Genomic DNA, 84,894 nt, shown 5'->3' on the forward strand with positions numbered 1-84,894 from the left:
GCGCGTCTCACGCGCCCCGCCGGCCGCTGTCCCGACATTGGCCGGTCACTCGGGTTTCTCTTCCGTCCCGGCTGCACCCAATGAAGGGGGTGGTCTTTGCCGGGCCGAAGGAAAAACCCTAGCGGCTTCTCCGCGGTTTCCGCGGTGTCGTCTGGAACCCGACACCCGTTTTTCCGAGATGCAGTCTCTGACCCTGCATCCCGGCACCGCCGGCCTGTCGCGGGCCCTCAGCATGCCTCCAGGTACCGATCCCTGGAGGGGGAGGTTGCCGCCGCTCTCCCGAACACCCGGTGCGCATCCGGTTCCCGCAAGAGCGATGGGAGGGATTGTAAGAGGGCTGCAGGGGGTGGGGATAAAAAAACCGCAGAAATTTTTTCGGCTGCGTGCTGGCGTGAACGAAAACAACAGCTTAGCCGGCCAAAAATTCTCTTGGGCTGTCAGATATATCACTCTGCTGCATCACCGAGGCGATCCCGAAGCGCCAGGGGCGGCCGGCGGCTCGCTTTCCTCCACGTCCGGCGGCGCGGAGAGGTTCAGGCATGGATCCCAGGGTCTGCGCCTCGCTCCGCTCGGCTCCGCCTTGGGATGACGAAGAGGAGAGGTGCTGGCGCGGCACGCACTGGAGGCCTCGACCCTTCAGATGCGGATACATACCCGAGCGGGAGGCAGGTGAATAGCGCGGTTTTGGGCGGGCTGAATTCCAATACTGGTCGGCCTCTAGTGTCGCATCTGGGCCGACAGCAGACAGTCCATTTTAGGGTCTCTGAAGTGGGATAGCTGCCGTGAAAAGGCAGGCCGATCTCAGCGACGGCTTTCGACGTCGTCACGGTCGAAATCGCGGCGTTGTCGTTTCACCGAAAGCGGACATTTGAGCGGCATAGGTGATGGTGGTGTCGCGCCTATAGCGGTCATTCACGCAGCAGACGAAACGGCCAACGGCGTCAAATTGGTTGCAAGTTTTACAATAACGATTGCATATTCAGATCTTATAGTGGGAGATATCATGATTTCCTTGCTCCACACACTGTTGGAACTTGGCCACTCCACCTCAAAAAACTTGGAATTCGCCCATTCGCCCGATGTTAATGTCAGTTATGGAGAAGAGACGATTACTGAGACCAATTTGCTGGAAATCAGGCGGCGCCATCCGCACAAGGTGACATTGCTGACGTTTTCAAAATCGCAGGAAAGCAAGAACACAGGGGCCGACTGGGAGTGGCACATTATAGGAAGAGTCTACACCCTGAAGATGCGCGTGCAGGCCAAGAGAATTCATAAAGCCGGTGGAATTGGAAACCTGAAGCAGATAGGCAAAGGAGCCGCCAAGCCGCAGATAGATTTGCTCATTGAAGATGCAAAAGCGAACAGTCTCTTCCCAGCATACTGCTTTTATTCCGCCGAACCCCAACGGTCTTACTGGGTGAAAGGACCCGTAGATGAAACAGCCGAAGCGTTTGAAGCCGGTTGCCTGATTGCGGACGCTGAAACTGTGAAATCAACGTCGCCAAAAAAGCTAAAGGATATCGAAAACGATACCGTTCCCTGGCATTTTTTATGTGCCAGACACAAATTTTCGGCGAGGCGAAGCCCTTACCTTCAGCGATTTCGGGAAGATCGTCCCATTCAGCGCTATATTGAGCAATTTGTAGAAGAAGTCATCCCGGCCTATGAAGACCGCACGACCGCTAGTGGACTGCCTACGATCTTCCAACTGAATGATGCGCGCTCCAGGCTTGACGAGGGTAAGGGGATATCGCGCACGCCTGAGGCCGTTGGCAAGGAAACCCTCCCAGAGGATTTCGAAAGGCGCGGAATAACCAGATTTTTAAAGATTGATATGCGGACACCGGACTTGTTTGCAATAAGAGCTGATCTCTGACCTATCACACTAGGCGCAATGCAGGCCGCCACAGGAGTACTACTGCATTGTCCAGAGCGAACTCTGGATAGCGGATGACACATACGCTTGTAGGCAGCGCACGCTGCCATCATCCCTCGGCACTGCGGGTCGATTATGACGCCGTAAAAAATTCAAAATTCCCTATTTCGTCATCGCCTTCGTAAGCAGCTCGTTCAACGGACCGAGGGCGCCCCACTGCGCCCTCGCATTGCCGCGTTCGGTTCTAGGCCAGTACCGGGACGAAAAATAGATCGCCGATTGCACGTAAGGAGAAACCAGCCCGTAAAGCGCGACCAGTGCCCGCCGTCTCGCGGCGTCGCCGTATCGGCCAACGTAGATCGCTGCCGCCGCCCTCGTCGCGTCGTGCACCGTGCCGTCCTTTAGGATTCGCAGTGCCGTCTTCACCGGTGCGTCCTCCGGCGGGTCCTTGGTGATGAGCGCGGCCAGAATCCACATAACTTGCCAGTCTACTAATGACTGGTCTTCGAGACTTCGGCAGAGAAATCGATAAACCGGACGCTGAGGAAGGAACTTCGCCAGATAAGAAACATATATTTGAGACATGGAAGGATGTTTCTTGAACGCCTCTAAAACATGGTCAACCGCGTAGTCAGAAGAGGCTTTCGCAAACAAGGGGAGGCAGAAGCGCTCAATCGTTTCCTCATGCCCAGGATGGTCAGTGATGGCATCGAACAGCACTTTCGTCGCCCTTAACTCGAGGTCTCCATCCTCGTGTTCACCATCGTACTCGGCTTCCATCTCTTCTTGCTCGTCCTCCTCCCACTCTGATTGGAATCCATAGTCGGCGTGGAAATCTTCTTCCTCGATCTGATTTGAAATCTCTGTCACCGCCTCCTTGAACAACAATTCGAGATCCGGTTCCTCTGTGTTCAAAGCGGCCGTCGGCATAATCGCCGACTTCGCCTCATTCAGCACCAGATCATAGCTGCGGAGTTCCGGAATCAGTTGCCTCATCAACTGTTCGGACGCGTCGACACTGCCGAGGAATATGTACATGTCGTCGACATACCGCGCCGATGGAATGTTTTGATCGGCAAGAAAGCGGTCAATAGGTTCCATATAGAAGTTTCCGAGCAAATCGGACGGATAGATACCTTGAATAATGCCTCTCGAACTCCTTTCGCCTGTGTATGCCGTGAGGAGCGCTTCTAATCGCGTAAGAAATTTTGTGGGATAACCGGCGTCCCCGAGGACGTTGATTAGCGTGTGCTGGTTCAGCGATCCGAAAAAATTCGCGACGTCTAACCTCATGACGTATTTGTTATTCCTGTTGGAGGAGTGCCGAGTCAACGCCTTCTGGAGTTCTGCCCAACAAGTCCGGGTCGGTTTGAACATGTTAGGTGAATCACCGCCTTGAAGCCGATGGCTAAACGAGCGAGATTGATCCGTTTTGGCTTCGACAATGGGAGCCGCTTTGTCGGCTAGGAGCTGGTAGAATACCCTGTCTCTTGGCAACAGAATACTTCCGGGTCGGGAATAGGCTGGACCCGGCCTTGGCGGACGGACTCGCACCCGCATCCGATGCGATTTCGGGACCTCAATCGTGAGCGGGAGACCGGGCTTGTACTGTCCGCCCCTTAGTTCTTGCTTGACGATCTCAACAAGATCCTGGCCGGCTTTCCGATAGATGAAGCCGATATGTGGAGCGTAGATGAAGTCCGAACGCAGGTCATGGATGATGCGCTGAAGCGACAAGTTCCAATCCGCATCGGAAAGGCCGGTGAGGTCCATTCCGAACGGTTCTCCAAGCCTAATATCTCCCAAGTTCCCCTCCGCACATCTCTGTGCAACTCAGCATAGGCACGATTGAAAAGGCAATAAATAAGCTTCGCGGAAAGTGGCCGTGAAATGCTGTCCCGAAGCTTAGCGGTCTGCCTCCTACATTCGCCGGAAGAATGAACGCCCTGAGAGCGCAAGTGGCCCAGTGTGGTCACCAGCGACGTCTGATTCAGGAATCGCCAAAGCTGACGTCAACGACCGAATTTGAGGCGCAAAGAGGGCAGGTCACAAGCTTGCACCTGACATTGGCGACGAGTGAAAGCCCTTTCGCCCCGTTTAGCGCGCCTTGCGTTCACCCTTCCGCGTTGCGCCTCTCCTCCCGCAGCGCCTTCTCCAACTCCTTCAGCTTCCGCTTGTCGAGCTTGGGCGGTTCGGGCGGGGCGTCGTCGGCCGGGTTCTTCTTCCTGAATTTGCGCTTCACCTCCCCCGCGCCGGCGTGGGCGGCCTGGGCGAGGGCGGCGCCGAACATGTCGAGCGCGGCGCGGGGATGTTTTCTAAGGAGCACGCCGAGGGCGCGCACGGCGGCCGAGGCGCCGACCCGGCCCGCCGCCGTTTCCGCATGCGGGCGGATCAGCCGGCGCTCGATCGGCTTCGGCAGGCCGGAATGGGCGTCGGGAAGGTCGGGCACGGTCGCCGTTCCTCTGGTTCAGCCGCTTTGCGGCAGGCGGGCGGTGCCGCCTGCCGGCAACGGCTAGTGCGTGACCGGCGCTTCTTCCCCGCCGTCGCGCTTGGCGCGGCGCGAGCGGTGGCCGGGCAGGATCTGGTCGGCGGCTTCCGCAACAACGCCCATCGCGGCGCTCGCCGCGCTCTGCACGGCCTCCGTGCCGACGGCGATCGCATGGGCGCCCTTCCGCGCGCCCTTCTTGCCGGCCTCCGCCACCTCCTCGCGCTCCTTCACCAGGACGGCGGCGGCAGCGGCGGCGCCGGCGGTGAGCGCATTGGCGAGGATCTCGCGGCCCGTGGCGCTCGCCAGCATGGTGCGCAGGAGCCGCGACTTGCGCAGCATCTTCGGGACCTTCAGGCCCGCGATCTTCTTCGGAATGGGGTTCTTCTTCTTGGCCATGATCTGCTCCTTTTGCGATTCCCAACGCCGCAGAAGGGGCGGGGTTCCGCGCGGGGCGGGTGGCGCGGCGGTACGGAAAGGCGCTGCTGCCCCCTCTCCGGCCGGCGCAGGCAGCTATGCAGCCTGGTTCAACACGTCGGCGGGCAATTGCGCGCGCGCATCGAGCAGTTCAATGCCGACGATATACCCGTCGGCATCGAAGTCGAAGACGACGTCCGGCGACACCTCGGCGCTTTCCACCACCCTGGCGGACGAGAAGCGGATATAGGCGGCGTTGTCGTCGGGCCGGTGTTTGACGGTCATGGGCATCACTTTACGAGGGCGCCATCTACATAAACATTACGCCGAACGAGCGATGGCCGCGTCCCGGTTTCGATCCGGATGGAAAAGCCCTTCCCGATCAGTTCAATCGCTTCTTCTTCCGAGCGCACCAGCACCTCGTTCGATCGGTGATGCTTTTTGTCTTTACAAGCAGGATCACCCAGAACGAAGCAGCCATTCTTCCGGGCCGGGGCCCATTTCTCGCCAGCGAACAGCCGATATATGCGCATCATGCGTGTTCCAAATCCGTCGCCTGTTTGCGTCCTGCCGCATGACCTCCGCCCCGGCGAGCAGGCTGGCCGACCTCCCCGCAAAAGGGAGAGGGTAGGCGCCTAGTCGTTCATCTTCAGCGCCTGAATAAAAGCTTCCTGCGGGATGTCGACCTTGCCGAACTGGCGCATCTTCTTCTTGCCCTCCTTCTGCTTGTCGAGGAGCTTGCGCTTGCGCGTGACGTCGCCGCCATAGCATTTGGCCGTGACGTCCTTGCGGAGCGCCGAGATGGTCTCGCGGGCGATGACCTTGCCGCCGATGGCCGCCTGGATCGGGATCTTGAAGAGGTGCTGCGGGATCAGCTCCTTCAGCTTCTCGCACATGGCGCGGCCGCGCCGCTCGGCCTGGCTGCGGTGGACGAGCATGGAGAGGGCGTCGACCGGCTCCTCGTTGACCAGGATGGACATCTTGACGAGGTCGCCCTCGCGGTAGTCGGTGAGCTGGTAGTCGAAGGAGGCATAGCCGCGGCTGATGGATTTCAGCCGGTCGTAGAAGTCGAACACCACCTCGTTGAGCGGCAGGTCGTAGACCAGCATGGCGCGGCTGCCGGCATAGGAGAGGTCCGCCTGGACGCCGCGCCGCTCCTGGCAGAGCTTCAGGATGGCGCCGAGATGCTCGTCGGGCGTGAGGATGGTGGCGCGGATCCACGGCTCCTCGATGGCGCGGATCTTCATCACGTCCGGCATGTCGGCGGGATTGTGCAGCTCGATGGTCCTGCCGTCGGTCAGGTTTATGCGGTAGACGACGCTGGGCGCGGTGGCGATGAGGTCGAGGTCGAACTCGCGGGTCAGCCGCTCCTGGATGATCTCGAGATGGAGGAGGCCGAGGAAGCCGCAGCGGAAGCCGAAGCCGAGCGCGGCTGATGTTTCCATTTCGTAGGAGAAGCTGGCGTCGTTGAGGCGCAGCCTGCCGACGGCGGCGCGCAGGTCCTCGAACTCGGCGGCGTCGACCGGGAAGAGGCCGCAGAAGACGACCGGCTGCGCCGGCTTGAAGCCGGGGAGCGCGGAGGCGGTGGGGCGCTTGTCGTCGGTGATCGTGTCGCCGACGCGGGTGTCGGCCACCTCCTTGATGGAGGCGGTGATGAAGCCGATCTCGCCGGGGCCGAGGGACTCGACCATCACCATCTTCGGCGTCATGACGCCGACGCGGTCGATCTGGTAGCGCGCGCCGGTGCCCATCATGCGCACGGTCTGACCCTTGGAGAGGACGCCGTCGATGATGCGCACGAGCACGATGACGCCGAGATAGGCGTCGTACCACGAGTCGACCAGGAGGGCTTTGAGGGGAGCGGAGGCGTCGCCTTCCCTGGGCGGGGGAAGGCGGGTGACGATGGCCTCCAGCACCTCGTCGACGCCGAGGCCCGTCTTGGCCGAGATGGGGATGGCGCCGGAGGCGTCGAGGCCGATCACGTCCTCGATCTGCGCCTTGACGCGCTCGGGCTCGGCGGCGGGCAGGTCCACCTTGTTGAGGACGGGCACGATCTCGTGGTTGTTGTCGATCGCCTGGTACACATTGGCGAGGGTCTGCGCCTCGACGCCCTGGGAGGCGTCGACGACGAGGAGGGAGCCCTCGCAGGCGGCGAGCGAGCGCGAGACCTCGTAGGCGAAGTCCACATGTCCGGGCGTGTCGATGAGGTTCAGCACGTAGTGCTGGCCGTCGCGGGCGTCATATTCGAGGCGGACCGTGTTGGCCTTGATGGTGATGCCGCGCTCGCGCTCGATGTCCATGGAATCGAGCACCTGCTCCTTCATCTCGCGCAGCTCCAGCGAGCCGGTCATCTGGATGAGCCGGTCGGCGAGCGTCGACTTGCCATGGTCGATATGGGCGACGATGGAGAAGTTACGGATGCGGGAAAGGGGGATGTTCGTCATGGGCGGCATGTAGCAGCGCCGCCGGGGATGGGCAAGCAAGGAGGCGGCCGGGCCGGGCGCGGCGAGAGCCCTGCGGCTTAACCGAACTTTCATGGCGAGGCGCCATCTTCCTTTCGGGCTGACCTCGGGAGTGGGAGTTCGCCGCGCCGGTAGGCCGGCCGCGCGGTTGGGGGGAGGAAGAAATGCTGGACCTTTTCGGGCTCGAGCCGGCGTGGGGCGGGCTATTGCCGCTTACCGCCGATGCGCGGGCGCTGGCTGGGCTGGCTCTGCTTGCTGTCCTGATGCTTGCCTGCTTCCGCGCGCTTCGGCAGAGGGGAAGGGCCCGGCGCGCCCGAGCGGAGGAGCCGGCGGACCCCTCGCACACCATCGCCGCGGCGATCCGCGGCCTGCGGCTGCGCTACATCATCGTCATGCTCGCGCTGATCGTGCCGGGCACCCTCTTCGTGCTCGGCTCGCATTACGCCAATACGCGCTTTGCCCGTGCCACGGCGATGGCCGTGCTCGTCGCCGACGCGGCGGAGACGGCGGAGCGGGCGGCGCGCACGACGATCCTCCTGGCCGCGCCTTCGGGCAGCCGCATGCCGCGCGCCGACGTCGCCCTGGCGGCGAGCGCGGAGCGGCTCGACGGCATCATCGCCAGGATGGAGGCGCAGTGGACTCTGCTCGATCCGGGGCTGCGCGAATGGCTGATGTCGCAGGGCGCGGTGCGCCGCGGCGAACCGCTTGCGCTGCTGCATGAATTGCAGCATGCGCTGCGCGCGGCGGCGACGGCAGCGCCGGGCGAGCGCGAGGCGGCGGCCAGGCGCCTCGACGACATGATCACCTTCCGCATCCAGCCGGATCTGGCGCAATTCGCCGCCTCCCTGCGCGGCTTCAACCGGCTGCTCGCCGACCGGGTGAAGATCGCCATCAATATCATGGGCGGCGTGCTCGCCCTGTTTGCGGCGTCGATTCTTCTCTTCATCTTCCTGCCGATGGACCGCTCGATCCGGCACGCCCTGGCGCGGCTGAGGACCGCGCTCGAGGCCGCCAAGGCGGCCGACCGGGCGAAGTCTGAATTCCTGGCCAATATGAGCCATGAAATCCGCACGCCGATGAACGGCGTCCTCGGCATGGCCGAGCTGATGGCCAATACCGAGCTCGACCAGCGCCAGCGCGTCTACAATGACGTCATCGTCAAGTCCGGCAGTGCGCTGCTCGCCATCATCAACGACATCCTCGACTATTCGAAGATCGAGGCGGGGCACGCGCAGATCGACCCGGCGCCGTTCAACCTGGCCGAGGTGGTCGAGGATGTTGCCGCCCTCGTCTCCTCCAGGGCATCCGAAAAGGACCTGGAGCTAATCGTCAGCCTCGACCTGAACCTGCCGGAGTGGGTGGTGGGCGATGCCGGGCGGGTGCGGCAGGTCCTCACGAACCTCGCCGCCAATGCGGTGAAATTCACCGAGCGCGGCCATGTGCTGATCGAGGCGCGGCAGGAGGGCGAGGCGGTGCTGTTCAGCGTTTCCGACACGGGGATAGGCATTCCCGAGGACAAGCTGCCGAGCATCTTCGACAAGTTCAGCCAGGTGGACACCTCCTCGACGCGGCGGCACGAGGGGACCGGGCTGGGGCTGGCGATCGCTTCCCGGCTGGTGGCGCTGATGGACGGCTCGATCAGCGCGGAAAGCAGGTTGGGCGAGGGCTCCACCTTCCGCTGCCGCATTCCCCTGCCGGCGCATGAGGGCCGCCCCCGTGAGCCGCTGCCGACTGCGTCCGTGGAGGGCGCGCGCATCCTCGTCGTCGACGACAACGAGATCAACCGGCGCATCCTCACGGAGCAGATGCGCAACTGGGCCTTCGATTGCGTCGCCGTCGAGAACGGGCGGATCGCGCTCGCCTTTCTGCACGAGGCGGCGCGCCTCGAAGCCCCGGTGGATCTCGTGATCCTCGACTATCAGATGCCCGGCATGAACGGGGCCGAACTCCTGCGCCGCCTGCGGATGAGCCCGCACGGAGCGGATACCCCGGCTGTCCTGCTCACCTCCGTGGACGACGCGACGGCGCTGCGCGATCTGAAATCGGCCGGCGCCCGGGCGGTGCTGACGAAACCCGCCCGTTCCGCCGTTCTGCGCAAGACGATCACCGAAATCCTGGCACAGACGCCGCGTGCCGCCCGGCGCGCGGAAGCGGCGGGCGAACTGCGGCATAACGCCGGCGGCGGACCGAAGAGCGCGGAAATCCTCTCCCTGCCGAGCGCGCCCGAGCGGAAGCTGGACATCCTCGTGGCCGAGGACAATGACGTGAACCAACTTGTCTTCCGCCATGTCCTGGAGAATTCCGGTCGGCGCTTCGCGATCGCCGAGAACGGCCGGGAGGCGGTTGCACTCTGGCGCCGCGGGCGGCCCGCCCTTGTTCTCATGGATATTTCCATGCCGGAGATGAACGGCCTGGAAGCGACGGCGGCGATCAGGCTGGCGGAGGCCGAGGAGAAGCTTGCGCGGACGCCGATCATCGGCTTGACGGCGCATGCGCTGGAGGGCGACCGCGAGCGCTGCCTGCGGGCGGGCATGGACGACTACATGACCAAGCCCGTTTCCCCTGCCAAGCTAGAAGCCAAGATTTCCGAATGGCTGCCGCGGGCCGACGCCGCGCGAGCGTGACGAGCGGCCATGAGGCGGGAAAACAGCACGAGCCCATGCTCTGAACCACCAGCCTTCACCGGTGCAGATTGCACTGATCCGGAGATCATCCGGGCGGCATTCGCTCGAATGTCTGGAGCGAGGGATCGATCGTGTCCCACGCATGGCCACGGATCGCGAAGGTGACCACCTGCGGATTGAACTGAGCGGGGTCGTCCAGGCTCGTCGCGTGGACTGCGATCGCTTCCGGATTTGCGGCGAATGCCACATATACCGGGGTTCCGCAGGTCGGGCAGAATGAGTGGGTCTTTTCGTGCCCGCTTTCGCCCGCGACCCGCCAGGCTGTCGCCTCGCCCGTAATCCTCACATCGGCTCGCCGCGGGAAGGTCAGATAGGATCCGTGGCCCGTGCCGCTTCGTTTCTGGCAATCCACGCATTGGCAGTGGTTCTCGAAGATCGGTTCACTGCTTGTTTCGTAGCGGATCGCGCCGCACGCGCATCCGCCCGTATAGAGCTTGGTCATGTCTACGCTTTCTCTGAAGTGATGTTTGACGCGGCGCCTGGGATTAGGCCGCCTTGCGTCTTGCCAGGAGGTCGATGCCGCGACCGGTCTCCAGGAAGGATTTCAGGCTGGAAAGGACGATCGGCCATCCCCCTTTGATGGCTTTTTCCATTCCGCTGCCGGCCTGGAGCTCGTCATGGGTGACGGTCAGCCGGACCAGGTCGTCGCTCTTGTCGATGTCGAAGGTGACCCTGCTGTGGCTTGCCGGGTCGGCGGTTTGGGAAGCTTTCGCCCAGGTGATGACGAGACGAGAGGGGGGCGAGACCTCCACGACCTTGCCGACCAGCTCGACGGACCGTTCATCATCGGCGCGGATGTGCTCCCATTCCGAGCCGGATTTCCAGTCGGAAACATTCTCGTGGCCCCAGTAGCGCCTTGCGAGTTCCGGTTTCGTTATGGCCTCGAACACCTTCTCCGGCGTCGAGAAAATATAGGTCACGTACACGAAGCTGGTCGTGGTCATCGTCATTCTCCTTCGAGTTGTTTCTTCAGATCGTGCAGCAGGCTGAGCCGCTGACGTTCGAATTTCCGCACCCACCGCTCATAGACCTCGTGCAGCGGCACCGGGTTTATAAAGTGCAGCTTTTCCCGGCCGCGCCTGGCCGTGCTCACCAGGTTGGCGTCTTCCAATATCCCGAGGTGCTGCGTTGCGGACTGCCGCGTCATGTCCAGGTTCTCGCAGAGCTGCCCGAGCGTTTGCCCGTTCCTCTCGTAAAGGAGGTCCAGCAGCTTTCTGCGTGTCGGATCGCCCAGCGCCTTAAATACCTTGTCAGCATCCATCGTGCTCACCTCGCGAGCATCAATATGCAGGTAAATACCTGCATGTCAAGTGACGGCAGACAGCGGCCGGGAACTGCCGGGCAAGCTTTCGAGGGAACCAAAGGGGTGAGGACAGCGGCGTCGCTAACGCCGCATGGCGCAGGTCGGGGGTGCGCGTCGTCGGTCTTTTATCGGTTGTGTCTTTTATCGGTTGTGAAAGGCTGGACTATTCGCCGCCGAACTCTTCGGGATCGAAGAGATATTCCTTGGAGCAGAATTCGCAGTTCACGCGGATCACACCGTCCTCGGTGCTCTCCTTGATCTCCTCGGCGGTGAAGCCGTCGAGGATCGACTTGATCTTCTCGCGCGAGCAGGAGCAGTTGTCGATGACGTCGACGCCTTCGTAGACGCGCACGCCCTGTTCATGGAACAGGCGATAGAGCAGCCGTTCCGCCCCGACGGTCGGGTCGAGCAATTCGTCGATCTCCACCGTGCCGAGCAAGGCCAGCGCCTCCTGCCAGGCATTGTCCTCCGGGTGGCCGTCGCCGATGTTCTCGGTGTCGCCGTCGCCGCCCGGCAGATCCGCCATGCGGCTGCGTTCGGCGGATGCTGGCAGGAACTGGATGAGCAGGCCGCCGGCGCGCCAGTGTTCCTCCCCGCTCTCGCCCGGCTTTACCATTCGGGCGACGCCGAGCCGCACCTCGGTGGGAATCTGCTCCGATTGGCGGAAATAGGTGCGTGCCACCTCTTCCAGGGAGGAACCGTCGAGCTGCACGATGCCCTGATAGCGGTGCATATAGGCGCCCTGGTCGATGGTGAGCGCCAGGATGCCCTTGCCAAGCAGTTGCTCGGGCGAATCCTCGCCGCGCTCGACGGCCTGCCCGAGCCGCTCCTCGTCGAAGCGCGCATAGGCGCGCATGGAGCCGGGGGTCGAGAAGTCCGCCACCAGCATGTCCACGGGGCCGTCCGACTGCGTCTGGACGATGAACTTGCCGTCGAATTTCAGTGAGCTTCCGAGAAGAACCGTAAGCACCACGACCTCGGCGAGGAGGCGCGAGACGGGTTCCGGATAGCTATGGCGCGCGAGGATCTGGTCCAGCATCGGCCCGACCTGCACCGCGCGACCGCGCACCTCCAGCGCCTCCACCTCGAAGGGGACGACGTGATCGTCGCCGGCGAAACCGAAATCGCCGAGTTTTGCTGAACCCTCGCTCACTGGGCGAGACACCAGGCAAGCACCGCCTTTTGGGCGTGGAGACGGTTTTCCGCCTCGTCGAACACCACCGAATGCGGCCCGTCGATGACCTCATCCGTCACTTCCTCGCCCCGATGGGCGGGCAGGCAGTGCATGAATAGGGAATCCTTGTTGGCGAAACTCATCAGCCTCTCATTCACCTGATAGGGCTGGAACACGTTGTGGCCGCGGGCGCGATGCTCCTGGCCCATGGAGACCCATGTATCAGTGACGACACAATCCGCGTCGCGCACCGCCGCCTCCGGATCCTGCATCAGGGCGACGCGGCCGCCATTGGCTTTCGCCCACTCCACATAGTGCGCCGCCGGCTCGCTTCCAGCGGGGGTGGCGACATTCAGCCGGAAGCCGAACCGCGCGGAGGCCTCGATCAGCGAATGCAGCACATTGTTGCCGTCGCCGGACCAGGCGAAGAGCCTGTCCTTCACGCTGCCGCGGTGCTCCTCATAGGTCATGACATCGGCCATGATCTGGCAGGGATGCGTATCGTCGGTCAGCCCGTTGATCACCGGGACGGTCGCGTTCTCAGCCAGCTCCAAAAGCCGCGCATGCGCGGTGGTGCGGATCATGATGGCATCGACATAGCGCGACAGTACCTTGGCCGTATCGGCGATGGTCTCACTTCGGCCGAGCTGCATTTCCGCGCCCGTCAGCATGATGGTCTCGCCGCCCAGCTGGCGCATGGCCACATCGAAGGAGACGCGGGTGCGCGTGGAAGGCTTGTCGAAGATCATTGCAAGCACCTTCCCCTCGAAGGGCTTGTCGCCGTGGCCGGCCTTGAGCCGCGCCTTGCGCTCGCGGGCGTCGTCCAGCATGAAGCGCAGATCGGCGGCCGAAACGGCCGAAAGATCGATGAAGTGGCGTGGCACGGCGCTCATCCCCTGCCGGCTTCCGCCATTGCGGGGGCGGGTGCCAGCGCCTGCATCGCCCGGCGTATCCGCTCCAGCGCGTCGCCGATCTCGCCGTCGGTGACGTTGAGCGGCGGCAAAAGGCGCAGCACGTTCTCGCCGGCCGGCGCGCCAAGGATCTTCTCCTCGGACATGGCGTCCCGCAGGGCGGTGTTGGGGACCTTGCAGCGGATGCCGAGCAGGAGCCCGGCGCCGCGGATCTCCTCCACGACCTCAGGGAACTCGTCGGCGATGGCGGCGAGACCTTGCTTGAGGAGGAGGCCCTTGCGCGCCACCTCGTCGAGGAAACCGTCCTCGAGGATTATGTCGAGCACGGCGTTGCCGACCGCCATGGCGAGCGGATTGCCGCCGAAAGTGGTGCCGTGCACGCCGGGAGTCATGCCGCTGGCCGCCTCCTGCGTGGCGAGGCACGCGCCGAGCGGGAAGCCACCGCCGATGCCCTTTGCGATGGCGGCGATATCCGGCGTCACGCCAGACCACTCATAGGCGAAGAGCTTTCCGGTGCGGCCGACGCCGGTCTGGATCTCATCGAGGATGAGCAGCAGACCGTGCCTGTCGCAGAGCTCGCGCAGCGCCTTCATCATCTGCGCCGGGACCGGGCGGATGCCGCCCTCGCCCTGGACAGGCTCGATGAGGATGGCCGCGGTGTCCGGCCCGATCGCCTGCTCCACCGCCTTGAGGTCGCCGAAGGGCACCTGGTCGAACCCTTCCACCTTGGGCCCGAAGCCTTCCAGATATTTCTTCTGGCCGCCTGCAGCGATGGTGGCCAGCGTGCGACCGTGGAAGGCTCCTTCGAAAGTAATGATGCGGAACCGGTTCTCCTCGCCCCTGGCGTAGTGGTAGCGGCGCGCCGTCTTGATGGCGCATTCGAGCGCCTCAGCGCCGGAATTGGCGAAGAACACCTTGTCGGCGAAGCTGTTCTCCACGAGGCGCTCGCCGAGGCGCCGCTGGCCAGGGATCTCATAGAGATTGGAGACGTGCCAGAGCTTCTGCGCCTGCTCGGTGAGCGCCGCCACCAGATGCGGATGGGCGTGGCCGAGGGAATTGACGGCGATGCCGGCGGCGAAGTCGAGATAGCGCGTGCCGTCGGCGGTGATCAGCCAGGAGCCTTCGCCGCGCTCGAAGGCGAGGGGGAGCCTGGCGAAAGTATCGTAAAGCGCCGAACCGCTCATGCAGGTGTTCTCCGGGACGGTGTTGACGGCTTTGCCGCCGCAAGGCGAATAAAACCAAAATGCCGCCCCAGGGGCGGCACGCGCGCTTTTATCGGCATTTTCCCCCGCAAAGTCAACGCTCGCCCGGCTTTGCGCCGCGCGCGCCAAGTGGATGAGCTGGGGCGGCTGCGCGCCCAAGTTGGGGAAAACCGAAAAAACTGATTCGCGAGTGAAGAGGGACTCTTGTCACGGAGTCAACCGATAGGGTAGTTTGGATGAGTAACGACTAGATTTCGTGCGGCGGACCATCAAAACCATATAGATGTGGTGTCCACAGGGCAATTTGCCAGGTGGAGCCGCACCGGGATTCCGCGCGATTGCCACAGGAGCGGTTCCTGATGAACTGGACAGACGAACGCGTCGAAATGCTGAAGAAGCTCTGGGCCGAGGGCCTGAGCGCGAGCCAGATTGCGGCGCAGCTGGGCGGCGTCAGCCGCAATGCGGTTATCGGCAAGGTGCACCGGCTGAAGCTTTCCGCCCGGGGGCGGGCCGCAGGCGCGCCGACGCGCCAGAAGAAGGCGGCAGCGGCCGCGGCGAGCGGCGCGGCGGCGGGAGCGCGGCGGCAGCGTAGCGCCCGGCCGGTGACGGCTTCCATCGGCGCCACGGCGCTGAAGGTGCAGTTCGAGGAAGAGGCGGTCGCCTATCACTATATGCGCCCGGCGCGGGACGTGGTCGTGCCGATGTCGCGCAACCTGAAGCTGGTCGAGCTGACCGAGCGCACCTGCAAATGGCCGAACGGCGACCCGCTGGCCGAGGATTTCAGCTTCTGCGGCAGCGACGCGGGAGAGAATGGACCCTACTGCGGCTATCACTCCCGGCTGGCTTACCAGCCGGTTTCGGAACGCCGGCGCAGCAGATAGGGGACGGGGCAACAACGAGCGGACCGATTACCTCGGGCGGCCCTTTGCCGCCCGTTTTTTTTGGATCCGCCGCAAAGCTGCGGCGCTATCTCAGCTCACGGCGGAGGATCTTGCCCACATTCGACTTCGGCAATTCGCTGCGGAATTCCACGTGCCGCGGGCGCTTGTAGCCGGTGAGCTTCTCGCGGCAGAAGTCGAGGATGTCCTTCTCGGTGAGGGCCGGGTCCTTCTTGACGACGAACAGTTTCGGCGCCTCGCCGGAATGCTCGTCCGGCACGCCGACCGCCGCGACCTCCAGCACGCCGGGGTGGTGCGCGACCACCTCCTCGATCTCGTTGGGATAGACGTTGAAGCCGGAGACGAGGATCATGTCCTTCTTGCGGTCGACGATCTTGATATAGCCCGCCTCGTCCATGACGCCGATATCGCCGGACCTGAAGAAGCCGTCCGGGGTCATGGCCTTGGCGGTCTCCTCCGGCTGGTTCCAGTAGCCGGCCATCACCTGCGGCCCGCGGATGCAGATCTCGCCCGCCTCGCCGATTTTCACGGCCTTGCCGCTGTCGTCGCGGATCGCCACGTCCGTGGAGGGGAGGGGCAGGCCTATGCTGCCGGTGAATTCGGGCGTGTCGAAGCGGTTCGCCGTCGCCACAGGCGAGGTCTCTGACAGGCCGTAGCCCTCGGTGATCTTGCAGCCGGTGAGCGCCTTCCAACGGTCGGCGACGGAGCGCTGCACGGCCATGCCGCCGCCGAAGGTGAGTTCTAGACCCTTGAAGTCGAGCTTCTGGAAGTCGGCATTGTTGAGGAGCGCGTTGAAGAGCGTGTTGAGGCCCGGAAAGACGTTCACCCTGTATTTTCCGAACTCCTTCACGAGGGCCGGGATGTCGCGCGGATTGACGATGAGGACGTTGTGCGTGCCGAGCTTGATGCCCATCAGCGCGTTCACGGTAAGGCCGTAGATGTGATAGAGGGGCAGGGCGCAGAGATAGACCTCGCGCTCCGGCCTGGGCCTGTCGTGATAGGCGCCGCTGAACCAGACCTCGCACTGCAGGACGTTGGCGAGCACGTTGCGGTGCAGCAGGATGGCGCCCTTGGCGATGCCGGTCGTGCCGCCGGTATATTGCAGGAAGGCGATGTCATCGAGGCCGACCTCGACAGGCGAAAGACGGGCCGAGGCTCCTTGGCGCATTGCCTGTTTGAAGGGAATGTGGCCCGGCAGTTCCCACTGCGGCACCAGTTTCTTGACCCGGCGCACCACGAGATTGACCACATGGCCCTTGAGGCCCAGCATGTCGCCCATGCTGGCCACGACGACGTGCTTCACCTGCGTGTTGCCGATCGCCGCCTGGAGGGTCTTGGCGAAATTCTCCAGGATGATGATGGCCTCGGCGCCCGAATCCTTGAGCTGGTGCTCGAGTTCCCGCGCCGTATAGAGCGGGTTGACGTTGACGACCACATAGCCGGCCCGCAGCGCCGCCATCATGGCGATGGGATATTGCAGCACATTGGGCATCATGATCGCCACGCGCGCGCCCTTCGTCAGGCCGAGCGACTGCAGGAAGGCGCCGAAATCGCGCGAGGCCTTTTCGAACTCGGCGAAACTGATCGTCTTGCCCATGCTGGTGAAGGCGGGGCGGTCCGCATAGTTGCGGCAGGCCTCCAGCATCATATGGGCGAGCGAGCTGTGGCGGAACGGCTCGATCTCCGCGGGGATCTTCTCGGGATAAGTTTTGAGCCAGGGCTTTGCACCGTCTTTGCCATTGGCGGCGCCAACGGCGGATTTCGCTTTCGCCGCTCCCTTTGCGCCCGACCTCGCCTGAGCGGACCGAGCCTCCTCGGAAGGCGCCGCGGTCGCAGCGGCGACCGCCGCCTCGCCCTTGCCGCCGGACCGGGTTTTCTTTCCGGAAGCTTTTGCCGGCTTTTCCTTGACCGATGCAGCCTTGACGGCGGTGACCTGCGACGGTCCCTTTGCCGCCGGCGGGGCGGCCTGCGCCTCCGCTGCTTTCCCTTTTTCGGCGACGCTGGCAGCTGGCGCGGTCCTCTTCCTGCCGCTCGATTTCTCGGCGGTGGGCTCCGAGACCTTCGCGCTCTTCCTCACCGGACTTGCCTTTGCAGCCGCCGGCTCCGCTTCCGGGAGATTGCCTCGCGCCCGCTTGCCCCCTTTTGCACCGGATGGCTTGGCCGTCGCGGCATCGGTGGTGCTTGGAGGCGGCTCGTCCGTTACCGGAGGGGTGGCTGCGGCCTTGCGCCTGCCTGCCGGCTTTTCGGCCGACCTGCTTGGACTTTTCGATGCGGTGGCGGTTTTCGCCGTGCTGCGCCGTCCGGCTGCCGGCTTCTTTTCGGTCTCGCCAGGAACTGCTTTATCCCGACTGGCGCCGTTTTGCTCGCTCGTGCCGTTTCTCTTGGCCATTCTTCCCTCCCTCGAAAAGCCCAATCGCGTGGACGTTCACGCCAAATATCCGCGTCGCCCGGCGGTCTCCGCCTGATCGTCCGAGCCATGCCGACAGGACATTATGGCCACACGGCTCGGCCCGGCAAGCTCCGATCGCTCGCCCGCCGATTTACTGGCCGAAGCCTTCGTGCGCCTCGAGGAAAGCGAGCTCTTCGCGCGTGCTCTCCCGGCCGAGGGCGCGGTTGCGGTGGGGAAAGCGGCCGAAGCGCTGGATGATGTCGCGATGTTCGAGCGCGTAACGCAACTGTTCCTCAAGCCCCAGCGCCTTGAAGAGCATGACGGAGAGTTCCTGATCCGCGGCGATCTCCGAATGCTGGAAGGGCATGTAAAGGAACTGCCTCTGCTCGGGCGGCAGTCCATCGTCGAGCCGCTTGTCCACCGCCGCGCGGGCGATGCGCACCGCAAGATCATCCGTGGAGAAGGCCCGGGCCGTGCCGCGATACATGTTGCGCGGGAACTGGTCGAAGAGGATCACCGCCGCAAGCGCCGCGCGCTGCTCCTCCGTTGCCTCCTTAGGCAGATCATTGCTCAACCGCTCGTGCAGCGATCCGAAGCGCTGCCTCATCGTCTCGTCGATATCCCTGGTGCTTTCGAACCAGTTTTCCGGCCGGACCTCGCCGAACCAGAAGGAGAGGATGTCGTCGCGCCAATTCTTGGCCATAGAAGTCTCCCGTCGACCGCCCTGGGGCATGTCCCGCCTATGTGGGGATGTCCGCCGCCGCCTGTCCACCTTCGCCGCTGGATTGGGACGAAAATCGCGTTGGACAAAGAATCACAGGTCGCTCTTTGCGCGGGGGAGTTCCCTCACGAAAGGAACTTTGCTTATATGCGCCCCCAAGAGCCATCGGGAACGGCTCGAATAACCTCTTGGGAGAAACCCTATGAAAACCAAAATGATGTTCGCGGCCTCCTTGCTGGCTGCCACGGTGCTCAGTGGCGCGGCGAGCGCGAAGACCTTCGTCTATTGCTCCGAAGGCTCGCCCGAAGGCTTCGATCCAGGCCTCTACACGGCGGGAACCACATTCGATGCGGCCGCGCACACGGTCTATAACCGGCTGCTCGAATTCAAGCCTGGAACCACCGAGACCGTGCCGGGCCTTGCCGAAAGCTGGGAGATTTCCGACGACGGCCTGCAATACACGTTCAAGCTGCGGCCGGGCGTGAAATTCCAGACGACCGACTTCTTCACGCCCACCCGGGACCTCAATGCCGACGACGTGATCTTCTCCTTCGAGCGGCAATGGAAGAGCGACCATCCATGGCATCAATATGTCGCCGGCGCCGCGTGGGAGTACTTCAACGGCATGGGCTTCCCGGATCTGATCGACAAGATCGAGAAGGTCGACGACATGACGGTGCGCTTCACGCTGAAGCGGCAGGAGGCCCCTTTCCTCGCCAATCTGGCGATGCCCTTCTCCTCGATCGTGTCGAAGGAATATGCGGACAAGCTGGAAGCGGACGGCCAGCAGCAGCAGCTGAACCAGCAGCCGCTGGGAACGGGTCCCTTCGAGTTCGTCGCCTACCAGACCGATGCCGTGATCCGCTATCGCGCCCATGAGGACTACTGGAACGGCAAGCAGAAGATCGACGATCTTGTCTTCGCCATCACGCCCGACGCCTCCGTCCGCTTCCAGAAGCTGAAGGCCGGCGAATGCCACCTGATGCCGTACCCGAATGCGGCCGATGTCGAGCAGATGAGATCGGACCCGAACCTGAAGGTGATGGAGCAGGAGGGCCTCAACGTCGCCTATCTCGCCTACAACACCACCCAGGCCCCCTTCGACAAGCCCGAGGTGCGCAAGGCGCTGAACATGGCGATCAACAAGCAGGCGATCGTCGATGCGGTGTTCCAGGGAATGGCGACGCCCGCCAAGAACCCGATCCCGCCGACCATGTGGTCCTACAACGACTCTGTCCAGGACGATCCCTATGATCCGGAAGCGGCCAAGAAGATGCTGGAAGAAGCCGGTGTGTCCAACCTTTCCATGAAGGTTTGGGCCATGCCGGTGAGCCGGCCCTACATGCTGAACGCGCGCCGGGCGGCCGAGCTCATCCAGTCCGACTTCCAGAAGATCGGAGTCAATGTCGAGATCGTCTCCTACGAGTGGGCCGAGTATCTGGAGCGCTCGAAAGCCAAGGACCGCGACGGCGCCGTGATCCTCGGCTGGACCGGTGACAATGGCGATCCGGACAACTTCCTGCACACGCTGCTCGGCTGCGACGCCGTGGGCGGCAACAACCGCGCCCAGTGGTGCAACGAGGAATTCAACAACCTCGTCGAGCAGGCCAAGCAGGCGTCCGATCAGGCCGAGCGCACCAAGCTCTATGAGGAGGCGCAGGTGGTCTTCAAGCGCGAGGCGCCCTGGGCCACGCTCGACCATTCGCTTTCCATCGTGCCGATGCGCAAGGAAGTGGAGGGCTTCGTGCAGAGCCCGCTCGGCGACTTCGCCTTCGAGGGCGTCGACATCGTCGAGTAAGCGCCCTAATTCCATCTTCGGAGGCGCGCCGGGAAACCGGCGCGCTTCTTGCCATTTGCATTGAGGCGAAGCCGCACAGGCTCACCTGTATTTCGTAGGAGATCGAAAGCGCCATGTTCCGGTTCCTGCTCCGGCGGCTTGCGGTCCTGATCCCGACCTTCATCGGCGTGTCGATCATCGCCTTCGCTTTCATCCGCGTGCTTCCCGGCGATCCGGTTGCACTGATGGCCGGCGAGCGGGTCATGTCGCCGGAGCGTCATGCGGAGCTGATGCGCGAACTCGGCTTCGACAGGCCGATCTGGACCCAGTATCTCGACTATCTCGGCGGCATTCTCACGGGCGATTTCGGCAACTCCATCGTGACGCGGCGCCCGGTCCTGGACGAGTTCCTGACGCTCTTTCCCGCCACGATGGAGCTGTCCCTCTGCGCGATCATCCTTTCCGTCGTCATCGGTGTGCCGCTCGGAATCGTCGCGGCGGTGCGCCGGGGATCCTGGCTTGACCAATCCGTGATGGGATTTGCGCTGGTCGGCTATTCCATGCCGATCTTCTGGTGGGCGCTGCTGCTGATCATCCTTTTCTCCGGCATCCTGCAATGGACGCCGGTTTCGGGCCGCATCTCCCTCATGTATTTCTTCCCGCCCGTGACCGGCTTCATGCTCATCGACAGCCTGCTCTCCGGCCAGGAGGGCGCGTTCAGATCGGCGGTGTCGCATCTGGTGCTTCCCACCATCGTGCTCGCTACCATTCCGCTGGCGGTGATCGCGCGGCAGACGCGCTCGGCCATGCTGGAGGTCCTGGGCGAAGACTATGTCCGCACCGCGCGCGCCAAGGGCCTGCCGCCGCGGCGGGTGGTCGGGCTGCATGCGCTGCGCAACGCACTGATCCCCGTGGTCACGACGATCGGCCTCCAGGTGGGCGTTCTGCTTGCGGGCGCTATTCTTACCGAGACGATCTTCTCCTGGCCGGGAATCGGCAAATGGATGGTCGATAGCGTCTTCAAACGCGATTATGCGGTGGTGCAGGGCGGGCTGTTGCTCATCGCCGGCATCATCATGCTCGTGAACCTGATCGTCGACGTGCTCTACGGTCTCATAAACCCCAGGATCAGGCACTGATGGTTACGAATGCGAAAGAAGCCGACGCGGCGATCGGCCTGGAAGGAGGCCCCGCAGTCGACGCCACACGCCGGGCTATGCTCTACGAGTTCTGGTATTATTTCCGCCAGAACCGCGGCGCCGTTCTGGGCCTTTGCATTTTCCTGCTGATCGTTCTGGTCGCGATCTTCGCGCCCCTCATCGCCCCGCACAGTCCGAGCGCGCAGGTGCGCGGCTCGTTCCTGGTGCCCCCCGTCTGGCAGGCCGGCGGCAGCTGGGACTTTATCCTGGGCACCGATGCGGTCGGGCGCGACATCCTCTCGCGCCTCATTTACGGGGCGCGCTTCTCGCTCTTTGTCGGCCTCGTGGTGGTCACCCTCTCGGTGATCTCCGGCGTGATCATCGGCCTGATCGCCGGCTATTTCCGCGGCACGGTTGACACGATCATCATGCGGCTGATGGACATCATCCTGGCTTTCCCGTCCTTGCTTCTGGCGCTGGTGCTCGTGGCGGTTCTGGGGCCGGGGCTGTTCAACGCGATGATCGCCATCGCGCTGGTGCTGCAGCCGCATTTCGTGCGGCTGACGCGCGCGGCCGTGATGGCGGAGAAGGGCCGAGACTATGTCATGGCGGCCAAGGTGGCCGGCGCAGGCAACATCCGCCTGATGTTCAAGACGATCCTTCCCAATTGCACCGCGCCGCTCATCGTGCAGGGGACGCTTTCCTTCTCCACCGCGATCCTGGAGGCGGCTGCCCTCGGCTTCCTAGGCATGGGGGCGCAGCCGCCGACGCCCGAATGGGGCACGATGCTGGCCGAGGCGCGCGAATTCATCCTGCGCGCCTGGTGGGTGGTCACTTTCCCCGGCCTTGCGATCCTGATCACCGTGCTCGCCATCAACCTGGTGGGCGACGGCCTGCGCGACGCGCTTGATCCCAAATTGAAGAGGTCGTGAGCGATGGCTTTGCTCGAGATAGAAAACCTGACGGTCGAATTCGACACCGCCGCAGGCAAGCTGCGGGCGGTCGACGGCATCTCGCTTTCCGTGAACGAGGGTGAGGTGCTGGCCATCGTCGGCGAGTCCGGTTCGGGGAAGTCCGTATCCATGCTGGCCGTCATGGGGCTTCTGCCCTGGACGGCGACGGTGACCGCGGACCGCATCAGCTTCCAGGGCCGCGACATCCTGAATCTCTCGCCTGCCGAGCGGCGGCGCATCGTCGGCAACGACATCGCCATGATCTTCCAGGAGCCGATCGCGAGCCTCAATCCCTGCTTCACCGTCGGCTTCCAGATCGAGGAGACGCTGCGCCAGCACACCGACCTCGACCGCTCGGCACGGCGCAGGCGCACCCTGGAGCTTCTGAGATCGGTCGGCATTCCGGAACCGGAGGACCGGCTGAACGCTTTCCCGCACCAGATGTCGGGCGGCCAGTGCCAGCGCGTGATGATCGCCATGGCGCTGGCCTGCAACCCGAAGCTCCTCATTGCCGACGAGCCGACGACGGCGCTGGACGTCACCATCCAGAAGCAAATCCTCGATCTGCTCATGCGGCTGCAGGCGGAAACGGGGATGGGCATGATCCTGATCACGCACGACATGGGCGTGGTGGCCGAAACCGCCGACCGGGTGATCGTGCAGTACAAGGGCCGCAAGATGGAGGAGGCCGACGTGCTTTCGCTCTTCGAGGCGCCGAAACACCGCTATACGAGAGCCCTGCTTTCCGCCCTGCCTGAAAACGCCGTGGGCGACCGGCTGCCCACCGTCGCCGACTTCGCGCTGGACGACACGCCCTATGTGGGAGCCGCCTCATGAGCGAGATCGTGCTCGAGACGCGCGAGATCACGCGCGACTATCACATCGGCGGCGGGCTGCTCCGCCAGGGCCGCGTGATCCATGCAGTGAAGGGCGTCAGTTTCAAGCTCGAAAAGGGCAGGACGCTTGCCATCGTCGGCGAGAGCGGCTGTGGCAAATCCACCCTTGCACGCATGATCACCATGATCGACGCGCCCACCTCCGGGGAGCTTTTCATCGATGGCGAGAAGGTGGACATCTCCCGCAACGGCCTCACGCCGGAACTGCGCAGGAAGGTGCAGATCGTCTTCCAGAACCCCTATGGCTCGCTCAACCCGCGTCAGAAGGTGGGGGACGTGCTGATGGAGCCGCTCGTCATCAATTCGGACCTTCCGGCCGCCGAGCGCCGCGACCGGGCGATGCAGATGCTGACGAAGGTGGGCCTCGCGCCGGAGCACTTCAACCGCTACCCGCACATGTTCTCCGGAGGCCAGCGCCAGCGCATCGCGATTGCCCGCGCGCTGATGCTGAACCCGCGGCTGCTCGTGCTCGACGAGCCGGTCTCCGCGCTCGATCTTTCCGTCCAGGCGCAGGTGCTGAACCTGCTCGCCGACCTGCAGGACGAGTTCGGGCTGACCTATGTCTTCATCAGCCACGATCTGTCCGTCGTGCGCTACATCGCCGACGAGGTGATGGTGATGTATTTCGGCGAGGCCGTGGAATACGGCACGCGCGAGGAGGTCTTCTCGAACCCGAAGCACGAATATACCAGGACGCTGTTTGCCGCGACGCCCCGCGCCACACCTGAAAGCATCCGCGCGCGGCTTGCGCGCAAGGTGCAGAAGGCGCCGGCACCGCCTCAGCCCGCGCGGGCTTAGACCAAAGTCAGGATTCATTTGCCGGCGCGGCTCTGGCATCACTTCCGGGGATGATGGCGCGTGTCCAGGGGCACGCGCGCTCATGTCTGGGAGGACACAATGGCAGTTGCATCGACGGTCGATACTGGTCGGCGCGCGATGACGCGCGAGGAGAAGAAGGTGATCTTCGCCTCCTCGCTCGGCACCGTGTTCGAGTGGTACGACTTTTACCTTTACGGCTCTCTTGCCGTTTTCATCGGCGCCACATTCTTCAGCCAGTATCCGGAGGCGACGCGCAACATCTTCGCGCTGCTTGCCTTCGCTGCGGGCTTCCTGGTGCGGCCCTTCGGTGCGCTGGTGTTCGGGCGCATCGGCGATCTCGTCGGGCGCAAATACACCTTCCTCGTCACCATGACGATCATGGGTCTGTCCACCTTCCTGGTGGGCCTGCTTCCCGGCTCTGCGAGTTGGGGCCTCGCCGCACCGGTCATCCTCATCGTGCTGCGCATGCTGCAGGGCCTGGCGCTCGGCGGCGAGTATGGGGGTGCCGCGACCTATGTGGCCGAGCATGCGCCCGACAACCAGCGCGGCTACTACACCTCCTGGATTCAGACGACCGCGACGCTTGGCCTGTTCCTGTCGCTGATCGTCATCCTGATCGTGCAGAGCTCCATGAGCCGGGAGACCTTCGCCGCCTGGGGCTGGCGCATTCCCTTCCTGCTCTCGGCGATCCTACTCGGCATCTCCATCTGGATCCGGCTGACGCTAAGCGAATCGCCCGCCTTCAAGCGCATGAAGGAGGAGGGCAAGGGCTCCAAGGCGCCGCTGTCCGAAGCCTTCGGCCAGTGGAAGAACGCCAGGATCGCGCTGCTCGCCCTGCTCGGCCTGACGGCGGGCCAGGCGGTGGTCTGGTACAATGGCCAGTTCTACGCGCTGTTCTTCTTGCAGAACGTGCTGAAGGTGGACGCGCAGTCGGTCAACATCATGATCGCCATCGCGCTGGCATTGGGCACGCCCTTCTTCGTCTTCTTCGGCTGGCTGTCGGACAGGGTGGGCCGCAAGGTGATCATCATGGCCGGCCTGGCGCTTGCTATCGTCACCTATTTCCCGCTCTTCAAGGCGCTCACCTGGGCCGCCAACCCGGCACTCGCCCAGGCGCAGGCGCAGGTGCGGGCGACGGTGACAGCGGCCCCAGGCGACTGCAAGTTCCAGTTCAACCCGACCGGGACGGCCAAGTTCACCACGTCCTGCGACGTCGCCACCTCCTTCCTGACGCGCGCCTCCGTGCCCTATGACGTCGTGCAGACGGCGCCGGTAGGCACGCCCGCGACGGTCAAGATCGGCGACACCACTATCGAGTCCTACGACGTGGTGGCGGCGGGCGCGGACGCCAAGGCGCGGGAGACGGCCTTCGCCCGCTCGGTGAACATGGCGCTGCAGCAGGCAGGCTACCCGCTGGTGCGCGACCCCGCGCGCGTGGCAGAGCCGAAGCTTGATGCATTCGTGGCGGCCAATCCGGAACTGAACCTCGACGCGGCGGCGATCCGCGGCGGGCAGAGCACCATGGTCCCGGCCGAGCAGGCAGTGAAGGATGGGCTATTGACGGCCGAGGAAGCGGCCGCGGCAGGCGGCGAGGTGCCGGTCTACTCGGTGCCCGGGGCCGGCGCATTCAAGATGGTGGCCGATCCGGCAGCCGTAAGTTGGCCACTGGTTATCGGCATCCTGCTGATCCTCGTCATCTATGTGACGATGGTCTACGGCCCAATCGCCGCTATCCTGGTGGAAATGTTCCCGACCCGCATCCGCTACACCGGCATGTCACTGCCCTACCATATCGGCAATGGCTGGTTCGGCGGGCTGCTGCCGGCGACCGTCTTCGCCATGAGCGCCTATAGGGGAGACATCTATTTCGGCCTCTGGTACCCGGTGGCCGTGGCGGCAATGTCGCTCGTCATCGGCACGCTCTTCGTGCGCGATACGCTCGGTACCGACCTGAACGCGAAGGAATAGGCCCTCGCTGCACCCAGCTCTTCAACCCGGCGCGCCCTGCGCCGGGTTTTCCTTTACCTGTCGGTCGTAGACGGGGGCCTCAGCCCTTGCCGAAGAAGTCAACCTTGCCCAGCGGGACGCCCTTGTGGCGCAGGATACCGTAGGCCGTCGTCACGTGAAAATAGAAGTTGGGCAGCGCGAAGCCGAGCAGATACTCCTTGCCCTTGAAGTCCATCGAGAAACGCTGCGTCTTGAGCGCGACGGGAATGTCCTCGCCAGCATCGATCGCCTGCGGCGGAACGGCCTTGAGGAATTCCACCGTCTTGGAGATGCGGGCCTGCAGCTCATCGAAGCTTGATTCCGTGTCGGGCATTGAGACCGGTTCCACCTGGCCCACCCTGACCGCGGCGAAGCGTGCCGTGTCGCTGGCGCGCTGCACCTGCGCTGTCAGCGGCGCCATGTCCGGATAGAGACGGGCCTCGAGAAGGTCCGAATGGGGAATTTCCTTCTCGTCAGCAAAGGCGCGGCCCTTGTCCAGGAACTTCGAGAAATGGCCGAAGGTCTGGATGAAGACGGGGATGGTGGCTTCGTAAAGCGACAAGGTCATAGGGCTTCCTTGAGAATTGATCCATTGAGGAGGAATTGTGCGCCGGCGGCAAACGCCGAGCGGGGCGAAGTTAGGAGGTTTCCGGCTTCAATCAACCGGAGGCCTGCACACTCCTGACAAGTTTGTTCAAAGGTCAGCGCTGCTGCCGATTAATATCCCAGCCGATCGCGCTCCGCAGGAAATTGTAGCCGAGGGCGATGAAGCTCGCCTGGTCGCGATTGTCCTTCCCATAACCGTGCCCGCCCGCCTCCGGCTCGTGGAAATAGGCGGGATAGCCGAGTGCCTGCAACTTGGCGGCCATCTTGCGCGCATGGCCCGGGTGGACCCGGTCGTCACGCCGAGTCGTGGCAAGCAGGATGGGCGGATAGGCCCGGCCCGGCTCCGTCGCGTGATAGGCCGAGAACTCCTTGATGAAGGTCCAGTCCTCCGGCTTGTCCGGATCGCCATATTCATCGATCCAACTGGCGCCGGCGAGCAGCTTTGTATAGCGCCGCATGTCCGTCAGCGGGATCGTGCAGAACAGCGCCCCGAACCGTTCCGGGTAGCGGGTCAGCATATTGGCGACGAGGAGACCGCCGTTGGAGCCGCCTTCTGCCGCGATTCGCTCCGGCCGGGTGACGCCGCGCCGCACGAGGTCCGCCGCCACGGCGGCAAAATCGTCATGGGACAGGCGCTTGCCCTGCCGCCGCCCCGCCTCGTGCCATGCAGTGCCGAATTCTCCGCCGCCGCGGATATTGGCGACGAGGCTTGTCCCGCCGCGCTCGAGCCACAGCTTGCCGATGGAGGAATTGTAGTATGGCTGCACCGACACCCCAAACCCGCCATAGGCGGTGAGATGGACCGGCGCATCGCCCGTCTCGCTGACCGGCCCGACCTGCGTGTAGGGAATCCTTTCGCCATCGACCGACACTGCCTCATGGCGCGTGACCACCAGCCCCGAGGCGTTGAAGGCTTGCGGGCTGCTCTTGAGAAGCGCAGGCGCGCCGAAGCGCGGGGCTTCCCGTAGATCGAGCCGCAGCAATTGCGGCGGCGTGATCGGGTCCTGCACCGCGACGAGCGCTTCTCCATTGGTCTCTTCGGGTTGGGAATCAAGCGGCCAGAGATGCGCGGTGCCCGTCGACGGCACCGTGTCGATCGGATGGCGGGCCCAGCCCGCAGCGTCCGGCAGGAACATCTCGAAACGCGGAACGAGATTGTCGAGGATCGAGATGACGACCTTTCCGTCATTCCAGAAGAATGACTGCAGGGCCCGTCTTTCGCCGGGCTCGAACAGGATGGCGAAGTCGCGGCCGCCGGCCAGGAACGCGGAAAGCGAAATGCCGATGAGCATGTCGGCCGCATAGGTCGTGCCGGAAACCGTCCACGGCTTTCTCGGCTTCACGACCAGCCAGTCGCCGAAGGCGCTCCACCATGAATCGAGCGGCAGATCGACGCGTATCTTAGGACCGCTCCGGTCGCCCACCCAGCCGATCGCCTCGAAAAAGGCAGGCCGCTCGACGAACCAGATCCGCTCCTCCCCGCTGGTGCGGTCGCATTTACCGCCGGCGCTCATCGCCTCGACGCCGGTCTCGAAGATCACGGGCGCGGCGAGCGGGTCTTCACCGCGCCGCCAGACCCTGACCGTGCGCGCATAGCCGGAACGCGTGGCCATGCCTTCCCCGAGCGTGCTTGCGATCAGGACCGTATCGCGATCGAGCCATTCCAGCCCGCCCTTCGCCTCCGGCAGGTTGAAGCCTTCATCCACGAAGCTGCGCGCTTCGAGGTGGAACTCGCGATGGACCACCGCGTCGCTGCCGCCGCGCGAAAGGCGCAGGATCGCGCGCTCATGTTTCTCCGGCTCGACGAAAGCGCCGCCCCAGGTCCAGTCCTCTCCGTCCCTAGACGCCATCGCGTCGAGGTCGAGGAGCACCTCCCATTTGGGCTCCGCCTTGACATATTCCTCCATAGTCGTCCGGCGCCAGAGGCCGCGGGGATTCTTCGCATCGCGCCAGAAATTGTAGAGGTACCCACCGCGCCGCGTTATCCCTGGGATATTTTCAGGCCGATCGAAGATAGCGGTAAGGTCGTCGCGATCGCGCTCGAAGCGCGGCCCGCCAAAGAGATCCACCGTCCTTGCGGATTGGCTCCTGACCCACTGAAGGACGTTCGCGCCCTCGATCTCTTCCAGCCACAGATAGGGATCGTCGTCGGGCGAGTCTTTCGTGGGCCGCGGCTCGTAGCTGGTCATGGATCAATCCGACGGGCCGAAAGCGGTTTCACACGACCGCAGGCGGGGACCGTCTGCGCTGGACGAGGCAAAAGAGGCGGCTCCCGGGGACGTCCACGCCGCCAACGCTTTCGTCCGCTCAGCCGCCCATTGCCGCCTGAACCGCCCGCTTCGCCATCACCACAATAAGGTTGGCGCGGTATTCGGCCGAAGCATGGATGTCCGACATCAACCCCTCGGCCGGTAGCGTGATGCCATCGAGGGCGGACGGATCGAAGGAGTTCGACAATGCTTCCTCAAGACCCGTGGCGCGGAACACGCCGTCTTCGCCCGCACCCGTCACGGCGACGCGCACGCCCTCGGGGCGTTTTGCCACGAACACGCCGGTGAGCGCATACCGCGAGGCGGGGTTCGGGAATTTCGCGTAGCCCGCCTTGTCCGGCGCCGTGAAGGACACGGCCGTCACGATCTCGTCCTCCTCCAGCGCCGTTCCGAACAGGCCGGTGAAGAATTCGTCGGCGGAAAGGGCCCGCTTGCTGGTATGGATCATGGCGTTGAGAGCCAGCATGGCCGCGGGATAGTCGGCCGCCGGATCGTTGTTGGCGATCGAGCCTCCAATCGTGCCCATATGCCGCACATGCGGGTCGCCGATATGCCCGGCGAGGTGGCAGATGGCCGGGCAGATTGCGGCGAGGCCCTCATGGCCCGCCACCTCCGCATGGGTGGCGCCGGCGCCGATGCGCACATCGCGGCCGTCCACGTTTATCCCCTTCAGCTCCGGGATGTGGCGCAGGTCGATGAGGTCGGAGGGGGCGGCCAGCCGCTGTTTCATGGTGGGGATCAGGGTCTGCCCGCCCGAGACGAATTTCCCGTCGGCGGCCTCGGACAGCAGGTTGACCGCCTCGGCGACCGAGGAGGCGCGATGATAGGTGGTCTGGTACATGGAGGTCTCCTCTACGCCGCCTGCGCTTTCCCGCTCATCTCCTGGGAGGCTGCCAGGATCGCCTTCACGATATTGTGGTAGCCGGTGCAGCGGCAGATATTGCCCTCGAGCTCGGCGCGCACGGTCTTCTCGTCTAGCCCGCCGGGATAGCGGCGGATCATGTCGACGGCGGCCATGATCATGCCCGGCGTGCAGAAGCCGCATTGCAGCCCGTGATGCTGCTTGAACGCTGCCTGGACCGGATGAAGCTGGCCCTCTCTCGCCAGTCCCTCGATCGTGAGGATATCACTGCCCGAAGCCTGCGCGGCGAGCATTGTGCAGGATTTGACTGCCTTTCCGTCCATATGCACGACGCAGGCGCCGCATTGCGACGTGTCGCAGCCGACATGCGTTCCGGTAAGCCCCTGGTCCTCGCGCAGGAACTGCACGAGGAGCGTCCGGTCCTCCACCATGCCCGAAACCTTGCGGCCGTTCACCGTCATCGAGACTTCCGCCATGGGACTCCCTCCTCAGTCGCGTATTTTGTGCAGCCCGGCTCCCGGACGGGACCGCTATTCGCCCACAGATTAGCCGAGCAGGCCCGGTCAGACAATTGCAGAAGCGGCGGCTGTCCGCCATGCAACTTTGCTTGATCTTCTGCGGCGATGCTTGTATCAGGCACGAGGCGATGGAGCCGCGCTCCTTGCCGGCCGTGCCGCTTTAGCTCAGTTGGTAGAGCACATCATTCGTAATGATGGGGTCGTCAGTTCGAGTCTGACAAGCGGCACCATTTCCCTTACACGCCCTGCCGTTGTGAACGCCCGCCGACACGCCTTTTCCTGCCGCGGCCCGGCCGAAGCCGAGCCGCGATCACACAAGCTTATAGGTACCTAGATGCCGATGCCCTGCTTGACGCGTTCGCGGGTGAGCGGCAGGTCGTAGAAGCGAACCCCGGTGGCGTTGCGGACAGCATTGGCCAAGGCCGCAGCCACCGGCCCCTGCGCGGCCTCTCCCGTGCCGAGGAACGGTTGGCCGGGCCGGTTGATGATGTGGACATCCACGCTTTCCGGCACGCTTGAAAAGCGCAGGATTGGATAGCTTGACCAGTCTGTGCTCGTCACCCGCGTGTTATCGAAGGTCACCTGCTCGTAAAGCGTCCAGCTGATGGACTGGATGATGCCGCCTTCGGTCTGGTTGCGGATGCCGTCGGGGTTCACCGCCTCGCCGCTGTCGATAGCCGACACCGCGCGGACCACACGCACCCGGCCGGTCTCGCGCTCCACCTCCACCTCGAGGGCGACGGCGAGAAATGCCGCCAGATTCTTGTAGCGCGCGAATCCAAAGCCGCGGCCGCGGCCATTGGCGGGGGCATCGGTCGACCAGCCGAATTCCTGCGCCGCCTTTTCGACGACCGCGCGGGCGCGCTCGTCTTCCAGATGGCGCAGCCGGAACTCCACAGGATCGGCTCCCGCAATGATCGCCAGCTCGTCCATGGTGCTTTCCAGGGCGAAGACATTGGCATAGGCGCCAAGCGCGCGCAGCGCCGAAACCCGGAGCGGCATCTCCGACACGAAATGCCAGAGCACGCGACGGGGAAAGACATAAAGGGGCACCGCGTTGCGGTCGCCATTGCCCGACTGCGATATGTTGAAATTGGGCGGGCGCACCGGGAAAGCCTGCGCCCTGTGCCGGGCGGCGAGCAGTGAGGGCGCGCCGCCGGGGCGCGTGGAATGCACATTGCTCCACAGATCGTAGTTCCAGCCGGTGATGCGGCCGTCCTGGCCGACGCCCGCCCGCACCTTGATGAGCATCGCCGGACCATACGGCTCCCAGCCATGCTCGTCCTCGCGCATCCATTGCAGGCGGATCGGCCGGCCAGGCACCGCGGCGGCAATCATGGCGGCATCAGCCGCTGCATCATCCGCGCCGTTGTGGCCATAGCAGCCGGAGCCCTCCATGTGGATCACGCGGACCTGCTCGACATTCATGCCAAGCATTTCAGCGATCGCCTCCTGGTCGGGGTAGACGCCCTGGGTGTGCGACCAGACGGTGAGCTGGCCGTTCTCCATCAGCGCCACGCCGCAGGACGGGCCGATGGAGGCGTGCATCTGGTAAGGACGCGTGAAGGTAGCCTCAAATACCTGGCCGGAAAAGTCGCCCGCGCCGTCTTCCGCGACCGTGCCGATGTCGCCCTTGGTGCTTTCCAGGAAGGCGGGAAGCTCGTTCTGGTTCGGCAGGACCGCATCCTCTGACCAGCGTGCCGCCTGCTGCAGGACGCGCATGGCGTTGACGGCCTGAAATTCCTGTTCAGCCACCACGGCAAGGAAGCTGCCATCGCGGATGACCGTAATGACGCCCGGCATCTGCTCGACCGATGTGGTATCCACGTCCTGCAGCTGCGCCGCCTGGGCCGGCGGACGGACGACGCGGGCATGCACCATGCCCTCGAGGCGCAGATCCTGGACATAGGCCGCGCCGCCCGTCACCTTGGCCGGTATGTCAACGCGCGGCAGCGACTGGCCGATGATGCGCAGGCTATCGGGACTCTTGAGCAGCGACTGCGGCTGCGCTTCGACGGCAAGCAGCTGGTCGGAGACCAGCTCGCCATAACCGATCGTCTGCCCGTTCTGGCCGACGATGGCCTTGCCTTCCGCCCGCAGGCTCTCACGCGGCACGTTGAGGCGCCGCGACGCCTCCGTGATCAGGATCTCGCGCACTTGCGCCGCCGCGTTGCGGATGGCCGTGCCCGAATTCTGCATGGATTGGCTGCCGGCGGTGAAACCTTCGTCAGGTGTCCGGCCCGTATCGGCGGTGATGAGGTTGATGTCGCCCGGCTCGACCTCCAGCTCCTCGGCCGCGACCTGGATCAGCGCCGTCCTGATGCCCTGGCCGAGTTCGATCTTGCCGGTGAAGACGGTGATGTCGCTATTGGCATCGATGCGGATCCAGGCATCCAGCCGGCGCGCATCATCGAGGCTGCCCGGCAGTTTCGGCGGCTCGGGCGCCGCGGGGGCGGGGGTTGCCTGCTGCGCCAGCGCGTGGCGGGCGAGCGAGAAGCTGACGACCAGCGCCCCGGTTCCCATAAGGACGCCGCGGCGTGAGATGCCCTTCCTGCGGTCGGTCGAAAATTCGTCTTGCGGGACAATGGTCATTATCCAGCCCTCCTGTCCGTCTGGGGCGCCCCGGCCTGCTGCATCAGCTCGCCCGCGCGGCGGATCGCCGCCAGGATTCGCATATGCGTGCCGCAGCGGCACAGATTGGTCATCAGCGCGTCGCGGATTTCCTGGTCGCTCGGCTGGGCGTTCTTCCGGAGCAGCGCATGGGCGGTCATCATCATGCCCGGGATGCAGTAGCCGCACTGCGCCGCCTGCTGCTCGATGAAGGCCGCCTGCAGCGGCCCCGGTTCCTCGATCGTGCCGAGGCCCTCGACCGTGGTGATCTCGCGCCCTTCCATCAGCGACACCGGGGTGACGCAGGAGAGCACCGCCTCGCCGTCGACGACGACGGTGCACGCCCCGCATTGCCCGAGGCCGCAGCCGAACTTGGCGCCGTTCAGTTGGAGATCGTTGCGCAGCACATAAAGAAGCGGCGTCGCGGGATCGACGTCCACCTCGTGCGTTTCGCCATTGACGTTCAGGGATATCGCCATGTTCTAGTCCTCCGCGCCACCACTGGCGCCTACATTTTCGGGGCCTCTTTCAATGCCGTCGGACGGCCGGATCGCCACCTTGTGCTCGCCCGAACGCGTCCGCGCCACCAGCTCCACGAGATTCTCCCAGGCGGGAGCATCGGAAAACCGTTCGCGCATGTAGGCGAGCAGATCGGCCACCTGCTCGTCGTTGAGAACGCCCCCAAAAGCCGGCATGACGGAAGTCGCCTCGCCATCCGCCGGCGGCAGGCCGTACAGGACCACATTGACAATGTTCTGCGGGTTCGGCGCGTTGACCGCTGTGCTGAGGGAGAAGGGCAGGCCACCGAAGGGCTGCGGCCGGCTGCCGTCATGGCAGCCCGCGCAGGCGCCGGCATAGATCGCCGCACCATCGCCCTGAGCACTTCCCGGTTGCGCGGCGGCGGCAGGGGCGGCATCGACCAGTGCTGGACTTTGACTTTGTGAAACCTCGGCCAGCAGCGCCTCGGCGCGCGCTTGGCGCTCCGCATCGGGTTCGCCCATCACCGAAGCGACATAGGTCGCGATGGCGGCGATATCGCTGTCCGGCAGGAGGCCGAGATTTCCGGTCACCTCCGCCATCGGACCGCGCGAGACGCCATGGTGCTCGTGCCAGCCCTGGCGCAGATAGAAAGCCAGGCTTTCCTGGTCCCACGGGATGGGCGCGGGCGACTCCGTATTGATGGCATAAGCCTGCCAGCCTTCCGCCTCGCCGCCGCCGAAATGGCGCTCGGGGTCGATCGCGCCGAAGCGGTTGCGCGGGCTATGGCAGGCGCCGCAATGGCCCAGGCCCTCGGCGAGATAGGCGCCGCGATTCCACTCCTCGCTCTGCGCCGTGTCGGGATGATAGGCGCCTTCCTCGAAGAAGAGGAGCTTCCAGCCGGCAAGGATCATGCGCATATTGTAGGGGAAGGGCAGTTCGTTCTCCGGCGCGGTCGAATTCACCGGCTGGCGCGTCATCAGGAAAGCATAGAGTGCCCGATTGTCCTCGTCGGTCACGCGTGTGTAGTGGTCATAGGGGAAGGCCGGGTAGAGATGGTTGCCTTCCCGGTCGACGCCCTCGCGCATGGCGCGCTGAAAGGCTTCCTCGCTCCACTTGCCGATGCCGGTTTCCGGGTCAGGCGTGATGTTGGTGGAATAGATGGTGCCGAACGGTGTCGGCAGGGCAAGTCCACCGGCAAAAGCGGGCTGGCCTGGAACCGTGTGGCAGGCGATGCAATTGCCGACCGCAGCCAGCCTCGCTCCCTGCTCTATCAGCTCCTGGTCGAATTGCGCCCGATCGACAGCCGCTACCGGCTCGATCTCGCCCTTCCAGGCAAGGGCGAAAAATCCGACCGCAGCGATCAGAAGAAGGATCAGCACTCCCGCCGCGACACGCATCAAAACGCGCATTAGGCTCCTCCTCCCAGACTGCCGCATCAGCAGTCATTCCAACGAAAGCTGGGACCACTGAGCAGTAAGTCAATAGTACAATCCACGCGGGGGGAAGACCAGCAATCCTGGGGTGCAGGAGGGCCAGAAACCATCCTTTAGAATTCGGAGCCGCCTCAGATAGTCCAGCCGCCGTCTATGGCGTAGGCTTGGCCGCTGGTATAGGTCGCCGTTGCCAGATAGACGGCAAGGTCGGCGATCTCCTCCGGCGTGCCGAGGCGGCCCATGGGTTGGCGGGCAATAAAGGCTTTTCGCGCACCCTCATAGTCGCCGGTTGCCTTGAGCCGCTCCTGCAGCGAGGGGCTCTCCACCGTACCGGGGCAGATCGCGTTGCAGCGGATCCCCTGGGCCACGTAGTCGGCGGCCACCGCCTTGGTGAGCCCGATCACGGCCGCCTTTGTCGTGCCATAGGCGAAGCGGTTGGGCACGCCCTTGATGCTGGAGGCGACCGACGACATGTTGATGATGGCGCCGCCGCCGCGCTCGATCATTTTCGGCAGGACGGCGCGGATCGTACGCACCATGGCTTTCACATTGAGGTTGAAGGCGAATTCCAGATCCTCGTCCTTCATGTCCAGCACGGTGCCGGAATGCACCACGCCGGCGCAGTTGAAGAGCACGTCGACCGCGTCGATCTCGGCCACCAGCGCCTTCACCGCGGCATCGTCCAGCACGTCGAGCCTGCGCGTGATGATCCGCTCATCGCCGCCGAGTTCGGCGAGCAGAGTCTCGTTGATGTCGGTCGCATAGACAGTTGCGCCGGCACGGGCGAAGGCGAGGGCACTGGCGCGTCCTATGCCCTGCGCGGCGGCGGTAACGAGAACTGTCTTTCCCTCAAGATCGGCGGTCATCGCTCTGCTCCCGGATGGTTCTATGCGTCGCCCTCTCATAAGCCGGGCGCGGCTGAAGCACCACTCTCTTTGCATGCCGCGCCAATGATGCCCAAGCGGGCGTGACATTCCCGCCGGAAAAGATATCTCTGGCTGGTTCCGGAACCGCCGAGGGAGGAGACCGCATGATCATCGACACGCATCTGCACGTCATCGACAGAAAGGCGCTCAGCTATCCCTGGCTGGAAAACGCGCCGCCGCTCAACCGCGATTTCCTCTACGAAACCTATGCGCGCGAGGCCCGGCGCGTCGGTATAGAAGCGGCTTTGCACATGGAGGTGGACGTCGACGAGAGCGATATCGAGCGGGAAACGGATTACATCGGCAGGCTCGCCGCGCAGCCCGGCAACCTGATTGCCGGTGCCATCGCCTCCTGCCGTCCGGAACATCCCGATTTCGCCGCCTATCTGGAGCGCCAGGAGGCCAACGAGCTCGTCAAGGGCTTCCGGCGCGTCCTGCACGTCGTGCCGGACGACGTGTCCGAGCGGGCGCTTTTTCGCGAGAACATCGCCCGCCTCAAGGGCACGCGCTTCACCTTCGATCTGGTCGTGCTGCCGCGGCAACTACCGAAGGCGATGGCGCTGATCGATCTTGCGCCGGACGTCCAGTTCATCCTCGACCATTGCGGCGTGCCGGACATCAAGGCAGGCGAGGTGGAGCCGTGGCGGGCGCATGTGCGCGAGATCGCGCGGCGGCCCAATGTGACGGCTAAGATCTCGGGCGTCGTCGCCTATACGGACGTCGAGAACTGGACCGTTGAAATCCTGCGCCCCTGGGTGGAGCACGTGGTCGAGTGTTTTGGCTGGGACCGGCTCGTGTGGGGCAGCGACTGGCCGGTCTGCACGCCGGCCGGCGGGCTCTCCACCTGGGTTGCGGCTACGCATGCTCTCTTTTCAGGAGCGAGTGAGGAGGAACGCAAAAAGCTTTTCTCGGGCAACGCACGGCGGATTTGGCGGTTGGGCTAGTTTGTCCTACCGCCGCATGTAAAGCCATAGGGTCACCGGGGCGAGCACCAGCGTCAGCACGACCGGAGCAGCGAGCGCGAGGGCGATCTGAGTGAGCGTCGTGCCCTCACCCAAAATTGCGCGCATGGCGGTCGCCATGTGGGAAACGGGATTGACCTCCACGAAGGCCCGCAGCCAACCGGGCATGGTCTCAGGTTCCACCATGATATTCGAGGCGAAGATCAGCGGAAACATGACGGTGAAGCCGATCGTCATCACCGTCATCGGGGTACGGATCAGGAGTCCGAGCACGATGAAAATCCAGCCGGCGCCGAAGCCGATCGCGATCAGCAGCGCAAACCCGCCGAGCACGCCGAGAAGGCCGGCATTCGGCCGATAGCCGAGGATGAGGCCGATGGTGAGGATGATCGTGCCGGCTATGAGATGGCGCAGGATGTCGCCCACCATCAAACCCGCAAACGGGGCGAGCGACCAGATCGGCAGCGAGCGGAAACGGTCGAACAAACCTTTTCCAAGGTCGGTCGAAAGGCCCATGCCGGAATAGACCGAGTTGAAGATGACTGTCTGGACCAGAATGCCGGGCAGGAAATACTGGAGGTAATCGCCCGTCGAGCCCGCAAGCGCGCCGCCGAACACGAAGGTGAACAGCAGCGTGAACATGATCGGCGTCATCACCAGATCGAAGAGCTGCTCCGGCACATGCCTGAACTTGAGCACCGCCCGCCAGGCGAAGACCAGGGCATTGGAAAAGGATGACGGTTCCCGCGGGCGCTCCACCCGCTGAAGCACCGCGGCGGCGGGGTCGATCGCACTCATGGCCTTTTCCCCTTTGCTGGCTCACTTTCCGTGGCACGATCGGTCAGAGCGAAGAAGACTGCATCGAGGCTAGGCTGGCCGAGCGAGAAATCCGTTACCTCGATATCCGCGGCCAGCAGCGCCGCAATGGCTTCGTTGGCGGCCTGCGCCGTGCCGGCAATGACGGAGAGTTCCGCCCCTTCCGCGCTCGGCTGCACCTGGTGACCGAGCCTTTGTTCGAGGATGGCCGTGGCCTCGGCCATCCTGCCGGCGTCGGCCAGCGCCACATGCAGGAAGCCAGATCCCGTCGCTGCCTTCAGCTCGCGGCTTGTTCCTTCGGCGATCTTTCGGCCGTGATCGATCACGGCGATGCGGTCGGCGAGTTGGTCCGCCTCTTCAAGATACTGCGTGGTGAGCAGGATCGTGACGCCGGAGCCGGCGAGCTGCCGGATCATACGCCACACGCCCTGCCGCGCCGTCGGGTCCAGGCCTGTCGTCGGCTCGTCCAGGAAGAGGACGCCGGGGGTGACCACCAGCGAGGCGGCGATGTCGAGCCGGCGCCTCATGCCGCCAGAATAGTCCTTCACCTGCTTGCCGGCGGCGTCCGACAATTCGAAGGCTGCAAGCAGCGCATCGGCGCGCGCGCGGGCCTCCCGCCCGCGGAAACCCCACAGCCGGGCCAGCAACATCAGGTTCTCGCGGCCGGTGAGATCCTCGTCCAGCGAGGCGAACTGGCCGGTCATGGCGATTGCCGCGCGCACCGCATGCGGCTCGCGCAATAGATCGTGGCCCATCACGCTCGCCGTGCCCGCATCCGGCGCAGCAAGGGTGGCGAGCATGCGCATCAGGGTCGTCTTGCCAGCGCCATTGGGGCCCAGAATGGCGAAGATCATGCCGCGCGGCACGTCGAGATCGATGCCGTCCACGGCACGGACATCGCCGAACTGCTTGGCAAGGCCGCGTGCCGAGATGGCAAGCGGAGCGGCTTCGGCGCGCGCCAGCGGCTCGCGGAACTGCGGTTGGTCGTTCATAGCGGTTCGTCCCTCGGTGCAGCCTGGCTCAGCCGGGCTCTGCAGCGGCGAACCCATAGCCGAGAATGCGGCTCTTTGCCACCGGCCGCGCGCAACCTGCTGACACTTAGCTCCTAGCGCAAATCTCAGGACAGACGAGCGCTGCGCGACCGCCGCCGCGCCACCTCGTATGCGACGGCGCCGACGATGGTGACGGCGATCATGATGAGCGCCAATGCATTGACCGCGGGGGTGAGGCCGGTGCGCACCTTGGTGGCGATATAGACCGTCAGCGGCGTGTCGAAGCCGCGCACGAAGAGCGTCGTGTTGTAGTTCTCGATCGACTGCAGCGCCGCCAAGAATCCCGCGGCGATCAGCGACGGTTTCAGGAAGGGCAGGATGACGCGGCGGAAGATCATGAATTTCGATGCGCCAAGTCCGAGGGCCGCCTCTTCCTGCGTCCGGTCGAAGCGCTGCAGGCGGGCGGCCACCATCAGCATCACATAGCAGATGATGAAGCTCGACTGCGCCAGGACGATGAGGAAGGTGCCGCCGCCGACGCCAAGCTGGCGCCAGAGCACGAGCGTGGCGATGCCGATGACGACGCCCGGCGTCAGGAGCGGCGAGACCATCACCGCATACATGACGCTGCGGGCGCGGGCATTGAGGCTGGTGAGCAGCAGGGCGGCCGCCGTGCCGATCGGCAGGGCGACGACGAGCACGAAGAGGGCCACCACCAGCGAGGTCCAGAGCGCCTGCCACATGCCCGTATCGGCGGCGAGCGCGTTGAACCATTCAAGCGTCGTGCCCTGCCAGGGCGTCACCGTGGGAAAGCGGCTCGTGTTGAAGGTGGCGGCCGCCATGATGGCGAGCGGCGCGAAGAGATAGATGAAGAAGGCGGCGAGATAGAAGCCGAAGAGCCCCTTCAGGATGCGGTCGGCGGCACTCATTTCGCCACATCCGTCAGGTTGACGCGCGCGATCCGCAGCGTGGCGAGCACCACTGCCATGCACAGCACCAAAAGCACCAGCGCATAGGCCGCGCCCCGGTTCCAGTCGCCGCCTTCGAAGAACCAGTTGTAGATGATCTCGGTAAACCAACGGCTGCCGGGCGCGCCGAGAAGGGCGGGTGCCACATAGCTGCCGGCGGCGAGCATGAAGGTGAAGACGCAGCCGGTGGCTATGCCCGCCTTGGCATGCGGGATAACAACGCGCCAATGCGTGCGCCAGACGGAGGCGCCGAGGTCCCTTGCCGCCTCGATCTGCGATTTTTCCAGGGATTCGATCGCGCTGTAGATCGGGAAGAGCATGAAGAGGATGTAGGCATAGACCATGCCGGCGAGCACCCCTGCATTGCCGTACCAGCGCACGGGTTCGTCGATGATTCCCAACGAGAGGAGAAGCGCGTTGAGGGGTCCACGGAAGGCAAGCAGGATGTACCAGGCGAGTGTGCGCAGAACCTCGTTTATCCAGAACGGAATGGTGAGTGCCAGAAGCACCACTGCGGTCCGGTTGGGCGCGGCCGTCTGCGCCAGCCAGTAGGCGAGGGGATAGCAGACGACGAGAGTCAGGAACGCCACCAACGCACTCGCCCACACCGTCTTGAAGAAGATCGAGCGATGGACGCTCTCGTTAGCCAGGTAAAGGATGTTGTCGAGGGAATAGACGTCGCGCGGACCGCCGAGGTCCGCCGGCGGCAGGTTGGGCCGGAGCGCATAGTCGACCATCATGATGTTCGGCGCCAGCACCATGCCCGCGAGCCACACGGCGACGAGGGCTGCGAAAAGAGTGCCGAGCCCGGTGCCGAAACGCCCGTAAAATTCAGACATCAGCCAGCACCACCGCGTTCTCCGCGCGAAAGCTGAAGCTGGCCCGCTCGCCGATGGGAGGCGCCGAGCCGAGCTTGGTGTTCGGAATGGAGACGATCAGGCTGTTGCCGTCCTCGAGCGTCCCATAGGCAAGCGCGAAGGCGCCTTCGAAGTCGATGCGGTCTATCGTGGCGGCGATCGTATGCCCGCCCTCGGCACCGTAAGCGAGAGCCTCGGGCCGCACATAAAGCTTCGCCGGGGCCCCTGCCGAGAGCCCGTTGCTGGCGCGGCCGCGAAGGGGCCCATGCGGGCTGTCCAACGTCGCGAAGCCGCCTTCGACCGATGCCACTTTTCCGCCGATGGCGTTTGTTTCGCCGACGAAGCCGGCGACGAAGGGCGTAGCCGGATTGTCGTAAAGCTCGCGCGGCGCGCCGACCTGCTGCAGGATTCCGGCGCTCATCACGGCCACGCGGTCGGACATGGCGAGCGCCTCCGACTGGTCGTGGGTGATGTAGATGAAGGTGACGCCGGTGCGCTTCTGCAGCTCCCGCAGTTCCGAGCGCAAATGCTGCCTGAGCTTGAGGTCCAGCGCTGAAAGCGGCTCGTCGAGCAGCAGCACCTGCGGCTCCACGGCAAGCGCCCGGGCGATGGCCACACGCTGGCGCTGGCCGCCGGAGAGTTCGCCCGGCATCCGCTCGCCGAAACCCTCGAGCGCGACGAGCCTCAGCAGTTCCTCGGCTCTGGCCCGCCGCACGGACTTTTCCACGCCGCGCGCCTCGAGACCGAAGGCGATGTTCTCCCACACCGGCATGAGCGGAAAGAGTGCCAGCGACTGGAAAATCATGGCGGTCGGGCGCTGGTCGGGGCCGAGCCCACGCATGTCACGCCCACCGATTAAAATCTTTCCCTCGGTGGGCTGGAGAAAGCCGGCGACCATGCGCAGGATCGTCGTCTTGCCGCAGCCAGAGGGGCCGAGGATGGAAAAGAACTCCCCCGCCTCGACGGTAAAGGAGACCTCGTGCACGGCCTGCGTGCGGCCGAAGCGCATGCCGACGCTGTGAAGCTCTACCGAATGTGACATGCTTGCCCGCGATATGGAAAGGGCGGGCCGCGGCCCGCCCTAGAGGGATCAGGCGGAGAGGAACCGGTCCTGATATTCATTGCGCTTGGCGACGAACCAGCTCTCCTGGATCGGCCACCACCAGAGCTTCTCCAGCGCATCGCCGGGATAGGCGGCGGCGAAGAAGGCTTTGGCCTCATCGGAGGTGAGTTCCGCCGCGCCGACGGCGGTGGAGTTGATGGAGGTGGCATTGGTGTACATCGCACCGGCTTCGGGTGTGAGGAACCAGTTGATGAAGGCATAGGCCTGGTCGACGTTTTCCGCGCCCTGGGGGATGGAGACGCCCTCCATCCAGGTGAGCGCGCCTTCCTTGGGCGCGATGAAGCCGATCGGGAGCCCTTCCTTGGCGAGCGCCGCGGCAGTCGAATCCCAGGTCTGGCCGATGGCGCAGCCGTTGACGCGGAAGGCGCCCTGCGCCTCGTTCTCGTTGTTCCAGAACTGCGCGATATTGGCCTTCCGGCCGATCGCCTCGGCGAGAATGACGTCGTAGATCTTCGTCATGTTCTCTTCCGACTTGAAGGCCTCCACCATGGGCATGGGCAGCTTGCCCTCGGCTTCCAGCCAGAGCCCGAGGCCGACCAGGCCGGAATGGCCGCGCACCGTGGCCTTTCCCTGCATCTCCGGCTTCCAGATGTCGCCATAGGACGCGGTGCCGTATTCAAGCGGCGCCTGCTCTTTGTCGAAGGCGATCGCCTCCGTGCCCCAGTCGGTCGGCACCTGGTAGCGCTTGCCGCCGACCACCGCGCCCAAATTCGCCGAGTTGTTCCAGGCGCTGGGCAGGCACTTTGCCACCTCCACCTTCGACTCGTCGATGGGCTGCACAAGATCGAACTCGACATAGTTCGGCACCCGGTCGACGGTCGGCCAGATGATGTCGAAGCCGGCGCCGCTGTTGGCGCGCAGCTGGTTCAGGAGTTCGTCATTGGTGCCGTAGGGGGTGTAGTTCGGCTTGATGCCCGTGGCCTTTTCGAATGCCGCCAGCATCTCGTCGTTGAGATAGCCGGCCCAGGCGAAGATGTTCACCGTCCCGGACGACCCTTGCGCGTATGCGCGCGAGATGAAGGGCGCCGCAATCGCCAGGCCCGCGATGGAAGCCGCGCCCTGGACAAAGCTGCGCCGTGTGATCGAATTCATGTGAAGCTCTCCCATTAAGTCCGTTGCCTGCGCAGCGGTTAGGCCCGTCATGTTACACGCAGATGAAAGCCGGGCAACGAAAATGCATGACGGCGGGCCGCCGGCGAAAGATGCGTTGTGCCGCCGATTTCGCCGCATCGGATCCCGTTCCTTGACCGCCCGAGTCGCGCCTTTTGTCCAGGGCGGGGCGTAACGAGCGGAAAAGATTCCTGTAATTGCCGGGAACGCAGTGTTCGATCGCGTGTTTAGAGCGCACCCCGTTGTGTGGAGACACAGAATGAACAGCGCGATCGAGGATCGGACGCTCATCGGCTTCCGGCCGATGCACGTCCGGGAAGTCGCGATTTACCGCGGCCCGCATTTCTACAGCGAGCTGCCGATGATTCGCATCCAGCTCGACCTTGGCGATCTGGAACACTGGCCGACCAATCGTCTTCCGGGCTTCGCCGAACGCCTGGCCGCCCTGCTCCCGGGGCTGCAGAGCCACGGTTGCAGCTATGGCACGGAAGGGGGCTTCATCCGGCGCCTGGAGGAGGGCACGTGGCTCGGCCATGTGACCGAACATGTCGCGCTGGAACTCCAGACGATGATGGGGTCGCGGGCAACGCGCGGCAAGACGCGCTCGGTGCGCGGCAAGCCGGGCGTCTACAATGTCATGTATGCCTATTCGGACGAGCCGGTGGCGCTCTTGGCCGGACGCATTGCGCTGGAGCTGGTCCAGCACCTGTTGCCGGCGGAGCTGCGGGGCATCCAGGGCCTCGACGAGATCTACGAGACGCCCGAAACGCCGTTCGATCTCGCAGAGCGGCTGGAAGCCCTCAAAGACCTTCATCGTGATGTCGCCCTCGGCCCCACAACGGCCTCGCTCGTGCGCGAGGCGCAGCGCCGGGATATCCCGGTCTGGCGAGTGGACGATACGAGCCTGGTCCAACTCGGCCAGGGCAAGTACCAGAAGCGCATTCGCGCAAGTTGCACCGGCATCACCTCCGAGATCGCGACCGAAATCGCCTGCGACAAGGATCTTACAAAACGCCTGCTGCAGGAAGCGGGCATTCCAGTTCCGCGCGGCTCAGTCGTCCGGTCGGCGGACGAGGCCGTCAAGGCGGCTGAGGATCTTGGCTATCCCGTCGTGGTCAAACCGCTCGAGGGCAACCACGGCCGCGGTGTCACGATCGGGATCGAGACCGCCGACGAGGTGCGCTGGGCTTTCGACATCGCCCGCGAGCACGATCGGACGATCCTCGTCGAACAGCAATTCAGCGGCTCCGATCACCGCATCCTGGTGATCGGGGGCGAGGTGGTGGCAGTCGCCGAGCGGCTGCCGGCCCATGTGGTCGGCGACGGCCGCCGCTCCATCGCCGAGCTGATCGAAATGGTCAACCTGGACCCGCGTCGCGACGAGGGCCACTCGGCCTTCCTGACGCGCATCGAGGTGGACGAGTGCGTCGAGCATTTTCTTGAAAAGCGCGGGCTGACGCTGGCCAGCATTCCGCCGGAAGGCCGGCGGGTCGACTTGCGTCCGACCGCCAACCTGTCCACCGGCGGCACTGCGATCGACCGCACCGACGAGATCCATCCCGAAAACGCACTGATCGCCCGGCGCGCCGCGCAGATCGTGGGGCTCGACGTGGCCGGCATCGACTTCCTCTGTCCGGACATCCGTCGGCCGGTATCGGAGACCGGCGGCGGAATCATCGAGGTCAATGCCGGGCCGGGCTTCCGCATGCATCTGCAGCCGTCCGAAGGACGGTCACGCAATGTGGCGCGGCCGATGATCGATCTTCTCTTCCCGCCCGGCTCCCGCAGCCGCGTGCCGATCTTCGCCATCACCGGAACCAACGGCAAGTCCACGACCTCGCGCATGCTCGCCCATATCCTGAAGCATGCCGGGCTGAAGGTCGGGCTGGCCATGACGACAGGCATCTTCATCGACGGCCAGCGCATCGCCAAGGGCGATTGCTCCGGTCCGAGGAGCGCCCGTCTGATCCTGCGCGAGCCCACCATCGATGCGGCCGTGCTGGAAGTGGCCCGCGGCGGCATCCTCCGCGAAGGGCTTGGTTTCGACCGCTGCGATATTGGGGCGGTGCTCAACGTTTCGGCCGACCATCTTGGCCTGCGCGGGCTGGACACCGTGGAGGACCTTGCGCAGGTCAAGGGTGTCGTCGTGGAATCGGTGGCCCGCAACGGCTGGAGCATCCTGAACGCCGACAATCAGCCGAGCGCCTCGTTGGAGCGTGTGGCCAGAGGCCGGATCTGCTACTTCTCCATGCGTGGGAAGAACGAATGGCCGGCATTCCTGCGCCGCCACATCGCTGAAGGCGGGCGTGCTGTCACCTGTGAGATCGAGGCCGGCCGCTACGATATCGTCATTCATGAGGATTGCGAGAAGCTCTTTGTCATGGATGCGGCGGAAATACCCGCCACTTTCGGCGGCCTTGCCGACTTCAATGTCGAGAACGCGCTTGCCGCGATCGCCATGGCCTACGCGCAGGATGTGCCTCTGGGGGTGATCCGCAAGGCGCTCTGCAGCTTTGCGACGAGCTTCGAGGAGCTGCCGGGCCGGCTCAACCGCTTCGATGGGCATGGCTTTACGACAATCGTCGACTACGCGCACAACCCGGACGGGCTCGCTGCCCTCGGCCGCTTCGTGCGCAAGCTGAAGCGCCCCCTCCAGCGCTCGATCGGCATGATCGGCATCCCAGGCGACCGGCGCGACGTCGACATCCGCGAGATGGGCAGGCTGGCCGCCGGCCTTTTCGACACGATCGTGTTCAAGGAGGATGACGAAAGGCGCGGCCGCGCGCCCGGCGTGATCGCCGGGCTGCTCAGGGAGGGTGCGCTTGAGGCGGGATGCCCGCCCGAACGCATCCACACGATCCTGCCGGAAAACGAGGCCGTACTCTTCTGCCTCCAACTCGCCCGGCCCGGCGACCTTGTCATCCTTGGTGCCGATGAATACGAAGCGGTCTGGCGCCAGGTCGTCGAATTCGAGGGCAATTCCCCCGTCGAAGATCCCTTCCGGGCCAATATTCGTCGATTGAAGGTGGGGTGATGTGGTCGATCATTGTGCACGGCGGCGCCAAGACCATCGAGCCGTCCGAGAGGGAAGCGAATAGCGCCGGCTGCCTCGCCGCCATCGAGGCCGGTGCACGCATCCTGCGCGGCGGCGGCAGCAGCATCGATGCAGTGGAAGCAGCGGTGAAGGTGCTCGAGGATGATCCGACCTTCAATGCGGGCCATGGCAGCGCGCTTAACGCCGAGGGAGAGATCGAGATGTGCGCGTCAGTCATGGAGGGCGCCAAGCTCAATGTCGGCGCCGTCACCGTGCTCAGGGGCGTCCGCAACCCCGTCAGCGTGGCTCGGACCATGCTGTTCGACGAGCCCATCCTGCTTGCCGGTTCGGGTGCCCGGCAATATGCCGCTGACAAGGGCCTGGAACTCTGCAGTCCGCAGGACCTGAAGTCGCCGGAGCAAAAAAGGAGCTCACCCAGTCGGGATACGGTTGGCTGCGTCGCCTTGGATGAAAAGGGCAACCTTGCCGTGGCCGTTTCCACCGGCGGCCTCGACGGAGCAGCGCCGGGCCGCGTCGGCGACTCCCCGCAACCCGGCTGCGGCTATTACGCGGACAATGCCATCGGCGCGGTCTGTTTCTCCGGCGACGGTGAGCAGATCGCCCGCGCCATGCTCGCAGCCCGTGTCATGCACGGATTCGATGCGGTCGATCCCGGGCGCACCATAGAGGCCGCGCTCAACGCGCTTGCTCGCGTCGGCGGCGAGGCGGGGGCGATCGCGCTGGCGCCTGACGGCACGGCGGGATGGGCGCACAACAGCAGTCACTTCGCCGTCGCGATGGCGAGCAGCATATTGCCGAACCCGAAGGTTTTCCTCTCGAAGGAGGAAGAGGAGGAGCTTGCGCATGCCTGACAAGGTGAAGAAGGCCGGCCCGCGCCGGAAGGGAACCCTTGTCATCATAGGCGGCCACGAGGATCACGACGGAGAGCGGGTCATCCTGAAGGAGGTGGCCAGCCACATCCCAGACGGCAAGCTTGTGCTTGCCACCATCGCCTCCCACGAGCCGGAAGGCTATCTCGAGAAATACCAGGCCACCTTTGCCGAGCTCGGCGTGTCTCAGGTCAATGAACTTTACGTGGACGACCGTGCCGAGGCAGGCCTTGAGGAAAAGCTCGAGATGCTGGAGGGGGTGAACGCAATCTTCTTCTCCGGCGGCGATCAGTTGCGCATAACCAGCCAGATAGGCGACACGCCGATCTATGAGCGCGTGCACGAGATCTACCAGTCGGGCGGGCTGATCGCCGGCACGTCCGCCGGTGCCTCGGTGATGAGCGACACGATGCTGGTGCGCGGCCCGAGCGCCACCTCCTTCCGCATCGGCGATCTGCACATGGCGCCGGGTCTTGGCCTCCTGCCCAATGTGATCATCGACCAGCATTTTGCACAGCGGGGCCGCATCGGCCGGCTCATCGGCGCCGTCTCGCAGAACCCGCGCGTTCTCGGCATCGGCATCGACGAGAACACCGCCATTGTCGTCCAGGGGGAAAGCTTCAAGGTGATCGGCAATGGCGCCGTCTATCTCGTCGACGGCGGGGGTGTCACCCATTCCAATATCGCGGAAGCCGCCGCTGATCAGGCCCTGTCGATCTACGATCTGAGGGTGCACGTCCTGAGCGCGGGCGACATTTTCGACCTTGCCACTCGCCGCCCTGCGCACGAGATCCAGGACAAAACCTAGCCCGGCTCCTACCACCAGCCCAAACAGAAGAAGGCGGCCGAAGCCGCCTTCTTGAACCGCAGGGTGCCAGTACATCCGTGGTCACCGCGGCGGTCAAGCCGCGTGTTGCCAGAGGCCAGGGAGGGAGTTGGCACCTGGTAACCGCGGCAAGCTCTGCGCGCGAGGGCTACGCCGCTTTCTTGTTGGCTTTCGCCTCCGCCAACTGCGTCAGCAGCTCATCCGTCTTCTTTTCCTCCTCGAGATTCTGCTCGAAGATCCTGGCGGCCTCTTCCATGCCGAGCTGCTGGGCCCAGGTCCGGAGCGTGCCGTAGCGCGAAATCTCGTAGTGCTCGATGGACTGGTTCGCAGCCACGATACCTGCGTCGAGCGCCTCCGAATCCGAGAATTCCTCCAGGATTTCCTGGCCTTCAGCCACGAGACCCTGCATCGCCTCGCAGGGCTTGCCGCGCGCCGCCCGGTCCATGCTCTCAAAAACCTTCTCCAGGCGTTCGATCTGGCCTTCGGTTTCCTGGCGATGGGTTTCCAGCGCCTTCCTCAATTCCTCGCTCTTGGCAGCCTTCGCCATCTTGGGAAGGGCGCGCAGCACCTGCTTCTCGGCGTGGTAGATGTCCTTCAGCGTCTCGAGCATCAGCGTTTCAAGGGTGCGGGTCTGGCTGCTGGGCATTGCGCTCTCCTGTCTAAATCTTCCTGCGAGCCCTTCGAACGAGTATCGCGCCCATGTGTTCCACACGTTGGAGAATTCTGCAGGGCTGGTACCGCGGTCGGGCTGCTTTTTCTCGCCTCGCCCGAACAATAGCGGTCATCCGGGGTTCGAAGGGCATCGGCGGCACGCCCGCGGCGGATCGGAGAAGATCAGGAAGGGATAAGCGATGAGCGCAGCAGGGCTCGACGCATGGTGCGGGATGATCCAGGCGACGAACGTCTCGCTTCTGGATATCCGCCAGATCGCCAAGATGCGCGACGCGCAGTCGAAGGGCATCCAGGCGCTTTGGCCTGAAAGCGCGGGCGGGTGACGGGTTCGCGCATGCCCCACGTCGCGATCAGCGAGCGCAGCCGTCTGCAGAGCGCCGACGAGGCGGCGAATCTGGTGCGCGGGAAATGCGAGCCGCTCCCGTCCCCGGAGGACGCGGAAGCGTTCGGCGCGTTCTTCGATGCGTTCGCCGACGCCCGCGTTGTGCTGCTGGGCGAAGCGACCCATGGGACGTCGGAGTTCTACCGCGCTCGCGCCGCGATCACGCGACAGCTGGTCGAGAAGCACGGCTTCAACATCATCGCCGTCGAGGCGGACTGGCCCGATGCGGCCCGCGTGGACCGCTACGTCCGGCACCGCCCAGCGGGGCGCTACGACGAGGAGACGTTCGCCCGCTTTCCTACCTGGATGTGGCGCAACCGCCAATTCGAAGATTTCGTGCACTGGCTGCGCGCGTATAATGCCGGCCGGCCTGCGGAAGACCGGGCGGAGTTCCGCGGCCTCGATGTTTATTCCCTGGATTCCTCCATCGAGGCGGTGATCGCCTATCTCGATCGGGTGGATCCGGATGCCGCCAGGACCGCACGCCGGCGCTATGGCTGTCTCACCCCCTGGCAGGACGAGCCGGCCCACTATGGCCGCGCCATGCTGCGCGGCGGCCGCGATACCTGCGAAGGGGCTGTCGTCGCGCAGCTCGGCGAGCTACTGGCCCGCCGGCTCGACTATGCCGGAGCGGATGGCGAGGACTTCTTCGATGCGGCCCAGAATGCGCGCATCGTGCGCGCCGCCGAGCACTACTACCGCATCATGTATTACGGCTCGACAGAATCCTGGAATCTGCGCAACCGGCATATGTTCGACACGCTCAAGGCGCTGCTGGCAAGGCGCGGTCCGGGCGCCAAGGCTGTGGTCTGGGCGCACAACTCCCATATCGGCAATGCAGCGGCCACGGCCATGGGCTGGCAGGGCGAGTTCAATATCGGCGAACTCTGCCGTACCGCATTCGGCGACGAGGCGGCGCTGATCGGCTTTGGCACCGACCGCGGCACCGTGGCGGCCGCCGACGACTGGGGCGGCCCGATGCGCATCATGGAGGTCAATCCATCGCGGCCGGATTCGTATGAGCGGGTCTTCCGCCAAGCTGGCATCGCTCGTTCCCTGACGGACCTGCGCACCTGCCCCGATCTGCGCGACGCGCTAGCCGCGCCGCGGCTGGAGCGCGCCATCGGCGTTATCTACCGGCCGCAGGCGGAGCTACACAGCCACTATTTCGAGGCGGTGCTGCCTGAGCAGTTCGATGCTTTCGTCTGGTTCGAAGAAACGCATGCAGTGGCGCCTCTTCCCGCCGAGCGGCCGCACGGCGTTCCGGAAACCTATCCTTTTGGACTCTAGCCGAACCCGGGAGGCCGCATATGTCGACCCAGATACCCCTCGAACGCAGCGATGAGACTGGCACGGAGACCGCTGGCGGACTCGTCGAGATCCGGCCCGACCTCGCCTATCGGCGGCTGATGATGGTCAATGTCATATTCTACGGCCTTCCTTCGGCAGGCGCGGGCAATTGGGTCCTGATCGACGCCGGGGTGACGGGCTCGGCGGGCGCGATCCGCGCGGCCGCTGAGGCGCGGTTCGGCAAGGATGCGCCGCCCTCGGCGATCGTGCTCACGCATGGCCATTTCGACCATGTTGGTGTGCTGGAGACGCTTGCGGAGGATTGGGACGTCCCGGTCTACGCGCATCCGCTGGAGCATCCCTATCTTGATGGCAGCCGCTCCTACCCGCCTGCCGATCCGTCCGTCGGCGGCGGCCTGATGGCGCTTCTGTCGCCGCTCTTTCCGACGAGCCCAGTTGATGTGGGCTCCCGCCTGCGGGCGCTGCCCGATGATGGAACCATCCCGGTGATGCCCGGCTGGTGTTGGATCCATACGCCCGGCCATACGCCTGGACATGTTTCTCTCTGGCGCGAGGAGGACCGCACCGTCATCGCCGGCGACGCCGTCATCACGACCGGGCAGGAGTCGGCCTATGACGTCGTCATCCAGTCGCCGCAGATGCACGGGCCGCCGCGCTACTTCACGCCGGATTGGCAGGATGCCTGGGCCTCCGTGCGCAAGCTCGCTGCCCTCGAGCCGGAACTCGTGATTTCCGGCCATGGCCATGCGATGCAGGGTGCCGATATGCGGGCAGCGCTTCACGAGCTTGCCGAGCGGTTCGACAAGATCGCCTTTCCCGACCGCATGCAGCCCGGCTGAGATTGTCCTTTTTGAGAGGTGTTCGAGGTGTTCGGCGGACAAACCGAATTCTTGAACCGCCGCGAGGCGGGGCAGCGGCTTGCCGCGGAGCTGGCGCATCTCAAAGAGGAGCAGCCGGTGGTGCTTGCCTTGCCGCGCGGCGGCGTTCCGGTCGGCTTCGAGGTGGCGAAGGCGCTCTCCGCCCCGCTTGATCTCCTCATGGTGCGCAAGCTCGGCGCTCCCGGCCATTCGGAGCTCGGCATTGGCGCCGTGGTCGACGGCAGCGATCCTCAACTCGTCCTCAACGACGAGGCAATGGAGATCATAAGGCCGAGTTCGGACTATGTGCGCGAGGAGATGGAGAGGCAGCTCGCGGAGATCGACAGGCGCCGCGCCGCCTATTTTGCCGAGCATGACCCCACGCCCGTTTCCGGCCGCACGGTTATTCTCGTCGACGACGGGATCGCCACCGGCGGCACGGTCCGCGTCGCGCTGAAGGCGCTTCGCCGGTCGAACGCGGCCCGCATCGTGCTGGCCGTCCCGGTCGCTCCGCGCGATACGCTGGACGCTCTGCATGACGACGCCGACGAGGTGGTCTGCCTCGCAACGCCGCCCAATTTCCGCGCCGTCGGTCTGCACTACGAGAACTTCAGCCAGACCAGCGATGCCGAGGTGATCGCCTGTCTAAAGGCAGCGCGCGAATGGCTTTCGTCCAGCGACTGACACGTTTCGCGACCAGTCGGCGAGATCCTTTGCTACCGCGCAACGGCTAGCAAAGATCATGAGCGGGGCGCGGGGGGGGGGCGGCAGAGGCAACCCGTCCGTTCGCGCCCATCGCGGGGTACGGTGGGAACAATCAGGTCACCTCTTTTAAGCGCGTTTTCAAATACTAAATCACCTTCGGCCACTCCGCCGGGGAGTGTTGCCGTCCCCTTTGGCTCCAAGTGATGCTTGCTCAACTTTGAGGAGTATTGCCTATGAAGATCGCCCAGATCGCTCCGCTAGCCGAAAGCGTTCCGCCGCGTCTTTACGGCGGCACCGAGCGCATCGTTTCGTTTCTTACCGAAGAACTCGTGCGCCGCGGCCACGAGGTCACCCTTTTTGCCTCCGGAGATTCGCTGACCTCGGCGGAGCTTGTCTCCTGCTGCAACCGCGCCCTGCGGCTCAATCCGGAGGTGCGCGATCCGATACCCCATCACCTGATCATGCTGGAAAAGGTCCGCCTGCGGGCTGACGAGTTCGACGTACTGCACTTCCATATCGATCTTCTGCATTTCCCCCTCATCAGGCCGATCGCCCATCGGACGGTCACGACACTGCACGGCCGCCTCGACCTGCCGGACCTGCAGCCTTTCTATCAGACCTTCCCGGAGATCCCGGTCGTTTCAATCTCGGATCACCAGCGCCAGCCGCTGCCTATGGCCAACTGGATCGACACGGTCTATCACGGCCTGCCGCTGGACCTGCTCCCCTTCAGCCCGAAGGCTGACGGCGGGTATCTGGCTTTCCTCGGCCGCATCTCGCCGGAAAAACGCCCCGACCGGGCCATCGAGATCGCCGCTCGCGCCGGCATGCCCCTGAAGATCGCCGCGAAGGTTGACAATGCGGATCAAGCCTATTGGCACGGGGTCATAAAGCCGGTGATCGACCGCCACCCGAATGTCGAATATATCGGCGAGGTGAACGAGCAGGGAAAGGCCGAATTCCTGGGCAGGGCATCCGCCCTTCTGTTCCCCATTGACTGGCCGGAGCCTTTCGGTCTCGTGATGATCGAGGCGATGGCCTGCGGCACGCCGGTGATCGCCTTCCCCTGCGGCTCGGTGCCGGAGGTGCTCGACCATGGCGTGGCCGGCTTCATCGTCCACTCCCTGGACGAGGCGGTGGCCGCCGTGCCCCAGGCGCTGGCGCTCGACCGCGCCAAGGTGCGCGCCCGCTTCGAGGAGCGCTTTAGTGTCGAGCGCATGGCCACCGACTATCTACGGTGCTATGAGCGCTTGCTACATCACCGCATGCACATGGTGCCCTTCCCGACCGAGGCGGTGGGCAGACAGACGGTCGCGTGATCCTCTCGTCTAAGGAGGTTATCCATGGACGCCCGCACGGACCCCTTCGCGCCGCGCCCCGACGAGTTCGGTACGGTACGCACGCCGCAATTCTTCATCGCCGCCTCCGCTCCCCTCCAGGAGCGGCGGCCGCGCACGCAGAAGCACGGCGACACCTTCTCAATGTTCGACCACAATGGAGACGCGCTCTCGGGGCCCGGCAGCCCCGAGGGCATCTTTCACCGCGACACGCGATACCTGTCGCATTTCTTCCTCACCATCGGAGGCGAGCGCCCGCTCCTCCTGAGCTCGATGCTGCGCGACGACAACGCGCTGCTCACCTTCGACCTTGCCAATCCGGACCTCTACGAGGACGGGAAACTCACCCTCCAGCATGACCTGATCCACATCCGTCGCACGCGCTTCCTGTGGAACGGCGCCTGTTACGAACGCATCAGCGTACGCAACTACGACGAGGCGCCGCGAAAGATCCGCCTGGAGCTCGCCTTCGCCTCCGATTTTGCCGACCTCTTCGAGGTGCGCGGCGCCCGTCGCAGCCAGCGCGGCGAGATGCACGCGCCCAAGGTGGAGAGCGACCGCGTAACCCTCGCCTATACCGGGCTCGACAAGGTCCTGCGCCGCACCATCCTTCGCTTCGACCCGGTTCCGGTCACGCTCACCGGCGCCAATGCGGTTTTCGAGGTGGAGCTGCAGCCACGCCAGACGCGCCAGCTCTTCGTCGAGATCCTCTGCGGAGCCGAGCCGCAGCAATATACCCCGCGGCGCCTCTTCTTCTCGAGCCTGCTCGATGCCCGCCGCGCCACGCGTGCCGCCGTCGCCAACGCCGCCTCCGTCGCCACCTCCCACGACGTTTTCAATGAGGCGGTGCGCCGCGCCGTGGCCGATCTCTACATGCTGATCACCGAGACGGGTGACGGCCCTTATCCTTATGCGGGCATTCCATGGTTCAGCACGGTCTTCGGCCGCGACGCGCTCATCACCGCCCTGGAAACTCTCTGGCTCGACCCGGCCATCGCGCGCGGCGTGCTGAAGCATCTGGCAGCCAACCAGGCGACCGAGGAAAACCCCGCCGCCGATGCCGAGCCGGGCAAGATCCTGCACGAGGTCCGCTACGGCGAGATGGCGGAGCTGGGGGAGGTGCCCTTCCGCCGCTATTATGGAAGCGTCGACGCCACTCCACTCTTCGTCGTTCTTGCCGGCGCTTATCTGGAGCGCACCGGCGATGTCGAGACGCTGAGATCCCTCTGGCGGAGCATCGAGGCCGCGCTCGCCTGGATCAGCGATTACGGCGACCGCGACGGCGACGGCTTCGTCGAATATGGCCGACGCACGCTGGAAGGGCTCGCCAACCAGGGCTGGAAGGACAGTTATGACGCTGTCTTCCACGCGGACGGCAGTCTCGCCATCGGGCCGATCGCCCTTTGCGAGGTGCAAGCCTATGTCTACGGCGCCTGGAAGGCCGCCGCAGGGATCGCCCACGCCATGGGCCTGCGAGGGCCGTCTCTCGACTACGAGGCGAAGGCCGAGGAGCTCCGCGCCCGCTTCGACCGCGCCTTCTTCGACGAGGAGCTCGGCACCTATGTGCTCGCGCTGGACGGGGAGAAAAAACCTTGCCGCGTGCGCGCTTCCAATGCCGGCCACACGCTATTCACCGGCATCGCCTATCCCCACCGCGCCCCCCGCGTCGTATCCGCGCTTATGGACCGCGCTTCCTTCTCCGGCTGGGGCATCCGCACGGTGGCTACGACAGAGGCGCGCTACAATCCCATGAGCTATCACAACGGCTCGGTCTGGCCGCACGACAACGCGCTGATCGCCGCCGGTTTGGCCCGCTACGGCTTCCGCGCGGAGGCCGCACGTGTCTTCGAGGGCCTGTTCATGGCCTCGACCTATATCGACCTCCGCCGCCTGCCGGAGCTTTTCTGCGGCTTCCCGCGCCAGAGGAGCCGCGGCCCCACCTTCTATCCCGTGGCTTGCGCGCCGCAGGCCTGGGCGGCGGTAGCGCCGCTGTCGATGCTCCAGTCCTGCCTTGGGATGGGCTTTGACCCGTCCTCCGGCACACTGGTCTTCCACCAGCCCATGCTGCCGGAGTTCCTGGACGAGGTGACGCTGCGGGGCATCCGCCTTCCGCAGGGCCGGCTGGACGTGTTCCTGCGCCGCGTCGAATCCGAGGTGGTGGTCCAGGTGCTGGACCGCGAGGGCGACACGCGAGTGACGACCACCTATTGAGCGCCGGCGGGGCCGCCACCCTCCCACTCCAGGGAGGGTGGCGGCCTTTAGCCGTGCCCCTGAGGATACAGCGCCGTCACACGCCTAGGAACGGCTGGAACCCGCCGAAGATCATACGCTTGCCGTCAAAGGGCATGTTGTCCCAGTCCGGCTTCATGCGCGGATCGGCCATCACCTTCTTGTTCACCTCGTCGCGGTGCTCGCGCGAGCGGTAGACAATCCAGGAGAACACCACCACCTCGTCCTCCTTGGCCTGCACGGCGCGGGGGAAGGAGGTGACTTCGCCATAAGGCGTGTCGTCGCCAATGCACTCCACATAGTCGAGCGCGCCGTGCTCGCGCCAGACCTGCTGGCCCAGCCGCGCCTGCTCCTTGTATTGCTCGATTTTGTCCTTCGGCACCGGAATGAGGAAGCCGTCAACATACGCCATGGAAAATCCTCCGTTGCTTGGGTTGGCGACCATAGGACGAATGAGGCAGCGCGAAACCGACAGCCGCCCCCAGTCGGTTTTCATCATTCTGGCGCGCAATTGAAGGCACACATGACCGGCTACGCAGCCCCGCCATGCCTGACTTCGCCATGCAGCTTTGGCTGTGGTGGCTGTACCGGAATTCTTGGGCGCTCGATCCTAACTGTCCAAGACTGCTCTGACCTTGGCCGCGAGTTGCTCCAGCGAGGCTGGCTTCTGCAACAGGTTCACCGCGGGATCGAGGACGCCATTGTGGACGACCGCGTTGCGGGTGTAGCCGGTGGTGAAAAGGACTTTGAGGTTGGGGCGGCGCTTCAGCGCCTCCTCGGCCAAGCGGCGACCGTTCATTTCCGGCATGACAACGTCTGTAAAGAGGAGGCTGATATCCGGGTGGGCAGCGAGCGCTTCCAGCGCCTCTGTCCCATCATGTGCTTCGATGACGCCATAACCCAGGTCGCGCAGCATTTGCGCGGTGAGCGAGAGGACCTGCTGGTCGTCTTCCACCAGAAGCACGACTTCGCGGCCGGAGGGGAGCGCAAGATCCTGCCCTACCTTGCGCTTCGGTGCCTTGGCAGCGGCGCCATAAAAGCGCGGCAGGTAGATCTTAATGGTCGTGCCGTGGCCCACTTCTGAATAGATGTTGATATGGCCGCTCGACTGTTTGACGAAGCCGAAAACCTGGCTGAGCCCCAGCCCCGTACCCTTGCCGGGGCCTTTCGTGGTGAAGAAGGGGTCGAAGGCCTTGGCCATCACCTCCGGCGTCATTCCCGTCCCGGTATCCGTGACCGCTATCATGACATATTGGCCGGGCTTGATGGCGTGCTCCGCGGCGTATGCCTCGTCGAGGTGGCAATTGGCGGTCTCGATGGTGAGACGGCCACCCTCGGGCATGGCGTCGCGCGCGTTGACGGCCAAGTTTACCACGGCGTTTTCGAGCAGGTTCTTGTCGGCAAAGACTTGCCAGAGTCCGCCGGCGAGCACAGTCTCGATCTGCACGGTTTCGCCCAGGGTGCGACGCAGAAGCTCCGACATCTCGGCCACCATCTGGTTGGCATTGAGCGGTTGCGGAGCGAGAGTCTGCTGGCGCGAAAAGGCGAGGAGGCGCTGCGTAAGGCTGGCGGCGCGGTTGGCGCCGTCCCGCGCGGCAGCGATGTAGCGGGAGATGTCCTCACCTTTGGCGAGACGCCGTTCGAGAAGGTTGAGGGACGAGAGGATCACGGCCAGCATATTGTTGAAGTCATGCGCTATCCCGCCCGTGAGCTGGCCCACCGCCTCCATCTTCTGCGCCTGGCGTAGGGCGCCCTCGCTCTTGAGACGAGCTTCGACGGCCTCCGCGATGCGCTCCTCCAGCGTGCGGTTGAGCTCCATCAGCTCGGCGTTTGCCTTCTCCGCGGCGCGGCGCGCTTCCAGCAACTCGCGCTCGTAGCGGCGGCGGTCCGATGCATTGAAGACGGTAATGCGGACAAAGCGCAGATTTCCCGCTTCGTCGCGGCGCTCGACTACATTGACGAGCACGGGGAGGGGCGAGCCGTCGGCGCGCACAAGGTCGAGCGCCACCTCGTTAAAGAAGCCCTGCATCCGCATCAATGGAGCGAAGTGGGTCTCGTAATATATTTTCCCGGCGATGTTCAGAAAGTCCTGGAAGCGGCGGCCGACGAGCTCGGCCTTCCCACGGCCGAGCCAGTTGCAGAAAGTAGAGTTGGCCTTGCTGATCCGCCCGTCTGCGCCCGCGGACACATAACCGCAGGGAGCATTCTCGAACAGGTCCTCCAGGTCATCGAGCTCCTGGGCCATGGGCTCCGAAAGCGCGCTCAACCAGGCCTGCCTTCGAGGAAGGCCTTCATGGCGGCAACAGTCTCCTCGGGGGCGCTGAGGTTCGGGCAGTGGCCGGTCGCCTGGAGGAGGACGAATTCACCGTTGGGCAGCTGCCTGCTGACGTATTCACCCACGCTTTGCGGGGCAATCACGTCTTCCGAGCACTGCAGAACGAGGCAGCGCGCCTTGACCGCGGGGAGATCCGCGCGGTTGTCCGAAAGAAAGGTGACGCGTGCGAACTTCTTGGCGATTTCCGGATCCGTCATGCAGAAGGAGTTGGTCAGCTCCTCGCCCAGCTCCGGCCGGTCGGGATTGCCCATGATCACCGGGGCCATGGCCTGTGACCAGCCCATATGGTTGGCATCGAGGAAATCCAGAAGTTCGTGGATCTGCGCCTCACTGAAACCGCCGGTATATTCCCGATCATCGATGTAGCGGGGGGATGGGCCGATCATGACGAGTTCGTCGAAGAGGTCAGGCTCCTTGCGTGAGGCAATGGCACCAATCATCGCGCTGACCGAGTGGCCCACGAAGACCCCGTGGGTGAGATCGAGGGCGCGGCAGATCTCGATGACGTCGTCGGCATAGCCTTCGAGGGAGGAATATTTCTGCGGATCGTACGCGGAAAGCTGGGACCCCCCGCATCCCACATGATCGAAGAGCACGATGCGGTAGTCCCTCTCAAAGGCGGGAGTGACGAACCGCCACATATTCTGGTCGCAACCGAAGCCATGGGCGAAAACCATCGGTTTTGCCCCCGAGCCAATAACTTTTACATTGTTTCGCCGCAGCGTCGTCAAGAAGGTCCCCTCAGCGCATAATCGGAGACGCCCGGCGCACAAAGCCCGAGGTGATCTCGTTTGGTCGATGGAAAGTAGGGCCAAATCGGCCCCAGTTCAATCAAACTTCCTCTGCGTGCTCGTAACATCCGCCGCCCTGCCTGATCTGGTAGAACGCCACCAGGACCGCGGGGCTCCCTACGTCAAGCGGAGGATCTCCTTGGCGCTCTCCTCGTCGGTGATGAAGACGGTGGGCTCGACGAGGGGCATGGCGCCGAGCAGCGCCTCGATCTTTTCTGGCCCGCCGGAAGTGAGGATGCGCATGCGCGCGCGGCGCAGGCGGTCGACATCCACGGACATGACGAGATCGTTGATCGGGTGGTCCACCAGTTGGCCCCGCCGGTCGTAGAAATGGAAGAGCACATCGCCCACCGCGCCCTTGGCGGAAAGCGCCTCGCGCTCCTTTTCGCTGAGATAGCCGCCACGGTATGGGATCGTGGCCGAGGCAATACCGCCGACCGAGACGAGGACCGCATCCAGCGTGTCGGCCATCGAAAAAATCTCGCTTAGGCCGCAACGTTCGATCAGCGACTTTTTCGTGGCGGGGCTGTCCACAACCGCAGGCGCCGGGATCAGATAGCCGTCGCCCTGAAAGAGCTGCGCATAGCGCCAGGCGAACTCCGGTGGGTTGAAGCGGCGCGCGATCCCCACGCCGCCGAGCAGCGAGATCACCTTGAAATCTACCAGGGGTTTTGGGCGGATATAGGGGAGAGTGGCAGAAAGCGTACGCCCCCAGCCGACACCGACCGACATCCCGGACGACATCACGTCCGAGAGATAATGACCGGTCGCCGCGGCGATCACGGGGATGGGATCGGCGGCGGGATCGGTGAGCGGCGCCACGATGGCGCGGTCCAGCGAAAAGCGCCTTTCCAGCTGCCGCTCAAGCCCGGTGATTTCCGCAAGCTCCCCCTCGATGCTGATCTTCACCTCGTTGCGCGCCCGCGCCTCGGCCAGCATGCGCACGACGCTGACACGCCCCACGCCGAGCACGTCAGCGATCTCGTTCTGTGTCATCTGTTCTACGAAATACATCCAGGCCGCCCGCGTGCGCAGCCGGTCTGACCGGCTGTTGCCCGGCGCGCCGTTGCGCAGCGCCTCGCTGGAACCTCCGTCGGCATCGCTCTCGCCGGTGGCCGTCCTCATGCTTTTGGCCTTGCTCATCCGGGTGTCCTGTGGCTTCCTCTCGGAGGAAAGATGCGTGACGTGAGCGGAGCAAACAGCGAAGCGGCCACGGGGTCAATGCTTGGCACTGCCCCGGGTGCCTTCGGAGGCGTCATACCTTATGCTTAGGGAGACTGGCAAACTGCGCGAGCTGCCGAACGAGGCGGCGGCCAATGTGAAGGACCGGCTGCGCGATCTGCGCGATTTCCTCCGCGCTCGCCGCCATGATCGTATCGCCGGCCACTCCCGCCAAGGTCCGGCTGGGCAGATCGGGGAGCTTCTCGGTCATGCGGTGAGTGTCGTCGATGACACGCTGACCTTCGCCGAAAGCGTATCTAGCGGCCTGCTGCCGCTGCGGGACAGCTCCAATCCTGGCCCGCGCCCCCTACCTGTCTATTTTCCGGGCGGCGAGGCTGCCTCCTGGCGCGGCGAGCGGGCCTTCCGGCACGATATGTATGCGGCAGCCAAGCGCGCATCCTCCGCCTTCGGTCTTGAGACAGATTCCTTGCGCGAATCGGCGTTCAGCACGGCTCATGCAGCCGCGCGGCGGCGACATGCCATGCTTCTTGCCCGCCTTCACGATGCTTCAGCGGAGCGCCTGGAGTCGGTGGCCGATCTGGCGGCCGCTCTTATGCTCGAACTGAAGCACGCTCTCGAAAGCGAGGGCCAGGAGACGAGGTCTCAAACATTCGTCCGCCGCTACGTGCCCGGCCTGCTTGGGAGCGCGCTTGCCACCCTAGATCTGCAGACGGCCAGCGAGGCGGAATTCTTCGAGCTTCTGCTACTTGCCACGGAGGCGCGAGAGGAGCGGCTCATGAACTCGCTGTCGGACAGCGATCCGGACGCCCTGGCCGAGGTCATCTCGCGGCTGCTTGCGCATCTGGCATAGAGCCGGCCCGCAGCAGCCTGGTCGTTTTTATCCTTTGAGGCGCGCTGGCGTTATCCGCTTGTACCGCCGCATGGCAGAGGTCAGGTGGCTTTGACTGGAGAAGCCGCTGAGATAAGCCGCCTCCGCGATGGTCATCTCGGTTTCTACGAGCAGCTTCTCTGCGAAGCTGAGCCTAAGATTGACGAGATATTTATGCGGCGGTTCGCCGAATGTCTTCGTGAAGGCTTGAATGAAATGTCCGGGCGAGAGATTGCAGGTAGCCGCGAGCTCCGAGACGGAAAGCTTGCGCGCGAAATTCTCCTTCAGATATTCCTGCACGCGCCTGGCTGATACCACCGGGAGCCCACCCTTCACTCTGCCTGGCGCCTTGGCCGAGGCGGTGTAGTTGCGCAGGATGTGCACGCCGAAAAGCGTGACGAGGGAATCCACCAACAGGTCGTTGGGCGGCTCGTCGCGCGTCAACTCGGCCTTCAGCATCTGCGCGAGGTGAAGCGCCGGGAGATCCACGGTGCCGAAGGGTGGCGGCTGCAGATCGGGGCTGCCCATATCGAATTCCTGGCCGGCAAGCTCCATCAGGCTGTCCGGCCGTATAGCGACGACGGCGTTTTCCCTCTTGTGGGACCAGGTCGTCCGGCTATCCGTGAAAGCCGGGCTGACGACTATCATGCCGAGAGGAGCATCGAATGTCTGTGGCTTGTCGCTCGCGAAGGCGGATGTGATGCCGGGCGAGGGGGCAAGCATCACCGCCAGGAAATGGGAGTCGGAGAGGAAGACCTGCGACCCAGGCTGACGGACCGAATGGATCGCTCCGCCTCTGAATGTGGTGATTCGCGGTCCCGCATCCTCCGGAATCGGGTCCAGAATACTTGGGTTCACTGTTCTTGCTGACGTGAATCGTCGAAACGACGCGCTGTTAACGTGTTGCTGCATCGGTGGCCGCCACCCCGAATTTTAGTTTTGCAGCAACTTCCGTGATTTTCACATTGTCTGCAAGCTTTTAAAAATCCTTGACTGAATTCGGTGTTAATTTCCCGTTCTAGGATCAGCCGTTTCCCGGCGCTGGACGGGTGAGAATGGACACGATCTCCTTCTTGACGGCAGGAATACTTGCCGGGCTCATGCTGAGCTCGGTCAATCCCATTTCGAGATAGGCGGGCAGCAGGTCCAATCGCGCGGCCGATTCCCCGCACATGCCGATCTCGACCCCGGCGGCTCGCGCTGCATGGGCTGCCTGCGCCACCGCGGCCATGACCGCCGGGTCGGCGGCATTGTTCAGTTTGGCGACGGCAGGGTTCAGCCGGTCTGCGGCCATCACATACTGCGTCAGATCGTTGGTGCCCACGGAGAAGAAGGAGACCTCGCGGGCGAGCTCGGCTGCAGCGAAGACGGCGGCCGGCGTCTCGATCATCACACCAAGTGGAAAGCTGCCGTGGGCGACAGACTGCCGTTGCAGTTCGTTCCGGCACTCCTGGATGAGCGCCTTCGCCTGCCGCACTTCATCCACCGTCGAAACCATGGGCAGCATGACCCGGAGATTGCCATGCACCGCCGCGCGCAGGAGGGCGCGCAGCTGCGTCTTGAAGATATCGGGCCGGTCGAGGCACATGCGGATGCCGCGCCAGCCGAGGAACGGGTTTTCCTCCTCGGGAAACTCGATGCCGGCAATCGGCTTGTCGCCGCCGATATCGAGCGTGCGCACGATCACAGGATGAGGCGCGAAAGCTTCGGCGAGCGCCGCATAGGTCTCGGCCTGCATTTCCTCGGAGGGAAGATGCAGATGCCGCATGAAGAGGAGTTCCGTGCGGAACAGGCCCACCCCCATGGCGCCAGCCTCCTTCGCGGCTTCCACCTCCTCCAGCGACCCCAGATTCGCCGCGACATGGATGACGGTGCCGTCGACTCGGCGGGGCACCACATCGCGATAGGCCCTGAGCGCCTCCTTTTCCGCATCGGCGGCGGCGACCGCCGATTTCAAACGCCGGCTCGCCTCCGCATTCGGATCGGCAATCACGATCCCCTGATCCCCGTCGACTCCGACGATGCGCGACTCGCGCAATGCATGGACCGCGTCGCCCAAGCCCAGCACCGCAGGAATGCCATGCGTGCGGGCGATGATGGCGATGTGCGAGGTGGCGCCGCCGTGGCCGCAAACAACGCCACCGATGCGCCTCAAAGGTGCGCGGGCGAGGTCCCAGGCGCCGATATCCTCGGCGACGAGGATGGCACCTTCCGGAATCTCGGCGAGGCTCGCCTGCTCCTGACCAAGGAGGGCAAGGCAGGTCTGCCGGCCCACGGCATCGACGTCCTCGGCGCGAGCGCGGAGATAGGCGTCCTCCATGCCGCGGAAGTCCGATGCGAGCCGTGATGATGCGGCAATGACTGCGGAGACCGCGTCGAGTCCCCCGTCGATCGCTTCGATTGCCAGCCGATGGAGCTCCTCGTCCCCGGCGATATCGCGCAAGGCGGCGATGATGCCGCGGTCGCCCGCCGGCATTTCGCCGGAAAGCGAGACGTCGAACTGGTCCCGCACCCTGGCGATGGCAGCGTCGAGGCGCTGTTTTTCCGGGCCGATCTCGTCGGGCCTCAAGCTTCTCTCCTGCGGCCTCAATTCGGGTGGAAAATAGGCAAAGACCGGCCCGAGCGCCGCGCCCGCGCTAGCCGGCACGCCCCGCAGGCCGCCTTCGAACGACGCGGCCGGAGCAGGGTCCGCTGCAGGCTCCTTGCCGGCGGGCTGAGCCGCTGAGGATTCCTCATCGAGGCCGGAGCGCGGGTTTTCCAGATAGGCGATGAGGGCTTCCAGCGCTTCCGCTGCGTCCGCGCCCTCGGCCCGCACGGTGATCCTGTCTTCCTCCTTCACGCCGAGCAGCATCAGCTTCACCGAGCTCTTGGCGCTTGCCGACTTCTCGCCCTTCACGAGGGTGATGTCGCTTTCGAAGCTCTTTGCAAGCGACACGAAGCGCGTGGCTGGTCTGGCATGCAGCCCTTCCTGCACCCTGACGATCGTCGAGCGTTCCATAAGCCTCGTCTCTGCTTCTGTTATAGATAGGGCGAGTTGCCCCTATTCGCCGATGGCAATGACGGCGCCCGCCGTGAGAGCCTCCACCAGAGCGGCCGGATCAAGTGCGGTTGCGCAGATTTCGCCCGGGCGTTCCGCCTGGCTGGCGCCGTTGAAGCTGATGACCACGTGCCCGATCTCGCGCACCTTCTTCCAGGCGGTGTCGCCGATGGCGGTAACTTTGGCCGAAAGCGGGCCGATACGGATCGGAGTCCCCGGCGAGGGCGGCGTCTCCAGCGGCCCTTCCTGGACCGCGTGCAGGACGGACACTTCCGCAAGCTCTGGCGGTGCGCCATCCGCAAAGAGAATGAGGACCCCGCCTTCCGCCAGATCGGCGACTTCGGGGCCCACGGCCGTGATGCGTGTCTTCAAGTAAAGCGGCATGTACTCGCCAAACCTCATTGTTGGGGCGGCGCCGCGAGCCGCCGCCCTTTTCCGATTAGAGCACCAGCAGGCTCACCACCCAGGCAATGAGCACCGACACCGGACCCATGATCTGGCGGCTGATGAGCACCGCCGGAACGCCGATCTCAATGGTTTTGGGTTTTGCCTCGCCGAGCGCCAGGCCCACGGGCACGAAGTCGCAGCCGACCTGCGTGTTGTAGGCAAAGAGCGCCGGCAGCGCCATCGCCGGGGAGATCGTTCCATTGGCGATCTGCGGGCCGATGATGGCCACGCCGATCACCTGTGCGATCACCGCGCCGGGGCCAAGCACCGGCGACAGGAAAGGCAGCCCGCAGATGGCGGAGATCACGAGCAGCCCAATGATGTTGTTCGCCAGCGGCCCCATCGGCTGGGCGAGCAGATCGCCAATGCCGGTATAGAGGATCAGGCCGATCAGCATGGTCACGAACGCCATGAAGGGTAGGACGTTTCGGATCACCTGGTCTATGGTGCGGCGGCCGGCATTGAAGAAAATGCCGACGACGCGCCCCATCACGCGGCCGATGCTGCTGATGAGGCCGACCAGCCCGCCTTCGCTCGTTTGCGGTGCGGTAACCGTGGGCGAAGGCGCCGTTTGCGACGTCAGCGGCTCCCTTGTGCCGGCGGCAACGACGCTTTCGGCATCGCCAGCAGGCTCGATGTTCTCCGGCTTCACGCCGGAGACATAGATGTCCTCGGTGATGAATTGCGCCAGCGGCCCCGCCTGGCCGACTGGCGTCAGGTTCACCGTCGGGATGCGCTTGCGCGGATAAACGCCGCAGCGGGCGGTGCCGCCGCAATCGACGACTACGACTGCCATCTCGCCTTCGATGGGTGGCGACTTGAATCCGTCGACCGCCTCTGCACCGGTGAGTTCTGCGATGCGCTGAGCGACGGGATGAATGCCGCCCCCCGTTACCGAGACCACCTTGTTGCGCTCGGGCGTCGGCTGGATGACCAAGGGGCCGCCCCAGCCGCCGGAGCCTTTGGAGATCTTGACTGCCTTGTAGGTGTTGTTGGCCATGTTTCCCTCCCTGCCGGCTTAGAGCTCGACGCCCTGGCGGCGCGCCATGATGGCGGTAATGCGCTCGGTCAGGATGCCTTTGAGAAGGATGATGAGCAGGCCGACGATGGCGTACCAGATGGCCACGGTGATGTGATAGCCTTGCGCTACGGAGCCGTTGCGCTCGAGCTCGAGCAGCGCGACCAGGATGCCGCCCCAGACGAAATATTCGCCGGGATTTATGTGCGGGAAGAGGCCGAGCGGCGGGTGCACGTATGAGACCGCAGCATCATAGAAGGCGGGCTTGTGCCTCTCTTCCAGGAAGGTGCCGAAGGTATAGGCCATCGGGTTGGTCAGGAAGAACACCGCAAGCAAGGGCAGTACCGTATAGCGGGTGAGCGCTATGCGCCCGGCGCCGCGGGCAAGGCCATGCACGCGCTGTTCGCCGACCAGTTCCGTCACCGCGTAGAACGCGGTCATCAGCACGATCAGCGTCGGGATGATGCCGGTGACGAAATCGGCGAAGACCTGTCCGCCGCGCTGAAAGATCCCGATGAAATGCCGACCGATGCTTGTCAGCCAGCCGAGCTGCTCTTCCTGCTGCACATTCTCAAGCCGCTGCCGGAACTCCTCGACGCTGAGATCCCCGCCGTTTGCAGCTCCATCGGTGGCGGCCTGGGCGAGGATCAGGAGATCCTTGCCGGCATGATCAGCCGCGAGCGCCCCGTGGAGCCCCGCCTCACTGGCAAACGCGCCGACGGCATGGAGGCTTTGCGCCGCCATGTCCCCGTGCTGTGCCAATAACGAGATGAATGACATTTTCCCTCCTCACCAAAGTGCCCCAACCCTGAGGGCGTTGCTTGTTACCCTTTACGCAGCAGCCGCCTGAAGATCGCGCGGCGGGTATTCCTGCTCCCGCTTGTCATCGATCTGCCGGATGGCCTGGCGCACCGCTTCTGTTACGCCGCGTTCCTTTTCTCCAAGCACGGCCGGGTTCTGACGCAGCCTGTCGAGGGGGATTCCCTCGAACTGCTCATATCTGGAGAACTTCGTGAAAACGGAGCGGCCATACATGACCAGGACGCGGCGCAGTTCCAGATCCGGCGAGACCACCACGATGGCGATGGCGCCCTTCCTCAGACGGCCATGGAAAACGCCCGTGCCCACATAGCCGTCGCTGAACCTGTTCGTGATGCCCTTGAAGACGTCCGAATAGTGGCGCATTTGCAGCCACACGCCAAAGGCCTGAAGCGCCCAGACCACGGCCAAGAGCAGCAGGGCCCATTGCCACATCGCCATCAGGCACTCCTCCCGAAGTCCCATACAGAAAGCCGGCCGTGCCGGTTAACGCCGGATTAAGAACATTTGTTTTTCCAGATGTCAAATTGTATATTTGCGGGCGAGGAACCTTTGCGTATCCCGCCTCATTGGTTTTGCCGGCCCAGATGCTATGATTGCCGAAGGAGGCGTCCTTGGACCTGGAATTCAAGAAGGAACTGGCTCTGATGCCCGATCTCGGGCACCGCCTGCGGCAGCTGCGCTGGTTCCGCACGACCTTCCGTGCCAATGCGCGGGCGGTTAGCGCCCATTACGGCACTCGCTACCAGATCGACGAGGCAAAGCTGACGCGCGTCTTCTTCGATTGGGTCGAGATGGTGGACGCGCGGAAGGAGTTTGCCCGCGTGGACCGTGCCGACTTCATCGTCTTTTCCGCCGGGCTGGCGCTGAAGGAGCTTATCCGGCAGGGACCGGCGCGCGTGCTGGCTGATGCGCCGCCTGAGGCTCGGCTAGAGGATCCCACGGCGCAAATCGTGCATTTCTGGCCGGAGGGCTTTCTTTATACGAATTACTGCGTCTGCGCGATCGCGGCTCTCTTCGAGCAGGAATTCGGCCGCACGCCGGAACTTTCCCGCTGCGCGGATGATCTCAGGACCTGGTGGTCTTACCGGGAGAACACGCGCGAGATGCCGGCCGCGGCCGTCGCCTTCCTGGACCGCTTCCTGGGCGCCGAGCCCAACTGGGTTGCGCCGGAGCTGGTCGAAAGCCGGCCGGCGATGCGCGAAGCGCTCGCCGCGCTTGGCGCTGGGAGCACGGCGCAGCTGGGCGGTAAAGTATGACGCTTTGCGGGAGCGGGCGCCGCGGCAGGTGCGGCCCTCCCGCAGGCAAATCCGCTAGACCAGCATTCCGAAGGGGTTCTCGACCAGGCGCTTGAAGGCGACGAGGAGCTCGGCGCCGAGCGCCCCGTCCACCGCCCGGTGGTCGGTCGACAGCGTCACCGACATGATGGTGGCGACCTTGATCTCGCCTCCCTTCACCACCGGCCGCTCCTCGCCGGCGCCGACGGCCAGGATCGTCGCATGCGGCGGGTTGATGACGGCGGCAAAATCCTTGATGCCGAACATTCCGAGATTGGAGATCGCCGCCGAGCCGCCCTGATATTCCTCCGGCTTGAGCTTGCGGTTGCGGGCGCGGGACGCGAGGTCCTTCATCTCGTTGGAGATGGCCGACAGCGTCTTCTCGTCCGCCCGCCGCACGATCGGCGTGATCAGCCCGCCGGGGATCGAGACAGCCACGCCCACATCGGCATGCCTGTGCCTGACCATGGCGCTTTCCGTCCAGGAGACATTGGCGTCCGGCACCGCCTTCAGCGCCATGGCGAAGGCCTTGATGATCATGTCGTTGACGGAGAGCTTGTAGGCGGGCTTCTCGCCGGCCTCGGTCTTCACCATGGGCGCGGCATCGTTGATCTGCTTGCGCAGGGCCAGCAGCGCGTCGATCTCGCAGTCGAGCGTCAGATAGAAATGCGGGATGGTGCTTTTCGCCTCGACCAGCCGGCGCGCGATGGTCCGGCGCATCGAATCATGCGGCACCAGATCGTAGGTGCCCTCCGCGTAGAGTTTCAGCACCGCCTCGTCCGACATGGGCTTTGGTGCCGGTGCAGGCGCTTCGGGCGCCCTGGCTGCCACGGTCGGCTTGGCCGTTCCGCCGGCCATCGCCGCTTCCACGTCGGCCTTCACCACACGGCCATGCGGGCCCGAACCTGTGATCGCGGAGATGCTGAGGCCCGCCTCCTTGGCGAGGCGGCGGGCGAGCGGCGAGGCAAAGACGCGGCTCTCACCCTCGCCATTGTGGAACGGGTCTGCTCGAACCGTCGGGGCGGGCTGCTGCTTGTCGTCACCCTCTCCCGCGCCTGCCGCGCGACCTCCACCATCGGCGGTAGGCGCCTCCTTCGGCTTCGCCTCGGTCTGCGGCTGCGCGGCCGGCGCTGCGCTCCCGTTCCCGCCGGTCTTGGCGGCTTCCTTCACGTCCTCGCCCTCCGCCGCGAGGACGGCGATCAGGGCATTCACCTTGACGCCCTGTGTACCCTCGGGCACGACGATCTTGGCCACCCGGCCCTCGTCAACGGCTTCCACCTCCATGGTTGCCTTGTCGGTCTCGATTTCGGCGATCACATCGCCCGGTGAGACCGTGTCGCCCTCCTTGACCAGCCATTTGGCGAGGTTGCCCTCCTCCATGGTGGGCGAGAGGGCCGGCATGGTGATCTGGATCGGCATGGCGCTCCCTCCTCAGGCCCGGTAGGTGACGGCTTTCACCGCCTCGACCACTTCCGCGACGGTGGGTAGCGCAAGCTTCTCCAGATTGGCGGCATAGGGCATCGGCACATCCCTGCCCGTGACGGTGATGACCGGCGCATCGAGCCAGTCGAAGGCGCGCTGCATCACCTTCGATGCGATGTGATCGCCGACGGAGGACTGCGGGAAGCCTTCCTCGATCGTGACCAGCCGGTTCGTCTTCTTGACCGATTCGATCACCGTATCGAGGTCCATGGGCCGGATCGTCCGCAGGTCGATGAGTTCCACGTCGATTCCCATCCCGCGCAATTCCTGCTCGGCCTTCACCGCATAGGTCATGCCGATGCCGAAGGAGACGAGCGTCGCGTCCTTGCCCTTCTTGTGTATGCGCGCCTTGCCGATGGGCAACACCAGATCCTCCATCTTGGGCACATCGAAGGTGTGGCCGTAGAGGATCTCGTTCTCGAGGAAGATCACCGGATTGGGATCGCGGATCGCCGCCTTGAGCAGGCCCTTGGCGTCAGCGGCCGTGTAGGGCACCACCACCTTCAGGCCGGGAATATGCCCGTACCAGGCGGAATAGTCCTGGCTGTGCTGCGCGGCCACGCGCGCGGCGGCGCCGTTCGGCCCGCGGAAGACGATGGGCGCGCCCATCTGCCCGCCGGACATGTAGAGTGTCTTGGCGGCCGAGTTGACCAATTGGTCGATCGCCTGCATGGCGAAATTGAAGGTCATGAACTCGACGATGGGCTTCAGTCCGGCGAAGGCGGCGCCGATGCCGACCCCGGCAAAGCCATGCTCGGTGATCGGCGTGTCGATGACGCGCTGCGGACCGAACTCCTGCAACAGGCCCTGGGTGACCTTGTAGGCGCCCTGGTATTCGGCGACCTCCTCGCCCATGACGAAGACGTCCGGGTCGCGGCGCATCTCTTCGGCCATGGCGTCGCGCAGCGCCTCGCGGACGGTCATCTGCACCATCTCGGTGCCCTCCGGGACATCCGGGTCGGCGGCGACATCTATCTTGGGGGCGGCGGGAGCCCTCGCGGTCTCCGTCCTGGCGGTTGGCTCGTCCTGCGACTGCCGCTCCTTTCCGCCGGAAGCCTTGTCGGCCTGCTGCGGCTCCTCGGCTGATTTGGAGGCTGCCGAGCCCGCCCCGGCAGCCTCCGCGGCGCCGTTCAGATCCGCTTCGCTCTCCCCGTCGCCGAGCAGCAGCGCGATGGGCGTGTTCACCCTTACGCCCTGCGCACCCTCCTCGACGAGGATCTTGCCGAGCGTGCCTTCATCCACCGCTTCCACTTCCATGGTCGCCTTGTCCGTCTCGATCTCGGCGATCACGTCGCCGGGGGCGACCTTGTCGCCTTCCTTCTTGACCCATTTGGCCAGATTGCCCTCCTCCATGGTCGGGGAGAGCGCGGGCATCAGGATTTCCGTGGGCATCGGCGCATTCCCTCAGAGCAGGATGTCTGTATAGAGCTCGGACGGATCGGGCTCGGGATCGGATTGCGCAAAGTCGGCCGCATTGGCGACAATGTCGCGCACCTCCTTGTCGATCGCCTTCAGATCGTCCTCGCTCGCCCACTTCCTGTCCAGGAGTCGCTTGCGTACCTGTTCGATCGGGTCGTGCTCGGAGCGCATCTTCTGCACCTCGTCCTTGGACCGATACTTCGCCGGGTCGGACATGGAGTGGCCACGATAGCGGTAGGTCTGCATCTCCAGGATGATCGGCCCCTTGCCGGAGCGGCACCAGTCGACCGCCATGTCGCCGGCCGCCTTCACCGCCCGCACATCCATGCCGTCGACCTGGATGCCGGGGATGCGGAAGGACAGGCCGCGATGGGCGAAATTGGTCTCCGCCGACGAGCGGCTCACCGCCGTTCCCATCGCATAGCGGTTGTTCTCGATGATGTAGACCACCGGCAGCTTCCACAGCGAGGACATGTTGAAGCTCTCATAAACCTGGCCCTGATTGGCCGCACCGTCGCCGAAATAGGTCAGCGAGACATTGTCGTTGCCGCGATACTTGTTGGCGAGCGCCAGCCCCGTTCCAAGGGGAACCTGCGCGCCGACGATGCCGTGGCCGCCGTAGAAATTCTTCTCCTTGGAGAACATGTGCATCGAGCCGCCTTTGCCCTTGGAGTAGCCTCCGCGGCGGCCCGTGAGCTCGGCCATCACGCCGCGCGGCTCCATGCCGGTGGCGAGCATATGCCCGTGGTCGCGATAGCCGGTGATGACCTGGTCGCCCTCCTTCATCGCCATCTGCATGCCGACGACGACCGCCTCCTGGCCGATATAGAGGTGGCAGAAGCCGCCGATGAAGCCCATTCCGTAGAGCTGGCCGGCCTTCTCCTCGAATCTGCGGATGAGCAGCATCTCGCGGAAGGCGAGAAACTCCTGCTCCTTCGAGAAATCGGCCGGCTCCGGCACCTTGAGGACCGGCGTGCCGCCGGCGCCGGACGAGGTCTTGGCCGCCGCGGGCGCCGAAGCGGGGCGCCGGGGACTTGCTGATGACGATTTTGCTGATGTTCTTCTGGCGGCTGTCGCCATCGTTCACTCCCTGGACTTCGTCTCTTGCCGGACGCGCGGATATGGGTGGCCGACCTCCCATACTGCCGCAGGACCTCCCTCCCGTCCATGGCAGGGGCAAGCCGGCCATGGGCATTTGGCGGCGCAAGGATTAACATGCAAGGGGCTGCCTGCACCATGCCAAATATGCATGGCTGCCATGCCGGCTAAGTAGCTAACAAGGCAGGGCTTTTAAGCGATTAACCGGGATCCGGTTAATTCGTCGTTCCAAGCCTCCGGAAGATGACGATCTCGTTTTCCTGGGCGAAGTTCAGGGTCCGCCGCGCCTGCTCATCGAGCATGTCCCTTTCCATGCTGCCGTCATTGAGCAGGGCCAGGCGCTCCTCGAGCTTGCCGCGCGTCTTGCGCAGGCCATCCAGTTCCTGCTCCAGCTCTGCCACGCGTTCCTCGAGATGCCCCTTGGCATTGAGGCCATAGTCGCCTCGATAGGCGTGGAAGCTGAAATAGGACAGCACGACAATCGTAATGGCCGGCACGATCAGCCGGCCCGTGTTGCGGCGCTTGTGATGGCGGGTCCACATGCGGCGAGACTCCTTCCGCCGCATCTGCCCACAGTTTGCTTAACGGAGCGTTATCCGCCCTTTGAAGGCACTAGCCGCGCAGGATCGAGCGCCCCGCATAGCGGGCCGCCTTGCCGAGCTGTTCCTCGATACGGATGAGCTGGTTGTACTTCGCCAGCCGGTCGGACCGGGCGAGCGAGCCCGTCTTGATCTGCCCGCAATTGGTGGCGACGGCGAGGTCGGCGATGGTGGAATCCTCCGTCTCGCCCGACCGATGCGACATGACGGCCGTATAGGCCGCCTTGTGCGCGGTCTCCACCGCATCGAGTGTCTCGGTCAGCGTGCCGATCTGGTTGACCTTCACCAGGATCGAGTTGGCGATGCCCATATGGATGCCGTCCTTTAGACGGGATGCGTTGGTGACGAAAAGGTCGTCGCCCACCAGCTGCACCTTGCCGCCGGCAAGGTCGGTCAGCACCTTCCAGCCCTCGAAATCGTCCTCGGCCATGCCGTCTTCGATGGAGATGATCGGGTATTCGCCGGCGAGCTTGGCAAGATATTCCGCCTGCGCCGTTCCATCGCGCGTCTGGCCCTCGCCTTCATAGACATATTTGCCTTCCTTGAAGAACTCGGTCGCCGCGCAATCGAGCGCGATGGCGACCTCGTCCCCCGGCTTGAAGCCGGCCTTCTCGATCGAGGCCATGATGAAGTCGAGCGCCGCATTGGCGTCCTTAAGGTTCGGCGCAAAACCGCCCTCGTCGCCCACATTGGTGTTGTGGCCGGCGGCCTTCAGACCCGACTTCAGCGTGTGGAAGATTTCAGAGCCCCAGCGCACCGCTTCGCGCAGGGTCTCCGCGCCGACGGGCATGACCATGAATTCCTGGAAATCGATCGGGTTGTCCGCATGCGCGCCGCCATTGATGATGTTCATCATCGGCACGGGCAGGATATGCGCCGATGCGCCGCCGACGTAACGGTAAAGTGGCAGGCCGGAGGCGTTGGCCGCCGCTTTCGCCACCGCGAGCGAGACGCCGAGGATCGCGTTGGCGCCGAGCCGGCTCTTGTTAGGCGTGCCGTCGAGCTCGATCAGCGTGCGGTCGATGTGGATCTGCTCCTCCGCTTCCATGCCGCCGATGGCTTCGAAAATCTCGCCGTTCACCGCCTCCACGGCCTGCGACACGCCCTTTCCGAGATATCGCCTGCCGCCGTCGCGCAGCTCCACCGCCTCGTGTGCCCCGGTCGATGCGCCCGACGGCACCGCGGCGCGGCCGAGCGAGCCGTCTTCCAGCACCACATCGACCTCGACCGTAGGATTGCCGCGGCTGTCGAGGATTTCACGTCCGACGATGTCGACAATGGCAGTCATGGGGATGTCCTCTGGCTTTTGGGCGTGGGAAAAGGTCGCGCTCCTCTTACCCGACGCGCGGAAAAAGACAATGCCGCAGGTCAGCCTCTTCCTGGCCACGTCGCCTCGTAACTGAGCGCGGCGCGCCTCCCCACGGGTAAGCGCCTGCGCCTCTACCTCCCCTTGGCGATGCGGTCGAACGCCATCAGCCGCTCGAGCAGCGCCGGCATCTTGTCGAGCGGCACCATGTTTGGCCCGTCGGAAGGGGCATTGTCCGGATCCTGATGCGTCTCGATGAAAACGCCTGCGACGCCGACGGCCACCGCCGCCCGCGCGAGCGTCTCGACGAACCGCCGCTCGCCGCCCGAAGACTCCCCCTGCCCTCCCGGCCGCTGCACCGAATGGGTGGCGTCGAAGATGACCGGCGCGCCGATCTCGGCCATCAGCGGCAGGGCGCGCATGTCGTTGACCAGGGTATTGTAGCCGAAGGATACGCCCCGCTCCGTCACCAGGACATTGGCATTGCCGGAACCCGTCACCTTGGCGACCACGTTCTTCATGTCCCAGGGGGCGAGGAACTGGCCCTTCTTCACGTTCACGACCTTGCCCGTCCGGGCGGCGGCCACCAGGAGGTCCGTCTGGCGGCAAAGGAAGGCCGGGATCTGCAGCACGTCTACGAATTCCGCGACGATGCCGCACTGCTCTTCCGTATGCACATCCGTCAGCAAGGGCACACCGAGCTCGCGGCCAAGGTCGGCAAAGACCGGAAGAGCCGCATCGAGCCCCGCGCCGCGCCTGCCGGAAAGCGAGGTGCGGTTGGCTTTGTCGAAGCTCGTCTTGTAGACGAAGCCGATGCCGAGCTTTTGCGTCAGCTCCTTCAGCCGGCCGGCGATGTCGAAGGCGTGCTCGCGCGATTCGAGCTGGCAGGGCCCGGCGATCAGCGAAAGCGGCGCGTCGTTGGCGAACACGGCCTTGCCGATCTCCACGCGCGGATTGGGGCTCATGTCGAAGACTCCTCGAATAGGAAAGCTGCACCCTGCCCGGAGGCGGGCGGCACGACCATCCTGCCTTCATGCACCCGGAAAGCGATGCCCGCAATGGTCAGGCGGCGGCGGACCGCGTCGAGGTCGCGCGTCTGAAGGATGAGACCGCGCAGCCGCAGCCCGGCTTGCTCCTCCGCCTCGATGCCATGGACCTTTCGCAACAGGCTTGGAGACAGAAGAGAGACCGCGGAGTTGGCGAGGTTAACCTCAATGCCCCCGGTGAACTCGCCCGGCAGGTCCACGTCAAGAAACGCGGAAAGAAACTCCGTAAATCCGCTCGGTTCCTGCGCTGTCATCAGAATGCGGGCAAGTCGGGTCACGCCATTTGCATGTCTCTGCAGAAAGGTTCGATCGACGGCCGGGACTTTCACGCGTTCGCAGGTAAAGAAGAAACATTCCGCATGGCGCGGTGCTGCGAAAGCCAGCCTGAAGGAGGCTTCGTCTTCACCGCCGCGGCCGTCCGCCAACGCGCGGGAGAAGAAAAGGCAAGGTCCGGCTGAAAGGCCGATTTCAACAAACCTCGCATGGTCGGCTTGGGCGTCCCTCGAAGCGAGCGCGACGGCTGAAAAGCCCTCATCGCCAAACCTCTCCCGGTACATCCGGTCGCGGGAGACGAAGGTGTTGCCCCGCTCTGCGGCCACCCGGGCACGCAGCTCGTCAGCAACCGCCAGCGGCTCGAGATAGGTCCCGTCGGGAAAGAAGACACAGCAATTGGCTGTGCCGAACGGATGGGTCGCATCCGGCGCCACCGTGAAGCCGAGTGCCGACAGTCTGGCACGGGCCTTTTCCAGGCTTGCCGTCGGCAGCACGCAATGGTCGAGGGACCGCATCACACCAGCCGAGACTGCTCCACGGCCGCGGCGATGAAGGAGGCGAAGAGCGGATGCGGCTCGAACGGCCGGCTCTTCAGCTCCGGATGATACTGCACGCCGATGAACCAGGGGTGGTCGGGATATTCGATCGTCTCCGGCAGCACGCCGTCGGGCGACAGGCCGGCGAAGACAAGGCCGCAGGATTCGAGCTTTTCCCGATAGCCGATATTGACTTCGTAGCGGTGCCTGTGGCGCTCGGAAATCTGCTCGCTGCCATAGATCCCGGCGATCTTGGAGCCGGGCGCGAGCCGCGCCTCATAGGCGCCGAGCCGCATCGTGCCGCCGAGATCGCCGGTCGCCGTGCGCTTTTCCAGCATATTGCCGCGCAGCCATTCGGTCATAAGTCCCACCACCGGCTCCTCGGTCGGGCCGAATTCGGTCGAAGACGCGTTCTCGATGCCCGCCAGCGAGCGGGCCGCCTCGAGACAGGCCATCTGCATGCCGAAGCAAATGCCGAAATAGGGCACTTTCCGCTCGCGGGCGAATTTCGCGGCAAGGATCTTTCCCTCCGAGCCGCGCTCGCCGAAGCCGCCGGGCACCAGGATACCGTGCACCTTTTCCAGCCACGGCGCCGGGTCTTCCTTCTCGAAGATCTCCGACTCGATCCAGTCGAGCTTCACGCGCACCTGGTTGGCGATGCCGCCGTGGGAGAGCGCCTCGTTCAGCGATTTATACGCGTCCTTGAGCCCGGTATATTTGCCGACGATCGCGATTGTCACCTCGCCTTCCGGATTGTGGATCCGGCGCGAGACCTCCTCCCAGCGCTCCATGCGCGGTTTGGGCGCGGGGTCGATGCCGAAGGCGGCAAGCACCTCCGAATCGAGCCCTTCCTTGTGATAGGCGATCGGCACGTCGTAGATATGGGATACGTCCAGCGCTTGGATCACCGCCGACTCCCGCACATTGCAGAAGAGCGAGAGCTTGCGCCGCTCCTCCTTGGGGATCGGCCGGTCGGCTCGCACGAGCAGGATGTTCGGCGCGATGCCGATCGCCTGCAATTCCTTGACCGAGTGCTGTGTCGGCTTCGTCTTCAGCTCGCCCGCCGCCGGTATCCAAGGCATCAATGTCAGGTGGATGTAGACGGCGTTGCCGCGCGGCAGTTCATTGCCGAGCTGGCGGATGGCTTCCAGGAAAGGCATGGCTTCGATATCGCCCACCGTGCCGCCGATCTCGCACAGTACGAAGTCGAAGTCCTCGTTTCCCTCCAGGATGAACTGCTTGATCTCGTCCGTCACATGCGGGATCACCTGCACCGTGGCGCCGAGATAGTCGCCGCGCCGCTCCTTCTCGATGATGTTCTGATAGATGCGGCCGGTGGTGATGTTGTCGCGCTTGTTGGCCGAACGGCCCGTGAAACGCTCGTAGTGCCCGAGATCGAGATCGGTCTCCGCCCCGTCATCCGTGACGAAGACCTCGCCGTGCTGGTACGGCGACATCGTTCCCGGATCGACATTCAGATAGGGGTCGAGCTTGCGGAGACGCACCCGGTATCCGCGCGCCTGCAAAAGCGCGGCGAGTGCCGCCGCCGCAATGCCTTTGCCCAGGGAGGAGACCACGCCGCCGGTGATGAAAACATATCGCGCCATGGGGCTTATCGCTTAGCCCCGTGCGGCCGATTCCGCCACAATAAAATGCCTGTCCCCATCTCTTTTCTGCGCATAACGGCCAACGTCCATGGGCGACTCGGAGCCGCCCCGCCAAATGCCGGGAAACTGCGCGACCTATTGGCCGGTGGGAACGCGCGGCTCGGCATCGGCCGGCGCATTCTGCTCCCCTGCAGGCGCCGGCGCTGCCTGGGGCTCTGTCGGGGCAGGTGCGGACTGCTCGCCCGTCGGGGCCGGGGCCGTGTCGCCGGACGGCGCCGATTGCTGCTCCGCCGGCGCTGGAGCGCTCTGCTCTCCTGCGGGAGCCGGGGCGGTCCCCTGGCCGGCGGGAGCAGGTGCCGATTGCTGTCCGGCCGGTGCCGTCGGAGACTGGTCTTCCGCCGGGGCGGGGGCCGTAGGCTCGGCGGTCGTGGCGCCGCCGCCTTGCGTATCGCCTCCACCGAGCTCGTCCAGGATGCCGGCACCGCCGCCGCCGGCGGGCTGCGTCTGCTCCTGCGGCAGGCGGTCGAAAATGTCGGTCGGCTGTGCCTGGTAGCGGGCAAAGAGCGAAAGGGCGAGGGAGGTCGCGAAGAAGGCCGCCGCCAGGATCGCCGTCGTGCGCGTCAGGGCGTTCGCCGCGCCGCGCGCCGACATGAAGCCGGAGCCACCGCCGATCCCCAGCCCGCCGCCTTCCGAGCGCTGCATCAGAACCACGCCGACGAGCGCAAGCACGACAAGCAGATGAATGACGATGACGATTGTTTGCATTTAGACCTTCCGGCGCCTGGCGGGGCGTAGCTTACCCGCGGACGCGGCTCAATACACGGCTTCGCCGGCTTTTCCAAGCCCCGCCGGCCCGGAGATAAGCATGCTTCCCGGCATTGCAAGGGAGGCGCTTGCCCAGCTACTCCATCACCGCTCCCGCTATGGCCAGATAGTCGGCAGCCTTGAGGCTCGCGCCGCCGATCAGTGCCCCGTCGACGTTGAGCAGCGAGAGGAGTTCGCGTGCATTGGCCGGCTTGACCGAGCCGCCATAGAGGAGCCGAATGCCCGCCGCCTCACGCCCGAGCTTCCCTTGCAGCTCCCCTCGCAGATGGGCATGGGCGGCCGCCACGTCCGCCGCCGTGGGCGTCAGGCCGGTGCCGATCGCCCAGACGGGCTCGTAGGCGACAACGGTGTTGTCCGCCGTCGCGCCCTCCGGCACGGAGCCCGCGATCTGCCGCGAAAGCACTGTGAGCGTTTCGCCGGATTCGCGCTGGGCCTTGGTCTCGCCGATGCAGATGATCGCGACAAGCCCCGCGCGCCAGGCGGCCTTTGCCTTGGCGGCGACCGCCCCGTCGCTCTCGCCGTGGTCCGTCCTGCGCTCCGAATGGCCGACGAGCACATAAGTGGCCCCGCAATCGGCCAGCATCTCCGCGGAAATGTCGCCCGTATGGGCGCCGCTTGCCTCGGCATGGCAATCCTGGCCGCCGACGGCCACCGGGGTCCCGGCAAGGATCTCCGCCGCCCGGCTCAGGAGCGTCGCCGGCACGCAGATCAGGCCCTCGGCATCGGCGCCTGCGGCCTCGGCAAATCCCGCGCCGATCGCCTTCAGTTCGCCGAGCGAGGCGCTGGTGCCGTGCATCTTCCAGTTTCCGGCGATGAGGGGGCGGATTGCTGGCGTCATGGGAGCCTCCGGAAGCGCGCAATGGTCAACGAGGGCGTTCACTAGCAAAATGAGCCCACAAAGCAATCGACAGCGATGCTTTAGGGCGCTATTCCCGGAAAAAGGCCAGGAACAAAGGCCGGACAACGAACGGCAGACGCTATGCTAGACAGCCTGCGAAAAGCGGCAACCACATGGGTGGTGAAACTCCTGCTCGGTATCCTGGTGGTGAGCTTTGCCATCTGGGGTATTTCCGGCCAGATGCTTACGGGAAGCGCCAGCGACGTGGTCACCGCCGGCGGCACGACGGTTTCGGCCCTGGACTACCGCCTCGCCTACGACCGCCGCATCGCCGAGCTCTCGCAGCAGCTCGGCATGCAGCTCACCCGCGAGCAGGCGGTGGCGTTCGGTGTGGATGAGCAGGTCCTGTCGCAGCTCTCGGCGGGCGCTGCGCTCGACGAGACGGCGCGCGAGATCGGTCTCGGCGTCTCCGAGCAGAAGCTGGCGGAGCTGACAGCCGCCGATCCCACCTTCCAGGGACTCGACGGCCGCTTCGACCGCAACCAGTTCGAGTTCGTGCTGAGCCGCATCGGCATGCGCCCGGAGGACTATCTCAGGAATCGCGAGCAGGCGGCCGTCCGCCAGCAGATCGTGGATGGCGTTGCCGCCGGGGTCTCGGCCCCCGACACGCTTTTGAGCAGTGTCGCCCGCTATCGCGGCGAGGACCGGACGGTGGAATATGTCGCCCTGCCCCGCTCTCTCGTCGAGCCGATCGAGCCGCCGACCGACGAGCAGCTGACCAGCTGGTTCGAGGAGCGCAAGGACCAATATGCCGCGCCCGAGTTCCGCAAGATCGACTATGTGAAGCTGGAAGCCGAGGACATCGCCGATCCGTCCGCCATCGCCGACGAAGAGGTCCAGCAGCACTACGAGTCGCAGCGTGCCCAGTATACGACGCCGGAGCGCCGCACCGTCGAGCAGATCAATTTTGCCTCCGAGGATGAGGCCAGGACCGCGCGGCAGAGCCTGAACACCGGCACCACTTTCGAGCAGCTCGTCGAGCAGCAGGGCAGGAAGCTCGAAGACGTGCGGCTTGGCTCGCTGACCCGCAGCGAGATCGCCGACCAGGCGATCGCCGATGCGGCCTTCTCGCTGGTCGAAAGCCAGGTGAGCGATGTCGTCCAGGGCGCCTTCGGCCCCGTGCTCCTGCGCGTCACCGAGATCATCCCGGAAAAAGTGACCCCGCTCGAGGAGGTGAGGGATCAGATCCGCCAGCAGCTTGCTTTGGGCGAGGCCAACCGGCTCCTGCTCGACACCTATGATCAATATGAGGACGCCCGCGCCGGCGGCGACACGCTGCAGGAGGCGGCGGAGCGGCTGAGGCTTTCCGTTCGCACCATCGAGGCGGTGGACCGCGAAGGCCGCAGGCCGGACGGCACTCCCGTTGAGGATGTCCCCAACCTTGCCGCCCTGTTGAATGAGGCCTTCGAAACGGAAGTCGGCGTCGAGAACCCGCCCATCAACCTTTCCGGCAATGGCTTCCTTTTCTACGAGGTCGCCGAGATCATGCCTGCCCGCGCCCGCGAATTCGCCGAGGTGCGCGACCGGGTGCTCGCCGATTGGACGAATGCCGAGGCCGCAGCGCGGCTCGAGAGCCGTGCCAGGGAGCTGGAGGAGCAGCTGAAGGGCGGCAAGACGCTTGACCAGATCGCCACGGAACTCGGCCAGCAGAAGGCCGTAAAACGCGGCGTGAAGCGCGAGGCCAATGACGCCGATCTCGGCCGCGCCGGCGTGGAGGCGGTCTTCGGCGTGGCGAAGGGCGGCACGGGCACCGTCGCCAATGCGGCGGGTGACGGGCGCCTTCTGTTCCAGGTGACCGAAGTGTTCGAGCCTGCCGCCACGACCGCCGAATCGCTGCCCGAGGATGTGCGCAACGCGATCAGCCAGGGTCTGGAGAACGAGCTCCTGAACCAGCTTGTCGGCAGGCTCCAGGCCGAGCACGAGGTGATCGTGAACCGGACCGCGCTGCAGCAGGCGCTGACTTTCTGACGCCATGGCTGATCTCAAGGCCCATATCGCCAAGGTGGCCTCCGGCGCGGCGCTCGACTTCGCCGAAGCGCGCCAGGCCTTCGAGATCATCATGTCGGGCGAAGCGACGCCGAGCCAGATCGGCGGCTTCCTGATGGCGCTGCGCGTGCGCGGCGAGTCGGTCGACGAGATCAGCGGCGCCGTCGACACCATGCGGGCCAAGATGCTGCGGGTACCGGCCCCCGCCGATGCGATCGACATCGTCGGCACCGGCGGCGATGCGTCGGGCACCTACAATGTCTCGACCTGTGCGGCCTTCATCGTCGCCGGCTGCGGCGTTCCCGTCGCCAAGCATGGCAACCGCGCGCTCTCCTCCCGCTCGGGCGCCGCCGACAGCCTTGCGGCCCTCGGCGTCAACATCGAGATCGGGCCGGAGAAGATCGCCGCCTGTGTCAGGGAAGCCGGCGTCGGCTTCATGTTCGCGCCCAACCACCACGCCGCCATGCGCCATGTCGGGCCGACCCGGCTGGAGCTGGGCACGCGCACCATTTTCAACCTGCTCGGCCCCCTTTCCAATCCGGCCGGCGTCAAGCGGCAGCTCGTCGGCGTCTTCTCGCCCCAATGGGTGGAGCCGCTCGCTCACGTGCTGAGGCAGCTCGGCACTGAAAAGGCCTGGATCGTCCATGGCGACGGGCTCGACGAGATGACGACGGCGGGGACGACCCGGGTCGCCGCGCTGGAAAATGGCGAAGTGCGAAGCTTCGAGATCACCCCGGAAGAGCTTGGCCTCCCACGGGTGGCCGCCGCGGAGCTGAAGGGCGGCGATGGGGAGCACAATGGCAAGGCGTTGCGCCGGGTGCTCGAGGGGGAAAAGAGCGCCTATCGCGACATCGCTGTTCTCAACGCCGCGGGAGCCCTGGTTGTGGCCGGCAAGGCGACAGCGCTGCGCGAGGGTCTTGCGCTTGCCTCCGAGGCGGTCGACAGCGGCCGCGCATTGGCAAGGCTCGAAAAGCTGATCGAGATTTCCAACCGGGCTTAGGCGGCATGGCGGACATTCTGCGCAGGATCGAGGCATACAAGCGCGAGGAGATCGCCGCTGCGAAAGCGGCGCTGCCCCAGGCCGAGCTTGCGGCGCACATCCGCGACGCCGAGCCGGTCCGCGGCTTTGCCGCCGCCCTTCGCGCCCAGCATGCCGCCGGCCGCTTTGCGCTCATCGCCGAAATCAAGAAGGCGAGCCCCTCCAAGGGCATCATCCGTGCCGACTTCGATCCGCCCGCCCTCGCAGCGGCTTACGAACGGGGCGGCGCCGCCTGCCTTTCCGTGCTCACAGACCGCCCCTCCTTCCAGGGCGCGCCGGAGTTCCTCCGCCAGGCCCGCGCGGCGACGCAGCTTCCCGCCCTGCGCAAGGATTTCATGTTCGAGCCCTACCAGGTCTTCGAGGCGCGCGCCTGGGGCGCGGACGCGATCCTCATCATCATGGCGAGCGTGACTGACGACGAGGCGAAGGCGCTCGCCGAGAGCGCCGCCGAACTGGGCATGGATGCGCTTGTCGAGGTCCATGACGAAGCGGAGCTGGAGCGGGCGCTAAAACTCCCCTCGCTTTTGATCGGCATCAACAATCGCGATCTGCGCAGCTTTGAGACGAGGCTGGAAACGAGCGAAAGACTGGCCCCGCTGGTGCCGGAGGACCGCATGATCGTCGGCGAAAGCGGCATCTTCACCCATGCGGACTGCGCGCGGCTTGCCAGAGCGGGCATTTCCACTTTCCTCGTAGGCGAGAGCCTGATGCGCCAGGACGATGTGGAGGCCGCCACGCGCAACCTTCTCGGCCTGTCGCCAGGGCTCCGGGCAGCCGGCTGATGACCGAGGAGGGCAAAACCGGCCTCACCCATCTTGGCGCCGACGGACGGGCGGAATTGGTGGATGTCGGCGGCAAGAAAGACAGCGTGCGCACGGCCGTCGCCGCGGGCGGCGTCGTGATGGCGCCGGAGACGCTGCAGGCGATCCTCAGCGGCAATGCCAAGAAAGGCGACGTCATCGCCGTTGCCCGCATTGCCGGCATCATGGCGGCCAAGAGGACGCATGATCTTATTCCGCTCTGCCATCCGCTGGCGCTCACCAAAGTGACGGTGGAGATCGAACCGGACGAATCGCTGCCCGGGCTCCGGGTGGAAGCCATGGCGCGCGTTACGGGCAAGACAGGCGTGGAGATGGAGGCGCTCACCGCCGTTTCCGTCGCCTGCCTCACGATCTATGACATGGCCAAGGCGCTCGACAAGGACATGGTCATCACGCAGATCCGCCTCCTGGAGAAGACCGGCGGAAAATCCGGACCCTGGCGCGCCGGGAGCGCGGATCATGGCCCTGCTGCCGGTTGACGAGGCGCTGGAGCGCGTCCTTGACGGGCTGCAGCCGCTCCCGCCCGAGGAACTGCCGCTCGCCGACGCTGCCGGCCGCGTGCTCGTGGGTGCCCTGAAAGCCCGCCGCACGCAGCCGCCTTTCAATGCCTCCGCCATGGATGGCTACGCCGTCCGCTCCGCGGATATCGCCTCCCCGCCCGCAAGCCTTGCCGTCACCGGCGAATCGGCCGCCGGCCGGCGCTTTCCGGGCGCCGTCGGGCCGGGCGAGGCGGTGCGCATCTTCACCGGCGCTCCCGTCCCGGACGGCGCGGACACGATCCTCATCCAGGAAAACGCAGTTCCTGTGGACGAGGGTCGCATCGAGGCTTTGCAAGCCGTCGCGCCTGGCCGGCACATCCGCCGCGCCGGCCTCGACTTTCGCGGCGGCGACGTGGTGCTCCAGGAGGGGCGGCTGCTCGACCCGGCGGCCCTTTCGCTAGCGGCCGCAGCCGGCCACGCGCGGCTCCCCGTTGTGCGCCGGCCGGTCATTGCCGTGATCGCCACCGGCGACGAGCTTGTGCCGCCCGATGAGACGCCGGGACCCGACCAGATCGTCGCCTCCAATAATTTCGGCATCGGCGCGCTGGCGCGGATGGACGGGGCCGATGTGCTCGATCTTGGCATCGTCCCGGACGACCGCGAGGCCATCGCCGGCGCGATTCGCCGGGCGCTCGGCGCCCGCGCCGACATCATCGTCACGCTCGGCGGCGCTTCGGTCGGGGAGCATGATCTGGTGCGCGAGGTTCTGACCTCCGAGGGCATGGACCTCGCCTTCTGGAAGATCGCCATGCGTCCGGGCAAGCCGCTGATGTTCGGGCGCTTCGGCGGCGCGCGCGTTCTGGGACTGCCCGGCAACCCGGTCTCCAGCCTCGTCTGCGCGCATCTTTTCCTGCGGCCGCTCATGGCGCGGCTTTCCGGACGGGTGTTTCGGCCCGACCTGCGCCCGGCTTTTCTCGGCAAGCCGATGAAGGCCAACGACGAAAGGCAGGACTATGTGCGTGCCGTCGTCGTTGAGGGTTTCGAAGGCCTGCTGGCCACGCCCTTCGACCTGCAGGATTCCTCGATGCTGACGGCGCTTGCGGCGGCCAACGCGCTCATCATCCGCGAGCCGAACGCGCCGGCCGCGGAGCCCGGCAGCCCCTGTCGCGTGCTGATGCTTCGCTAAGAGCAGGCGGCCGGCGCATCCTCTCCCCCACGCAGGCGGGGGAGAGGTGTCGAGGCGAAGCCGAAACGGAGAGGGAACTGCAGAAACCGATCTGCGGCGGCCCTGCTTTGTGGGTCATGAGCGGTCCATCCCGCGATTCGGCCACTCGCCCGACCCATGCGGGGGATAGCACTGGGCCAGTTCGGCTGCCAGAGGAGGCTCTCAGGGACACAGGCGTCCACGATCCCCGCCAACCAGCACTCCAAGTACCCCCGCGGACCACGAGCACCCGGCTAGGATTTGGTAACCATATTTATTTACTGTTGCGGAACACAACTGGAACATATAGCGTATGTTCTGGGTTTGTTTTGACCGATTCCGGGTGGTTTCCATGCTAACGCGCAAACAGCACGAGCTGCTGCTTTTCATTCACGGCCGGCTGAAGGAGACGGGCATCCCGCCCTCCTTCGACGAGATGAAGGAGGCGCTGGATCTCGCCTCCAAATCCGGCATCCACCGGCTGATCACGGCTCTGGAGGAGCGCGGCTTCATCCGCCGACTGCCCAACAGGGCGCGCGCGCTGGAGGTGCTGCGGCTGCCGGATTCCATCGCGCCGGGCCTCGGCAGCCCGCGAAAATTCTCGCCCAGCGTCATCGAAGGCGGCCAGGGCCGCGCAGCCCCCGCCTCCCGGCCGGTGGCGAGCAATGACGATGAAGTGGGTGTCGTTTCCATCCCGGTCATGGGACGCATCGCCGCCGGCGTTCCCATCGAAGCGATCCAGAACCAGACCCATTCCATCGGCGTCCCGCCGGACATGATCTCCGGCGGCGAGCACTATGCGCTGGAGGTGAAGGGCGATTCGATGGTGGAAGCCGGCATTTTCGACGGCGACACGGTCATCATCCGCCAGACCCAGACGGCCAATCCGGGCGACATCGTAGTCGCCCTGGTCGACGACGAGGAAGCGACCTTGAAGCGCTTCCGCCGCAAGGGCGCATCCATCGCGCTCGAAGCGGCCAACCCTGCCTATGAGACGCGCATCTTCGGTCCCGACCGGGTGAAGGTGCAGGGTCGGCTGGTGGGTTTGATCCGCCGCTATTGAGCCCGCCGTCCTGCCGGGACAGAGCCGAAGACGAAGGCCCTCGATGCCTTTCAAGACGCGCCCTCCCCCTTATGGAAGGGTGGGCGTTTTCATCGCCGTCGCACGGATTTCATAACTCTGGCCAGGGTGCCACGCCTCAACGCGTCTAGCCAAACCGCTCCGAATGGTGTGGATCAAATCGGCCCCGCCGCCCGGATGCGCAAAAATAATCTGCAGGAAAAACAAGCTCCTGCACGATTTCCGCATTTTTTTCGCCCGAGATTTTATCCCCACCCCCGGCAGCCCTCTTACAATCCGTCCCATCGCTCTTGCGGGAACCGGATGCGCACCGGGTGTTCGGGAGAGCGGCGGCAACCTCCCCCTCCAGGGATCGGTACCTGGAGGCATGCTGAGGGCCCGCGACAGGCCGGCGGTGCCGGGGTGCTGGGTGACAGACAGCACTTCGGAAAAACGGATGCTGGGTTCCAGACAGCATCGCGGAAACCGCGGAGAAGCCGCTAGGGCTTTTCCTTCGGCCCGGCAGAGACCACCCCCTTCATTGGGTGCAGCCGGGACGGAGAAGAAGCC

The 84,894-nt window shown here is 64.8% G+C and carries 77 protein-coding genes and 1 tRNA gene; 29 read left to right on the forward strand and 49 right to left on the reverse strand.

The genetic code is table 11. The annotated features are described in order from the left end of the window. Positions 1-868 precede the first annotated feature (868 nt). A complete protein-coding gene (locus tag RIN79_RS14050; RefSeq protein WP_309085298.1) occupies positions 869-1,879 on the forward strand; it encodes a DUF6615 family protein in 1,011 nt (336 codons plus the stop codon). A gap of 162 nt (positions 1,880-2,041) precedes the next feature. On the opposite strand, the gene RIN79_RS14055 is transcribed toward RIN79_RS14050, so the two are convergent. From RIN79_RS14055 to lepA, 6 genes are all read right to left on the reverse strand, one after another. Then, entirely contained in the window at positions 2,042-3,652 is a 1,611-nt protein-coding gene (locus tag RIN79_RS14055; RefSeq protein ID WP_309085299.1) for an RNA-directed DNA polymerase, read from the reverse strand. Positions 3,653-3,992: 340 nt separating this feature from the next. Further along, entirely contained in the window at positions 3,993-4,328 is a 336-nt protein-coding gene (locus RIN79_RS14060) for a hypothetical protein (protein ID WP_309085300.1), read from the reverse strand. 63 nt (positions 4,329-4,391) lie between these two features. Then, positions 4,392-4,763, reverse strand: a complete 372-nt coding sequence (locus tag RIN79_RS14065; protein ID WP_309085301.1) for a hypothetical protein — start codon at positions 4,761-4,763, stop codon at positions 4,392-4,394. A 114-nt stretch (positions 4,764-4,877) separates the two neighbouring features. Continuing rightward, entirely contained in the window at positions 4,878-5,066 is a 189-nt protein-coding gene (locus RIN79_RS14070) for a DUF2283 domain-containing protein (RefSeq protein WP_309085302.1), read from the reverse strand. 5 nt (positions 5,067-5,071) lie between these two features. Beyond that, positions 5,072-5,317 (reverse strand): hypothetical protein, encoded by a 246-nt coding sequence (locus RIN79_RS14075; protein WP_309085303.1) that lies wholly within the window; start codon positions 5,315-5,317, stop codon positions 5,072-5,074. A 99-nt stretch (positions 5,318-5,416) separates the two neighbouring features. After that, on the reverse strand, positions 5,417-7,225 hold the full coding sequence (gene lepA / locus RIN79_RS14080) for a translation elongation factor 4 (protein WP_309085372.1): 1,809 nt from the start codon (positions 7,223-7,225) through the stop codon (positions 5,417-5,419). Positions 7,226-7,407: 182 nt separating this feature from the next. On the opposite strand from lepA, the gene RIN79_RS14085 reads away from it, so the two are divergent. Further along, positions 7,408-9,867, forward strand: coding sequence for a response regulator (locus RIN79_RS14085; protein ID WP_309085304.1), 2,460 nt, complete (start codon positions 7,408-7,410; stop codon positions 9,865-9,867). An 85-nt stretch (positions 9,868-9,952) separates the two neighbouring features. On the opposite strand, the gene RIN79_RS14090 is transcribed toward RIN79_RS14085, so the two are convergent. The 6 genes from RIN79_RS14090 to RIN79_RS14115 all read right to left on the reverse strand — a co-directional run bounded on the left by RIN79_RS14090 (position 9,953) and on the right by RIN79_RS14115 (position 14,499). Next, the gene (locus RIN79_RS14090; RefSeq protein ID WP_309085305.1) at positions 9,953-10,369 is read right to left on the reverse strand and encodes a GFA family protein; all 417 of its coding nucleotides are present in this window, start codon (positions 10,367-10,369) and stop codon (positions 9,953-9,955) included. Between the two features lie 43 nt (positions 10,370-10,412). Then, positions 10,413-10,877: an SRPBCC family protein gene (locus RIN79_RS14095; RefSeq protein WP_309085306.1), complete on the reverse strand. Its 465-nt coding sequence runs from the start codon at positions 10,875-10,877 to the stop codon at positions 10,413-10,415. Further along, positions 10,874-11,188 (reverse strand): helix-turn-helix domain-containing protein, encoded by a 315-nt coding sequence (locus RIN79_RS14100; protein WP_309085307.1) that lies wholly within the window; start codon positions 11,186-11,188, stop codon positions 10,874-10,876. Before RIN79_RS14100 ends, RIN79_RS14095 begins: the two co-directional genes overlap by 4 nt. A 205-nt stretch (positions 11,189-11,393) precedes the next feature. Beyond that, a complete protein-coding gene (locus tag RIN79_RS14105; RefSeq protein ID WP_375165937.1) occupies positions 11,394-12,398 on the reverse strand; it encodes an Hsp33 family molecular chaperone in 1,005 nt (334 codons plus the stop codon). Continuing rightward, on the reverse strand, positions 12,380-13,297 hold the full coding sequence (gene argF / locus RIN79_RS14110; RefSeq protein WP_309085309.1) for an ornithine carbamoyltransferase: 918 nt from the start codon (positions 13,295-13,297) through the stop codon (positions 12,380-12,382). The genes RIN79_RS14105 and argF overlap by 19 nt, the downstream gene beginning before the upstream one ends. Continuing rightward, positions 13,294-14,499, reverse strand: coding sequence for an aspartate aminotransferase family protein (locus RIN79_RS14115; RefSeq protein WP_309085310.1), 1,206 nt, complete (start codon positions 14,497-14,499; stop codon positions 13,294-13,296). The genes argF and RIN79_RS14115 overlap by 4 nt, the downstream gene beginning before the upstream one ends. A 377-nt stretch (positions 14,500-14,876) precedes the next feature. Here RIN79_RS14115 and RIN79_RS14120 point away from each other — a divergent pair, with 377 nt between their 5' ends. Then, the gene (locus tag RIN79_RS14120) at positions 14,877-15,398 is read left to right on the forward strand and encodes a GcrA family cell cycle regulator (RefSeq protein WP_309085311.1); all 522 of its coding nucleotides are present in this window, start codon (positions 14,877-14,879) and stop codon (positions 15,396-15,398) included. Positions 15,399-15,483: 85 nt separating this feature from the next. On the opposite strand, the gene RIN79_RS14125 is transcribed toward RIN79_RS14120, so the two are convergent. Next, the gene (locus RIN79_RS14125) at positions 15,484-17,493 is read right to left on the reverse strand and encodes a long-chain-fatty-acid--CoA ligase (protein ID WP_309085312.1); all 2,010 of its coding nucleotides are present in this window, start codon (positions 17,491-17,493) and stop codon (positions 15,484-15,486) included. Between the two features lie 79 nt (positions 17,494-17,572). Between RIN79_RS14125 and RIN79_RS14130 the strand changes: the two genes are divergently transcribed. Further along, positions 17,573-17,881 (forward strand): hypothetical protein, encoded by a 309-nt coding sequence (locus RIN79_RS14130; RefSeq protein WP_309085313.1) that lies wholly within the window; start codon positions 17,573-17,575, stop codon positions 17,879-17,881. Between the two features lie 75 nt (positions 17,882-17,956). On the opposite strand, the gene RIN79_RS14135 is transcribed toward RIN79_RS14130, so the two are convergent. Next, a complete protein-coding gene (locus tag RIN79_RS14135; RefSeq protein ID WP_309085314.1) occupies positions 17,957-18,508 on the reverse strand; it encodes a DUF924 family protein in 552 nt (183 codons plus the stop codon). Positions 18,509-18,728: 220 nt separating this feature from the next. On the opposite strand from RIN79_RS14135, the gene RIN79_RS14140 reads away from it, so the two are divergent. From RIN79_RS14140 to RIN79_RS14165, 6 genes are all read left to right on the forward strand, one after another. Next, on the forward strand, positions 18,729-20,324 hold the full coding sequence (locus tag RIN79_RS14140; RefSeq protein ID WP_309085315.1) for an ABC transporter substrate-binding protein: 1,596 nt from the start codon (positions 18,729-18,731) through the stop codon (positions 20,322-20,324). A gap of 113 nt (positions 20,325-20,437) precedes the next feature. Further along, entirely contained in the window at positions 20,438-21,442 is a 1,005-nt protein-coding gene (locus RIN79_RS14145) for an ABC transporter permease subunit (RefSeq protein WP_309085316.1), read from the forward strand. Next, a complete protein-coding gene (locus RIN79_RS14150; protein WP_375165936.1) occupies positions 21,442-22,374 on the forward strand; it encodes an ABC transporter permease subunit in 933 nt (310 codons plus the stop codon). The genes RIN79_RS14145 and RIN79_RS14150 overlap by 1 nt, the downstream gene beginning before the upstream one ends. Before the next feature lie 3 nt (positions 22,375-22,377). Beyond that, positions 22,378-23,232 (forward strand): ABC transporter ATP-binding protein, encoded by an 855-nt coding sequence (locus RIN79_RS14155; protein WP_309085317.1) that lies wholly within the window; start codon positions 22,378-22,380, stop codon positions 23,230-23,232. After that, positions 23,229-24,089: a dipeptide ABC transporter ATP-binding protein gene (locus tag RIN79_RS14160; RefSeq protein WP_309085318.1), complete on the forward strand. Its 861-nt coding sequence runs from the start codon at positions 23,229-23,231 to the stop codon at positions 24,087-24,089. Before RIN79_RS14155 ends, RIN79_RS14160 begins: the two co-directional genes overlap by 4 nt. Positions 24,090-24,188: 99 nt before the next feature. Beyond that, positions 24,189-26,078 (forward strand): MFS transporter, encoded by a 1,890-nt coding sequence (locus RIN79_RS14165; RefSeq protein ID WP_309085319.1) that lies wholly within the window; start codon positions 24,189-24,191, stop codon positions 26,076-26,078. A 79-nt stretch (positions 26,079-26,157) separates the two neighbouring features. On the opposite strand, the gene RIN79_RS14170 is transcribed toward RIN79_RS14165, so the two are convergent. The 4 genes from RIN79_RS14170 to RIN79_RS14185 form a co-directional block, all read right to left on the reverse strand. Further along, positions 26,158-26,664: a DUF1993 domain-containing protein gene (locus RIN79_RS14170; protein ID WP_309085320.1), complete on the reverse strand. Its 507-nt coding sequence runs from the start codon at positions 26,662-26,664 to the stop codon at positions 26,158-26,160. A 133-nt stretch (positions 26,665-26,797) separates the two neighbouring features. Further along, a complete protein-coding gene (locus RIN79_RS14175) occupies positions 26,798-28,891 on the reverse strand; it encodes a prolyl oligopeptidase family serine peptidase (RefSeq protein ID WP_309085321.1) in 2,094 nt (697 codons plus the stop codon). A gap of 118 nt (positions 28,892-29,009) precedes the next feature. Then, positions 29,010-29,813: a xanthine dehydrogenase family protein subunit M gene (locus RIN79_RS14180; protein ID WP_309085322.1), complete on the reverse strand. Its 804-nt coding sequence runs from the start codon at positions 29,811-29,813 to the stop codon at positions 29,010-29,012. Between the two features lie 11 nt (positions 29,814-29,824). Beyond that, the gene (locus RIN79_RS14185) at positions 29,825-30,310 is read right to left on the reverse strand and encodes a 2Fe-2S iron-sulfur cluster-binding protein (protein WP_309085323.1); all 486 of its coding nucleotides are present in this window, start codon (positions 30,308-30,310) and stop codon (positions 29,825-29,827) included. A 196-nt stretch (positions 30,311-30,506) separates the two neighbouring features. Here RIN79_RS14185 and RIN79_RS14190 point away from each other — a divergent pair. Continuing rightward, positions 30,507-30,582: transfer RNA gene (locus RIN79_RS14190), tRNA-Thr, on the forward strand. Positions 30,583-30,682: 100 nt separating this feature from the next. Here the strand turns inward: RIN79_RS14190 and RIN79_RS14195 are convergent. From RIN79_RS14195 to RIN79_RS14210, 4 genes are all read right to left on the reverse strand, one after another. Further along, the gene (locus tag RIN79_RS14195) at positions 30,683-32,944 is read right to left on the reverse strand and encodes a molybdopterin cofactor-binding domain-containing protein (protein WP_309085324.1); all 2,262 of its coding nucleotides are present in this window, start codon (positions 32,942-32,944) and stop codon (positions 30,683-30,685) included. After that, a complete protein-coding gene (locus RIN79_RS14200) occupies positions 32,944-33,441 on the reverse strand; it encodes a 2Fe-2S iron-sulfur cluster-binding protein (protein ID WP_309085325.1) in 498 nt (165 codons plus the stop codon). The genes RIN79_RS14195 and RIN79_RS14200 overlap by 1 nt, the downstream gene beginning before the upstream one ends. 3 nt (positions 33,442-33,444) lie before the next feature. Next, positions 33,445-34,851, reverse strand: a complete 1,407-nt coding sequence (locus RIN79_RS14205) for a cytochrome c (protein ID WP_309085326.1) — start codon at positions 34,849-34,851, stop codon at positions 33,445-33,447. A gap of 155 nt (positions 34,852-35,006) precedes the next feature. After that, entirely contained in the window at positions 35,007-35,741 is a 735-nt protein-coding gene (locus tag RIN79_RS14210; RefSeq protein WP_309085327.1) for an SDR family oxidoreductase, read from the reverse strand. 164 nt (positions 35,742-35,905) lie between these two features. On the opposite strand from RIN79_RS14210, the gene RIN79_RS14215 reads away from it, so the two are divergent. After that, positions 35,906-36,745 (forward strand): amidohydrolase, encoded by an 840-nt coding sequence (locus RIN79_RS14215; protein ID WP_309085328.1) that lies wholly within the window; start codon positions 35,906-35,908, stop codon positions 36,743-36,745. Between the two features lie 6 nt (positions 36,746-36,751). Here the strand turns inward: RIN79_RS14215 and RIN79_RS14220 are convergent, their stop codons facing one another. From RIN79_RS14220 to RIN79_RS14245, 6 genes are all read right to left on the reverse strand, one after another. Beyond that, positions 36,752-37,561: an ABC transporter permease gene (locus RIN79_RS14220; RefSeq protein ID WP_309085329.1), complete on the reverse strand. Its 810-nt coding sequence runs from the start codon at positions 37,559-37,561 to the stop codon at positions 36,752-36,754. Then, positions 37,558-38,571: an ATP-binding cassette domain-containing protein gene (locus RIN79_RS14225; RefSeq protein WP_309085330.1), complete on the reverse strand. Its 1,014-nt coding sequence runs from the start codon at positions 38,569-38,571 to the stop codon at positions 37,558-37,560. Before RIN79_RS14225 ends, RIN79_RS14220 begins: the two co-directional genes overlap by 4 nt. Before the next feature lie 125 nt (positions 38,572-38,696). After that, positions 38,697-39,500 (reverse strand): ABC transporter permease, encoded by an 804-nt coding sequence (locus RIN79_RS14230; protein WP_309085331.1) that lies wholly within the window; start codon positions 39,498-39,500, stop codon positions 38,697-38,699. After that, a complete protein-coding gene (locus RIN79_RS14235; RefSeq protein ID WP_309085332.1) occupies positions 39,497-40,378 on the reverse strand; it encodes an ABC transporter permease in 882 nt (293 codons plus the stop codon). The genes RIN79_RS14230 and RIN79_RS14235 overlap by 4 nt, the downstream gene beginning before the upstream one ends. Further along, entirely contained in the window at positions 40,371-41,438 is a 1,068-nt protein-coding gene (locus tag RIN79_RS14240; RefSeq protein WP_309085333.1) for an ABC transporter ATP-binding protein, read from the reverse strand. The genes RIN79_RS14235 and RIN79_RS14240 overlap by 8 nt, the downstream gene beginning before the upstream one ends. Before the next feature lie 48 nt (positions 41,439-41,486). Continuing rightward, the gene (locus tag RIN79_RS14245) at positions 41,487-42,611 is read right to left on the reverse strand and encodes an extracellular solute-binding protein (RefSeq protein ID WP_309085334.1); all 1,125 of its coding nucleotides are present in this window, start codon (positions 42,609-42,611) and stop codon (positions 41,487-41,489) included. A 277-nt stretch (positions 42,612-42,888) separates the two neighbouring features. On the opposite strand from RIN79_RS14245, the gene cphA reads away from it, so the two are divergent. Genes cphA through RIN79_RS14260 form a run of 3 tightly spaced genes read left to right on the forward strand, consistent with a single transcriptional unit; the run spans position 42,889 to position 47,361 of the window. Continuing rightward, a complete protein-coding gene (gene cphA, locus RIN79_RS14250; RefSeq protein ID WP_309085335.1) occupies positions 42,889-45,663 on the forward strand; it encodes a cyanophycin synthetase in 2,775 nt (924 codons plus the stop codon). Further along, a complete protein-coding gene (locus RIN79_RS14255; protein WP_309085336.1) occupies positions 45,663-46,535 on the forward strand; it encodes an isoaspartyl peptidase/L-asparaginase family protein in 873 nt (290 codons plus the stop codon). The genes cphA and RIN79_RS14255 overlap by 1 nt, the downstream gene beginning before the upstream one ends. After that, positions 46,528-47,361, forward strand: a complete 834-nt coding sequence (locus RIN79_RS14260) for a cyanophycinase (RefSeq protein WP_309085337.1) — start codon at positions 46,528-46,530, stop codon at positions 47,359-47,361. Before RIN79_RS14255 ends, RIN79_RS14260 begins: the two co-directional genes overlap by 8 nt. 166 nt (positions 47,362-47,527) lie before the next feature. Here the strand turns inward: RIN79_RS14260 and RIN79_RS14265 are convergent, their stop codons facing one another. After that, on the reverse strand, positions 47,528-48,025 hold the full coding sequence (locus RIN79_RS14265) for a ferritin-like domain-containing protein (RefSeq protein WP_309085338.1): 498 nt from the start codon (positions 48,023-48,025) through the stop codon (positions 47,528-47,530). 205 nt (positions 48,026-48,230) lie between these two features. Between RIN79_RS14265 and RIN79_RS14270 the strand changes: the two genes are divergently transcribed. The 6 genes from RIN79_RS14270 to RIN79_RS14295 all read left to right on the forward strand — a co-directional run bounded on the left by RIN79_RS14270 (position 48,231) and on the right by RIN79_RS14295 (position 54,854). Beyond that, the gene (locus tag RIN79_RS14270; RefSeq protein WP_309085339.1) at positions 48,231-48,374 is read left to right on the forward strand and encodes a hypothetical protein; all 144 of its coding nucleotides are present in this window, start codon (positions 48,231-48,233) and stop codon (positions 48,372-48,374) included. An 11-nt stretch (positions 48,375-48,385) separates the two neighbouring features. Continuing rightward, the gene (locus RIN79_RS14275) at positions 48,386-49,723 is read left to right on the forward strand and encodes an erythromycin esterase family protein (RefSeq protein ID WP_309085340.1); all 1,338 of its coding nucleotides are present in this window, start codon (positions 48,386-48,388) and stop codon (positions 49,721-49,723) included. Between the two features lie 20 nt (positions 49,724-49,743). Then, the gene (locus tag RIN79_RS14280; protein ID WP_309085341.1) at positions 49,744-50,583 is read left to right on the forward strand and encodes an MBL fold metallo-hydrolase; all 840 of its coding nucleotides are present in this window, start codon (positions 49,744-49,746) and stop codon (positions 50,581-50,583) included. Between the two features lie 27 nt (positions 50,584-50,610). Next, positions 50,611-51,285, forward strand: coding sequence for a phosphoribosyltransferase (locus RIN79_RS14285; protein ID WP_309085342.1), 675 nt, complete (start codon positions 50,611-50,613; stop codon positions 51,283-51,285). Positions 51,286-51,539: 254 nt separating this feature from the next. After that, on the forward strand, positions 51,540-52,625 hold the full coding sequence (locus RIN79_RS14290; protein ID WP_309085343.1) for a glycosyltransferase family 4 protein: 1,086 nt from the start codon (positions 51,540-51,542) through the stop codon (positions 52,623-52,625). Positions 52,626-52,649: 24 nt separating this feature from the next. Further along, entirely contained in the window at positions 52,650-54,854 is a 2,205-nt protein-coding gene (locus RIN79_RS14295) for an amylo-alpha-1,6-glucosidase (RefSeq protein ID WP_309085344.1), read from the forward strand. A 76-nt stretch (positions 54,855-54,930) separates the two neighbouring features. Here the strand turns inward: RIN79_RS14295 and RIN79_RS14300 are convergent, their stop codons facing one another. The 4 genes from RIN79_RS14300 to RIN79_RS14315 all read right to left on the reverse strand — a co-directional run bounded on the left by RIN79_RS14300 (position 54,931) and on the right by RIN79_RS14315 (position 59,141). Next, positions 54,931-55,284: a DUF1428 family protein gene (locus RIN79_RS14300; protein ID WP_309085345.1), complete on the reverse strand. Its 354-nt coding sequence runs from the start codon at positions 55,282-55,284 to the stop codon at positions 54,931-54,933. A gap of 198 nt (positions 55,285-55,482) precedes the next feature. Further along, positions 55,483-57,117: a response regulator gene (locus tag RIN79_RS14305; RefSeq protein ID WP_309085374.1), complete on the reverse strand. Its 1,635-nt coding sequence runs from the start codon at positions 57,115-57,117 to the stop codon at positions 55,483-55,485. Positions 57,118-57,134: 17 nt separating this feature from the next. Beyond that, entirely contained in the window at positions 57,135-57,884 is a 750-nt protein-coding gene (locus RIN79_RS14310; protein WP_309085346.1) for an alpha/beta hydrolase, read from the reverse strand. 231 nt (positions 57,885-58,115) lie between these two features. Further along, entirely contained in the window at positions 58,116-59,141 is a 1,026-nt protein-coding gene (locus RIN79_RS14315) for a sugar-binding transcriptional regulator (protein ID WP_309085347.1), read from the reverse strand. Between the two features lie 121 nt (positions 59,142-59,262). Here RIN79_RS14315 and RIN79_RS14320 point away from each other — a divergent pair, with 121 nt between their 5' ends. Next, positions 59,263-60,030: a hypothetical protein gene (locus RIN79_RS14320; protein ID WP_309085348.1), complete on the forward strand. Its 768-nt coding sequence runs from the start codon at positions 59,263-59,265 to the stop codon at positions 60,028-60,030. 27 nt (positions 60,031-60,057) lie between these two features. Here the strand turns inward: RIN79_RS14320 and RIN79_RS14325 are convergent, their stop codons facing one another. From RIN79_RS14325 to RIN79_RS14350, 6 genes are all read right to left on the reverse strand, one after another. Further along, positions 60,058-60,906: an AraC family transcriptional regulator gene (locus RIN79_RS14325; protein ID WP_309085349.1), complete on the reverse strand. Its 849-nt coding sequence runs from the start codon at positions 60,904-60,906 to the stop codon at positions 60,058-60,060. Positions 60,907-61,072: 166 nt separating this feature from the next. Next, positions 61,073-63,046 carry a phosphoenolpyruvate--protein phosphotransferase gene (gene ptsP, locus RIN79_RS14330; protein ID WP_309085350.1) on the reverse strand — a complete coding sequence of 658 codons (1,974 nt, stop codon included), beginning with the start codon at positions 63,044-63,046 and terminating at the stop codon, positions 61,073-61,075. 42 nt (positions 63,047-63,088) lie between these two features. Then, positions 63,089-63,469 carry a PTS glucitol/sorbitol transporter subunit IIA gene (locus RIN79_RS14335; protein WP_309085351.1) on the reverse strand — a complete coding sequence of 127 codons (381 nt, stop codon included), beginning with the start codon at positions 63,467-63,469 and terminating at the stop codon, positions 63,089-63,091. Positions 63,470-63,524: 55 nt separating this feature from the next. After that, the gene (locus tag RIN79_RS14340) at positions 63,525-64,532 is read right to left on the reverse strand and encodes a PTS glucitol/sorbitol transporter subunit IIB (RefSeq protein WP_309085352.1); all 1,008 of its coding nucleotides are present in this window, start codon (positions 64,530-64,532) and stop codon (positions 63,525-63,527) included. 18 nt (positions 64,533-64,550) lie between these two features. Continuing rightward, complete coding sequence (locus tag RIN79_RS14345) at positions 64,551-65,330, reverse strand: PTS glucitol/sorbitol transporter subunit IIC (RefSeq protein ID WP_309085353.1); 780 nt, start codon at positions 65,328-65,330, stop codon at positions 64,551-64,553. A gap of 51 nt (positions 65,331-65,381) precedes the next feature. Continuing rightward, entirely contained in the window at positions 65,382-65,810 is a 429-nt protein-coding gene (locus RIN79_RS14350; RefSeq protein WP_309085354.1) for a transcriptional regulator GutM, read from the reverse strand. A gap of 173 nt (positions 65,811-65,983) precedes the next feature. On the opposite strand from RIN79_RS14350, the gene RIN79_RS14355 reads away from it, so the two are divergent. Then, positions 65,984-66,628 (forward strand): hypothetical protein, encoded by a 645-nt coding sequence (locus RIN79_RS14355; RefSeq protein WP_309085355.1) that lies wholly within the window; start codon positions 65,984-65,986, stop codon positions 66,626-66,628. Between the two features lie 54 nt (positions 66,629-66,682). Here the strand turns inward: RIN79_RS14355 and RIN79_RS14360 are convergent, their stop codons facing one another. The 10 genes from RIN79_RS14360 to tpiA form a co-directional block, all read right to left on the reverse strand. After that, positions 66,683-68,065: a pyruvate dehydrogenase complex dihydrolipoamide acetyltransferase gene (locus RIN79_RS14360; protein WP_309085356.1), complete on the reverse strand. Its 1,383-nt coding sequence runs from the start codon at positions 68,063-68,065 to the stop codon at positions 66,683-66,685. Positions 68,066-68,077: 12 nt separating this feature from the next. Next, positions 68,078-69,520: a pyruvate dehydrogenase complex E1 component subunit beta gene (locus RIN79_RS14365; protein ID WP_309085357.1), complete on the reverse strand. Its 1,443-nt coding sequence runs from the start codon at positions 69,518-69,520 to the stop codon at positions 68,078-68,080. Positions 69,521-69,532: 12 nt separating this feature from the next. Beyond that, positions 69,533-70,627, reverse strand: coding sequence for a pyruvate dehydrogenase (acetyl-transferring) E1 component subunit alpha (gene pdhA / locus RIN79_RS14370; protein ID WP_309085358.1), 1,095 nt, complete (start codon positions 70,625-70,627; stop codon positions 69,533-69,535). A 233-nt stretch (positions 70,628-70,860) separates the two neighbouring features. Next, positions 70,861-71,187: a septum formation initiator family protein gene (locus tag RIN79_RS14375; protein WP_309085359.1), complete on the reverse strand. Its 327-nt coding sequence runs from the start codon at positions 71,185-71,187 to the stop codon at positions 70,861-70,863. Between the two features lie 70 nt (positions 71,188-71,257). After that, on the reverse strand, positions 71,258-72,532 hold the full coding sequence (gene eno / locus RIN79_RS14380) for a phosphopyruvate hydratase (protein ID WP_309085360.1): 1,275 nt from the start codon (positions 72,530-72,532) through the stop codon (positions 71,258-71,260). 152 nt (positions 72,533-72,684) lie between these two features. Further along, positions 72,685-73,515, reverse strand: coding sequence for a 3-deoxy-8-phosphooctulonate synthase (gene kdsA, locus RIN79_RS14385; RefSeq protein WP_309085361.1), 831 nt, complete (start codon positions 73,513-73,515; stop codon positions 72,685-72,687). Next, entirely contained in the window at positions 73,512-74,384 is an 873-nt protein-coding gene (locus RIN79_RS14390) for a VOC family protein (RefSeq protein WP_309085362.1), read from the reverse strand. Before RIN79_RS14390 ends, kdsA begins: the two co-directional genes overlap by 4 nt. Continuing rightward, on the reverse strand, positions 74,384-76,012 hold the full coding sequence (locus RIN79_RS14395; protein ID WP_309085363.1) for a CTP synthase: 1,629 nt from the start codon (positions 76,010-76,012) through the stop codon (positions 74,384-74,386). Before RIN79_RS14395 ends, RIN79_RS14390 begins: the two co-directional genes overlap by 1 nt. A gap of 135 nt (positions 76,013-76,147) precedes the next feature. Continuing rightward, a complete protein-coding gene (gene secG / locus RIN79_RS14400) occupies positions 76,148-76,777 on the reverse strand; it encodes a preprotein translocase subunit SecG (RefSeq protein WP_309085364.1) in 630 nt (209 codons plus the stop codon). Between the two features lie 136 nt (positions 76,778-76,913). Beyond that, on the reverse strand, positions 76,914-77,675 hold the full coding sequence (gene tpiA, locus RIN79_RS14405; protein ID WP_309085365.1) for a triose-phosphate isomerase: 762 nt from the start codon (positions 77,673-77,675) through the stop codon (positions 76,914-76,916). A 141-nt stretch (positions 77,676-77,816) separates the two neighbouring features. Between tpiA and RIN79_RS14410 the strand changes: the two genes are divergently transcribed. The 6 genes from RIN79_RS14410 (at position 77,817) to lexA (ending at position 84,327) form a co-directional block, all read left to right on the forward strand. Beyond that, entirely contained in the window at positions 77,817-79,703 is a 1,887-nt protein-coding gene (locus RIN79_RS14410) for a peptidyl-prolyl cis-trans isomerase (RefSeq protein ID WP_309085366.1), read from the forward strand. Positions 79,704-79,707: 4 nt separating this feature from the next. After that, positions 79,708-80,721: an anthranilate phosphoribosyltransferase gene (gene trpD, locus RIN79_RS14415; RefSeq protein WP_309085367.1), complete on the forward strand. Its 1,014-nt coding sequence runs from the start codon at positions 79,708-79,710 to the stop codon at positions 80,719-80,721. 5 nt (positions 80,722-80,726) lie between these two features. After that, the gene (trpC, locus tag RIN79_RS14420; RefSeq protein ID WP_309085368.1) at positions 80,727-81,542 is read left to right on the forward strand and encodes an indole-3-glycerol phosphate synthase TrpC; all 816 of its coding nucleotides are present in this window, start codon (positions 80,727-80,729) and stop codon (positions 81,540-81,542) included. After that, the gene (moaC, locus tag RIN79_RS14425) at positions 81,542-82,060 is read left to right on the forward strand and encodes a cyclic pyranopterin monophosphate synthase MoaC (protein WP_309085369.1); all 519 of its coding nucleotides are present in this window, start codon (positions 81,542-81,544) and stop codon (positions 82,058-82,060) included. Before trpC ends, moaC begins: the two co-directional genes overlap by 1 nt. Further along, positions 82,041-83,246, forward strand: a complete 1,206-nt coding sequence (gene glp, locus RIN79_RS14430) for a gephyrin-like molybdotransferase Glp (protein WP_309085370.1) — start codon at positions 82,041-82,043, stop codon at positions 83,244-83,246. The genes moaC and glp overlap by 20 nt, the downstream gene beginning before the upstream one ends. A gap of 370 nt (positions 83,247-83,616) precedes the next feature. Further along, entirely contained in the window at positions 83,617-84,327 is a 711-nt protein-coding gene (gene lexA / locus RIN79_RS14435) for a transcriptional repressor LexA (RefSeq protein WP_309085371.1), read from the forward strand. The last annotated feature ends 567 nt before the right edge of the window (positions 84,328-84,894 follow it).

This window comes from Chelativorans sp., assembly GCF_031180965.1.
In the GTDB taxonomy this organism is placed as follows: Bacteria; Pseudomonadota; Alphaproteobacteria; order Rhizobiales; family Rhizobiaceae; genus Chelativorans.

Bases quoted from the DNA above. Each gene is read 5' to 3' on its own strand.
- RIN79_RS14360 (WP_309085356.1), bottom strand. From the start codon at position 68,065: ATGCCGATCCAGATCACCATGCCGGCCCTCTCGCCCACCATGGAGGAG.
- RIN79_RS14310 (WP_309085346.1), bottom strand. From the start codon at position 57,884: ATGGTTTTCGCCCATGGCTTCGGTTGCGACCAGAATATGTGGCGGTTC.
- RIN79_RS14235 (WP_309085332.1), bottom strand. From the start codon at position 40,378: ATGTCTGAATTTTACGGGCGTTTCGGCACCGGGCTCGGCACTCTTTTC.
- RIN79_RS14070 (WP_309085302.1), bottom strand. From the start codon at position 5,066: ATGACCGTCAAACACCGGCCCGACGACAACGCCGCCTATATCCGCTTC.
- RIN79_RS14175 (WP_309085321.1), bottom strand. From the start codon at position 28,891: ATGACCAGCTACGAGCCGCGGCCCACGAAAGACTCGCCCGACGACGAT.
- RIN79_RS14270 (WP_309085339.1), top strand. From the start codon at position 48,231: ATGAGCGCAGCAGGGCTCGACGCATGGTGCGGGATGATCCAGGCGACG.
- RIN79_RS14390 (WP_309085362.1), bottom strand. From the start codon at position 74,384: ATGCGGTCCCTCGACCATTGCGTGCTGCCGACGGCAAGCCTGGAAAAG.
- RIN79_RS14240 (WP_309085333.1), bottom strand. From the start codon at position 41,438: ATGTCACATTCGGTAGAGCTTCACAGCGTCGGCATGCGCTTCGGCCGC.
- RIN79_RS14160 (WP_309085318.1), top strand. From the start codon at position 23,229: ATGAGCGAGATCGTGCTCGAGACGCGCGAGATCACGCGCGACTATCAC.
- RIN79_RS14120 (WP_309085311.1), top strand. From the start codon at position 14,877: ATGAACTGGACAGACGAACGCGTCGAAATGCTGAAGAAGCTCTGGGCC.
- RIN79_RS14075 (WP_309085303.1), bottom strand. From the start codon at position 5,317: ATGATGCGCATATATCGGCTGTTCGCTGGCGAGAAATGGGCCCCGGCC.
- RIN79_RS14200 (WP_309085325.1), bottom strand. From the start codon at position 33,441: ATGGCGATATCCCTGAACGTCAATGGCGAAACGCACGAGGTGGACGTC.
- argF (WP_309085309.1), bottom strand. From the start codon at position 13,297: ATGAGCGCCGTGCCACGCCACTTCATCGATCTTTCGGCCGTTTCGGCC.
- RIN79_RS14280 (WP_309085341.1), top strand. From the start codon at position 49,744: ATGTCGACCCAGATACCCCTCGAACGCAGCGATGAGACTGGCACGGAG.
- RIN79_RS14210 (WP_309085327.1), bottom strand. From the start codon at position 35,741: ATGACCGCCGATCTTGAGGGAAAGACAGTTCTCGTTACCGCCGCCGCG.
- cphA (WP_309085335.1), top strand. From the start codon at position 42,889: ATGAACAGCGCGATCGAGGATCGGACGCTCATCGGCTTCCGGCCGATG.
- lexA (WP_309085371.1), top strand. From the start codon at position 83,617: ATGCTAACGCGCAAACAGCACGAGCTGCTGCTTTTCATTCACGGCCGG.
- RIN79_RS14335 (WP_309085351.1), bottom strand. From the start codon at position 63,469: ATGCCGCTTTACTTGAAGACACGCATCACGGCCGTGGGCCCCGAAGTC.
- RIN79_RS14265 (WP_309085338.1), bottom strand. From the start codon at position 48,025: ATGCCCAGCAGCCAGACCCGCACCCTTGAAACGCTGATGCTCGAGACG.
- RIN79_RS14150 (WP_375165936.1), top strand. From the start codon at position 21,442: ATGGTTACGAATGCGAAAGAAGCCGACGCGGCGATCGGCCTGGAAGGA.
- moaC (WP_309085369.1), top strand. From the start codon at position 81,542: ATGACCGAGGAGGGCAAAACCGGCCTCACCCATCTTGGCGCCGACGGA.
- RIN79_RS14295 (WP_309085344.1), top strand. From the start codon at position 52,650: ATGGACGCCCGCACGGACCCCTTCGCGCCGCGCCCCGACGAGTTCGGT.
- glp (WP_309085370.1), top strand. From the start codon at position 82,041: ATGGCCCTGCTGCCGGTTGACGAGGCGCTGGAGCGCGTCCTTGACGGG.
- RIN79_RS14205 (WP_309085326.1), bottom strand. From the start codon at position 34,851: ATGCGCGTTTTGATGCGTGTCGCGGCGGGAGTGCTGATCCTTCTTCTG.
- trpC (WP_309085368.1), top strand. From the start codon at position 80,727: ATGGCGGACATTCTGCGCAGGATCGAGGCATACAAGCGCGAGGAGATC.
- RIN79_RS14365 (WP_309085357.1), bottom strand. From the start codon at position 69,520: ATGCCCACGGAAATCCTGATGCCCGCGCTCTCCCCGACCATGGAGGAG.
- eno (WP_309085360.1), bottom strand. From the start codon at position 72,532: ATGACTGCCATTGTCGACATCGTCGGACGTGAAATCCTCGACAGCCGC.
- ptsP (WP_309085350.1), bottom strand. From the start codon at position 63,046: ATGGAACGCTCGACGATCGTCAGGGTGCAGGAAGGGCTGCATGCCAGA.
- RIN79_RS14225 (WP_309085330.1), bottom strand. From the start codon at position 38,571: ATGAACGACCAACCGCAGTTCCGCGAGCCGCTGGCGCGCGCCGAAGCC.
- RIN79_RS14165 (WP_309085319.1), top strand. From the start codon at position 24,189: ATGGCAGTTGCATCGACGGTCGATACTGGTCGGCGCGCGATGACGCGC.
- RIN79_RS14085 (WP_309085304.1), top strand. From the start codon at position 7,408: ATGCTGGACCTTTTCGGGCTCGAGCCGGCGTGGGGCGGGCTATTGCCG.
- RIN79_RS14345 (WP_309085353.1), bottom strand. From the start codon at position 65,330: ATGTCATTCATCTCGTTATTGGCACAGCACGGGGACATGGCGGCGCAA.
- RIN79_RS14185 (WP_309085323.1), bottom strand. From the start codon at position 30,310: ATGGCGGAAGTCTCGATGACGGTGAACGGCCGCAAGGTTTCGGGCATG.
- RIN79_RS14275 (WP_309085340.1), top strand. From the start codon at position 48,386: ATGCCCCACGTCGCGATCAGCGAGCGCAGCCGTCTGCAGAGCGCCGAC.
- RIN79_RS14195 (WP_309085324.1), bottom strand. From the start codon at position 32,944: ATGACCATTGTCCCGCAAGACGAATTTTCGACCGACCGCAGGAAGGGC.
- RIN79_RS14180 (WP_309085322.1), bottom strand. From the start codon at position 29,813: ATGTACCAGACCACCTATCATCGCGCCTCCTCGGTCGCCGAGGCGGTC.
- RIN79_RS14255 (WP_309085336.1), top strand. From the start codon at position 45,663: ATGTGGTCGATCATTGTGCACGGCGGCGCCAAGACCATCGAGCCGTCC.
- RIN79_RS14135 (WP_309085314.1), bottom strand. From the start codon at position 18,508: ATGGCCAAGAATTGGCGCGACGACATCCTCTCCTTCTGGTTCGGCGAG.
- kdsA (WP_309085361.1), bottom strand. From the start codon at position 73,515: ATGAGCCCCAATCCGCGCGTGGAGATCGGCAAGGCCGTGTTCGCCAAC.
- RIN79_RS14395 (WP_309085363.1), bottom strand. From the start codon at position 76,012: ATGGCGCGATATGTTTTCATCACCGGCGGCGTGGTCTCCTCCCTGGGC.
- RIN79_RS14340 (WP_309085352.1), bottom strand. From the start codon at position 64,532: ATGGCCAACAACACCTACAAGGCAGTCAAGATCTCCAAAGGCTCCGGC.
- RIN79_RS14410 (WP_309085366.1), top strand. From the start codon at position 77,817: ATGCTAGACAGCCTGCGAAAAGCGGCAACCACATGGGTGGTGAAACTC.
- RIN79_RS14220 (WP_309085329.1), bottom strand. From the start codon at position 37,561: ATGAGTGCGATCGACCCCGCCGCCGCGGTGCTTCAGCGGGTGGAGCGC.
- secG (WP_309085364.1), bottom strand. From the start codon at position 76,777: ATGCAAACAATCGTCATCGTCATTCATCTGCTTGTCGTGCTTGCGCTC.
- RIN79_RS14305 (WP_309085374.1), bottom strand. From the start codon at position 57,117: ATGGCCCAGGAGCTCGATGACCTGGAGGACCTGTTCGAGAATGCTCCC.
- RIN79_RS14320 (WP_309085348.1), top strand. From the start codon at position 59,263: ATGCTTAGGGAGACTGGCAAACTGCGCGAGCTGCCGAACGAGGCGGCG.
- RIN79_RS14300 (WP_309085345.1), bottom strand. From the start codon at position 55,284: ATGGCGTATGTTGACGGCTTCCTCATTCCGGTGCCGAAGGACAAAATC.
- RIN79_RS14260 (WP_309085337.1), top strand. From the start codon at position 46,528: ATGCCTGACAAGGTGAAGAAGGCCGGCCCGCGCCGGAAGGGAACCCTT.
- RIN79_RS14145 (WP_309085316.1), top strand. From the start codon at position 20,438: ATGTTCCGGTTCCTGCTCCGGCGGCTTGCGGTCCTGATCCCGACCTTC.
- tpiA (WP_309085365.1), bottom strand. From the start codon at position 77,675: ATGACGCCAGCAATCCGCCCCCTCATCGCCGGAAACTGGAAGATGCAC.
- RIN79_RS14350 (WP_309085354.1), bottom strand. From the start codon at position 65,810: ATGGCGATGTGGCAATGGGCCCTGCTGCTCTTGGCCGTGGTCTGGGCG.
- RIN79_RS14100 (WP_309085307.1), bottom strand. From the start codon at position 11,188: ATGGATGCTGACAAGGTATTTAAGGCGCTGGGCGATCCGACACGCAGA.
- RIN79_RS14055 (WP_309085299.1), bottom strand. From the start codon at position 3,652: ATGGACCTCACCGGCCTTTCCGATGCGGATTGGAACTTGTCGCTTCAG.
- RIN79_RS14315 (WP_309085347.1), bottom strand. From the start codon at position 59,141: ATGAGCAAGGCCAAAAGCATGAGGACGGCCACCGGCGAGAGCGATGCC.
- RIN79_RS14245 (WP_309085334.1), bottom strand. From the start codon at position 42,611: ATGAATTCGATCACACGGCGCAGCTTTGTCCAGGGCGCGGCTTCCATC.
- RIN79_RS14290 (WP_309085343.1), top strand. From the start codon at position 51,540: ATGAAGATCGCCCAGATCGCTCCGCTAGCCGAAAGCGTTCCGCCGCGT.
- RIN79_RS14090 (WP_309085305.1), bottom strand. From the start codon at position 10,369: ATGACCAAGCTCTATACGGGCGGATGCGCGTGCGGCGCGATCCGCTAC.
- RIN79_RS14155 (WP_309085317.1), top strand. From the start codon at position 22,378: ATGGCTTTGCTCGAGATAGAAAACCTGACGGTCGAATTCGACACCGCC.
- RIN79_RS14065 (WP_309085301.1), bottom strand. From the start codon at position 4,763: ATGGCCAAGAAGAAGAACCCCATTCCGAAGAAGATCGCGGGCCTGAAG.
- RIN79_RS14095 (WP_309085306.1), bottom strand. From the start codon at position 10,877: ATGACGATGACCACGACCAGCTTCGTGTACGTGACCTATATTTTCTCG.
- lepA (WP_309085372.1), bottom strand. From the start codon at position 7,225: ATGACGAACATCCCCCTTTCCCGCATCCGTAACTTCTCCATCGTCGCC.
- RIN79_RS14115 (WP_309085310.1), bottom strand. From the start codon at position 14,499: ATGAGCGGTTCGGCGCTTTACGATACTTTCGCCAGGCTCCCCCTCGCC.
- RIN79_RS14140 (WP_309085315.1), top strand. From the start codon at position 18,729: ATGAAAACCAAAATGATGTTCGCGGCCTCCTTGCTGGCTGCCACGGTG.
- pdhA (WP_309085358.1), bottom strand. From the start codon at position 70,627: ATGGCGACAGCCGCCAGAAGAACATCAGCAAAATCGTCATCAGCAAGT.
- RIN79_RS14215 (WP_309085328.1), top strand. From the start codon at position 35,906: ATGATCATCGACACGCATCTGCACGTCATCGACAGAAAGGCGCTCAGC.
- RIN79_RS14170 (WP_309085320.1), bottom strand. From the start codon at position 26,664: ATGACCTTGTCGCTTTACGAAGCCACCATCCCCGTCTTCATCCAGACC.
- RIN79_RS14375 (WP_309085359.1), bottom strand. From the start codon at position 71,187: ATGTGGACCCGCCATCACAAGCGCCGCAACACGGGCCGGCTGATCGTG.
- trpD (WP_309085367.1), top strand. From the start codon at position 79,708: ATGGCTGATCTCAAGGCCCATATCGCCAAGGTGGCCTCCGGCGCGGCG.
- RIN79_RS14230 (WP_309085331.1), bottom strand. From the start codon at position 39,500: ATGAGTGCCGCCGACCGCATCCTGAAGGGGCTCTTCGGCTTCTATCTC.